Annotated in this window: 110 protein-coding genes, 2 tRNA genes, 1 other RNA gene, 1 pseudogene and 1 riboswitch (1 of these 115 only partly in view); of the genes and pseudogenes, 82 read left to right on the forward strand and 32 right to left on the reverse strand. The window is 71.7% G+C overall.

Annotated elements, in window-relative coordinates:
* A partial coding sequence (locus K7B10_RS24985; RefSeq protein ID WP_229339278.1) for an FHA domain-containing protein occupies positions 1-795 on the reverse strand: 795 nt, incomplete at its 3' end.
* A gap of 449 nt (positions 796-1,244) precedes the next feature.
* On the opposite strand from K7B10_RS24985, the gene K7B10_RS24990 reads away from it, so the two are divergent.
* Together K7B10_RS24990 and K7B10_RS24995 are read left to right on the forward strand one after the other, a co-directional pair.
* Positions 1,245-3,020, forward strand: coding sequence for a serine/threonine-protein kinase (locus K7B10_RS24990; protein WP_229339280.1), 1,776 nt, complete (start codon positions 1,245-1,247; stop codon positions 3,018-3,020).
* A 162-nt stretch (positions 3,021-3,182) separates the two neighbouring features.
* Positions 3,183-4,445: a serine/threonine-protein kinase gene (locus K7B10_RS24995; RefSeq protein WP_229339282.1), complete on the forward strand. Its 1,263-nt coding sequence runs from the start codon at positions 3,183-3,185 to the stop codon at positions 4,443-4,445.
* 120 nt (positions 4,446-4,565) lie between these two features.
* Here K7B10_RS24995 and K7B10_RS25000 read toward each other — a convergent pair whose 3' ends face one another.
* Positions 4,566-5,597, reverse strand: a complete 1,032-nt coding sequence (locus tag K7B10_RS25000; protein ID WP_229339284.1) for an isopenicillin N synthase family dioxygenase — start codon at positions 5,595-5,597, stop codon at positions 4,566-4,568.
* 313 nt (positions 5,598-5,910) lie between these two features.
* Here K7B10_RS25000 and prfB point away from each other — a divergent pair, with 313 nt between their 5' ends.
* Entirely contained in the window at positions 5,911-7,020 is a 1,110-nt protein-coding gene (prfB, locus tag K7B10_RS25005; RefSeq protein ID WP_030866654.1) for a peptide chain release factor 2, read from the forward strand.
* Between the two features lie 123 nt (positions 7,021-7,143).
* On the opposite strand, the gene K7B10_RS25010 is transcribed toward prfB, so the two are convergent.
* A complete protein-coding gene (locus K7B10_RS25010) occupies positions 7,144-7,338 on the reverse strand; it encodes a hypothetical protein (protein WP_229339286.1) in 195 nt (64 codons plus the stop codon).
* A 264-nt stretch (positions 7,339-7,602) separates the two neighbouring features.
* Here K7B10_RS25010 and ftsE point away from each other — a divergent pair, with 264 nt between their 5' ends.
* The 5 genes from ftsE to ssrA all read left to right on the forward strand — a co-directional run bounded on the left by ftsE (position 7,603) and on the right by ssrA (position 11,510).
* The gene (gene ftsE / locus K7B10_RS25015; protein WP_030161344.1) at positions 7,603-8,292 is read left to right on the forward strand and encodes a cell division ATP-binding protein FtsE; all 690 of its coding nucleotides are present in this window, start codon (positions 7,603-7,605) and stop codon (positions 8,290-8,292) included.
* Between the two features lie 17 nt (positions 8,293-8,309).
* Positions 8,310-9,242, forward strand: a complete 933-nt coding sequence (gene ftsX / locus K7B10_RS25020; protein ID WP_229339288.1) for a permease-like cell division protein FtsX — start codon at positions 8,310-8,312, stop codon at positions 9,240-9,242.
* A gap of 67 nt (positions 9,243-9,309) precedes the next feature.
* Positions 9,310-10,515, forward strand: coding sequence for a S41 family peptidase (locus K7B10_RS25025; protein ID WP_229339290.1), 1,206 nt, complete (start codon positions 9,310-9,312; stop codon positions 10,513-10,515).
* A gap of 18 nt (positions 10,516-10,533) precedes the next feature.
* Complete coding sequence (gene smpB, locus K7B10_RS25030) at positions 10,534-11,019, forward strand: SsrA-binding protein SmpB (protein ID WP_030866646.1); 486 nt, start codon at positions 10,534-10,536, stop codon at positions 11,017-11,019.
* A gap of 102 nt (positions 11,020-11,121) precedes the next feature.
* Positions 11,122-11,510, forward strand: a transfer-messenger RNA (tmRNA) gene (gene ssrA, locus K7B10_RS25035).
* Between the two features lie 71 nt (positions 11,511-11,581).
* On the opposite strand, the gene K7B10_RS25040 is transcribed toward ssrA, so the two are convergent.
* Genes K7B10_RS25040 through K7B10_RS25050 form a run of 3 tightly spaced genes read right to left on the reverse strand, consistent with a single transcriptional unit; the run spans position 11,582 to position 13,384 of the window.
* Positions 11,582-11,839: a Txe/YoeB family addiction module toxin gene (locus K7B10_RS25040; RefSeq protein ID WP_308284635.1), complete on the reverse strand. Its 258-nt coding sequence runs from the start codon at positions 11,837-11,839 to the stop codon at positions 11,582-11,584.
* On the reverse strand, positions 11,836-12,111 hold the full coding sequence (locus tag K7B10_RS25045; RefSeq protein WP_229339292.1) for a type II toxin-antitoxin system Phd/YefM family antitoxin: 276 nt from the start codon (positions 12,109-12,111) through the stop codon (positions 11,836-11,838). Before K7B10_RS25045 ends, K7B10_RS25040 begins: the two co-directional genes overlap by 4 nt.
* 28 nt (positions 12,112-12,139) lie before the next feature.
* On the reverse strand, positions 12,140-13,384 hold the full coding sequence (locus K7B10_RS25050; RefSeq protein WP_229339294.1) for an MFS transporter: 1,245 nt from the start codon (positions 13,382-13,384) through the stop codon (positions 12,140-12,142).
* Between the two features lie 84 nt (positions 13,385-13,468).
* On the opposite strand from K7B10_RS25050, the gene K7B10_RS25055 reads away from it, so the two are divergent.
* The 8 genes from K7B10_RS25055 (at position 13,469) to K7B10_RS25090 (ending at position 23,473) form a co-directional block, all read left to right on the forward strand.
* Entirely contained in the window at positions 13,469-14,434 is a 966-nt protein-coding gene (locus tag K7B10_RS25055; RefSeq protein ID WP_229339296.1) for a LysR family transcriptional regulator, read from the forward strand.
* A gap of 97 nt (positions 14,435-14,531) precedes the next feature.
* Positions 14,532-15,902 (forward strand): nitrate/nitrite transporter, encoded by a 1,371-nt coding sequence (locus K7B10_RS25060; RefSeq protein ID WP_229339299.1) that lies wholly within the window; start codon positions 14,532-14,534, stop codon positions 15,900-15,902.
* A gap of 126 nt (positions 15,903-16,028) precedes the next feature.
* Positions 16,029-17,222, forward strand: coding sequence for a uroporphyrinogen-III synthase (locus K7B10_RS25065; protein WP_229339301.1), 1,194 nt, complete (start codon positions 16,029-16,031; stop codon positions 17,220-17,222).
* A 137-nt stretch (positions 17,223-17,359) separates the two neighbouring features.
* Positions 17,360-17,884 (forward strand): GNAT family N-acetyltransferase, encoded by a 525-nt coding sequence (locus tag K7B10_RS25070; protein WP_267502337.1) that lies wholly within the window; start codon positions 17,360-17,362, stop codon positions 17,882-17,884.
* 90 nt (positions 17,885-17,974) lie between these two features.
* Complete coding sequence (locus K7B10_RS25075; RefSeq protein ID WP_229345382.1) at positions 17,975-18,544, forward strand: CGNR zinc finger domain-containing protein; 570 nt, start codon at positions 17,975-17,977, stop codon at positions 18,542-18,544.
* Positions 18,545-18,670: 126 nt separating this feature from the next.
* Entirely contained in the window at positions 18,671-20,977 is a 2,307-nt protein-coding gene (locus K7B10_RS25080) for a HelD family protein (RefSeq protein WP_229339305.1), read from the forward strand.
* Between the two features lie 447 nt (positions 20,978-21,424).
* Positions 21,425-22,828, forward strand: coding sequence for an NAD-dependent malic enzyme (locus K7B10_RS25085; RefSeq protein ID WP_229339307.1), 1,404 nt, complete (start codon positions 21,425-21,427; stop codon positions 22,826-22,828).
* Between the two features lie 363 nt (positions 22,829-23,191).
* Positions 23,192-23,473, forward strand: a complete 282-nt coding sequence (locus K7B10_RS25090; RefSeq protein WP_030161324.1) for an HU family DNA-binding protein — start codon at positions 23,192-23,194, stop codon at positions 23,471-23,473.
* A gap of 311 nt (positions 23,474-23,784) precedes the next feature.
* On the opposite strand, the gene murA is transcribed toward K7B10_RS25090, so the two are convergent.
* Positions 23,785-25,128: a UDP-N-acetylglucosamine 1-carboxyvinyltransferase gene (gene murA, locus K7B10_RS25095; protein ID WP_099891985.1), complete on the reverse strand. Its 1,344-nt coding sequence runs from the start codon at positions 25,126-25,128 to the stop codon at positions 23,785-23,787.
* Positions 25,129-25,390: 262 nt separating this feature from the next.
* On the opposite strand from murA, the gene K7B10_RS25100 reads away from it, so the two are divergent.
* The 13 genes from K7B10_RS25100 (at position 25,391) to K7B10_RS25160 (ending at position 41,897) form a co-directional block, all read left to right on the forward strand.
* Positions 25,391-25,951 carry a YqgE/AlgH family protein gene (locus tag K7B10_RS25100; protein WP_229339309.1) on the forward strand — a complete coding sequence of 187 codons (561 nt, stop codon included), beginning with the start codon at positions 25,391-25,393 and terminating at the stop codon, positions 25,949-25,951.
* Positions 25,952-25,980: 29 nt separating this feature from the next.
* A complete protein-coding gene (locus tag K7B10_RS25105) occupies positions 25,981-26,265 on the forward strand; it encodes a DUF3039 domain-containing protein (protein WP_030161320.1) in 285 nt (94 codons plus the stop codon).
* Between the two features lie 198 nt (positions 26,266-26,463).
* Positions 26,464-28,140, forward strand: a complete 1,677-nt coding sequence (locus tag K7B10_RS25110; RefSeq protein WP_229339311.1) for a beta-N-acetylhexosaminidase — start codon at positions 26,464-26,466, stop codon at positions 28,138-28,140.
* A 519-nt stretch (positions 28,141-28,659) separates the two neighbouring features.
* Positions 28,660-29,562: an FAD binding domain-containing protein gene (locus K7B10_RS25115; protein ID WP_372481458.1), complete on the forward strand. Its 903-nt coding sequence runs from the start codon at positions 28,660-28,662 to the stop codon at positions 29,560-29,562.
* Positions 29,559-31,589 (forward strand): (2Fe-2S)-binding protein, encoded by a 2,031-nt coding sequence (locus K7B10_RS25120; protein WP_229339315.1) that lies wholly within the window; start codon positions 29,559-29,561, stop codon positions 31,587-31,589. The genes K7B10_RS25115 and K7B10_RS25120 overlap by 4 nt, the downstream gene beginning before the upstream one ends.
* Complete coding sequence (locus K7B10_RS25125; RefSeq protein WP_372481459.1) at positions 31,586-33,931, forward strand: xanthine dehydrogenase family protein molybdopterin-binding subunit; 2,346 nt, start codon at positions 31,586-31,588, stop codon at positions 33,929-33,931. The genes K7B10_RS25120 and K7B10_RS25125 overlap by 4 nt, the downstream gene beginning before the upstream one ends.
* Before the next feature lie 168 nt (positions 33,932-34,099).
* A complete protein-coding gene (locus K7B10_RS25130; protein ID WP_229339317.1) occupies positions 34,100-34,606 on the forward strand; it encodes a DUF2563 family protein in 507 nt (168 codons plus the stop codon).
* Positions 34,606-36,060, forward strand: a complete 1,455-nt coding sequence (locus K7B10_RS25135) for a WXG100 family type VII secretion target (RefSeq protein ID WP_229339319.1) — start codon at positions 34,606-34,608, stop codon at positions 36,058-36,060. The genes K7B10_RS25130 and K7B10_RS25135 overlap by 1 nt, the downstream gene beginning before the upstream one ends.
* 21 nt (positions 36,061-36,081) lie before the next feature.
* Complete coding sequence (gene mycP / locus K7B10_RS25140) at positions 36,082-37,257, forward strand: type VII secretion-associated serine protease mycosin (protein ID WP_229339321.1); 1,176 nt, start codon at positions 36,082-36,084, stop codon at positions 37,255-37,257.
* Positions 37,258-37,266: 9 nt separating this feature from the next.
* The gene (locus tag K7B10_RS25145) at positions 37,267-38,577 is read left to right on the forward strand and encodes a S8 family serine peptidase (protein ID WP_229339323.1); all 1,311 of its coding nucleotides are present in this window, start codon (positions 37,267-37,269) and stop codon (positions 38,575-38,577) included.
* Positions 38,578-38,602: 25 nt separating this feature from the next.
* The gene (locus tag K7B10_RS25150; protein ID WP_229339325.1) at positions 38,603-39,025 is read left to right on the forward strand and encodes a hypothetical protein; all 423 of its coding nucleotides are present in this window, start codon (positions 38,603-38,605) and stop codon (positions 39,023-39,025) included.
* A gap of 11 nt (positions 39,026-39,036) precedes the next feature.
* Positions 39,037-41,349 (forward strand): hypothetical protein, encoded by a 2,313-nt coding sequence (locus tag K7B10_RS25155; protein ID WP_229339327.1) that lies wholly within the window; start codon positions 39,037-39,039, stop codon positions 41,347-41,349.
* On the forward strand, positions 41,349-41,897 hold the full coding sequence (locus K7B10_RS25160; protein WP_229339329.1) for a hypothetical protein: 549 nt from the start codon (positions 41,349-41,351) through the stop codon (positions 41,895-41,897). The genes K7B10_RS25155 and K7B10_RS25160 overlap by 1 nt, the downstream gene beginning before the upstream one ends.
* A 62-nt stretch (positions 41,898-41,959) precedes the next feature.
* On the opposite strand, the gene K7B10_RS25165 is transcribed toward K7B10_RS25160, so the two are convergent.
* A tRNA-Cys gene (locus K7B10_RS25165) sits at positions 41,960-42,031 on the reverse strand.
* A gap of 180 nt (positions 42,032-42,211) precedes the next feature.
* Between K7B10_RS25165 and K7B10_RS25170 the strand changes: the two genes are divergently transcribed.
* The 7 genes from K7B10_RS25170 to K7B10_RS25200 all read left to right on the forward strand — a co-directional run bounded on the left by K7B10_RS25170 (position 42,212) and on the right by K7B10_RS25200 (position 48,663).
* Entirely contained in the window at positions 42,212-43,690 is a 1,479-nt protein-coding gene (locus K7B10_RS25170; protein ID WP_229339331.1) for an MFS transporter, read from the forward strand.
* A 45-nt stretch (positions 43,691-43,735) separates the two neighbouring features.
* Positions 43,736-43,900: a DUF4287 domain-containing protein gene (locus tag K7B10_RS25175; RefSeq protein ID WP_229345387.1), complete on the forward strand. Its 165-nt coding sequence runs from the start codon at positions 43,736-43,738 to the stop codon at positions 43,898-43,900.
* Between the two features lie 32 nt (positions 43,901-43,932).
* A complete protein-coding gene (locus tag K7B10_RS25180) occupies positions 43,933-44,133 on the forward strand; it encodes a hypothetical protein (RefSeq protein WP_229339333.1) in 201 nt (66 codons plus the stop codon).
* Positions 44,134-44,237: 104 nt separating this feature from the next.
* Positions 44,238-44,657, forward strand: coding sequence for a type II toxin-antitoxin system death-on-curing family toxin (locus K7B10_RS25185; protein WP_267502341.1), 420 nt, complete (start codon positions 44,238-44,240; stop codon positions 44,655-44,657).
* 117 nt (positions 44,658-44,774) lie between these two features.
* Positions 44,775-46,559, forward strand: a complete 1,785-nt coding sequence (locus tag K7B10_RS25190) for a DEAD/DEAH box helicase (protein WP_229339337.1) — start codon at positions 44,775-44,777, stop codon at positions 46,557-46,559.
* A 490-nt stretch (positions 46,560-47,049) separates the two neighbouring features.
* Positions 47,050-47,691, forward strand: coding sequence for an IclR family transcriptional regulator (locus tag K7B10_RS25195; RefSeq protein ID WP_030866567.1), 642 nt, complete (start codon positions 47,050-47,052; stop codon positions 47,689-47,691).
* 174 nt (positions 47,692-47,865) lie between these two features.
* Positions 47,866-48,663, forward strand: a complete 798-nt coding sequence (locus K7B10_RS25200) for a YlbL family protein (RefSeq protein WP_229339339.1) — start codon at positions 47,866-47,868, stop codon at positions 48,661-48,663.
* On the opposite strand, the gene K7B10_RS25205 is transcribed toward K7B10_RS25200, so the two are convergent.
* The 4 genes from K7B10_RS25205 to K7B10_RS25220 all read right to left on the reverse strand — a co-directional run bounded on the left by K7B10_RS25205 (position 48,593) and on the right by K7B10_RS25220 (position 51,412).
* Positions 48,593-49,915, reverse strand: a complete 1,323-nt coding sequence (locus K7B10_RS25205; protein WP_229339342.1) for an MFS transporter — start codon at positions 49,913-49,915, stop codon at positions 48,593-48,595. The genes K7B10_RS25200 and K7B10_RS25205 overlap by 71 nt on opposite strands.
* Positions 49,912-50,208, reverse strand: coding sequence for a hypothetical protein (locus K7B10_RS25210; RefSeq protein WP_229339345.1), 297 nt, complete (start codon positions 50,206-50,208; stop codon positions 49,912-49,914). The genes K7B10_RS25205 and K7B10_RS25210 overlap by 4 nt, the downstream gene beginning before the upstream one ends.
* Positions 50,209-50,263: 55 nt before the next feature.
* Positions 50,264-50,863: an ArsR/SmtB family transcription factor gene (locus K7B10_RS25215; protein WP_229339347.1), complete on the reverse strand. Its 600-nt coding sequence runs from the start codon at positions 50,861-50,863 to the stop codon at positions 50,264-50,266.
* A gap of 78 nt (positions 50,864-50,941) precedes the next feature.
* Positions 50,942-51,412 (reverse strand): Lrp/AsnC family transcriptional regulator, encoded by a 471-nt coding sequence (locus K7B10_RS25220; protein ID WP_030866560.1) that lies wholly within the window; start codon positions 51,410-51,412, stop codon positions 50,942-50,944.
* 129 nt (positions 51,413-51,541) lie between these two features.
* Here K7B10_RS25220 and hppD point away from each other — a divergent pair, with 129 nt between their 5' ends.
* The gene (hppD, locus tag K7B10_RS25225) at positions 51,542-52,696 is read left to right on the forward strand and encodes a 4-hydroxyphenylpyruvate dioxygenase (RefSeq protein ID WP_229339349.1); all 1,155 of its coding nucleotides are present in this window, start codon (positions 51,542-51,544) and stop codon (positions 52,694-52,696) included.
* Positions 52,697-52,773: 77 nt separating this feature from the next.
* On the opposite strand, the gene K7B10_RS40945 is transcribed toward hppD, so the two are convergent.
* A complete protein-coding gene (locus K7B10_RS40945; protein WP_267501464.1) occupies positions 52,774-54,384 on the reverse strand; it encodes a tetratricopeptide repeat protein in 1,611 nt (536 codons plus the stop codon).
* A 114-nt stretch (positions 54,385-54,498) separates the two neighbouring features.
* Between K7B10_RS40945 and K7B10_RS25235 the strand changes: the two genes are divergently transcribed.
* Positions 54,499-55,893, forward strand: coding sequence for an FAD-binding oxidoreductase (locus K7B10_RS25235; RefSeq protein WP_229345389.1), 1,395 nt, complete (start codon positions 54,499-54,501; stop codon positions 55,891-55,893).
* A gap of 65 nt (positions 55,894-55,958) precedes the next feature.
* On the opposite strand, the gene K7B10_RS25240 is transcribed toward K7B10_RS25235, so the two are convergent.
* Positions 55,959-56,438 (reverse strand): SsgA family sporulation/cell division regulator, encoded by a 480-nt coding sequence (locus tag K7B10_RS25240; RefSeq protein WP_229339351.1) that lies wholly within the window; start codon positions 56,436-56,438, stop codon positions 55,959-55,961.
* 276 nt (positions 56,439-56,714) lie between these two features.
* Between K7B10_RS25240 and K7B10_RS25245 the strand changes: the two genes are divergently transcribed.
* A complete protein-coding gene (locus K7B10_RS25245) occupies positions 56,715-58,283 on the forward strand; it encodes an RDD family protein (RefSeq protein ID WP_229339353.1) in 1,569 nt (522 codons plus the stop codon).
* Between the two features lie 89 nt (positions 58,284-58,372).
* Entirely contained in the window at positions 58,373-59,110 is a 738-nt protein-coding gene (locus K7B10_RS25250; protein WP_229339355.1) for an RDD family protein, read from the forward strand.
* A gap of 60 nt (positions 59,111-59,170) precedes the next feature.
* On the opposite strand, the gene K7B10_RS25255 is transcribed toward K7B10_RS25250, so the two are convergent.
* The gene (locus K7B10_RS25255; RefSeq protein ID WP_229339357.1) at positions 59,171-59,539 is read right to left on the reverse strand and encodes a hypothetical protein; all 369 of its coding nucleotides are present in this window, start codon (positions 59,537-59,539) and stop codon (positions 59,171-59,173) included.
* 384 nt (positions 59,540-59,923) lie between these two features.
* On the opposite strand from K7B10_RS25255, the gene K7B10_RS25260 reads away from it, so the two are divergent.
* Entirely contained in the window at positions 59,924-62,335 is a 2,412-nt protein-coding gene (locus tag K7B10_RS25260; RefSeq protein WP_229339359.1) for an immune inhibitor A domain-containing protein, read from the forward strand.
* A gap of 113 nt (positions 62,336-62,448) precedes the next feature.
* Positions 62,449-62,751, forward strand: coding sequence for a hypothetical protein (locus tag K7B10_RS25265; RefSeq protein WP_048475574.1), 303 nt, complete (start codon positions 62,449-62,451; stop codon positions 62,749-62,751).
* A gap of 47 nt (positions 62,752-62,798) precedes the next feature.
* Here the strand turns inward: K7B10_RS25265 and K7B10_RS25270 are convergent, their stop codons facing one another.
* Both K7B10_RS25270 and K7B10_RS25275 read right to left on the reverse strand, forming a co-directional pair.
* Positions 62,799-63,401: a nicotinamidase gene (locus K7B10_RS25270; protein WP_229339360.1), complete on the reverse strand. Its 603-nt coding sequence runs from the start codon at positions 63,399-63,401 to the stop codon at positions 62,799-62,801.
* Between the two features lie 109 nt (positions 63,402-63,510).
* Entirely contained in the window at positions 63,511-64,839 is a 1,329-nt protein-coding gene (locus tag K7B10_RS25275) for a nicotinate phosphoribosyltransferase (RefSeq protein WP_229339362.1), read from the reverse strand.
* A gap of 81 nt (positions 64,840-64,920) precedes the next feature.
* Here K7B10_RS25275 and clpS point away from each other — a divergent pair, with 81 nt between their 5' ends.
* The 7 genes from clpS to K7B10_RS25305 all read left to right on the forward strand — a co-directional run bounded on the left by clpS (position 64,921) and on the right by K7B10_RS25305 (position 69,627).
* The gene (gene clpS, locus K7B10_RS25280) at positions 64,921-65,235 is read left to right on the forward strand and encodes an ATP-dependent Clp protease adapter ClpS (protein WP_229339364.1); all 315 of its coding nucleotides are present in this window, start codon (positions 64,921-64,923) and stop codon (positions 65,233-65,235) included.
* Positions 65,235-65,855 carry a DUF2017 domain-containing protein gene (locus K7B10_RS25285; RefSeq protein WP_229339366.1) on the forward strand — a complete coding sequence of 207 codons (621 nt, stop codon included), beginning with the start codon at positions 65,235-65,237 and terminating at the stop codon, positions 65,853-65,855. Before clpS ends, K7B10_RS25285 begins: the two co-directional genes overlap by 1 nt.
* Before the next feature lie 317 nt (positions 65,856-66,172).
* The gene (locus tag K7B10_RS25290; protein ID WP_229339368.1) at positions 66,173-67,633 is read left to right on the forward strand and encodes an amino acid permease; all 1,461 of its coding nucleotides are present in this window, start codon (positions 66,173-66,175) and stop codon (positions 67,631-67,633) included.
* 76 nt (positions 67,634-67,709) lie between these two features.
* Entirely contained in the window at positions 67,710-68,132 is a 423-nt protein-coding gene (locus tag K7B10_RS25295; protein WP_229339370.1) for a M67 family metallopeptidase, read from the forward strand.
* Between the two features lie 77 nt (positions 68,133-68,209).
* A complete protein-coding gene (locus K7B10_RS41660; protein WP_324603773.1) occupies positions 68,210-68,317 on the forward strand; it encodes a putative leader peptide in 108 nt (35 codons plus the stop codon).
* A gap of 81 nt (positions 68,318-68,398) precedes the next feature.
* Positions 68,399-68,677 (forward strand): MoaD/ThiS family protein, encoded by a 279-nt coding sequence (locus K7B10_RS25300; RefSeq protein ID WP_229339372.1) that lies wholly within the window; start codon positions 68,399-68,401, stop codon positions 68,675-68,677.
* The gene (locus tag K7B10_RS25305; protein WP_229339374.1) at positions 68,677-69,627 is read left to right on the forward strand and encodes a PLP-dependent cysteine synthase family protein; all 951 of its coding nucleotides are present in this window, start codon (positions 68,677-68,679) and stop codon (positions 69,625-69,627) included. Before K7B10_RS25300 ends, K7B10_RS25305 begins: the two co-directional genes overlap by 1 nt.
* 76 nt (positions 69,628-69,703) lie before the next feature.
* Here K7B10_RS25305 and K7B10_RS25310 read toward each other — a convergent pair whose 3' ends face one another.
* Positions 69,704-70,054, reverse strand: coding sequence for a DUF488 domain-containing protein (locus K7B10_RS25310; RefSeq protein ID WP_229339376.1), 351 nt, complete (start codon positions 70,052-70,054; stop codon positions 69,704-69,706).
* Positions 70,051-70,470 carry a hypothetical protein gene (locus tag K7B10_RS25315; protein ID WP_229339378.1) on the reverse strand — a complete coding sequence of 140 codons (420 nt, stop codon included), beginning with the start codon at positions 70,468-70,470 and terminating at the stop codon, positions 70,051-70,053. Before K7B10_RS25315 ends, K7B10_RS25310 begins: the two co-directional genes overlap by 4 nt.
* A 205-nt stretch (positions 70,471-70,675) precedes the next feature.
* Between K7B10_RS25315 and K7B10_RS25320 the strand changes: the two genes are divergently transcribed.
* Complete coding sequence (locus tag K7B10_RS25320) at positions 70,676-71,428, forward strand: MBL fold metallo-hydrolase (protein ID WP_229339380.1); 753 nt, start codon at positions 70,676-70,678, stop codon at positions 71,426-71,428.
* Between the two features lie 83 nt (positions 71,429-71,511).
* On the opposite strand, the gene K7B10_RS25325 is transcribed toward K7B10_RS25320, so the two are convergent.
* Positions 71,512-72,768 carry a PTS transporter subunit EIIC gene (locus K7B10_RS25325; RefSeq protein ID WP_229339382.1) on the reverse strand — a complete coding sequence of 419 codons (1,257 nt, stop codon included), beginning with the start codon at positions 72,766-72,768 and terminating at the stop codon, positions 71,512-71,514.
* A 238-nt stretch (positions 72,769-73,006) separates the two neighbouring features.
* A complete protein-coding gene (locus K7B10_RS25330) occupies positions 73,007-74,308 on the reverse strand; it encodes a PTS transporter subunit EIIC (protein ID WP_229339384.1) in 1,302 nt (433 codons plus the stop codon).
* A gap of 127 nt (positions 74,309-74,435) precedes the next feature.
* Between K7B10_RS25330 and K7B10_RS25335 the strand changes: the two genes are divergently transcribed.
* The 4 genes from K7B10_RS25335 (at position 74,436) to rdgB (ending at position 76,766) form a co-directional block, all read left to right on the forward strand.
* Entirely contained in the window at positions 74,436-74,741 is a 306-nt protein-coding gene (locus K7B10_RS25335; protein WP_267501465.1) for a PTS sugar transporter subunit IIB, read from the forward strand.
* A 117-nt stretch (positions 74,742-74,858) separates the two neighbouring features.
* A complete protein-coding gene (gene rph / locus K7B10_RS25340) occupies positions 74,859-75,584 on the forward strand; it encodes a ribonuclease PH (RefSeq protein WP_030299875.1) in 726 nt (241 codons plus the stop codon).
* A gap of 145 nt (positions 75,585-75,729) precedes the next feature.
* Positions 75,730-76,116, forward strand: a complete 387-nt coding sequence (locus tag K7B10_RS25345) for a hypothetical protein (protein WP_229339386.1) — start codon at positions 75,730-75,732, stop codon at positions 76,114-76,116.
* A gap of 44 nt (positions 76,117-76,160) precedes the next feature.
* Positions 76,161-76,766, forward strand: coding sequence for an RdgB/HAM1 family non-canonical purine NTP pyrophosphatase (rdgB, locus tag K7B10_RS25350; RefSeq protein WP_229339388.1), 606 nt, complete (start codon positions 76,161-76,163; stop codon positions 76,764-76,766).
* Between the two features lie 56 nt (positions 76,767-76,822).
* Here rdgB and K7B10_RS25355 read toward each other — a convergent pair.
* Both K7B10_RS25355 and bcp read right to left on the reverse strand, forming a co-directional pair.
* Positions 76,823-76,909: transfer RNA gene (locus tag K7B10_RS25355), tRNA-Leu, on the reverse strand.
* 250 nt (positions 76,910-77,159) lie between these two features.
* Positions 77,160-77,627, reverse strand: a complete 468-nt coding sequence (gene bcp, locus K7B10_RS25365; protein WP_229339390.1) for a thioredoxin-dependent thiol peroxidase — start codon at positions 77,625-77,627, stop codon at positions 77,160-77,162.
* Positions 77,628-77,735: 108 nt separating this feature from the next.
* Between bcp and K7B10_RS25370 the strand changes: the two genes are divergently transcribed.
* The 3 genes from K7B10_RS25370 to K7B10_RS25380 all read left to right on the forward strand — a co-directional run bounded on the left by K7B10_RS25370 (position 77,736) and on the right by K7B10_RS25380 (position 78,940).
* Positions 77,736-78,053 carry a DUF3618 domain-containing protein gene (locus tag K7B10_RS25370; protein ID WP_030866493.1) on the forward strand — a complete coding sequence of 106 codons (318 nt, stop codon included), beginning with the start codon at positions 77,736-77,738 and terminating at the stop codon, positions 78,051-78,053.
* Between the two features lie 94 nt (positions 78,054-78,147).
* The gene (locus K7B10_RS25375) at positions 78,148-78,450 is read left to right on the forward strand and encodes a GroES family chaperonin (protein ID WP_229345391.1); all 303 of its coding nucleotides are present in this window, start codon (positions 78,148-78,150) and stop codon (positions 78,448-78,450) included.
* Between the two features lie 59 nt (positions 78,451-78,509).
* Positions 78,510-78,588: riboswitch (guanidine-III (ykkC-III) riboswitch) on the forward strand.
* 31 nt (positions 78,589-78,619) lie between these two features.
* The gene (locus tag K7B10_RS25380) at positions 78,620-78,940 is read left to right on the forward strand and encodes a DMT family transporter (protein WP_030158619.1); all 321 of its coding nucleotides are present in this window, start codon (positions 78,620-78,622) and stop codon (positions 78,938-78,940) included.
* 24 nt (positions 78,941-78,964) lie between these two features.
* Here K7B10_RS25380 and K7B10_RS25385 read toward each other — a convergent pair whose 3' ends face one another.
* On the reverse strand, positions 78,965-81,418 hold the full coding sequence (locus K7B10_RS25385) for a transglycosylase domain-containing protein (protein ID WP_229339392.1): 2,454 nt from the start codon (positions 81,416-81,418) through the stop codon (positions 78,965-78,967).
* Between the two features lie 237 nt (positions 81,419-81,655).
* On the opposite strand from K7B10_RS25385, the gene K7B10_RS25390 reads away from it, so the two are divergent.
* From K7B10_RS25390 to K7B10_RS25410, 5 genes are all read left to right on the forward strand, one after another.
* Positions 81,656-82,480, forward strand: coding sequence for an ABC transporter permease (locus tag K7B10_RS25390; RefSeq protein WP_229339395.1), 825 nt, complete (start codon positions 81,656-81,658; stop codon positions 82,478-82,480).
* A gap of 64 nt (positions 82,481-82,544) precedes the next feature.
* Entirely contained in the window at positions 82,545-83,393 is an 849-nt protein-coding gene (locus K7B10_RS25395; RefSeq protein ID WP_229345393.1) for an ABC transporter permease, read from the forward strand.
* A 2-nt stretch (positions 83,394-83,395) separates the two neighbouring features.
* On the forward strand, positions 83,396-84,394 hold the full coding sequence (locus K7B10_RS25400; RefSeq protein ID WP_372481460.1) for an ABC transporter ATP-binding protein: 999 nt from the start codon (positions 83,396-83,398) through the stop codon (positions 84,392-84,394).
* 74 nt (positions 84,395-84,468) lie between these two features.
* Positions 84,469-85,176: a DUF1707 SHOCT-like domain-containing protein gene (locus K7B10_RS25405; protein ID WP_229339397.1), complete on the forward strand. Its 708-nt coding sequence runs from the start codon at positions 84,469-84,471 to the stop codon at positions 85,174-85,176.
* 57 nt (positions 85,177-85,233) lie between these two features.
* Positions 85,234-86,580: a DUF445 domain-containing protein gene (locus K7B10_RS25410; protein WP_267501466.1), complete on the forward strand. Its 1,347-nt coding sequence runs from the start codon at positions 85,234-85,236 to the stop codon at positions 86,578-86,580.
* A gap of 13 nt (positions 86,581-86,593) precedes the next feature.
* Here K7B10_RS25410 and K7B10_RS25415 read toward each other — a convergent pair whose 3' ends face one another.
* Positions 86,594-86,893, reverse strand: coding sequence for a hypothetical protein (locus K7B10_RS25415; protein ID WP_134075632.1), 300 nt, complete (start codon positions 86,891-86,893; stop codon positions 86,594-86,596).
* 53 nt (positions 86,894-86,946) lie between these two features.
* Positions 86,947-87,123, reverse strand: a complete 177-nt coding sequence (locus tag K7B10_RS25420; RefSeq protein ID WP_229339398.1) for a hypothetical protein — start codon at positions 87,121-87,123, stop codon at positions 86,947-86,949.
* 155 nt (positions 87,124-87,278) lie between these two features.
* On the opposite strand from K7B10_RS25420, the gene K7B10_RS25425 reads away from it, so the two are divergent.
* The 4 genes from K7B10_RS25425 (at position 87,279) to K7B10_RS25440 (ending at position 91,333) form a co-directional block, all read left to right on the forward strand.
* A complete protein-coding gene (locus tag K7B10_RS25425) occupies positions 87,279-87,851 on the forward strand; it encodes a GNAT family N-acetyltransferase (protein WP_229339400.1) in 573 nt (190 codons plus the stop codon).
* Positions 87,852-87,905: 54 nt separating this feature from the next.
* Positions 87,906-89,045: a hypothetical protein gene (locus K7B10_RS25430; protein ID WP_229339402.1), complete on the forward strand. Its 1,140-nt coding sequence runs from the start codon at positions 87,906-87,908 to the stop codon at positions 89,043-89,045.
* Positions 89,046-89,143: 98 nt separating this feature from the next.
* Positions 89,144-90,130, forward strand: coding sequence for a DNA cytosine methyltransferase (locus K7B10_RS25435; RefSeq protein ID WP_229339404.1), 987 nt, complete (start codon positions 89,144-89,146; stop codon positions 90,128-90,130).
* 27 nt (positions 90,131-90,157) lie between these two features.
* Complete coding sequence (locus K7B10_RS25440; RefSeq protein ID WP_229339406.1) at positions 90,158-91,333, forward strand: DNA cytosine methyltransferase; 1,176 nt, start codon at positions 90,158-90,160, stop codon at positions 91,331-91,333.
* Here K7B10_RS25440 and K7B10_RS25445 read toward each other — a convergent pair.
* From K7B10_RS25445 to K7B10_RS25455, 3 genes are read right to left on the reverse strand one after another with little or no spacing between them, the layout of a single operon-like run.
* Positions 91,323-92,219, reverse strand: a complete 897-nt coding sequence (locus tag K7B10_RS25445) for a DUF6339 family protein (RefSeq protein ID WP_229339408.1) — start codon at positions 92,217-92,219, stop codon at positions 91,323-91,325. The two genes, K7B10_RS25440 and K7B10_RS25445, sit on opposite strands and share 11 nt — an antisense overlap.
* Positions 92,216-93,193, reverse strand: coding sequence for a hypothetical protein (locus K7B10_RS25450; protein WP_229339410.1), 978 nt, complete (start codon positions 93,191-93,193; stop codon positions 92,216-92,218). The genes K7B10_RS25445 and K7B10_RS25450 overlap by 4 nt, the downstream gene beginning before the upstream one ends.
* A complete protein-coding gene (locus tag K7B10_RS25455; RefSeq protein WP_229339412.1) occupies positions 93,190-95,280 on the reverse strand; it encodes a helix-turn-helix transcriptional regulator in 2,091 nt (696 codons plus the stop codon). The genes K7B10_RS25450 and K7B10_RS25455 overlap by 4 nt, the downstream gene beginning before the upstream one ends.
* Positions 95,281-95,525: 245 nt before the next feature.
* Between K7B10_RS25455 and K7B10_RS25460 the strand changes: the two genes are divergently transcribed.
* Positions 95,526-95,684, forward strand: coding sequence for a hypothetical protein (locus K7B10_RS25460; protein ID WP_229339414.1), 159 nt, complete (start codon positions 95,526-95,528; stop codon positions 95,682-95,684).
* Between the two features lie 144 nt (positions 95,685-95,828).
* Positions 95,829-96,209, forward strand: coding sequence for a very short patch repair endonuclease (locus K7B10_RS25465; RefSeq protein ID WP_308284689.1), 381 nt, complete (start codon positions 95,829-95,831; stop codon positions 96,207-96,209).
* 20 nt (positions 96,210-96,229) lie between these two features.
* Here K7B10_RS25465 and K7B10_RS25470 read toward each other — a convergent pair whose 3' ends face one another.
* Entirely contained in the window at positions 96,230-97,228 is a 999-nt protein-coding gene (locus tag K7B10_RS25470) for an SEC-C domain-containing protein (RefSeq protein WP_229339418.1), read from the reverse strand.
* A 55-nt stretch (positions 97,229-97,283) separates the two neighbouring features.
* Here K7B10_RS25470 and K7B10_RS25475 point away from each other — a divergent pair, with 55 nt between their 5' ends.
* The 4 genes from K7B10_RS25475 to K7B10_RS25490 all read left to right on the forward strand — a co-directional run bounded on the left by K7B10_RS25475 (position 97,284) and on the right by K7B10_RS25490 (position 100,137).
* On the forward strand, positions 97,284-98,081 hold the full coding sequence (locus K7B10_RS25475; protein WP_229339420.1) for a class E sortase: 798 nt from the start codon (positions 97,284-97,286) through the stop codon (positions 98,079-98,081).
* Positions 98,082-98,134: 53 nt separating this feature from the next.
* On the forward strand, positions 98,135-98,440 hold the full coding sequence (locus K7B10_RS25480; RefSeq protein WP_372481461.1) for a DUF6412 domain-containing protein: 306 nt from the start codon (positions 98,135-98,137) through the stop codon (positions 98,438-98,440).
* A gap of 106 nt (positions 98,441-98,546) precedes the next feature.
* A complete protein-coding gene (locus K7B10_RS25485; RefSeq protein WP_229339422.1) occupies positions 98,547-99,158 on the forward strand; it encodes a YidC/Oxa1 family membrane protein insertase in 612 nt (203 codons plus the stop codon).
* A 121-nt stretch (positions 99,159-99,279) separates the two neighbouring features.
* Positions 99,280-100,137: a fumarylacetoacetate hydrolase family protein gene (locus K7B10_RS25490; protein WP_229339424.1), complete on the forward strand. Its 858-nt coding sequence runs from the start codon at positions 99,280-99,282 to the stop codon at positions 100,135-100,137.
* Between the two features lie 93 nt (positions 100,138-100,230).
* Here the strand turns inward: K7B10_RS25490 and K7B10_RS25495 are convergent, their stop codons facing one another.
* The gene (locus K7B10_RS25495; protein WP_229339427.1) at positions 100,231-101,475 is read right to left on the reverse strand and encodes an ALF repeat-containing protein; all 1,245 of its coding nucleotides are present in this window, start codon (positions 101,473-101,475) and stop codon (positions 100,231-100,233) included.
* Positions 101,476-101,556: 81 nt separating this feature from the next.
* Positions 101,557-102,678 (reverse strand): Gfo/Idh/MocA family oxidoreductase, encoded by a 1,122-nt coding sequence (locus K7B10_RS25500; protein ID WP_229339429.1) that lies wholly within the window; start codon positions 102,676-102,678, stop codon positions 101,557-101,559.
* A gap of 88 nt (positions 102,679-102,766) precedes the next feature.
* On the opposite strand from K7B10_RS25500, the gene K7B10_RS25505 reads away from it, so the two are divergent.
* The 10 genes and pseudogenes from K7B10_RS25505 to K7B10_RS25550 all read left to right on the forward strand — a co-directional run.
* On the forward strand, positions 102,767-103,822 hold the full coding sequence (locus K7B10_RS25505; RefSeq protein ID WP_308284636.1) for an ROK family transcriptional regulator: 1,056 nt from the start codon (positions 102,767-102,769) through the stop codon (positions 103,820-103,822).
* A gap of 137 nt (positions 103,823-103,959) precedes the next feature.
* A pseudogene (locus K7B10_RS25510) lies at positions 103,960-104,196 on the forward strand (maleylpyruvate isomerase N-terminal domain-containing protein); the annotation flags it as partial.
* 162 nt (positions 104,197-104,358) lie between these two features.
* Positions 104,359-105,153, forward strand: coding sequence for a hypothetical protein (locus K7B10_RS25515; RefSeq protein WP_229339435.1), 795 nt, complete (start codon positions 104,359-104,361; stop codon positions 105,151-105,153).
* A 33-nt stretch (positions 105,154-105,186) separates the two neighbouring features.
* Positions 105,187-105,951: a GntR family transcriptional regulator gene (locus K7B10_RS25520; RefSeq protein WP_229339437.1), complete on the forward strand. Its 765-nt coding sequence runs from the start codon at positions 105,187-105,189 to the stop codon at positions 105,949-105,951.
* Between the two features lie 147 nt (positions 105,952-106,098).
* Complete coding sequence (locus K7B10_RS25525; RefSeq protein WP_229339439.1) at positions 106,099-107,220, forward strand: TIGR03364 family FAD-dependent oxidoreductase; 1,122 nt, start codon at positions 106,099-106,101, stop codon at positions 107,218-107,220.
* A 14-nt stretch (positions 107,221-107,234) separates the two neighbouring features.
* Positions 107,235-107,945, forward strand: coding sequence for a phosphonatase-like hydrolase (locus K7B10_RS25530; RefSeq protein WP_372481462.1), 711 nt, complete (start codon positions 107,235-107,237; stop codon positions 107,943-107,945).
* A complete protein-coding gene (locus K7B10_RS25535; RefSeq protein WP_229339443.1) occupies positions 107,942-108,991 on the forward strand; it encodes an ABC transporter ATP-binding protein in 1,050 nt (349 codons plus the stop codon). The genes K7B10_RS25530 and K7B10_RS25535 overlap by 4 nt, the downstream gene beginning before the upstream one ends.
* Entirely contained in the window at positions 108,984-109,988 is a 1,005-nt protein-coding gene (locus K7B10_RS25540; protein WP_229339445.1) for a 2-aminoethylphosphonate ABC transporter permease subunit, read from the forward strand. The genes K7B10_RS25535 and K7B10_RS25540 overlap by 8 nt, the downstream gene beginning before the upstream one ends.
* On the forward strand, positions 109,975-110,772 hold the full coding sequence (locus tag K7B10_RS25545) for an ABC transporter permease (RefSeq protein ID WP_229339447.1): 798 nt from the start codon (positions 109,975-109,977) through the stop codon (positions 110,770-110,772). The genes K7B10_RS25540 and K7B10_RS25545 overlap by 14 nt, the downstream gene beginning before the upstream one ends.
* 31 nt (positions 110,773-110,803) lie before the next feature.
* Positions 110,804-111,357 carry the 5' portion of a 2-aminoethylphosphonate ABC transporter substrate-binding protein gene (locus K7B10_RS25550; protein ID WP_229339449.1) on the forward strand. It continues 529 nt past the right edge of the window, so the window shows 554 of its 1,083 coding nt (coding positions 1-554); it begins with the start codon at positions 110,804-110,806; the stop codon falls past the right edge of the window.

The following is a 111,357-nucleotide window of genomic DNA, read 5'->3' on the forward strand; positions in this document are numbered from 1 at the left end:
GCTCCACCCGGGCCCGGCGGAGCCGTGCTCCGCGCCGGCCCACGCGTCGCCGGACGGCGCGGCGGGCGCCCGCCCGGAGCCGGGCCCGCCGCTCCACCCCGCGCCGGAGGCGTCGGGTGCGGCGTCGCGTGCGGCCGGGCGGGCCGGGAGGGACAGGTGGCCTTCCAGGTCCGCGACCACCTGGAGGGCGGCCGGGGCGCCGGTGGCCAGGCGGAGCGTCGATTCGCCGATGCGCAGCAGCGCCCCCGGCGCCAGGGACACCGGCCGCGCGCCGACCACCGCGCCGTCCACCGTCGTGCCGTTCGTCGAGTCCAGGTCGGCCACGGTCACCCGGCCGTCCGGCATCACCGTCACCGCGCAGTGCAGCCGCGACACGTCCGGATCGTCCAGCGGGACATCGGCATCGGCCGAGCGCCCGATCCGGATCGCCCCCGGGTGCAGCAGGTGCACCCCGCCCGCGTCCGGCCCCGCCACCACGTGCAGCTGCGCGCCGTCCGTCCCGCCCGGCAGGACGTCCCCGTCCGGCAGGACGCCCGGCACCGGCGCGTGCAGCCCCAGCACCGCCCCGTCCACCAGCGGCGGCTCCCCGAGGACCCGGCGCTGGAGGTCCAGCCGCTCCGTACCGGCGTACAGCACGACCGTGCCGCCGGTGTCGGGCCCCCCGACGGTCGCCGCCAGCCCGGAGGCCACGGCGGCGAGCGCGGTGCCCACGGGCGCGGTGACGAGCACGTCACAGCCGGCGGGCGCGGTCTGGTGGCCGCTGCGCGACCCAAGGACGGTCAGCCGGATCTGCATCGCCGTCAGCGGTCCCTTCTGCGCGGTGCGCGGTGCGTGCGCCCGGCAGGGGTACGACGGGCATGGCCGCCCGATCAACCCCCCACCCGGCACGGCGCGTCGTCCGGTCAGGTCTGCCCGGAACGCGGGCTCCCGTCCCGGCCGTTCCGTACGGGTGCATCCTCGCACCTGTCGCCGACAACACGCCCGCCACCCGGCAATAAATGATCTTGAATGATCACACCCCTGCGCGTGTCGCGTACACGCCCGCGCGTGCGGCCTGGCCGAAAAGCGGAGCGCGGCCGGGGAAAATCGCCCCTGGCATACCCCTCAAACCTCACCCTTCGTACAAATGTGCGGCAACCAACCTACGGCGTCCCGCGTCTTCCCCGACGACACCCCCTAGAGTGGGCCGGAAAAAAGAAGCACGAAAACGAACCACAGCAGGACGACAGCAGGGAGCGCGAGACGTGCGGCCAGTCGGCAGCAAGTACCTGCTCGAGGAGCCGCTCGGACGCGGCGCCACGGGCACCGTCTGGCGTGCCCGCCAGCGGGAGACCGCCGGCGCGGAGGCAGCCGTCGCCGGGCAGCCCGGCGAGACCGTGGCCATCAAGGTCCTCAAGGAGGAGCTGGCCCAGGACGCGGACATCGTCATGCGCTTCCTGCGCGAGCGCTCGGTCCTGCTGCGCCTGACGCACCCCAACATCGTGCGCACCCGGGACCTCGTCGTCGAGGGCGATCTGCTCGCCCTGGTCATGGACCTGATCGACGGTCCGGACCTGCACAAGTACATCCGGCAGAACGGCCCCTTCACGCCGGTCGCCGCGAGCCTGCTGACCGCCCAGATCGCGGACGCGCTCGCCGCCAGCCACGCCGACGGCGTGGTCCACCGCGACCTGAAGCCGGCCAACGTCCTGCTCGACGAGCGCGGCGGCCAGATGAAGCCGATGCTCACCGACTTCGGCATCGCGCGCCTCGCCGACTCCCCGGGCCTGACGCGCACGCACGAGTTCGTCGGCACCCCCGCCTACGTGGCCCCCGAGTCCGCCGAGGGCCGCCCGCAGACCTCCGCCGTCGACATCTACGGCGCCGGCATCCTGCTCTACGAACTGGTCACCGGACGCCCGCCGTTCGCTGGCGGCACCGCCCTCGAAGTCCTCCACCGCCACCTCAGCGAGGACCCGCAGCGGCCGCCGAACGTGCCCGAGCCGCTCTGGATCGTCATCGAGCGCTGCCTGCGCAAGGAGCCGAACGAGCGCCCCAGCGCCGAGAACCTGGCCCGCGGGCTGCGCGTGGTCGCCTCCGGCATCGGCGTGCACAGCGCCCCCTCCGAGGTGGAGGCGGCCCTCGGCGTCGGCGCGCTGCTCGCGCCCGACCCCTCTCCGGCGCCGGTCCCCGAGACGCCAGGGGCCGGCGGCGCCGCCGACCCGACCCAGGTGCTGCCGAGCCGTGCCGCCGCCGCTTCGCCGATGGGCGCGTACGACCCGAACGGCATGACCAGCGTGCTCCCGCCGGTCGGCGCGGCCGACGCCACCTCGGTGCTGCCCGCCACGGGCGGCCCGGGCGGTCCCGGCGCGGACCCCACCTCGGTCATGCCCCCGGTGCAGCAGCCGGACGCGCCGCACCCGTGGCAGTCGCAGATGCGGGCCGCGCGCGACCGCAACGAGCAGACGCAGATGCAGTACCTCGACCCGAGCGAGGACCCCCTGCGCCGGCGCCCGCAGCGGCAGGCGCCCCCGCCGCCGCAGCAGCGGCCCCAGCAGCCCCCGCAGTACCGCCAGGGCCCGCCGCCTCAGCAGTACCAGCAGCAGCCGCAGTACCAGCAGCCCCCACAGCAGCCGTACTACCAGCAGCAGCCGCCGCCCCAGCAGTACCAGCAGCCGCAGCAGGCCCCGTACCAGCAGCAGCCCCAGCGGCAGCCCCAGCCCCAGCGGCAGGCGCCGCAGCAGCAGCCCCCGCAGGCCCCGCCGCCGCGGGCGCCCCGGGAACCGCGCGAGCCGCGCCCCCGCAGCGCCAACCCGGTCAAGATCCCGGGCCTGGGCTGCCTCAAGGGCTGCCTGGTGATGATCCTGCTGTTCGTGGTGGCGGGCTGGCTGGTCTGGGAGCTCACCCCGCTCCAGGAGTGGGTCGGCACCGGCAAGGGCTGGTGGGACCAGCTGTGGACCTGGGGCTCCGACATCGTCGACTGGGTCACCGCGCTCGGCGATACCGCAGGCAGCAGCGGCTCGGGCGGCGGCACGCCCTGAACCGGGGCCCCGTAGCACCGACTTCGGCGACTGGGTTGTGGATTTGTCGACTTCCAGGACGTGATTTCGCCCCCAGAAGTGAAGGTCGCCGTGTTCCGGGGCGTTCAACCCCCATCCGGCCGCGTAGCTTTGGTGCGTACGCCAGCCGCTGAGGGAGCAGTCGTGGCACGGAAGATCGGCAGCCGGTACACCGCGCACCAGATCCTGGGGCGCGGCAGCGCGGGCACGGTGTGGCTGGGCGAGGGGCCTGACGGGCCCGTCGCCGTCAAACTGCTGCGCGAGGACCTCGCGTCCGACCAGGAGCTGGTCGGACGCTTCGTCCAGGAGCGCAGTGCGCTGCTCGGCCTGGACCACCCGCACATCGTCTCCGTCCGCGACCTCGTCGTCGACGGCAACGACCTCGCCCTGGTCATGGACCTCGTGCGCGGTACGGACCTGCGCACGCGCCTCGACCGGGAGCGGCGGCTCGCCCCAGAGGCGGCCGTGGCGATCGTCGCGGACGTCGCCGACGCGCTGGCGGCGGCGCACGCGGCGGGGGTCGTGCACCGGGACGTGAAGCCCGAGAACGTCCTGCTGGACATGCAGGGGCCGCTGGGCCCCGGCGGCTCGCACCCGGCGCTGCTGACCGACTTCGGCGTGGCCAAGCTGATCGACTCGCCGCGGCGGGCGGCGTCCGGGGCGCCCGGTACGACGCGGGCCTCGGCCCCGACGACCCGGATCATCGGCACGCCGGACTACCTGGCTCCGGAGATCGTGGAGGGCCTGCCGCCCAGGGCGGCCGTGGACATATATGCCCTGGCCACGGTGTTGTACGAGCTGCTGGCGGGCTTCACGCCGTTCGGCGGGGGCCACCCGGGCGCGGTACTGCGCCGGCACGTGACGGAGACGGTGGTCCCGCTCCCCGGGATCCCGGACGAGCTGTGGCAGCTGATCGTGCAGTGCCTGGCCAAGGCGCCGGCCTCGCGGCTGAGGGCGTCGGAGCTCTCGCTGCGGCTGCGCGACCTGCTCCCCCTCCTGGCCGGGATGCCGCCGCTGGACGTGGACGAGCCGTACGAACCCGATCCGGACCCGGAGCCGGCGGAGCCGGTGGAAACCGACGGGCCGGTCCGCCGACGGGGCGTGGTCCCGCTGGTTCCCGGCTCGGCGACCGACTCGAACCGGGACACGCACACCTCGATGCGGGTTCCCGGGCCGGACGAGCTGGCCGGGGGCGCGCTGGGCACGGCGCGCGTCCCGCGCCCCGCGGGCGGCCACCGCCCGGGATCGGCCCGGCACCGGGCGGAGACGGCCCGCAAGCGGCGCCTGGCCCTGACGGCCGGGGCCGTGGCGCTGGCCGCCGCGCTCGGCGTGGGCACCTGGCTGGCCGCCTCCGGCGACGAGCCGCCGCCGCAGGACACGAAGCACTCCACCCCGGCCCGGCCCTAGTGGGGTGTCCGCAAAGTCCCGCCGCGGGGCCGCCCTCGGGGCGGACGGCGCTCCTTTGCGGACGCCCCCCGGCCGGAACCGGGGTGCCGGGGCCTTCGTGCGGGCCCGGGAACCGGGCGGCTACGCGTCGATGAGTTCCGGGTGCCAGCGGCGGGCCACCGCCGGGTGGGCCCGGGTCCAGCCCTTGAGCTCGTTGCGGCCGTACTGCGCGTGCAGCGGGTTCGACGCGTCGTGCGCGACGCCCGGCGCCGACCGCAGGTACTCGCCCGGCACCGTCTCGATCACCGCGTCCAGCCGCGGGTTGTAGAAGAACGGCACCGAGTACCGCTCCACCGCGCCGGGCGGGCTGACCACCCGGTGGTCCGTGGCCACCAGGTACCCCTCCGTCGCGATCTCCAGCAGCTCGCCCAGGTTGACCACGAACGCCCCCGGCAGCGGCGGGATGTCCAGGAACCCGTCCCCCTGCCGTACCTGCAGTCCGCCCACCCCGTCCTGCAGCAGCAGCGTCAGGAACCCGTAGTCCTTGTGCGCCCCGACCCCCTGGCCGGCCCCGGAGGGGGCCGATCCCGGGTAGCGGATCAGCTTCGTGTGCAGGTGCGGACGGTCCGCGAACGCCTCGTCGAAGAAGTCGGACGGCGCCCCGATCGCGGTCAGCAGCTCACGCAGCAGCCGGTGCGCCACCGCCGCCAGCCGGGCCTGCCACTCCAGCACCACCGGCCGCAGCTCCGGCAGCGCCTGCGGCCACTGGTTCGGGCCCTCCAGCCACAGGAACGCCGGGTCGTCCGGCCCCAGCTCCGGCGCCGGCCGCTCGGCGCCGACGTCCAGCTGGTCGCGCCAGTCGGAGGCCCCGCCGGTCAGCTCGTGGCCGATGCGGGTGTACCCGCGGAAGTGCGGCGAGTTCAGATTGCTCACGGCGAGCCGGTCGGCCTCCGGCAGGGCGAAGAAAGCCTTGGTCAGCTCAAGGATGCGGGCGGTCTCCGACTCGGTGATCCCGTGCCCGGTGAGGTACAGGAAGCCGGTGTCCCGGGCCACGGCGTGCAGCTTCTTCAGGAAGTCGGCCCGCTGGGCCGGGTCGTCGGCCTGCGACAGGTCGATGACGGGGAGCGCCGGAGCTGCGGAACCGGCGGAAAGATCGTTGTGCGCGGACGGCATGACGTCTCCGTTTCGGATGTCACGGGGTCCTGTTCCCCAGAGGTGTCGGGGCAGCGGATGGGGAGGGCCGCCGGCAGGGATGGAGCCGGAGCCGCTTGGGCCGCGTACAGGACCAAGTCGGATCGGGGTGGATCAGGCTTGGGGATGGTCCGGCGGCAGACAGCTCGTCGTCGTGACACGCATGTGGTCCACATGGCGGCGCTTGACGAGGAGCAGATTCATACCGTGAGCGTACGCCCGTTCCCGCGTTCATCAGAACGGGTGAACCGGCCTGGCCGGACAGTGCCGCCCGCGGACCGGCTACGCTGGACCCGTGGCAGTCGTCGATGTTTCCGAAGAGCTGAAGTCCCTCTCCTCGACCATGGGGTCGATCGAGGCCGTCCTGGACCTCGACAAGCTGAGGGCAGAAATCGCCGTGCTCGAGGAGCAGGCCGCCGCGCCGTCCCTGTGGGACGACCCGGAGGCCGCTCAGAAGATCACGAGCAAGCTTTCGCACCTCCAGGCCGAGGTCCGCAAGACCGAGACCCTGCGCGGGCGCATCGACGACCTCGCGGTGCTGTTCGACCTCGCCCAGGAGATGGACGACGCGGACACCCTCGCGGAGGCGGAGACGGAGCTGGTCTCCGTGCGCAAGGCGCTGGACGAGATGGAGGTCCGCACCCTGCTCTCCGGCGAGTACGCCGAGCGCGAGGCGCTGGTCAACATCCGCGCCGAGGCCGGCGGCGTCGACGCCTCCGACTTCGCCGAGCGCCTGCAGCGCATGTACCTGCGCTGGGCCGAGCGCCACGGCTACCCCACCGAGATCTACGAGACCTCGTACGCGGAAGAGGCCGGCATCAAGTCGACCACCTTCGTCGTCAAGGCCCCGTACGCCTACGGCACCCTCTCGGTCGAGCAGGGCACCCACCGCCTCGTGCGCATCTCGCCCTTCGACAACCAGGGCCGCCGCCAGACGTCCTTCGCCGGCGTCGAGGTGCTGCCGGTCGTCGAGACCAGCGACCACGTCGAGATCGACGAGGCCGAGCTGCGCGTGGACGTGTACCGGGCCTCCGGCCCCGGTGGCCAGGGAGTCAACACGACGGACTCCGCGGTGCGCATCACGCACATCCCGACCGGCATCGTCGTCTCCTGCCAGAACGAGCGCTCGCAGATCCAGAACAAGGCCAGCGCGATGAACGTGCTCCAGGCCAAGCTGCTGGAGCGGCGCCGCCAGGAGGAGAAGGACAAGATGGACGCCCTCAAGGACGGCGGAAGCTCCTGGGGCAACCAGATGCGGTCGTACGTCCTGCACCCGTACCAGATGGTCAAGGACCTGCGGACGGAGTTCGAGGTCGGCAACCCGCAGGCGGTGCTCGACGGCGAGATCGACGGCTTCCTCGAGGCCGGCATCCGCTGGCGCAAGCAGCAGGAGCAGACCGCTTAGCGGGAACGGCACGCGTAGCGGGAACCGGACGCGCGAAGGGCCCGGACACCTCAGGTGTCCGGGCCCTTCTCCGTCTGCTGTCCGCGTCGATGATCGGGGCGCGGCGGGGGGAGCTGCGCCGAGCTACGCCGTCTGCTGGGCCAGCAGGGCCAGGGCCGCGACGAGGACCACCAGGAGCACGATGAGCGCCATCGGGTTCAGGCCGCCGAAGGGGCCCTCCTGCTGCTGGAGGCGCTCCCGGTTCGCCCGGCACACCGGGCAGCGACCCTGGCTGACGGGCGCGGCGCAGTTCGCGCACACGAGCCGGTCATACGTCATGCGCTCTCCTCCTCTCGTCCCCTTGAACAACGAACAACTTGAACAACGCCTGAAGGAACGACTCCGTTCCCCTACCACTGTGCCAGCTCCGGCGACATTCGGCGCGGCCCGTCCGGGCAATCACGGACCATCCCTGGACGATCCCCCCCCGGACCAGGGGATATATCGGGCAACTCCGGACGCCGGGCCCCCACCCCCCGCCCGTTCGCGTATGGTCACGCACACCGACTCCGCACACCTACTCCCGGCGACCGTGGTGCACCCGTGATCCGATTCGACAACGTCTCCAAGTCCTACCCGAAGCAGAACCGCCCCGCACTCAGAGATGTCTCCCTGGACATCGCGAAGGGCGAGTTCGTCTTCCTGGTCGGCTCCTCCGGCTCCGGCAAGTCCACCTTCCTGCGGCTGGTGCTGCGCGAGGAGCGGGCGAGCCACGGCCAGGTCCACGTCCTCGGCAAGGACCTCGCCAAGCTCTCCAACTGGAAGGTCCCGCAGATGCGGCGCCAGCTGGGGACCGTCTTCCAGGACTTCCGCCTGCTCCCCAACAAGACGGTGGCCGAAAACGTCGCCTTCGCCCAAGAGGTCATCGGCAAGCCGAGGGGCGAGATCCGCAAGGCCGTCCCGCAGGTCCTGGAGCTCGTGGGCCTCGGTGGCAAAGAGGACCGCATGCCCGGCGAGCTCTCCGGCGGTGAGCAGCAGCGCGTGGCCATCGCCCGCGCGTTCGTCAACCGGCCGGCCCTCCTCATCGCGGACGAGCCCACCGGCAACCTCGACCCGCAGACCTCGGTCGGCATCATGAAGCTGCTGGACCGGATCAACCGGACCGGCACCACCGTGATCATGGCCACGCACGACCAGCAGATCGTGGACCAGATGCGCAAGCGCGTCATCGAACTCGAACAGGGCCGACTCGTGCGCGACCAGTCGCGCGGCGTCTACGGCTACCAGCACTGAAAGGCCCTTGAGACGTCATGCGCGCCCAGTTCGTCATGTCGGAGATCGGCGTAGGCCTCCGCCGCAATCTCACCATGACCTTCGCGGTCATCATCTCCGTGGCCCTGTCGCTGGCCCTGTTCGGCGGTTCCCTGCTCATGCGCGACCAGGTGAGCAAGATGAAGGGCTACTGGTACGACAAGGTCAACGTCTCGATCTACCTCTGCAACAAGAGCGACGCGGAGGACAACGGCGAGAGCGGGAGCAAGGCCTGTGCCAAGGGCGCGGTCACTCCCGAGCAGAAGCAGCAGATCGAGACCGACCTGAAGAAGATGGACCTCGTCGAGACGGTCCACTACGAGTCCTCCGACGAGGCCTACAAGCACTACAAGGAGCGCTTCGGGCACACCGCGCTCGCTTCGGTGATCACCCCGGACCAGATGCCCGACTCCTTCCGGGTGAAGCTCAAGCAGCCCGAGAAGTACAAGGTCATCACGACCGCCTTCGCGGGCCGCGACGGCGTCCAGTCGGTCGCCGACCAGCACACCGAGCTCGACAACCTCTTCACGATGCTCGGCTACCTCAACTGGGCCGCCCTCGGCATCATGCTCATCATGCTGATCGTGGCCCTGCTGCTGATCGTCAACACCGTGCGCGTCTCCGCCTTCAGCCGGCGGCGGGAGACGGGGATCATGCGGCTCGTGGGCGCCTCCAGCTTCTACATCCAGGTGCCGTTCATCATGGAGGCGGCCTTCGCGGGCCTCATCGGCGCCGTGTTCGCCTGCGCCATGCTCGGCGCCGGCCAGTACTTCGTCATCGACCACGGCGCCTCGCTGCGCACGAAGATGGAGCTGATCAACTTCATCGGCTGGGACTCCGTGTTGACGAAGCTGCCGTTGGTGCTGGTCATCGGGGTGCTGATGCCCTCGCTGGCCGCTTTCATCGCATTGCGCAAGTACCTGAAGGTGTGACGAGCGCCCCGTGTGAGGTCCGCCCAACCCGCCGTGCCTCCACGGGGCTTGTCCTAGACTCGGCGCCATGCCGGGACTGCCCGCCTTCTGTCTCCGGCCCCGCGACCTGCGTCGCGGGGCCGCTCTGACGTTGGCCTTCATCGCAGCCGTGGGCACGGCGGCGGGTACCGGCTGCTGGGACCGCGCGGACGCCGTCGGCGCCGGGTTAGCGGCCGCCGGTACGCAGAATCCCGCGGCCGGACCCGAGGCTTCCCGGGAGGCCGGGACCGGGACCGCGACGGCCGACCGCGAGGCCGTCGCCCGCGCCGCGGCCGAAGCCGCCGCCGAGGGCAAATCCGGCAAGAAGGCCGCCGAGGAAGTGGTCAGCCGCAGCGGCGACCGCTGGGGCATGGTCTACGACCAGGGCGAGTACGCCGCCTTCACCGAGGACCTCGACGGCCGCTGGACCGGAGTCGGCCTCTGGATCGAGAGCCGCCGGGACGACCGCATCGCCGTCGAGAAGGTCCAGCCCGGCAGTCCCGCCGACCGTTCCGGCCTGCGCGCCGGGGACCGGCTGCTGAGCGTCGACGGCCACGCCGTCACCGGCCTGCGCGTCGGCGACGTGGTCGCCCTGCTGCGCGGCGGCGCCGGCACCCCGGTCGTCCTGCACCTCACCCGGGACGGCGCCGACCTCACCGAGACCCTGCGCCGCGAGCAGCTGCACACCGAGCCCGTGACCGTACGGGAACTCCCGGGCGGGATCACCGTCATCAAGGTCGCCTCCTTCAGCCGCGGCTCGGGCGAACAGGTCCGGGCCGCCGTCCGCGCGGCCGGGCCGGGCACCGGCTTCATGCTCGACCTGCGCGGCAACCCGGGCGGTCTCGTCACCGAGGCCGTGACGGCCGCCTCGGCGTTCCTGGACGGCGGGCTGGTGGCCACGTACGACGTACGCGGGGCCCAGCGCGCCCTGTACGCGAGCCCGGGCGGGGACACCGCGAGGCCCCTGGTGACGCTGGTCGACGGCGGCACGATGAGCGCGGCGGAGCTGGTGACGGGCGCCCTCCAGGACCGCGGCCGCGCGGTGGCGGTGGGCACGAGGACCTTCGGCAAGGGCTCGGTGCAGATGCCGACGCCGCTCCCGGACGGCTCGGTGGCGGAGCTGACGGTGGGCACGTACCGCACCCCGGCCGGCCGCAGCCTCGACGGCAGCGGCATCACCCCCGACCTCGCGGCGGGCGAGGGGGCCGAGGAACGGGCCCGCACGGTATTGGGTGGCCTCGGGGTGGGTCCGTAGTGCGAAAATGAGCGCACTATGGCTAAGGAAACAGGGCGCAAGCTGATCGCCCAGAACAAGAAGGCGCGGCACGACTACACGATCATCGACACCTACGAGTGCGGCCTCGTGCTCACGGGTACCGAGGTCAAGTCCCTGCGCCAGGGCCGGGCCTCGCTGGTGGACGGGTTCGTGTCGGTGGAGAGCGGCGAGGCCTGGCTCTACAACGTGCACGTGCCGGAGTACAGCCAGGGCACCTGGACCAACCACAGCGCCCGCCGCAAGCGCAAGCTCCTGCTGCACCGCGAGGAGATCGACAAGCTGGACTCGAAGACCGGCGAGACGGGCAACACGATCGTGCCGCTCTCGCTGTACTTCAAGGACGGCCGTGCGAAGGTCGAGATCGCGCTGGCGAAGGGCAAGAAGGAGTACGACAAGCGCCAGGCGCTGCGCGAGAAGCAGGACACGCGCGAGACGAACCGGGTCATCTCGGCCGTGAAGCGCAAGGAGCGCGGTCAGCTGTAATCTCCTGGCATCCCGTGGTCCACTTCGCGTACCATGGCGTCAGCACCCGCCGCTCGCGGTGGGAGCAGTTTGTGAAGTATCTAATTGAACAGCGTGAAACATGGGGATGATCGGTTTCGACAGCGGATGTCGATGCAGGGGAAGCGAGCCGAGGAAGCGGCAATGATCTCGCTAACCACATGTCGCAAAAAATAATCGCCAACTCCAAGAGCGATAACTCCCGCTTCACCCTCGCTGCCTAATAACAGTGAGCTGAAGCCTCTGTGAGGAGCGTCAGCCCGGAAGTGGTCCCGGTCCGGATCCTGGCGTCAATTAGGGATCTAAACCTCTAGCCCCGGTCACGGGGGTTGGAGGGAAACCAAACAGTGACTGAGCCCGTCGGAGACTTGTCCGTGTGATCTCCGGGGCCGAGAAAAGCGCAGCGGACTGCGCTCGGAGAAGCCCTGCTTCTGCACCGTTGGACGCGGGTTCGATTCCCGCCATCTCCACTCATCCCATGTGGGCGAAGGCCCCGCAGCCACCAGGCTGCGGGGCCTTCGTCATGCCCGGAGCGTCCGCGGCATCAGTAGTGGTAGCGCGCCGTGAGCACCTTCACTTCCTTCTCGTCCGCCCGGTACACGAGGCGGTGCTCGTCGTCGATGCGGCGGGACCCGTAGCCGGACAGTTCCCCCTTCAGCGGTTCGGGCTTGCCGATGCCGGTGAACGGGTCGCGCCGGATCTCGCCGATCAGACGGGTGATCCGGCGGGCCATCTTCAGGTCGGAGGAGAGCCAGAACAGGAAGTCCTCCCACGCGGCAGGGTCGAAGTGAACGCTCCTCACTCCTCCCCACCGGCCAGTCGCCGCAGCTCGTCCATGCTCTTGGCGACCGACGCCGCGCCCTCGCGGTCGCGCGCGACGGCCTCCACCAGCCGCTGGGCGTTGGCGGGGGAGCGCAGCAGGTAGACGGTCTCCTGCCAGGAGTCGTAGTCGTCGGCGGACATCAGAACGGCGTCACCGTTCCTGGACGTGATGCGCACCGGGGTGTGGTCGGTGTTGACCCGTTCGATCAGCGGGAACAGGGTCGCCCTGGCTTCACTGGCGCTTATGGACATGATCCGCTCCTCCGGTGGTGGTACGTCTTTACGGTACCTGGCTCGTACCGGAAAGTCGTACCGGTCGGCAGATGAGGAGGGCCAGGACGGCCGCCGCCGCCGGGAGGGCGTAGGGGGTCGTGGGGCCCAGGTGGTCGATCAGGGTGCCCGCCGCGGCCGCGCCCAGGGCTATGCCCGTCAGGATGGCCGTCACCGCCAGGGTCATCGACTCGTTGAGGCGGCCCTCGGGGGCGAGGGCGTGGACGCGGGACATCGCCGTGACCATGGTCGGGGCCGTGGCCATGCCGGCCAGGAGGAGGGCGGCGGCCAGCAGGGGGAGGGAGCCGGTGGCCGCCGCCGCCCAGGGGAGGGCCAGGGCCGCGGTCAAGGTGATCAGGCAGGTCCGCAGGGTCCGGGGGCGCAGGGTGCCGTAGAGCAGGCCGGCCGCGCAGGAGCCCGCCGCCTGCAGGGCCAGGACCAGGCCGGTGGCGGCGCCCAGGCCGCGGGCCTCGAGGTGGGCGATCGACGTCACCTCCATCGAGCCGAACAGCACCCCGAGGGGAGCGAAGAGGGCCAGTGCGGGCATCAGGGGGCGGAGCGGGGAGCTGCCGGCCCGGGGTGGCGATGCCGGGGGCTGCGTCCGGCGCTGGGCCGTGAAGAGGAGCATGCCCGTCAGGAGCAGGGCTGCCGCGGTGAGGGTGCCCGCCTCCGGGAAGGCGGCCGAGCAGAGGAACGCCGCCACCACCGGGCCGAGCATGTAGCACAGCTCGTCGGCGGCCTGCTCGAACGACATCGCCGTGTGGTGCGCTGCGGGGGAGTCGCGCAGCAGGTGGGTCCAGCGGGCCCGGGACATGCCGCCGATGTTGGGGGTGGTCGCGGTGGCGGCGTACGAGGCGAACAGGGTCCAGGCGGGGGCGTGCGCACGGACGCAGGCGACCAGTGCCACCGAACCGAGCACCGCGATCAGCGTCGCCGGCACGGCGACCCGGGCCTGGCCGTACCGGTCGACCATGCGGGCGGTCCACGGCGCGACCAGCGCGGTGGCGGCCAGTCCGGTGGCGGTGACCGCGCCGGCGAGGGCGTACGAGCCGCGCTGGCCGGCGATCATCATGACCGCACTGATGCCGAACATGCCCATGGGCAGGCGCGCCAGCAGGTTCCCGGCCGTGAAGGCCCGGGTCCCGGGATACGAGAAGAGGCGGGCGTACGGGCCCTGTGCGCGGGGGCGGCGGTGGTGGTGCGGGGCGGGGGCTATCACGAGCGTCGAGCCCGTCACGGTCATCAGCGGCGGCATGATCCAAGGCTCCGGCGCGGGGCCCCCGGGCGTCCAACACCTGTTCCGGAGCCATTCACCCGGTTCCGTTGTTAGTCTCCCTGCGTGATACCCCGTGATGTGGAACCCCGGCTGCTGCGCGGGTTCGTCGCCGTGGCCGAGGAACTGCACTTCACCCGCGCCGCCGCCCGCCTGTACGTCGCCCAGCAGGCGCTGAGCCGCGACGTACGGCGGCTGGAAACAGCCCTGGGCGCGGGGCTGTTCGTACGGACCACGCGCGCCGTCGAGCTGACCGCCGACGGGGAGCGGCTGCTGCCCCTGGCCCGGCGGGTGCTGGCCGCGCACGAGGCGCTCGCCGCCGCCTTCGGCGGCCCCCGGGCGCTGCTCGTCGACCTCAACACCGACGGGCCGAGCACCGCCCGCACCGTCCTGGAGCGGGCCCGCGAACTCGCCCCGGACTGCGAGCTGATGGCCCGCTTCGAGAGCGGGCTGACCTACGCCGCGGCCGAGGTCGCCGCCGGGCGCCTCGACGTGTCCTTCGGGTACGCCGACGGCCTGGACCCGGCGCTGCGGGCCCGCCTCGCGCACCGGCCCGTGCGGTACGAGCCGCTCGCGGTGCTGCTCCCCGAGGGGCACCCGCTGGCCGCGCGGGCCGACGTACCGCTGGACGCGCTGGCCGGGGAGAGCGTGTACGCGGGGGCCGGCAATCCGCGGACCCTGGAGTGGACCGGCCTCGCCCGCGAGCTGCTGGAGGGCCGCGGGATCGCGCTCGCGCCGCCCGCGCCCGTGGCCATGGGGAAGGACGAGTTCGGCCGGGTCATGGCCAAGACGCGCAATCCGGTCCTGGTGACCGTGGACTTCCTCGACCTGCCCGGGTCCGTGAAGCGGCCGCTGGTCGACCCGGTGCCGCTGTCCCCGCTGTCGATGGTGTGGCGCAAGGGTTTCAGCCACCCCGGGCTCGACGCGCTGCACCGGGCCGCGGACCTCCTCGCCGCCGGACACGGCTGGCTGGAGGTGCCCCCGGCGAGCTGGCGCCCCGCCGCGCTCACAGGCGGCCCCGGCGGCGGGTGAGTGCAAGGTTTCCCGCCGGTCATCCGGTGGGGACCGGGGCCGAAACGCGCCGTTCCTACGGTCGTCACCACGGACGCGAGAGCTGTGGAGGCGTGTGATGACCGGTACGACCGCACCGCGCAAGGGGGGCCGCTGGATCGAGCGGTGGGAACCCGAGGACGAGACCTTCTGGAAGGAGTCCGGGGAGCGCATCGCCCGCCGGAACCTGCTCTACTCGGTGCTCTCCGAGCACATCGGGTTCTCCATCTGGACCCTGTGGTCGGTGATGGTGCTGTTCATGGGTCCCGGGTACGGGATCGACCCGGCCGGGAAGTTCTTCCTCATCGGGACGGCCACCTTCGTGGGCGCCCTCGTCCGGGTGCCGTACACCTTCGCCGTCGCCCGCTTCGGCGGCCGCAACTGGACCGTCGTCAGCGCCCTGCTGCTGCTCGCGCCGACCGGGGCCGCGCTGGTCGTCATGGAGCCGGGGACCTCGTACGGGACCTTCCTGGCGGTCGCCGCGCTGACGGGTGTGGGCGGCGGCAACTTCGCCTCCTCCATGACCAACATCAACGCCTTCTTCCCGCTGCGCAAGAAGGGCTGGGCGCTCGGCCTGAACGCGGGCGGCGGGAACATCGGCGTGCCCGTGGTGCAGCTCGTCGCCCTGCTGGTCATCGGGACCGCCGGGGCCGGGCACCCGAGGCTGCTGCTGGCGGTCTACCTGCCGCTGATCGTGGCCGCGGCGGCGCTGGCCCTGCTGCGGATGGACAACCTGGCGCCCGTGCGCAATGACACCGGAGCCGTCCGCGAGGCGGTCCGCGACGCCCACACCTGGATCATGGCGTTCCTGTACATCGGAACCTTCGGTTCCTTCATCGGCTACAGCTTCGCCTTCGGCCTCGTCCTCCAGACGCAGTTCGGCCGCACTCCCCTCCAGGCCGCCTCGCTCACCTTCGTCGGGCCGCTGCTCGGCTCGCTGATCCGGCCCGTCGGGGGCGCCCTCGCGGACCGGTTCGGCGGCGCCCGGATCACCCTCGCGACGTTCGTCGCCATGGCGGGCGCGACCGGGATCGTCGTCTACGCCTCGGGCGAGGAGTCGCTGCCCGTCTTCCTCGTCGGGTTCGTGGCGCTGTTCGTGCTCAGCGGGCTCGGGAACGGCTCCACGTACAAGATGATCCCCGGCATCTTCCAGGCCAAGGCGCTGGCGCGGGGCATGGGCGTCGAGGCGGCGGCCGCGTACGGGCGCCGGCTGTCCGGGGCCGCCATGGGGCTCATCGGCGCGGTCGGCGCACTCGGCGGCCTCGGCATCAACCTGGCCTTCCGGGAGGCGTTCTCGACCTCCGGGTCCGGGACGGCCGCCTTCGTCACCTTCCTCGGCTTCTACGCGGCGTGCTGCGCGGTGACGTGGGCGGTATACCTTCGCCGGTCCGCCCCCGCGGTGCTCCCGGCGACCGGGGCCGGGGCGAAGCCGCAGCTCACATCGGTGTAACGGCGGTTTACGGACACGAAATACGGCGGAACCGAGCCTGACACGCCGAGTTGACAGGCTCGGTTCCGTTCCCGCGGCATGTGATCGCGCGACGTGATGACGACCCACTGGGCAAGGCAGGTCACCATGGACGACACCCGTACAGTCGCCACCCCGACGGCCACCCCGACGGCCACCCCGACGGCCACCCCCGCGGCGGGCCCGCTCGCGGGATTCACCGTGGGGGTCACCGCGGCCCGGCGGGCGGACGACCTGATCGCCCTGCTGCGCCGGCGGGGGGCCACCGTCGTGCACGCCCCGGCCCTGCGGATCGTGCCGCTGGCCGACGACAGCGAACTGCTCGCCGCGACGAAGGAGTTGATCGCCTGCCCGCCGGACACGGTCGTCGCCACCACCGCGATCGGATTCCGCGGGTGGATCGAGGCCGCCGACGGGTGGGGGATCGGCGAGGAGCTGCTGGCGCGGCTGCGGGCCACCGAACTGCTGGCGCGCGGGCCGAAGGTGAAGGGGGCCGTCCGGGCCGCCGCTCTGGTGGAGACCTGGTCCCCGCAGTCCGAATCCCTCGCGGAGGTGCTCGACCGGATGCTGGCCGCCGGGGTCGCCGGGCGGCGCATCGCGCTGCAGCTGCACGGGGAGCCGCTGCCCGGCTTCGTCGAGGCGCTGCGGGCCGGCGGGGCCGAGGTGGTCGTGGTCCCCGTGTACCGGTGGATGGCGCCGGAGGACCTCGCGCCGATGGACCGGCTGCTGGACGCGGTGGCCGCCGGAGCCGGCGCGATCGACGCGGTGAGCTTCACCTCGGCTCCGGCGGCGGCGTCGCTGCTGGCGCGGGCGCGGGAGCGGGGGATGGACGGGGCGGTGCTCGCGGCGCTGCGGGGGGACGTGCTGTCGGCGTGCGTGGGGCCGGTGACGGCGCTGCCGCTGCAGGCGCACGGGGTGGACACGGTGCAGCCGGAGCGGTTCCGGCTGGGGCCGCTGGTGCAGCTGCTGTGCCAGGAGCTGCCGGGGCGGGCGCGGGTGCTGCCGGTGGCGGGGCACCGGATGGAGATCCGGGGGCACGCGGTGCTGCTGGACGCGGAGCTGCGGGCGGTGCCGCCCGCGGGGATGGCGCTGCTGCGGGCGCTGGCCCGGCGGCCGGGGTGGGTCGTGGGCCGGGCGGATCTGTTGCGGGCACTGCCGGGGGCGGGGCGGGACGAGCACGCCGTGGAGACGGCGATGGCCCGGCTGCGGGGGGCGCTGGGTGTGCCGAACCTGATCCAGACCGTGGTGAAGAGGGGGTACCGGCTGGCGCTGGACGCGGGTGAATGCGCGCCGGTGGACTGACCGGTCGGTCGCCGTGGCGTGCGGGGGCGCCCGCCTCGCACCCCCGTACCCCCTGCCCCGCGCCCCGGACGCGGGCGGGGCTGGATGTGGCGGCCTGGGTTGGCTAGCGTGCCCTGGTGATCATTGACGGGGTGGAGATGCGGGCCGTCGAGGCCGGGGACGCCGCCGGGCTGGCCGACACGCTGACGCGCAACCGGGAGTTCATGGCGCCCTTCGAGCCGTGGCGGTCCGAGGTGTTCTTCACCGAGGCGGGGCAGGCCGCGCGGATCGAGGCGCTGCTCGCCGAGCGCGACGCCGGGCGCGTCGCCTCGTACGTGCTCGTCGAGACCGGATCCGGCGCGCCCGTCGGGATGATCAACCTCGGCAGCATCGTCCTCGGCCCCTTCCGCAGCGGCGGCATCGGCTACTGGGTCGACCGGGCCTGGCACGGCAGGGGGCTGGCCACCGCCGCCACCCTGGAGGTCTGCCGGATCGCCCGCGACGCGTACGGGCTGCACCGCGTCGAGGCCGGGACACTCGTCGACAACCTGGCCTCGCAGCGGGTCCTGGCCAAGGCCGGGTTCGAGCAGTACGGGCTCGCCCCCCGCTACCTGCACATCAACGGCGCCTGGCGCGACCACCGCCTCTTCCAGCGCCTCCTCCACGACGAACCGCCGCTCTGAGCGCAGCCCCCGTACGGGGGGTTCCGCATCGCCCCGGCGCCCGGCACTCTGAGAAGCACGCGCACCCCTAGGCAAGAGGCGGTGACGGGCATGTGGTTCGACTCCGGGCGGGTGTGCCTGGACCTGGTGGCCACTTTCGCCGCCCCCGCGGGCGCCGAGGAGATCCAGGACGGTGACGACCTGCGGTTGTGGCTGACCGGAGCCGGGCTCGTGCCCGACCGGACGCCGATCGCCCGGGTGGGCCCCGACTGGGTGGAGGCCTTCCGGGCCCTGCGCCGCGACGTGGGGAGCCTCGTACGGGCCGAGCTCGCCGGGGCCGGTCCCGACGAGGGCGCGCTGGCCCGGGTCAACGCACTGGCCGCCGGTCCACCCCCGGGACTGTGTGCCGTACAAGACCAAGAGGGGCACCTCGTGCGGGAGTTGTGCGGCGGCGTGGAATGCGGTGCGCTGCTCGCCGCCGTGGCCCGGGACGCCGTGGAACTGCTCACCGATCCCGGCGAACGGGACCTGCTGCGCTCCTGCGAAGGGGACGGCTGCACCCGCGTCTACCTGGACACTTCGCGCGGACACCGGCGGCGCTGGTGCTCCAGCGAGCTGTGCGGCAACCGCGAGAGGGTCGCCCGGCACCGCCGCAGGGTGCTCGCGGCCCGTCCCGGGTAGGTACCGGAGGGCGTCCGGAAGGCGATCGGGCAGTGATCTTCGCCCGGTCACCGGAACGGGCGTGCGGACAGGGCGCAGCTTCGCGTACGGTTGACGGTCGCCCATGCACGTCAGAAGGGGGCCTTGGTGGCCGCGCAGAATGCCGCTGTCGACAGCACGGCGGATTCCGTCCGCGATCGGGAGATCGCGGTCGAGCAGACGCATCTGGACCAGGTGTACCGCCGCCTCGAGGAGAAGATCGACGAGGCCGAGTTCCTGATGAACGACGCGGCCAAACGCGGTCAGGTCGGCACGCCCGGCGCGCTCGCCGAACGCGACGCGCAGGTCTTCCGGGCGGGCATCCACCTGAACCGGCTGAACAACGAGTTCGAGGACTTCCTCTTCGGCCGGATCGACCTGGTCCTCGGCAAGGACGGGGAGCGCGGCCCCGACGGGGCGTACACCTCCGTCGAGCCGGCCGACGACGCGATCCGCGAGGACCTCACCGCCGACATCGCCGAAACGCTCCACATCGGGCGCATCGGCGTGCTCGACGCCGACTACGCGCCGCTGGTCATCGACTGGCGGGCGCCGGCCGCCGCGCCGTTCTACCGCTCCACGCCCAAGGACCCGGGCCGCGTCGTACGGCGCCGCGTCATCCGCTCCAAGGGCCGCAAGGTGCTCGGCGTCGAGGACGACCTGATGCGCCCGGAGATCACCGCCTCCCTCGACGGCCGGGAGCTGCCCGCCATCGGCGACGGCGCCCTGATGGCCGCGCTCGGGCGGGCCCGCACGCACTCGATGCGGGACATCGTCTCTTCCATCCAGGCCGAGCAGGACATGGTGATCCGGGCCCCCGCCGCCTCGGTCGCCGAGGTCGCGGGCGGGCCCGGCACCGGCAAGACCGCCGTCGCCCTGCACCGCGCCGCCTACCTGCTCTACCAGGACCGGCGCCGCTACTCCGGCGGCATCCTGATCGTCTCGCCGACCCCGCTGCTCGTCGCCTACACCGAGGGCGTGCTGCCCTCGCTCGGCGAGGAGGGCCAGGTCGCCATCCGGGCGCTCGGCTCGCTGGTCGACGGCGCCGAGGCGACCACGTACGACGAACCGGCCGTGGCCCGCGTCAAGGGCTCCTCGCGCATGCGCAAGGTGCTCCACAAGGCCGTACGGGGCGCACTCGAACTCGGTGACGCCCCCGAGCGGCTGCGCGTCGTGGCCTTCGGGCGGCGCCAGGAGCTGGAGGCCGACGAGCTGAACCGGATCCGGCAGAACGTGCTCAGCGGCACCGCGCCCGTGAACCTGCTGCGCCCGCGCGCCCGCAAGCTGCTCCTCGACGCCCTGTACTCGAGATCCGGCGGGGCCGGCCGGCACAGCGATCCGGAGCTGGCCGCCGAGCTGCGCTCCGCGTTCGACGAGGACATCTCCACCGAGGACGCGTTCATCGACTTCCTGAACGCCTGGTGGCCCGAGCTGACCCCGCGCGCGGTGCTCGCCGCGATGGCCGACGAGCGCCGGCTCGGCCGCTGGTCGCGGCGGGTCCTGAACCCGCGCGAGTCCCGCCAGCTGGCGCGCTCGCTGCGCCGGGTGGGCCCGGACGGCAAGGGTCCGCTGTCGGTGCACGACGTGGCGCTGCTGGACGAGCTCCAGCTGCTGCTCGGCGCCCCGGCGCGGCCCAAGCGCAAGCGGCAGCTCGACCCGCTCGACCAGCTCAGCGGGCTGGAGGAGCTCATGCCGACCCGCGAGGAGACCCAGTGGGAGCGGGCGGAGCGGATCGCGGCGGAGCGCACCGAATACGCGCACGTGATCGTCGACGAGGCGCAGGACCTGACGCCGATGCAGTGGCGGATGGTCGGCCGCCGGGGCCGGATGGGCACCTGGACGGTGGTCGGAGACCCGGCGCAGTCCTCGTGGACGGACCCGGAGGAGGCGGCCGAGGCGCGGGACGAGGCCCTGGGGTCCCGGCCGCGCCGCCGGTTCACCCTCACGGTGAACTACCGCAACCCGGCGGAGGTCGCGGAGGTCGCGGCCCGGGTGCTGCGGCTGGCGATGCCGGGCATGGAACCGCCGACGGCGGTCCGCTCCACGGGGCTGGAGCCCCGCTTCACGGCCGCGGGCGCAGATCTGGGCGCCGCGGTCCGCGAGGAGACGCGCAGGCTGCTGGAGCAGGTCGACGGCACGGTCGGCGTGGTCGTGGCCATGGACCGGCGCGCGGAGGCCGCGGGCTGGCTGGCGGACCTGGGGGAGCGGGCGGTGGCGCTCGGCAGCCTGGAGGCCAAGGGGCTGGAGTACGACGCCACGGTGGTCGTCTCCCCGGCGGAGATCGCCGACGAGTCCCCGGCGGGCCTGCGGGTCCTGTACGTGGCCCTGACCCGCGCGACGCAGCAGCTGACGGTGGTCTCCGCCGGCCGCGACGAGCCCGACGCGGACGGGGTGCCGGCGCTGCTGAAGCCGTAGGGGGTCCGCGCTCCGCGGGACCGCGTGGCACGGATGGCTCGCGGCCACACGCGTGGTGAGGCGAGGTCAACCCCCTGGAGGGGGATCGCTTCCGGCGATCCTTTGTTAGCCTGGGTACGGCACCGACTCGATCCAAGCCCCCGGGCCCAACCTTCGTCGCTTAGAGCGACCACTTGCCGCGAGGCGAGCATGGCGGGTCGGTGTCATAGACGTTCATACAGGTCCGCGCCCCTCGGATACCGAGGGGCGCGGACCTTTTTCGTACGGGCCTACGCTTCCGAACGCCTGATCTATCTCGTATGGTGGAAGTGTCTTTCCGAAATTTGTAGCTGGTTACCTTGTACTGGCTGGTAGGTGGGACGATCGGACAACAGGTCCTGCCGCACCTGCCGTGCAGCAGGGCCCTGTGTGTGTACAAAAAACCAGGGACAGAAGAGGAACACGGCCATGGCAACGGCGCCCAGCGTCTCGTACTCGATGACGGTCCGCCTGGAAGTGCCCGCGAGCGGAACCGCGGTCTCCCAGCTGACCACCGCCGTGGAGTCTTCCGGTGGGTCGGTCACCGGCCTCGACGTGACCGCCTCCGGTCACGAGAAGCTCCGTATCGACGTCACCATCGCCGCGACCTCCACCGCGCACGCCGACGAGATCGTCGGCAAGCTGCGCGGCATCGAGGGCGTCAGTCTCGGCAAGGTCTCCGACCGAACCTTCCTGATGCACCTCGGCGGCAAGATCGAGATGGCGTCCAAGCACCCCATCCGCAACCGTGACGACCTCTCGATGATCTACACCCCGGGCGTCGCCCGCGTGTGCATGGCCATCGCCGAGAACCCCGAGGACGCGCGCCGCCTCACCATCAAGCGCAACTCCGTCGCAGTCGTGACGGACGGCTCCGCCGTACTGGGCCTCGGCAACATCGGCCCGATGGCCGCGCTGCCCGTCATGGAGGGCAAGGCCGCCCTCTTCAAGCGCTTCGCCGGCATCGACGCATGGCCGATCTGCCTCGACACCCAGGACTCCGACGAGATCGTCGCCATCGTCAAGGCCATCGCCCCGGGCTTCGCCGGCATCAACCTCGAAGACATCTCCGCGCCGCGCTGCTTCGAGATCGAGGCCCGGCTGCGCGAGGCCCTCGACATCCCCGTCTTCCACGACGACCAGCACGGCACCGCCATCGTCGTCCTCGCCGCCCTCACCAACGCACTTCGCGTGGTGGGCAAGGCAGTTGGCGACGTCAAGGTCGTCATGTCGGGTGCCGGCGCGGCCGGTACGGCCATCCTCAAGCTGCTCCTCGCGGCCGGCGTGAAGAACGTGGTCAGCGCCGACATCCACGGCGTCGTCCACGCGGGCCGCACCGACCTCGTCGACGCGGCCGCCGACTCCCCGCTGCGCTGGATCGCCGACAACACCAACCCCGAGGGCTACACCGGCACTCTGAAGGAGGCCGTGGTCGGCGCCGACGTGTTCATCGGCGTCTCCGCCCCCAACGTGCTGTCCGGCGAGGACGTCGCCGCCATGGCCGAGGGTGCGATCGTGTTCGCGCTCGCGAACCCGGACCCCGAGGTGGACCCGGCCGTCGCCCGCCAGACCGCCGCCGTCGTCGCCACCGGCCGATCCGACTTCCCCAACCAGATCAACAACGTGCTGGTCTTCCCGGGCGTCTTCCGCGGTCTGCTGGACGCCCAGTCCCGCACGGTGAACACGGACATGATGCTGGCCGCCGCGACCGCGCTCGCGGACGTCGTCGGCGAGGACGAGCTCAACGCCAACTACATCATCCCGTCGGTGTTCAACGACAAGGTGGCCGGCGCGGTCGCCGGAGCCGTCCGCAAGGCCGCCTCGGCGATCTGACGCGGAATCGGACGAAGTCGCGCCGGGCCCGGCCGCCGCTGTGACGGCCCTCACGGCTCGCCGTTCCCGGCGCGTCGCGGGATGCGGGCCCGGCGGGCCGCCTCTAGGGTTGCGGGGATGCCCGCGAGGTCCGCGGTCCGCATCCACCAAGTGCGGACGGAGCGTCACCGCGGCGTGACTGTGGCGCTTTTCGTGTGACCCTGGCGGGTGCCGGATTGGCTTTCCCGCCGCTGGTGGGGGCAGGATGCGTAACCGGGCGAGAGGGTCTGACGTTCAGACCCGGGTCCGGGGACTGTCCGAGGGCCCTGGCAGCATCGGCTTCGATCTCACGCCTCTAAGGCAAGTTGAACACGGGAGTACAACATGAACCGCAGTGAGCTGGTGGCCGCTCTGTCCGAGCGCGCCGAGGTGACCCGCAAGGACGCCGACGCCGTTCTGGCCGCGCTCGCCGAGACCGTCGGCGAGATTGTCGCCAAGGGCGACGAGAAGGTCACCATCCCCGGCTTCCTGACCTTCGAGCGCACCCACCGTGCCGCTCGCACCGCGCGCAACCCGCAGACCGGCGACCCCATCCAGATCCCGGCCGGCTTCAGCGTGAAGGTCTCCGCGGGCTCCAAGCTCAAGGAAGCCGCCAAGGGCAAGTAAGTCCTGCCCGTACCGGGGCCCGTACGGGCCTTCGGAGCGGCAGAGCAGTACGCAGTACTGGCGAAGGGCGGCCACCCCCGGGCGGGGAGGCCGCCCTTCGGGCTGTCCGGGGGCCGTTGCCCGGCGCGGTCGTCACGGGCCGGCGAGAGGGCTCGTACGGCCGCTGGGCCGGCGAGAGGGGCCCCATGGAGGGCGGTTGGGCCGGCGAGGGGCCCCGCAAGGCCGTTGGGCGGCCGTGTGCGGGCCGGTGGGCGCATGCGAGAGCCCCCGGGCCCTTGCGGGTCCCGGGGGCTCTCGGTCGGCCGTACGGCTCAGACGAGGTCGCCGCCGGGGAGCTCGACCTTGGCCCCCAGCTCCACGAGCTTCTCCATGAAGTTCTCGTAGCCGCGGTTGATGAGGTCGATGCCGTGGACCCGCGAGGTGCCCTCGGCCGCCAGCGCCGCGATCAGGTACGAGAACCCACCGCGCAGGTCGGGGATGACCAGGTCGGCGCCCTGCAGCTTCGTCGGGCCCGAGACGACCGCCGAGTGCAGGAAGTTGCGCTGCCCGAACCGGCAGGCGCTGCCGCCCAGGCACTCCCGGTACAGCTGGATGTGTGCACCCATCTGGTTGAGCGCCGAGGTGAATCCCAGACGGGACTCGTAGACCGTCTCGTGGACGATCGACAGACCCGCGGCCTGGGTCAGGGCGACCACCAGCGGCTGCTGCCAGTCGGTCTGGAATCCCGGGTGCACGTCCGTTTCGAGCGCGATCGCGTTGAGCGGGCCGCCCGGGTGCCAGAAGCGGATGCCCTCGTCGTCGATCTCGAACGCGCCGCCGACGCGGCGGTACGTGTTCAGGAACGTCATCATCGAGCGCTGCTGCGCCCCGCGGACGTAGATGTTGCCGCCGGTCGCCAGCGCCGCGGAAGCCCAGGAGGCGGCCTCCAGGCGGTCCGGGAGCGCCTTGTGGTTGTAGCCGCCGAGGCGGTCGACACCGGTGATCCGGATCGTCCGGTCGGTGTCCATGGAGATGATGGCGCCCATCTTCTGCAGCACGCAGATGAGGTCCTCGATCTCCGGCTCCACCGCGGCGTTGCTCAGCTCGGTGACGCCCTCGGCCAGGACGGCCGTCAGCAGCACCTGTTCGGTCGAGCCGACCGAGGGGTAGGGCAGGCGGATCTTGCAGCCGCGAAGGCGCTGCGGGGCCTCCAGGTACTGGCCGCCCTCGCGCTTCTCGATGGTCGCGCCGAACTGGCGGAGCACGTCGAAGTGGAAGTCGATCGGCCGGCCGCCGATGTCGCAGCCGCCCAGGCCCGGGATGAAGGCGTGGCCGAGGCGGTGCAGCAGCGGGCCGCAGAAGAGGATCGGGATGCGCGAAGAGCCCGCGTGGGCGTCGATGTCGGCGACGTTCGCGCTCTCGACGTGGGTGGGGTCGAGCACGAGCTCGCCCGGCTCCTCGCCGGGGCGGACCGTCACCCCGTGCAGCTGGAGCAGCCCGCGTACGACACGCACGTCACGGATGTCGGGGACGTTGCGCAGCCGGCTGGGTCCGCTGCCGAGCAGAGCGGCGACCATGGCCTTGGGCACGAGGTTCTTCGCACCGCGGACACGGATCTCGCCCTCGAGCGGGGTGCCGCCGTGGACAAGCAGTACATCGTCACTGATGCCGGTCATGAATCTCGCGTTCCGGAGAGGGGTGGGCAGGGGGCCAGGGAAAAGGGTAAGGGCCACCACCCCCTTGTTCGTAAGGCCGACGTGGCCGTAGGACTGTCATGAATTCGGCACAACACCCTCCGTATCCACCGCATGGCGGAGTGTTGCGTTCCGCCGGCTTCCTCGGCACGCGCCGCCCGCTGCTGCCGTGCGCCCTGAGCTGCGGGCGATCCGATCTCCCCGCCCGCTCCCCGGAACGGCCGATGTGCGGGATCATGTCGGCATGACCGAGGTGTCCTCCCTCACAGGGCGGCTGCTCGTGGCCACCCCCGCCCTCGCGGACCCGAACTTCGACCGCGCGGTGGTGCTCCTGCTCGACCACGACGAGCAGGGCTCGCTCGGCGTGGTCCTCAACCGGCCCACCCCCGTGGGGGTCGGCGACATCCTGCTGCCCTGGGCCGCCCTGGCCGGCGATCCCGGGGTCGTCTTCCAGGGCGGGCCGGTGGGCCTGGACTCGGCCCTCGGCGTGGCGGTCATCCCCGGAGAGGAAGGGCCGCTCGGGTGGCGCCGCGTGTACGGGGCGATCGGCCTGGTCGACCTGGAGGCCCCGCCGGAGCTGCTGGCCGCGGCCCTCGGCTCGCTGCGGATCTTCGCCGGGTACTCGGGCTGGGGCCCGGGCCAGCTGGAGGTCGAGCTCGGCGACGGCGCCTGGTACGTCGTGGAGTCGGAGCCCGGGGACGTGTCGTACCCGGATCCCGAAAGGCTGTGGCGGGCGGTGCTGCGCCGCCAGCGCAGCGAGCTCGCGATGGTCGCCACGTATCCCGACGACCCGTCGCTCAACTGAGCCGCGCACGGGTCGGTACCCTGGATTTCATGAGCACTCTTGAGCCCGAGCGCGGGACTGGTACGGGGACCCTCGTAGAGCCGACGCCGCAGGTGTCCCACGGCGACGGCGACCACGAGCGCTTCGCCCACTACGTCCAGAAGGACAAGATCATGGAGAGCGCGCTCGGCGGGACCCCCGTCGTCGCGCTGTGCGGCAAGGTGTGGGTGCCGGGCCGTGACCCGAAGAAGTACCCGGTCTGCCCCATGTGCAAGGAGATCTACGAGTCCATGGGTCCCGGCGGGGACAAGGACAAGGGCGGCAAGGACAAGTAGCCCCGGTCCGAAGGGCCCCGCTTCAGCGGGCCCCAGGTCCTCGGAAAGCCCTCGAAGGCCCCCGGACGCGCTCAGGCGCGTCCGGGGGCCTTTGCCGCGTCCGGGGGGCGGGCTAGGGTCGGCCGCACAGGCGCAGGGCGCCCTGTGGAACGCGCGTTGCGCATGCCGCAACGGCTGGACGGTGGAGGGGTCGAGGCCATGCCCGAGTTGATTCCGGAGCCCCGGTACGCGCGATTCGCCCGCGAGGGCGACGGTGACGACGGCGCCGACGTGTGCGTCCTGGACGATCCGCTGCTCGACGCCGGCCCCGGCACCGGGGGCACCGCCCGCTGGCTGCGCCGCGAGCTCGGCGCGGCCACCGGCTGGGAACTGCCCGCGCCGGCCGCGGAGCGGACGTACGGCGGCGGCGGGCGCGCGGTGATCCGGCTGGTGCTCCGTCCCGAGCTCGCGCGGAGCGTCGGCGCCGAGTCGTACGAGCTGCACGTCACGCGGCGGTGGGTGCTGCTGGAGGGCGCCGACCCGGCCGGCCTCTTCTACGCCGCGCAGACGCTGCGCCAGCTGCTCGGGCCCGAGGCCTACCGGCGGGCGCCCGCGGCGCCGGGCCGCGAGTGGCGGCTGCCGGTGGGGGGCGTCCAGGACGGCCCCCGGTTCGGGTGGCGCGGGATGATGCTCGACGTGGCCCGGCACTTCATGCCGAAGGACGGGGTGCTGCGGTACGTCGACCTGCTCGCCGCGCACAAGCTCAACGTCCTGCACCTGCACCTGACGGACGACCAGGGCTGGCGGGTGGAGATCAAGCGGTACCCGCGGCTCACCGAGGTGGGCGGGTGGCGGCCGCGCAGCCGCTGGGGGCACCGGGCCTCGCCGCTGTGGAACGAGACCCCGCACGGCGGCTTCTACACGCAGGACGACATCCGCGAGATCGTCGCGTACGCCGCCGAGCGGCACGTGCGGGTGGTCCCGGAGATCGACGTACCGGGGCATTCGCAGGCCGCGATCGCCGCGTACCCGGAGCTCGGCAACACCGACGTCGTGGACACCGGCGCGCTGGAGGTGTGGGACGACTGGGGCGTCAACGAGAACGTGCTCGCGCCGACCGAGGCCGTACTGCGCTTCTACGAGGGGGTCTTCGAGGAGCTGCTGGAGCTGTTCCCGGCGGAGGTCTCGCCGTTCGTGCACGTGGGCGGCGACGAGTGCCCCAAGGAGCAGTGGCGCGCGTCGGCGCTCGCGCAGGAGCGGATCCGGGAGCTGGGGGTGGACGGGGAGGACGGGCTGCAGTCCTGGTTCATCCGGCACTTCGACGGCTGGCTCGCGGAGCGCGGGCGGCGGCTGATCGGGTGGGACGAGATCCTGGAGGGCGGGCTCGCGCCGGGGGCCGCGGTCTCCTCGTGGCGCGGGTATGCGGGCGGGATCGCCGCCGCCGAGGCCGGGCACGACGTGGTGATGTGCCCCGAGCAGCAGGTGTACCTGGACCACCGTCAGGCGGGCGGCGCGGACGAGCCGATGCCGATCGGGTACGTGCGCTCGCTGGAGGACGTGTACCGCTTCGAGCCGGTGCCGCCGAAGCTCTCGGCGCAGGCGGCGTCCCACGTGCTGGGCGCGCAGGCCAACGTGTGGACCGAGGTGATGGAGAACCAGAGCCGCGTCGACTACCAGGTGTTCCCGCGACTGGCGGCCTTCGCCGAGGTGGTGTGGTCGCGGCTGCCGGATCCGGACGAGCGGGACTACGCGGGCTTCGAGGCCCGGATGGGCGGGCACTACCGGCGGCTTGACGCGCTCGGCGTGGACTACCGGCCGCCGGGCGGGCCGTTGCCGTGGCAGCGGCGGCCCGGGGTGCTCGGGCGTCCGATCGAGGGGGAGCCCCCGAACGTGTGACGCGGGCGGAGGGTGTTCATGGGCGCGGAAGGGCGGCAGGGGTTTGGCCGGAACCGTTCCGCGCTCTTCCGCGCCCTTCCGCGCCCTCTCGCTCCCGTCCCGCGCCCCGCCCGCCCTCCCGGGTGCCCCGGCGGTGCGCCGACGGTGCCCCGGCGGTGCGCCGGCCGTCGTCCGAAGGCGGCCCGGCCGCCCTCCGACGACCTCCGGACCGATCGGTACCGATCGGAACGCTTCGGACTTCCGTGGAACTCCCGAGGGTTCCGGGACGTCCTACGTTCTTGGGGGCGGTCTGGAACTCTTGCTCTATTCCGGGGTATTCGGCAGATCGGAACTGATTCGGCAGATTCCGTGAATACGGGGGAAACCGGACGTCCGGAAGCGCCAGGGGGCGCCCGCCGGACCCTCGCGCCGGGAGGTGGGGAAGATGTGCCAGAGTTGCCACGTCCCGGCGGTGAGCACGTACCGTACGGCGGACAGGCGTGAGCGCCGGGACCGGGACATCGGGAAGGGGCAGCTGGGTTGACCACGCACGCACCGCATGCACTGCATTCATCTCAGGGGCCGCAGGCGGCGCAGTCCGTGACGCTGCCGGCCTCGCTCGACGAGGCCGTGGCGGCACTCGCCGCCATGCCCGCCGCCGTGCCCGTCGCCGGCGGCACCGACCTCATGGCCTCCGTCAACGCCGGGCTGCTGCGGCCCGCCGCGCTCGTCGGCCTGGGCCGGATCAACGAGATCCGCGGCTGGCAGTACCAGGACGGGCACGCGCTGCTCGGCGCAGGGCTCACCCACGCGCGGATGGGACGGCCGGATTTCGCCGCTCTGATCCCCGCGCTGGCGGCGGCCGCGCGAGCCGCCGGACCCCCTCAGATCCGCAACGCGGGCACCCTCGGCGGCAACATCGCCACCGCGGCGCCGACGGGCGACGCACTGCCCGTACTGGCCGCGCTGGAGGCCGTCCTCGTCATCCACGGCCCGGGCGGCTCGCGCCGGGAGATCCCGGTTTCGTACCTGCTGGCCGGCCGCGAGATGCTGCGGCCCGGTGAGCTGATCGGCTTCGTACGGGTGCCGCTGCTGCACGCGCCGCAGGTCTTCCTGAAGGCCACGGGGCGTACGGGCCCGGGGCGCGCGGTGGCGTCCGTGGGGCTCGTACTGGATCCCGCGCGCCGCGGTGTGCGCTGTGCGATCGGTGCGGTCGCGCCCATGCCGCTGCGGCCGCTGGAGGCCGAGCAGTGGGTGGCCTCGCTGATCGACTGGGACGGGGGGCGGACCCTGGCCCCCGAGGCGCTGGAGGCCTTCGGCGAGTACGTCGCCGCCGCCTGCGTCCCCGACCAGGGGGAGCCGGTGGCTCCCGGGGTACTGCATCTGCGGCGGACGGTCGCCGTGCTGGCACGGAGGGCCCTGGGGAGGGCACTGAGCTCATGAGTGGGAACGAGAACGTGAGCGGAACGACGGGGGACGCGGGTCCCGCGGGCCACACCGGCACGAGCTGGGGCTGGGAACCGGTCCCGCAGGGCGGCGAGTACGACTCCGACGCGACGGCCTTCGTGAAGCTGCCGCAGGACATGCTGGACGCGCTCGGCACCGGGGAACCGCTCGCGGCGCCCGGCCACGGCTACGTGCCGCCGCCGATGATCGTGCCGCTGGGTTCCGCGAGCGCGGATCCGGCGGCCACGGGGACGTGGACGATGCCGGCGCAGTGGCCGGAGGCGGGGGCGGCTGCCTCCGCTGCCGCGCCCGCACCCGCGCCCGCACCGGTCGGGGGGCCGATTCCGGCCTCGATCCCGCTTCCGGCGTCGGTGGCCGCGGCGTTCGAGGGCGCGGGTCAGGATCCCGTCCGGGTCTCGGGCCGGACGGCCGGCCCGGCCGCGGACACCGCGCCGGCGCCGGCCGAGGACGCGCACGATCCCGGTGCCACCGCCGAGTGGCGGTTCCCGGAGGCGGTCCAGGACTCCGAGCCCGTGACCACCGGCCAGTGGACCCTCCCGGAACTGCCCGAGGAGACCGGCGAGTTCCGCCACAGCGCCCCGGCGGCCGACTGGAGCCAGGCCCCGGCGACGCTGCCCGGCGGCGCGGCGGCCCCGTGGGCCACCCATCCCGGCTTCGAGGCCGCGGCGGCCGCGGTGCCGGTCGCGGACGCGGGCCCGGGTGCCGTCATGAGCTCGGGGGTGCTGCCCGAGGCGCGCCCCGACGGGGCGGACACCGCCACCTCGGGCGCGGGCCTGCGGCGGCTCGGCGGCCCCGGCGTCGGCGGCTCCGGGCGCGGCCCCCGCGTCCTGGGCGGGCCCGGTGTGGGCACCCCCCTCCCGGAGGCGGCGGAGCCGGAGCCGGTGCAGCCGGCCCCGCACGACATCGAGGCCGCCCATGGTCCGGCGTCGGCCCCGGTCACGGCGGAACGGCCGCACCCGGGGGCGGAGGCCGCGGAGGCGGTCCCTGCCGACCTGGACGCGGAGCGGGCCGCGGAGCGCGAGGCGACGCCCGTCGCGGCCGCGGAGTACGTGCTGTCGGGTGGTCCCGGGGCCGGTGGCGTCGCCGGTGACGGCGGCTTCGCGCAGCGCGGGGACACCGACGGGCACGGGTTCACGGCATCCGGCCACGGCGGCGCCGGGGCGGAGCCCGGGCCGGGCGGAGAGCACGGGTTCACGGCCGAGCCCCTCGCGGAGCCCGCCGGGACGGACGGGCGCGGGTTCGGGACGGACGGGCGCGGGTTCGGGACGGGCGAAGCCGCGGGTGCGCCCGCGCCGGGTGAGGACACCGCGGACATCGCCGGGGCGACGCCGGACGCGGGAACCCCCGAAGGTTTCCCGGGCGAGGTGGCGACGTACGAAGAAAACGCGACAGCCGAGGCCGTCGCCCATCACGAGCACCCGCTGGCTTCCTACGTCCTGCGCGTCAACGGCGCCGACCGGCCCGTCACCGGCGCGTGGATCGGCGAGTCCCTGCTCTACGTGCTGCGCGAGCGCCTCGGCCTCGCCGGCGCCAAGGACGGCTGCTCGCAGGGCGAGTGCGGGGCGTGCGCGGTGCAGGTCGACGGCCGGCTCGTCGCCTCCTGCCTGGTCCCGGCCGCGACCGCGGCGAGCAGCGAGGTGCGGACCGTGGAGGGGCTCGCCGCGGGCGGGGAACTCTCGGACGTGCAGCAGGCGTTGTGCAGGTCGGGTGCGGTGCAGTGCGGGTTCTGCGTGCCCGGCATGGCCATGACCATCCATGACCTGCTGGAGGGCAACCACGCCCCCAGCGAGCTGGAGACGCGGCAGGCCCTGTGCGGGAACCTGTGCCGCTGCTCCGGGTACAAGGGCGTCATCGAGGCCGTGCGCGAGGTCGTCGCCGAGCGCGAGACGTCGGCCACGGCCGACGCGCCCGGGACCGGGAGCGGCTCAGGCGCGGAGGCACGTATCCCGCACCAGGCGCCGCCCGGCGAGGGCGGGATCCACCACAACGGAGGCATGGCGTGAGCGGGCACGACGCGGCCACGGCCACGACGACGGTATCGATCTCCGCGGGCGCCTCGGCCGCCGCGGCGCCCGAGGCGGGCGAGCAGGAGGTGCCGCGCGGCATCGGGGCCTCCGTGCCCGCCGCCGACACGCGCGCCAAGAGCGAGGGCACCTTCCCGTACGCCGCCGACCTGTGGGCCGAGGGCCTCCTGTGGGCCGCCGTCCTGCGCTCCCCGCACGCCCACGCCCGCATCCTCTCCATCGACACCTCCGCGGCCGCCGCCATGCCCGGCGTGCGCGCCGTCGTCACCCACGCCGACGTCCCCGGCGCCACCACGCACGGCCGCCGCATCGCCGACCGGCCCGTCTTCGCCCACGACGTCGTGCGCCACCACGGCGAGCCCATCGCCGCCGTCGCCGCCGACCACCCGGACACCGCCCGCCTCGCCGCCGCCGCGATCGCCGTCGAGTACGAGCTCCTCGAGGCGGTGACGGACCCCGAGCAGTCCTTCGGCGCCCCCGCCCTGCACCCCGACGGCAACCTGATCCGGCACATCCCGCTCCGCTACGGCGACCCGGAGGCCACCGGCGAGGTCGTCGTCGAGGGCCTGTACAGGATCGGCCGCCAGGACCCCGCGCCCATCGGCGCCGAGGCCGGGCTGGCCGTGCCGCGGCCGGACGGCGGCGTCGAGATCTACACCGCCTCCACCGACCCGCACCTGGACCGCGACCTGGCGGCCGCCTGCTTCGGCCTCGAACCCGACCGGGTGCGGGTCGTGGTGACCGGCGTCCCGGGCGCGACGGCCGACCGCGAGGACGCCGCCTTCCAGCTGCCCCTCGGCCTCCTGGCTCTGCGCACCGGCTACCCGGTCAAGCTGGCCGCCACCCGCGAGGAGTCCTTCCTCGGCCACACCCACCGCCACCCGACGCTGCTGCGCTACCGCCACCACGCGGACGCCGAGGGCCGGCTGGTCAAGGTCGAGGCCCAGATCCTGATGGACGCGGGAGCCTACGCCGACTCCTCCTCCGAGTCCCTGGCGGCGGCCGTGGCCTTCGCGTGCGGCCCGTACGTGGTCCCGCACGCCTTCGTCGAGGGCTGGGCGGTCCGTACGAACAACCCGCCGTCCGGCCACGTACGGGGCGAGGGCGCGATGCAGGTCTGCGCCGCGTACGAGGGCCAGATGGACAAGCTCGCGGCCGCCCTGGGCATCGACGGCGCGGAGCTGCGCCTGCGCAACGTACTGGCGACGGGCGACCTGCTGCCCACCGGCCAGACGGTGACGTGCCCGGCACCGGTGGCCGAACTGCTGCGCGCGGTCCGTGACTTCGAGCTGCCCTCGCTGCCGAAGGACACCCCGGAGGAGGAGTGGCTGCTGCCGGGCGGCCCGGAGGGCGCGGGCGAGCCGGGCGCGGTGCGGCGCGGGGTCGGGTACGGCGTGGGCATGGTCCACATGCTCGGCGCGGAGGGCACCGACGAGGTCTCGACGGCGACGGTCAAGGTCGTCGACGGGGCGGCGACGGTGATCTGCGCCGCCGTCGACACCGGCCAGGGCTTCTCCACGCTGGCCCGCCAGATCGTCCAGGAGGTCCTGGGCGTGGACGAGGTGGTGACGGCCCCGGTCGACACGGACCAGCCGCCGGCGGGACCGGCGGCGCACGGCCGCCACACGTGGGTGTCCGGTGGCGCGGTGGAGCGCGCGGCGAAGATGGTCCGCACGCAGCTCCTCCAGCCGATGGCCCACAAGCTGGGCATGTCGACGGAGCTCCTGCAGATCCAGGACGGCCGCATCACGTCCTACGACGGCGCGTTCTCGACGACGGTCGCCGAGGCGATGGCGGGCAAGGAACTCTGGGCGACGGCCCAGTGCCGCCCCCACCCGACGGAGCCCCTGGACGGCGACGGCCAGGGCGACGCGTTCGTGGGCCTCGCGTTCTGCGCGATCCGCGCGGTGGTGGACGTGGACATCGAGCTCGGCTCGGTGCGGGTGGTCGAACTGGCGGTCGCCCAGGACGTGGGCCGCATCCTCAACCCCCGCCAGCTGGAGGCCCGTATCGAAGCGGGCGTCACGCAGGGCGTGGGCGCGGCGCTGAGCGAGAACCTCCGCTCGGTGTCGGGCCTGGTACGCCACCCCGACCTGACGGGCTACGCGCTGCCGACGTCGCTGGACGCGCCGGTGGTCCGGATCGTCAAACTGGTCGAAGAGCGGGACGTGGTGGCCCCGTTCGGGGCGAAGGCGGCGAGCGCGATCCCTGTGGTGACGGCCCCGGCGGCGGTAGCCTCGGCGGTACGCGCGGCCACGGGACGCCCGGTGAACAGGCTCCCGATCCGGCCGTCGGCGGCGGTCGCGACGCCCAACTCGTGAACGTGTGACCCACATTGCACGTGCAACCCCGAGGTTGGGACTGTCGGTACCGGTCGCTAGAGTGATCGGAAAGACGTAGTACGTGCGCGATCGAACGGGTGCGAACGGGGAGGGGCCGCGGCGGCGACGCCGCGACCCCGGGGATTACGGGGAGTCGGGGAGGCCATCGTGGCAGAGGAGAAGGCACCGGACGCGCTGGTGGGGCTGGGCGGCCTCGGTTCGGGTCTGGCGGATGCGGTCATGGCGCAGGCGAGGGCGCTCGAGGTCGAGTTCGAGTCGATGAAGGACTTCAAGAACCGGGTCGACGACCTTCTGGACAAGCTCGACGGTTCCCAGGCGGACACCAAGAAGCTGGCCCACGGCACGCTGCCTGATGGGGCGTTGGGCCATGGTTTCGGAGAGGCGGAAGCCCTCCACAAGACGTATTCGACGGTGCACACGCAGCTGCAGAACCTGTCGAAGGGCCTGGCGGGGCAGATCGAGGCCCTGGGCATCGCGATTCTGACGGCGGGCAAGGGCTACGGCGGGGTCGACGCGGAGACGGAGGCGCGGATGCGCGCCATCGTCGCCCAGGCGAAGAAGGACTACGTTCCTGACCGCGACCCGCTGGCCCGTGAGAAGCAGGAAGCGTCGGGATCGGGTTCTAAGGACAAGACGCCGGGGGGCAGGGTCTGATGGCGACGAACTTTGAGGGCTACACGCACCAGCAGCTGCTTGCCATGATCGCTTCTCTTGATGCGGAGACGGTCAAGACCCGCGGCACGCAGTTGACGGAGGCGGCCAAGACGATCAAGGAGATCGGCGAGAGCCTCAAGAAGCACCGTGTGAAGGGCTGGGAGGGCGAGGCCGCCACGGCCTTCGAGAACTGGGTCGGCCAGACGGGCAGCGCGACGCTGCGGCTGGGCGACTACAGCGAGGCCGGCGGCAAGTGGATGACCGAGGCCGCGCAGACCATGGTCGAGGTCAAGAAGAACATGCCGGCGTACGACGCGGACGCCGCGGCCAACCTCAAGGCGGCCCACGACTTCCACAACGACCCGGACGCCCAGAAGATGGGCCAGGAGGCCCACGCGAAGCTGAGCGGCGACCACCAGAAGGCGGTCGACGCCCTGACGAAGCTGGCCGGCTCGTACGACCAGTCGACGACGCAGATGGGCAAGGCGGAAATCCCGACGTTCCCGCCGCCGCCGGGGGCGTTTGACCCGCCGAAGGTCGACAGTGGGCAGGACCTCTCGCGCGACGGCGGCGGGTACGGAACCGGTTCAGGGTCCGGGAGTTCCTCGTACGGTGCCTCCGCACCGCGAGCCGGAGGATCCCCGAACGAACCCGGATTGACCCCTGGCCACCAGTCGGAGACCACTCCGCCTCCAACGACCGGACCGGTACCCGTTCCGGGGCTGCCGGACCGCGACGTGGACGTAGACCTCGACCACGTCGCGACGCTCCCCGACAAGACGCTTCCTCCGGTCACGGGTTTGCCCAGCAGCCCGGTCCCGGGCCCGGGACCGAGTGGTGGCCCCCTGCCCGGACCCGTTGCTCCCATCGCGCTCCCTCCCATCGGTCCGCCGAACCCGTCCGGCGGCGGACCCGGCGGTAAGTTCCAGGTAACGACCCCTCCCCTCGGTAAGGTCGGTGGCACTGGCGGCCTGCTGCCGCGCGACACGGGGATCATGGGCGGTCGCCCGGTGACCACCAATGGCCCCAGTGCGGGTATCCCGCGTGGCACGGTGATCGGCCAGGAAGGTGGCGGCCAGCAGGGACTCGGCCGCGGCATGGGGGGCGGAATGCATCCCGGAGGTGGGGGCGGTCCCCACGGCGGTGGCCCGGGTGGTTCCGCGATGGGTCGTAGGCTCGCCATGGAGCCCGGCGGTGTTGTCGGCGGGCGTCAGTCCGCCGCGATCGGCCGTCCGACCACGGGAGGCCAGCCGTTCACGCAGGGTGGATCGGGCCTGGTGCGCAATGGTTCCGGAGCTGGTTCGGCACGCGGTGCCATGGGGCATGCGGGTGCGGGCATCCACGCTCCGGGTAACCGGCGCGACCAGCAGGGGGGCGAGCGCCCCGATTACCTGGCCGAGGACGAAGAGACCTGGCAGGGCAACGACCGTGTTGTTCCGCCGGTGATCGACTGAGTAGAACGGACGTTGCACGGGATGCGCATTCGCAAGGCGACCGCGGCCCTGGTTGGCCTCCTGCTGGCCGGGGTCGCCGCGACCCCGGCCCAGGCGGCGACCATTCGGTCGCAGCAATGGCATCTCGACGCCATGAAGGCCGACGACATCTGGAAGATCAGTACCGGCAAGGGTGTCACGGTCGCCGTCATTGACAGCGGCGTGGGCTCCGTTCCCGAGCTTGAGGGGCAGGTTCTCCCCGGCAAGGACTACGCGAAGACGTACGACGGGTCGTACGAGGGGAACGAGCGTAACGACTATGACAACCACGGCACGACCATGGCTGCGTTGATCGCGGGTACGGGAAAGCACCCGAGCGGTGATGGGGCATTCGGGCTGGCGCCGGGGGCCAAGATTCTGCCGATCCGAGTACCGCACGAGTTCAACTCGACCAGGCCCATTTGGACCCAGGCGATTCGGTATGCGGCGGACTCGGAAGCCAAGGTCATCAACATTTCCATGGCGACGGAGCAGGATGACCCGGGGCGGCTTGATGCCGTGAAGTACGCCCTGTCCAAGGGGAAACTGATCTTTGCTGGCGTAGGCAACGATGGGGAGTCGACGAACAAGGTTCTCTACCCTGCCGCTACGCCAGGCGTTGTGGGTGTCGCCGCCGTTGACCCTAACGGCGAAGCTACAAAGGAGTCGCAGCACGGTCCCCAGGTCGACATGTCTGCACCTGGTGTTGACATCGTTACAGCCTGTGGCGGCAAGACGGGCGTATGCAAGAACCACGGCTCAAGCGACGCCACTGCCCTTGCTTCCGCGTCGGCAGCCCTGTTGTGGTCCGCTCACCCGGAATGGACGAACAACCAGGTGCTCCGGGTTCTGTTGAACACTGCGGGTAAGCCCGTCGACGGCGCGGAGCGCAATAACGGCGTCGGCTACGGCGTAGTCCGACCCAAGATCGCGCTGCCCACTCCCGGTGACCCCGGTCCGGCGGATGTTTTCCCGCTGCCCGACCTGGCCGCCGCGGCCAAGAACGCCTCGCCCTCCAGCGACGGCAAGGCACCCGACTCGGCGGCTCCGAAGCCGGCGCCGCAGGCCGAGGCGAAGAAGAGCGGCAGCAGTCTTCTCTGGATCGGGCTCGGGCTCGGTGCCTGCGTGCTCATCGGCGGAGCCGTGACGGCAGTCGTCGTGCGGCGCCGGAACGCCTGACGGCGGTCCGTGCGGCCGCGTCGGACGACCTCGGCCCTGGTCGGCCTCCTGCTGGCCGGGGTCGCCGCGGCTCCGGCCGCCCACGCCCAAGCCCACACGGCTCGGCCGGAGCAGTGGCATCTCGATGCCATGAAGGCCCCGGACATCTGGAGACTCGGCACCGGCCGGGGCGTCACCGTCGCAGTCATCGACACCGGCGTCGCCAGGATCCCCGAGCTCGACGGCCAAGTCGTCCGGGGCAAGGACTTCTCCCACGGCTACGAGGGCGACGAACGCACCGACTACGGCCATCACGGCACCGGCATCGCCGCCCTGATCGCCGGCACGGGCAAGCGTCCGTCCGGTGGCGGGGCGTTCGGGCTGGCACCCGGGGCCAAGATCCTTCCGCTCCGCGTCTCGGAGGGCGGAGGGAACCTCCGCCTCCATCAGTCGATCGCCGAGGCGATCCGCTTCGCCGCGGACTCGGAAGCCAAGGTCTTGAACATCTCCTTCGGCGGACCGGGCAGGAGCGCGGAACTCGACGCCGCCGTCCGGTACGCGCTGGACCACGGCAAGCTCGTCTTCTCCTCCGTCGGCAACGACGGGGAGGGGCCCAACGAGGTCATGTACCCCTCGGGCTCACCCGGAGTGGTCGGCGTCTCCGCCGTCGACCCGGACGGTGCCGCCACCCAGGAGTCCCAGCACGGCCCTCAGGTGGACCTGTCCGCCCCCGGCGTCGACATCGCCACCGGCTGCGCCGATGAGTCCGAGTCCGGGTTCGAGCCGTATCCCGACTCAGGCCCCGGCGCGGGCCCTGACTCCGGCGCGGGCCCTGACTCCGGCTCCGGCTCCGGATCCGGCTCCGACCCCGACCCCGGCCCCGACCCCGGCCCCGGTCTCTGCGTCAGCCACGGCACCAGCGAGGCCACCGCCCTCGCCTCCGCCTCCGCCGCGCTGCTCTGGTCCGCCCATCCCGACTGGACCAACAACCAGATACTCCGCGTCCTGCTGAACACGGCCGACAAGCCGGACCCCGTCCACGGCGTCCGGCACAACGACCGTCTCGGCTACGGAGCGGTCAGCCCGGTCAGCGCGCTGACCACCCCCGGTGACCCCGGCCCCGCGGACGTCTACCCGCTCCCCGACCTCGTCGCGGCCGACGGGCTACCATCTCCAGCCCCGGGCCGGTTCGGACCCGTACCAGCCCCAGTACCCGCGTCGCACGTACAGAACGAGACGAGCCGAGAAGGGCTCCTTCCCTGGGTCGTCCTCGGGATGGGAGCCTGCCTGCTCGTGGCCGGGGCCGTAACCACAGGCGCACATCAGCGTGTTAGAGGCTGATGTGACACAAGGAGGAAAGCACGCGATGTCGTTCGACGAGGAATGGTCGGCGGCGCGCGCCACGGCCGCCGCCAACGTCTCCATGCGGCTCAACCACGTACCGGTCGAGCCCGGCGGCGGTGGTGGCGGGGACCTGGAGCTCAACCAGGACCACATCGGCGCCATCGGCACCGAGGCCTACAAGCTGCACTCGCGCCTCCAGACGGACGGCAGGCACGCCGCCACCGCCACCGGCGAGGCCGCCGGAGCGCTCACGAAGGAGAGCTTCGCCAGCGGCGCGGCGCTGCTGAAGCTCAACACCACGTGGGAGAGCCAGGTGAAGACCCTCGTGGCCGCCTGCGCGAACATCTCGAACGGCCTGAACTACTCGGTCAAGTCTCATGCCATGGACGAGCAGCAGTTGCACGCCGACTTCACCACGTCCGCGATCGACAAGTACCTCAAGTAGGCGGCGCTCACATGCTGACGTACGAGAACGTGATGAACGCGCCCCTGGACAAGCTCCAGACGGCGGTCACGGACTGGAAGGCCATGGCCGACAAGCTGGACGAGATGGCCGAGGCCGCTCGCAACGGCATGAAGGGCAAGGCCGACAAGGCCGAGTGGAGCGGGGTCACCGCGGGCGTCGGGCGGGCGTTCGTCGACAAGACGGCCAAGGAGTTCGAGGACGCGGCCAAGGAGGCCAAGGGCGTCCACCAGCTCCTCAGCGACGGGCACACCACCCTCAAGACGGCCCGGGACGCACTCAAGAAGGCGGCGGACGAGGAGATCCCGGCCGCCGGGTTCCGCGTGGACACAGCCGGCAAGGTCTCGATCGTTCCGATGGACGCGAAGACCGAGTACGCGGCGCGGCACGATCCGGACTACGCCGAGTTCAAGCGCAAGCAGGAGGAGAACCGCAAGGCCTGGCAGGCGAGGGTGGACCGGCTCGTCGAGGACTGCGCGGACGCCGACGACTCCCTGGTCCGTGCACTGCGCGCGAACGTCCCGGACGACCACGACTTCACCGCGCCGAAGTACACCACCCTGGACGGCGAACAGGCCGACCGGGCGGCCGAGCTGATGAAGAAGCTCAGCAAGGAGCCGGGCGGCGTGGCCCGCGACCCCGAGGCCTTGCGCGAGCTGGAGGACCTGCTCGACGACAATCGCGACGAAGCCGACTTCTCGACGGACTTCTACCGCAAGCTCGGCCCCGACGGCACGCTCGAGGCGTACGCGAAGCTGTCCATCGACGCCTCCACCCTGGGCGAGGCCGGCAAGGACCGCCTGGCGATGGTCGGCAACATCCAGAACGACATGGGCGCGATGCTGGGGCTCGCCACGCAGAAGAGCTCGCCCCACCACCTGGACGCGGCGTGGACGACCGGTCTGATGAAGGCCGGTCGCAAGGAGATGCAGGTCACCGGAGACCTGACCAGCAAGATCTACGGTTACCAGGCGCTGGGCGCGCTGCTCCATGAGGGCAAGTACGACAAGGACTTCCTGACCTCGGTCGGCCGGGACATGGTCGCGTTCGACCGCGAGAACCCGAAGGCCTGGGAGCACGGCGCTCCGTACGACCCGAAGACGGTGCTCAGCCAGGGCAAGGACGGCAGCCGGGGCTTCTACCCGCTGACGGGACTGATGGACGCGATGGCCCACAACCCGGACGCGGCGACGGCCTTCTTCAACGAGCCGGTCCGCCAGGACAGCAACGGCGACGGCATCGTCACGACGGCCGACAAGGTCGTCGCCGGCCAGCACGGCAAGGCTCAGGGCATGGTCGACTACATGCTCGACAAGGAGTCGTGGGCCGACGCCTTCGACCGCTCGCCCAGCCACCCCTACGGCGAAGCGGGCCCGGCCCAGGAGGCCCTCGGTGGCGCTCTCGAAGCGGCCGTCTCGGGCCGCGTCCCGGGCGACGAGGACGCGAAGCCCGTCCCGCACACCAAGGAAATGACGTCGATCATGGAACGCGTCGTCGAGAAGATCGGCGACAAGCCAGAGCTGGTCACCGGGAAGCTCGGCGAGGACGGCAGCGATCCCTTGAAGGGGCTGTCGGCGCACTTCGGCCAGATGGCCGCCGAGTACATGCCCGACATCCAGGCCTCGGCGGAGAACGGCAGCGGGATGATCAAGGCCAACGGAGTGATGGCCGAGTTCCACAAGGCCGACATGGCTGCCTTCATCGGAGCGGTGGGCCGGGACCCGGATGCGTACGGTGCCATGACCGCCTCCCAGCGCGCCTTCACGACCACGCTCGTCAATGACGTCATCGCGCATCGCGCCGAGTACGACGACGTGGACGCGGCGATCAAGAGCGCTGTCCACCCGGGCGGCCAGATCGCGGGCATTCTGTCCGAGGCGAGGGCCGAGGGCACGTTCGCCGAGAACGGCCACACGAAGGAGGAGTACGTAAAGGGCGTCGAGGACAACGCGAAGTGGGTCAACCGCGCCATCAGCGCGGCGGGCGGCAAGTACCTGGAGATGGTCCCCCTGGCCGGGGACGTCGTCGAGTGGCTCCAGGAGGACATCACGGAAGGCGTCGTCGAGCGGGCTACGAAGGACAAGGCCGAGAAGATCGGCGAGGCCGACCACAAGGCGGTGATCGACTACACGGATGCTCAGACGGAGGCCGGGTTGTCGGCAGCGCAGTCGGTCCGGAAGGCGGCTGAGGGAACCGGTATGACCCAGCGGACCATTGACGCCCTCGCCGGTGTCGCCTCGACCGAGACCGCGAACGCCCATGCCGTCGGCCGAGGCCAGGTCGCGACGTCCAACGGCGGTTCCTGATGCGCATCCGTCCGTCCGCCCTCGTGTCGATGGCTGCCGCCCCGATAGCCCTGGCCGTACTGACCGGCTGCTCCGAGGGGACTGAAACGGCTGCCCCGAAACTGCCCGAGCGCACGTGCTTCGGGGTCTTCTCCCGATCCGACCTGGGGCCCTTGGTGGGCAACGGCGAGGAGGTGAAGGAGACGGGGCCTGCCGACATGCAGCTGACCGCGGCGCGCCGGACCTCCACGTGCAGCGTCGACGTGGACGGCAGGGGCCGTTTCCTCGCCTCCGCGACGCGCCAGCCGCTGGAGCAGAGCTTCTTCTGGAACGCCGAGCTGATCAAGCCTGCAGCGGACACGCTGCCGATGGGAGACAAGGGCATCGTGTACGACACGGGCGCCCGGGTCCTCCTCATCTGCAAGGGGAGCCAGGACACCTTTCAGGTCGAGCTGTCGCTCAGCGGCTCCACCGACCAGGTCGAGAAGGGCGGATCCCGCCCGTTGTTCACCCGGCTCATGAAGAAGTTCGTCGAGGCGGGCAAGCAGCAGACGCGGTGCGGGGTCTAGTCGGCACACCGCGCTGAGCACGGTGAAGGCCGCTCAGAGTGGTTCTGAGCGGCCTTCGGGAGAAGCCGTGGCGGGAATTGAACCCGCGTGCCTCGCTTTGCAGGCGAGTCCCTCAACCACTCGGGCACACGGCTGTGGGGTGGTGATGGATGTGACCGTACGGGCTGCCGACCCGGGTGGGGAAGGTGGGCGCGGGGGGTGCAATGTGATTGCCATGTCGCGTTCACAGGGCGCCGGGACTAGGTCGGGGGGACCAGAAGGGATAGGTCCAATTGACAGGGGCGTAGCCGGGGATTGGGGCTTACCCTGGGGCGATGAGTGCCCTTGAACCCCGTGTGTCGCAGCGCAGTGAACCGGTCCCGGCCGAGCCGGACGGCGGGATTCTGGGGTCCGCGTACCGGGCGCTCAGCATGGGCGTCGTCTCCGTCGTCTTCCTCATCGCCTTCGAGGCGACCGCCGTGGGGACGGCCATGCCCGTCGCCGCGCGGGAGCTCGACGGGGTCGGGCTCTACGCCTTCGCCTTCTCCGCCTACTTCACCACCAGCCTCTTCGGCATGGTGCTGTCCGGGCAGTGGGCCGACAGGAAGGGGCCGCTCTGGCCCCTGACCGTCGGGATCGGCTCCTTCGCCGCCGGACTCCTGCTCGCCGGGACCGCCGGGGTCATGTGGGTGTTCGTCCTCGGGCGGGCCGTGCAGGGGTTCGGGGGCGGGCTGGTCATCGTCGCGCTGTACGTGGTGGTGAGCCGGGCCTACGAGGAGCGGCTGCGGCCCGCGATCATGGCGGCCTTCGCGGCGAGCTGGGTGGTGCCCTCCGTCGTCGGGCCGCTGGTCGCGGGGGCCGTGACCGAGCACCTCGGCTGGCGCTGGGTGTTCGTCGGGATACCCGTGCTGGTCGTCGTACCCCTGGCCGTGGCCCTGCCCGCGATACGGCGCACCGCGTCCGGGCCCGTCGATCCCGACGCGCCGCCCGCCGCCCTGGACCGGCGGCGGATCCGGCTGGCGTTCGGGATCTCCGCCGGGGCGGCGCTGTTGCAGTACGCCGCCCAGGACCTCCGGTGGCTGTCGCTGCTGCCGGCCGCCGCGGGGGCGGGGCTGCTGGTGCCGGCCGTACGGGGGCTGCTGCCGCGCGGTACGTACCTGGCGCGGCGCGGCCTGCCTTCGGTGGTGCTGCTGCGCGGGGTGGCGGCGGGGTCGTTCATCGCGGCGGAGAGCTTCGTGCCGCTGATGCTGGTCACCCAGCGGGGGCTGAGCCCGACGCTGGCCGGGTTCTCGCTGGCGGCGGGCGGGGTGACCTGGGCGGGCGGCTCGTGGCTGCAGTCGAAGGGGCGGATGGCGCCGTACCGGGAGCGGCTCATGGTGGCGGGGATGGTGCTGGTGGCCTCCGCCATCGCGGCGGCCCCGGCGGTGCTGATCGAGTCCGTGCCGGTGTGGACCCTGGCGGCCGCCTGGGCCGTGGGCTGCCTGGGGATGGGGCTGGTGACCGCTTCGACGAGCGTGCTGCTCCTGGAGCTGTCGGCGCCCGAGGAGGCGGGGGCCAATTCCGCCGCCCTGCAGATCTCGGACGCGCTGGCCAACGTGGTGCTGCTGGCGGCGGGGGGCGCGGCGTTCGCCGCGCTGGGCGGGGGAGCGGTGGGGGCCGTGCACGCCGTCGCCGCGGAGGGTGCGGACGCGGGTTCGCACCCCGCCGCGTTCGTCGTCGTCTTCCTGCCGATGGCATGTGTGGCGCTGGTGGGGGCGTGGGTCGCGACCCGGCTGTACGCGGACGGCCCGGAGCAGGTGGCCGCGCGGGCGTGAGCCGCCCGGAGTCCGGGCCCCGGGCGCGGCCGGCCGCGCGGCCCGATCGCACGGCCCGGTCGTGAAGTGTCCGACTGGCTCCGCGCCGTGGACGACGGCCCCTCCCTCGTCCGGTTCGAGGAAAAGGTCAGCTGGCTGCGCGGCGCGCACGCCGGCCCGCACGGCCGGCCCGCGCGGCCTGACCGCGCCGCCGGCCCGAAAAGGTGGTGAGGGGCGGGGAAGCCGGTGCGTAGGCTGCGGGGATGGAAAGCTTGATCATTCGGCTTGAGGGTGGCGACCGGGCCGAGCTCGCCGATCTCGCCGACGCGAGCGGCCGGGCCCCCGAAGACCTGGCGCGGGACGCCGTGCTGCGGTACCTGCGGGACGAGCGGGTGCGGGTCGGGGCCGAGGCCGCGCGGTTGGCGCAGCGGCACGCCGCGCTGCTGAAGAGGCTCGGCCAGTGAGCCGAAGCGTGAGCAGGAGCGAGAGCGGGACCCGGAGCGGGAGGGAGACCCGGACCGGAAGCGGGAGCGGGAGCGGGAGCGCGAGCCGGAGCAGGAGCGGGAGCCTGAGCAGGCCCGGAGGTGAGAGCGGGAGCGGGAGCGCCGGCACAGGCGCGCGGCACCTGACCCTCGCCGAGGTGCTCGACCTGGCCCGGCTCGCCTGCCAGGAGCAGAGCGTCGAGCTGCGCGCCCCCGGGCTGCTGGAGTCCGCCGTCCACCGGCCGCGGGCGCGCATGTTCGGGACCCCGGCGTACGAGGACCCGTACGAGCAGGCGGCCGCCCTGCTGCACGGGATCGCGATCAACCACCCCCTCGTCGACGGGAACAAGCGGACGGCCTGGCTCGCCGCCGCCACCTTCCTGGCCGTGAACGGCATCGACCTCGCCGACGCCGACCAGGACACCGCCTACGACCTGGTCATCGATGTCGCCGCCGGCCACGAGTCCGATCTCGCCCGCATCGCCGAGCGGTTGCGCCGGATGTGACGCTCGCCGCACCCGCCGAGGTCACGGGCCTGTCCCTCCCCGAGGGGCCGGCCGGCCCCGGTAGGGTGGCCCGGTTGTCCTACGTACGACCGCCGCCGAGAGCCCGAACCGGAGACCGTGACTACTACCGCCTCCCACCACCTCTCACCCGCCTTCCCCGGCCGTGCCCCCTGGGGTACCGCCAGCAAGCTGCGCGCCTGGCAGCAGGGTGCGCTGGACCGGTACATCCAGACCCAGCCCCGCGACTTCCTCGCGGTCGCCACGCCCGGCGCGGGCAAGACGACCTTCGCGCTGACGCTCGCGTCCTGGCTGCTGCACCACCACGTCGTGCAGCAGGTGACCGTCGTCGCGCCGACCGAGCACCTGAAGAAGCAGTGGGCCGAGGCCGCCGCCCGGATAGGCATCCGCCTGGACCCGGAGTACTCCGCCGGACCGCTGAGCAAGGACTACCACGGGGTCGCCGTCACGTACGCGGGCGTGGGCGTGCGGCCGATGCTGCACCGCAACCGCTGCGAGCAGCGCAAGACCCTGGTGATCCTCGACGAGATCCACCACGCCGGTGACTCGAAGTCCTGGGGCGAGGCCTGCCTGGAGGCCTTCGACCCGGCGACCCGGCGGCTCGCGCTGACCGGTACGCCCTTCCGGTCCGACACCAACCCCATCCCCTTCGTCACGTACGAGGAAGGGAACGACGGGATCCGGCGGTCTTCCGCCGACTACACCTACGGGTACGGGAACGCGCTGGGCGACGGCGTCGTCCGGCCCGTGATCTTCCTGTCGTACAGCGGCAACATGCGCTGGCGCACCAAGGCGGGCGACGAGATCGCCGCCCGCCTCGGCGAGCCGATGACCAAGGACGCCATCTCCCAGGCCTGGCGCACGGCGCTGGACGCACGGGGCGACTGGATGCCGAACGTCCTGCGCGCCGCCGACCAGCGGCTGACCGAGGTCCGCAAGGGCATCCCGGACGCGGGCGGGCTCGTCATCGCCTCCGACCAGGACTCGGCGCGCGCGTACGCCAAGCTGATCCGCGAGATCACCGGCACCAAGGCCACCCTCGTCCTCTCCGACGACACCGGCGCCTCGAAGAACATCGACACCTTCAGCGCGAACGACGACCGCTGGATGGTTGCCGTCCGGATGGTGTCCGAGGGCGTCGACGTACCGCGCCTCGCGGTGGGCGTGTACGCGACGACGATCTCGACCCCGCTGTTCTTCGCCCAGGCCGTCGGACGTTTCGTGCGGTCGCGCAGGCGCGGCGAGACGGCTTCCGTGTTCCTCCCGACCATTCCCTATCTCCTCGGCTTCGCCAACGAGATGGAGGTCGAACGCGACCACGTCCTCGACAAGCCCAAGAGGAAGGGCGAGGAGGACCCGTACGCCGAGTCCGAGAAGGAGATGGACGAGGCGAACCGGCAGGAGGACGAGGACACCGGCGAGGACGAGCAGATGTCCTTCGAGGCGCTGGAGTCCGACGCCGTCTTCGACCGGGTGCTCTACGACGGTGCCGAGTTCGGCATGCAGGCGCACCCGGGCAGCGAGGAGGAGCAGGACTACCTCGGCATCCCGGGACTGCTGGAGCCGGACCAGGTGCAGATGCTGCTCCAGAAGCGGCAGTCGCGGCAGATCGCGCACAGCCGCCGCAAGCCGGACACCGAGGCGGACCTGCTGGAGCTGCCGGCCGAGCGGCGCCCGGTGGTCTCCCACAAGGAGCTGCTGGAACTGCGGAAATCGCTGAACACGATGGTGGGCGCGTACGTCCACCAGAGCGGCAAGCCGCACGGGGTGATCCACACCGAGCTGCGGCGCGTGTGCGGCGGACCGCCGAGCGCGGAGGCGACGGCGGGGCAGCTGCGCGAGCGGATCAAGAAGGTGCAGGAGTGGGCCACCCGGATGCGGTGACCACGCTCCCGCGTCCCCTCCTCCGTTCCTCCGTTCCTCCGTTCCTCCGTTCCCCCGTCCACGGCTTCCCGTTCCCTCGGCCACCGTTCGTACGGACCGGGGGACGGGGGCCGTGCGGAGTTTCGTACGGGGGCGCCGTCACGTTCCGTGTCCGGACCCCGGGGCCGGTCCGGCGGCGCCGGGGCGCCCAACCCGCGATCCGCGTCAGCGGATCGCACAGGCTCCACCGGTCGGCCGAGGTCACGAAACGACTCCGGCGGCGATCGTTAACCGGCACAAAGGGGTAGTTGGCGCCCGGATTCTGGACGAGCCCTTCCGCTGAGCGGACCCGCTCGCTAATGTCCCCGCATCGAACGCCCCGTGGCAGAGCCGCCGCGGGAGCGCAGCCGGTGCCATGGCCGCTACCGGCGGCCTCTCGTGCGTCGCCGTGGGACCGGCGCCGCATACACCCCGAGAGTCACCGCCGCTCACCGAGAGAGGGAGAGGCGTCGTGACCGCGGAAACCTCCCAGACTCTGGACCGAGGACTCAGAGTCCTCAAACTGCTCGCCGACACCGACCACGGTCTGACCGTCACCGAGCTCTCCAACCGCCTCGGTGTGAACCGCACCGTGGTCTACCGCCTGCTGGCCACCCTTGAGCAGCACGCCCTGGTCCGCCGCGACCTCGGCGGCCGGGCCCGCGTCGGGCTCGGCGTACTGCGGCTCGGACGGCAGGTGCATCCGCTCGTCCGCGAGGCGGCCCTGCCCGCGCTGCGGTCCCTCGCCGAGGACATAGGCGCCACCGCGCACCTGACCCTCGTCGACGGTTCCGAGGCGCTCGCCGTGGCCGTCGTCGAGCCCACCTGGACCGACTACCACGTGGCCTACCGGGCCGGCTTCCGCCACCCGCTGGACCGGGGCGCGGCCGGGCGGGCCATTCTGGCCGCCCGTCAGGGCACGCTCACCGAGCCCGGGTACACGCTGACCCACGGGGAGCTCGAAGCGGGCGCCAGCGGGGCGGCAGCGCCGCTCGTGGGCATCACGGGGCTGGAGGGCAGCGTGGGCGTCGTGATGCTGGCCGACGCCGTCCCGGAGCGGGTCGGCCCGCGCGTCGTGGACGCGGCGCGAGAGGTGGCCGACGCCCTGCGCTGAGCCCCGCGCCGAGCCCCGGGTACGGGGCGTACGACGACGACACCCGGCCGGACCATCGGACCGGGTGCTCCCGCGCGTGCCCGCAGGGCGCCCCGGAGGCGCGGCGGGGGCTGCCCCGCCGCGTCCCGCATGGTGGGGCGCGGGGGCGGCGGGGGCGCCCGATACATTGACCGGGTGCTCTCTCGCCTCACACGTCTGCCGCGTCCCGCCGCCCTGGCCGTCTGCGCCGTGCCCGTGCTCGGGCTGTTCGCCGTCGCCGCCTTCGCGCCGCTGCCCTTCGTGATCGCCCAGCCGGGCCTCACGGCCGACGTGCTCGGCGACCGCGACGGCAAGCCGGTCATCACCGTGACGGGCGCCCCGACCCGGCAGACCACCGGCCAGCTCCGGATGACCACCATCCAGGCAACCGGCCCCTCCACCACCGTGACCCTGCCCGAGCTCGTCGACGACTGGTTCGACAGCACCCGGGCGGTCATGCCCAAGGAGGCGGTCTACCCCTCCGGCGGAAGCGACAAGGAGATCGAGGCGCACAACCTGGAGCAAATGGCCGCCTCGCAGTCCACGGCCACCCAGGCCGCCCTCGGTTTCCTCCACAAGGACCCGAAGGACGTCAAGGTGCAGCTGAACCTCGCCGACGTGGGCGGCCCCAGCGCCGGCCTGCTCTTCTCCCTCGGCATCATCGACAAGCTCGACGGCGACGGCAGCGGCGGCGACCTCACCGGCGGCCGCACCATCGCCGGTACGGGCACCATCAGCGCGGACGGCAAGGTCGGCGCCGTCGGCGGCGTGGCCCTGAAGACCCAGGCCGCGCAGCGCGACGGGGCGAGCGTGTTCCTCGTGCCGGAGGCGGAGTGCTCCGACGCGCAGTCCGAACTCCCCGAAGGGCTCCGGCTGGTCCCCGTCAGTTCGCTGACGGACGCGGTGCAGGCGCTGCGTGCGCTGACCCGCGGGGAGCCGGTTCCGTCCTGCTGACCTCGGCGGAGCCGCTCTCCACCGAGTTCTCCGCCGCGCGCTCCATCGTGCGCCAGGCCGGGAAGACCAGTGGGGAGAGCGTGACCAGCAGGTACGTGCCGCCGAACAGCAGCAGCGTCCGCGTCGCCCCGAGCCCGTCGACCAGCAGGCCCGCCGCGAGCCCGCCCAGCGGCATGGTCAGCTCGCAGCCGGCCGTGGTCACGCCCGAGACGCGGCTGCGCAGCTCCTCCGGGATCCGCTCGTAGACCACGGTGGTCAGGATCGGGTTGAGCATGCCCGCGCCCAGCCCGGACAGGGCCATCGTCACCGCGAGCGGCAGCGGGGTGTCGGTGAGGGCGGCGACCGCGTACCGGGGAGCACCGCACAGCACGAAGGCCGCCGTGAGCACCGCCCTGCGGGGGAACCGCTCGCCCCACACCCCGTAGAGCAGGGCGCCCAGCAGGGCGAAGCCGCCGAAGAGGGAGACGAGCAGGCCGACGGCGGTGGCGCCGCCGAGGGCCTCGCGGCCGTGTACCGGCAGCAGGACGGCGGACCAGCCCTGGTCCAGGCCGTTGGTCATCATCACCATCAGGGTGATGCCCATCAGCAGCGGGGCGCGGGTCAGGAAGGTCCAGCCCTCGGCCAGTTCGGCCCGGTAGCCGGCGAGGGAGATCTTCCCGGCGGCCGGCTGCGGCTCGGCGGCGGGGACCCCGCGCAGGAAGGCGCCGACCAGCAGCGCCGAGACGGCGAAGGTGGCCGCGTCCAGCAGCAGGGCGGACTCGGCCCCGAAGAACGCGATCAGTACGCCGGCCAGCGCGGCCCCGATCATCCGCGCCCCGCGCGAGACCGCGTCGTACAGGCTCGCCGCCCGGGTCAGCGGGGTGCCGGCGTGCTCGGCGAGGTTCGGCAGCAGGACGGCGCGGGCGGTCAGACCGGGGGTGTGGACGAGGCCCCCGACGGCCATCAGCGCGCAGAGCATCCAGAACTCCAGCACGCCCGCGTAGTGCAGGAGCGGGATCGAGCCGACCGAGGCGGCGCACACGAGGTCGGAGACGGCCGAAACCCGGCGGCGGCCGATCCGGTCGATGACAGGACCCCCGATGAGCGCGGCGATGACGACGGGCAGGGTGGCGCAGAAGGCGACGACCCCGGCCCGGCCGGCGCTGCCCGTGGTCTGGAGCACGAACCACGGCACGCCGATCAGGGTGACGGAACTGCCGGCTATGGAGATGGTGTTGGCGGCCAGGACCGCCGCGAAGGGCCGCCGGCTCATGCGGCGCGCGGTGCGTGCGGGGCGCGCGGTGCGTGCGCGATCCGGGCATGGAGGTGCGCGGGCTGCATCAGCCGGATCCCGGCTCCGACCAGGGCTTCGCCGAGCCGGTTGCGCAAGGCGGGGACGGCGGGGACGGCGGGGACGGCGGGGACGGAGGCGACGGCGTGGGTGGCGGGGCCGGCGGCCGGGGCGACGTGGTGGGCGAGGCGCCAGGCGGCGGCCTCGGCGGCCAGTTCGGCGGTACGGGCGGCGTGGGTCCCGGGGTGGATCTCGGCGGGCGTGAAGGCGTGCACGGCAGGACTCCTTCTTGGGAATGCGAGCTGAGGCGGGCGGGCGGAACGAGCCGGACTACTCGTCGGTGCGCGGGAGGGCGTGCGTGTGGAAGCGGACCGTCGCGGTGCCCTCGGCGGGGGGCAGGTCGCGGTAGCTGTCGATCAATTCATGGATCTTGTGGATGAGTTCGAGGCTCTGGGCGGGGGTCAGGCGCAGCGTGAAGTCGCTGATGTCCGAGCCGCGCCGCCACTCCTGGGACCAGCTGTGGGCCGTGCCGAGCCAGGTGCTCATCTCCTGCGTGTGGATCGTCGCGATCTCGTGCAGGAAGAGGTCCGCCGCGCCGCGGGTCGCCGGGTCCTCGTCGTACAGCAGCTTCTCGTCGAACCGGGTGCCGTCGTGGGCGGCCCGCCACCAGCGCTCGCGGCCCTTGCCGTGCTCCGGGGCGTCCTCGACGAAACCGTGCGCGGCGAGCTGGCGCAGGTGGTAGCTGGTGGAGCCGCTGGACTCGCCGAGCCGCTCGGCCAGTTGGGAGGCCGTGGCCGGGCCGTCGTGGCGCAGCGTGGCCAGCATGCGGATGCGCAGCGGGTGGGCGAGGCCGCGCAGGGAGCGGGCGTCGAGGGTGCGGACCTTGGGCTCTTCGGGGTTCGGTTCTTCGCTGTTCGGTTCTTCGGGCATGGCTCAACCGTAGAGTTGCAAAGACTTCTATGCAAGGATTTCTTTGCAGCGTCTTCTTTGGAACGTGCCCCTTCGGAGTCAGCCTTCCTGGGCCGCCTGCTCCACCAGCGGGATCACCCTCAGCGGCACCGGATTCTCCATGACGATGGCCGTCGAGGCGCGCACGATCCCCTCGAAGCCGACGACCCGGTCGATGACCCGCTGCAGGTCGGCGTTGGACCGGGCCACGAGCCGGCACAGCATGTCCCCCTGCCCGGTCGTGGTGTGCAGCTCCAGCACCTCCGGCACCCCGTTCAAGTGCGCCCGTACGTCGGCCCCCTGGCCCTGCTTGATCTCCAGCGTCGCGAACGCCGTCACCGGGTACCCGAGCGCCGCCGGGTCCACCTGGGGGCCGAAGCCGCGGATCACCCCGTTCGACTGGAGCCGGTCGAGGCGGGCCTGCACGGTGCCGCGGGCCACGCCGAGGCGGCGCGAGGCCTCCAGGACCCCGATCCGGGGCTCGCGGGCGAGCAGGACGATGAGCCGGCCGTCGAGTTCGTCGATGCCCATGGAAACCTTCCCTCGATCGGCTGGTCATACTGCACAGATCTCTCAGTCATCCTGCGCCTGTGCTGGGCACTCTGTACAGCAGAAACGGAAACTATTGCGCAGCTTGTGGAAGGGCGGGACTCTGCGCTCATGACTGAGTCTTTGGTGAACCTCGAGACCACCCCCCACACCGCGCGTGAGGCCGACCCCTTCCCGGTGAAGGGCATGGACGCGGTCGTCTTCGCCGTGGGCAACGCCAAGCAGGCCGCGCACTACTACTCCACCGCGTTCGGCATGAAGCTCGTCGCCTACTCCGGCCCGGAGAACGGCGTCCGCGAGACGGCCAGCTACGTCCTGACCAACGGCGCCGCGCGCTTCGTCCTGACCTCGGTCATCAAGGCGACGACGGACCACGGCCGCTTCCTCGCCGAGCACGTCGCCGACCACGGCGACGGCGTCGTCGACCTCGCGATCGAGGTTCCGGACGCGCGGGCCGCGTACGCGTTCGCCGTCGAGCACGGCGCGCGCGGCCTGGACGAGCCGTACGAGGTGAAGGACGAGCACGGCACCGTCGTCCTCGCCGCCATCGCCACGTACGGCCAGACCCGCCACACGCTGGTCGAGCGCAAGGACTACACCGGCCCCTACCTGCCGGGCTACGTCGCCGTCGCCCCGCTGGTCGAGGGCCCCGCCAAGCGCACCTTCCAGGCCATCGACCACTGCGTGGGCAACGTCGAGCTCGGCCGGATGAACGAGTGGGTCGGGTTCTACAACAAGGTCATGGGCTTCACGAACATGAAGGAGTTCGTGGGCGACGACATCGCGACCGAGTACTCGGCGCTGATGTCGAAGGTGGTCGCGGACGGCACCCTCAAGGTGAAGTTCCCGATCAACGAGCCGGCGATCGCGAAGAAGAAGTCGCAGATCGACGAGTACCTGGAGTTCTACGGCGGCGCCGGCGTCCAGCACATCGCGCTCGCCTCGAACGACATCGTGGCGACCGTACGGTCGATGCGCGCGGCCGGCGTGGCCTTCCTGGACACCCCGGACTCGTACTACGACACGCTCGGCGAGTGGGCCGGCGAGACGCGGGTTCCGGTCGAGACCCTGCGCGAGCTGAAGATCCTCGTCGACCGCGACGAGGACGGCTACCTGCTGCAGATCTTCACCAAGCCGGTCCAGGACCGTCCGACGGTGTTCTTCGAGATCATCGAGCGCCACGGGTCGATGGGCTTCGGCAAGGGCAACTTCAAGGCCCTGTTCGAGGCCATCGAGCGGGAGCAGGAGAAGCGGGGCAACCTGTAGGTCACGGGTCGGGGTCCCGGGGGCGCCGCCCCGGGGACCCCGCCGCACCGGCCCTCCGGCCCCCGGCCCCCGGCCCCTCAAGCGCCGACGGACCGGGACTTCTCCGTCTTCTCGGCCTTCTCGCCCTTCTCCGCCTTCTCGCCCTTCTCCGTCTTCGCCGCCGGCTTCGGCTTCGCCGCCTTCGGGAGGTCCGGGGCCACCCACGGTTTGGCCGGCTGCATGTTCTCCGGGCCGCCCGCCGGCGGCTGGCCGATCGCGGCCAGGGCCGCCTTCGCCTGCGGGACGCGGGCCGGCGAGAAGCGCGGGTTCGTCCGCAGTGCCTCCTGCAGGTACCGCCGGGCCCCGGCGTCATCGCCCAGGCCCCGCTCGATCATCGCCCGGTGGAACGCGAAGTCCGCACTGCGCATCCCCCGGTCCGTGGACTTCTTCGCGTACTCCAGCGCCGCCGTGTCGTCGCCCGTCTTGTGCAGCGCCCACGCCAGCGCGTCCGCCACCTCCATGCTCTTGTGGCGCGACCACTCCTGCGTGAGCCGCCGCACGGCCGCCGCCGGATCCCCGTGGTCCGCCTCGAACAGGCCGAGGACCACCGACTCGTTCACCCCGTCCGCCGCGCCCCGCGCCGCGGCCGTACGCAGCGTGTCGTACGGGACCTTCGCCTCGTCCGAGCGCCCCAGCGCGTCCAGCAGCTCGCCCAGCTCCAGCGCCAGCCTCGGCACCTGCGCCCGGCCCAGCGCCATCCGGTAGTCCCGGACGGCCTCCCCGCCCCGGCCCAGCCCGGCCAGCGCCCTGGCCCGGCCGCCCAGCGCCTGGGCCTGCGCCGGATCGGCGCGCAGCGCGCCCTCGTACTGGCGCAGCGCCTCCGCCGCGTCGCCCCGCTCCCACGACAGCTCCCCGAGCCGGAACAGGACGTACGCCTTCTCGGCCGGCGCCTTCGCCGCGCCCCCCGCGTGCTCCATCGCCATCGTCGCGTCCTCGCGCCAGCCGCGGTCCCGGTAGACCTGCGAGGCCCGGATGAACGCGGCCAGTCCCGGCCGCAGGTCCAGCAGCCGTTCCATCGAACGCTCGGCGGCCTTGTAGTCGCCCAGGCCCGTGTACGCGTCCACCAGCACCGGGTACGCCGTCCACCGCTTCGGCGCCTGCGCCCGTACGAGCTCGCCCCACTTCTTGCCCGTCACGAAGTCACCCCGGGCATTGGCCAGCGTGCCCATGCCCGTCATCGCGTCGAAGTTGCCCTTCTCGGCCGGGCGGAGCTCCAGCGACCGCTTCAGTGCCTTCTCGGCCTTCGGGTACCAGGCCGGCTCCGTCGTCCGGCGCGCCTGCTCCAGGTACGCCGCCCCGAGCACCGCCCAGGACGCGTCGTCCTTCGCGTGCTCGGCGACCCACTTCTCCCGGTCAGCGACCAGGGCCGTCAGGTCCACCGCCGCCGCCGGCGCACCCATGCCGACCGCCGACGCGGCCCGCTCGGTGGGCCCCGGCGGGCGGGCGTCGTCGCCCTGGCGGGCGGGCCGGATCACCAGGGCCCCGGCGATCAGCACCACCGCGACGCCGGCCGCCACGAGCGTCTTGCGGCCGGTGAAGGTCACGGGTGGAGCGGGCTGCTGCGCCTCCTCCTCGATGCGGGCGGCACGAGCAGCACGAGCAGTACGGGCGATACGGGCGATACGCGCGGTACGGGTGGCACGGTCCATGGGGTCACTGTGCGTCAATATGAAGAGTTCGCGGAGGTGTCCGAAGCCCGTCGCGGCCGTGTTCACACCGATGGCCCCCGGTGCCACGCTGGGCTCATGGATGTCACGGATGTCATGGACGACGCCGGGGAAGACGATCTCTCCCTCCGGCTGCACGCGAGCCTCCTCGAAGGGCTCCCGGCCGAGGCCCTCCTCACCGACCCCGAGGTGACCGCCTCCTACGCCACCGACATGGCCACGTTCTGCGCCGCCGGCACCCCCGCGGCCGTGGTCCTGCCCCGCACCGTCGAACAGGTGCAGCACGTGCTGCGCACCGCCACCGCCCTGCGGGTCCCCGTCGTCCCGCAGGGCGCCCGCACCGGCCTGTCGGGCGCGGCCAACGCCTCCGACGGCTGCATCCTGCTCTCCCTCGTCAAGATGGACCGGATCCTGGAGATCAACACCGTCGACCGCGTCGCCGTCGTCGAACCCGGCGTCGTGAACGCGGTGCTCTCACGGGCCGTCGCCGACCGGGGCCTGTTCTACCCGCCCGACCCCTCCAGCTGGGAGCAGTGCACGATCGGCGGCAACATCGGCACCGCGTCCGGCGGCCTGTGCTGCGTCAAGTACGGGGTCACCGCCGAGTACGTGCTCGGCCTCGACGTGGTCCTCGCCGACGGACGGCTGCTGCGCACGGGCCGGCGCACCGCCAAGGGCGTCGCGGGCTACGACCTCACCCGGCTCTTCGTCGGCTCCGAGGGCAGCCTCGGCGTCGTCGTCCAGGCCGTGCTCGCCCTGCGCCCGGCGCCGCCCCGCCAGCTCGCGCTCGCCGCCGAGTTCCCCTCGGCCGCGGCCGCCTGCGCGGCCGTCTGCGCCGTCATGGAGGCCGGCCTCACGCCCTCGCTGCTGGAGCTGATGGACCGTACGACCGTCCGCGCCGTCAACGCGCTCGGCAAGATGGGGCTGCCCGAGACCACCGAGGCCCTGCTGCTGGCCGCCTTCGACACACCGCACGCGCCCGACGACCTCGCCGCCGTGGGGGAGCTCTGCCGGACCGCCGGGGCCAGTGCCGTCGTCCCCGCCGAGGACGAGGCGGAGTCCGAACTGCTCCTCCAGGCCCGCCGGATGTCGCTGACCGCCCTGGACGCCCTGCGCCCGGCCACGATGATCGACGACGTCTGCGTACCGCGCTCGCGGCTCGCCGAGATGCTGGACGGGACGGCCGCCATCGCCCGCGCGTACGACCTGCTCATCGGGGTCTGCGCGCACGCCGGCGACGGGAACACGCACCCGGTGGTCTGCTTCGACCCGGCCGACGGGGACGAGACGCGGCGGGCCCGCGAGTCCTTCGACGAGATCATGGCGCTCGGGCTGGCCCTCGGCGGGACCATTACCGGCGAGCACGGGGTCGGGGTCCTCAAGAAGGAGTGGCTCGCGCGCGAACTGGGGCCCGTCGGGATGGAGATGCAGCGCGCGGTCAAGCAGGCCTTCGACCCGCTCGGCCTGCTCAACCCCGGAAAGCTCTTCTGACCGTACGCCGGGTATGGACCGCGTCCGTGCGGGGTGGACGAGGCGGAGGTGACGGATCCGCATGATCACAGGTCCCCGTCCGCCGACTCGTCCGACGGCCAGGGGTCCCGCATCCACAGGTCGTCGGCCGGAGTGGGCGTGAGCAGCTCCGCCAGCGCGGCGTCCAGGCCCAGCCGGCCGGCCTCGGTGCCGGGCGGGACCACGCGCAGCGTCCGCTCCAGCCACGCCGACACGGCCCCGGCCGGGGCCTCCAGGAGGGCATCGCCGTCGGGGGAGGTGAGCACCATGCAGAGGACGGCCTTGTTGTCGACCTTGGTGGGCCAGATCCGGACGTCTCCGTGGCCGCTCGGGCGGAACACCCCCTCCACCAGCAGCTCGCGGGCGAAGGTCCAGTTGACCGGGGTGCTGGAGCCGGTGTGGAAGGTGATGTGCACGGCGTACGGGTCGTCCGTCAGGTAGACCAGCCGGGCCGGGACGGCGACGCTGCGCTCGGGGGACAGGACCAGCTTGAGTTCCAGCTCGCGTTCGACGACGGGGTGGTGCATGGCGGCCTCGCTTCGGTTCTTCGGTTCTCCGGCGGTGTCGTGGGGGCCGGGTCCGGGCCCCACACCCGGGGAGAGCGCCGATGTGCCCGGGTATGACGCGACTTCGTGCACCGGATCGCTGATTGGCCGGATCCTGCCGGGTGACCGAAAACTGTCGTAGCGTGCGACGTTCGCTCAAAGGCTTGGATTCTCCCGTTACCGGACCTGTCGGGGCACGGTTCTTGGCTATGGTCCTCCCCTTGCACAAGCCTCAAGCCACGATCGGAGTTGGGGACATTGACGGCCTCCCCTGGTGACGGCGAGCACGCGGCCCGCGAGGGCTACTACCCCGATCCGTCCATCCCCGGATTCGTCCGGTACTGGAACGGCCTGAACTGGGTTCCGGGTACGAGCCGCCCTGCCGCCGCCGCCCCTGCCGCCGCCCGGTCCGACGAGACGGGGCCGGTGTTCCTGGACGAGACGGGCGCGACGGAGGCGCTGCGCGAGCCGGAGCCGGTCGTTCCCGCGGCCCCCGCCGCGTCCGCTGCCCCTGCGGCCCCTGCCGCGTCCGCTGCCCCCGCCGCCTCGTGGCAGGCCGATCCCCAGCACCAGTCCGGCTTCGGCGGGCCCCGCGACGACCGGGTGTCCTGGGGCAGCCCGGAGCAGCCGGAGCCCGACGGGGGCCACGGGCCCGCCCGGTCGGCGCCGGCCGGTCTCTCGCAGGGCCGCGGGCCGCGCCCGGAGCCGCTGGAGGCGGCCGAACGCGCGGAGCGCGGGCCCGGGGTGTCCTTCGCCCGTACGCCTTCCGCGACCGCGGAGCGGTTCCCCGGGCAGGCCGCCGTACGGGGCCCCGCCGAGAGCGTGGGCATCCTGTCGGCCCGCTCCCCGGCCGCCGCACCCGCCCCGGCCGCCGCCGAGCCCGCGTGGCCGTCCGCCGGCGACAGCGCCGCGCCGTCCGGCCTCACCTCGTCCTGGCCGGAAACCCCCCTCCACCGCGCCCCGGCGATCCCGTCGGCATGGGACCCGTCGGCCCGTGCCGAGCCGGAGGCCCCCGCGGACCGTGCCCCGTCGGCCCCGCCGGAGCCGGAGATCCCCGCGGGCTGGGAGCCGGCGGGCCGCTCCGGGCCCGGGGCTCCGGCCGCTCGCCACCCGGCGGGCCGGCCCGCGCCCGAGGCACCGTCGGACCGGTACCCGTCGGACCGGTTCCCGGCAGCGCGCCCCGGGTCCGCGGCCCCGTCGGACCGGTCCGGGGCGGACCGGTCCGCCCCGGCGTCGGCGTCCCGCCGGCCGGGGCCCGGCGCGGCCCACCCCGCCGACGACCCGGCTTCCGCTCCGCCTGCGGACCGTACGGCGCCCCGGGTCACCGACCGCGCCGTGTTCGAGCGGATGGCGGAGCGGGCCACCCGGCCCGCCGGACTCGTACGCCGGGCCGTGGCCCGCGCGCTGGACACCCTCGTGCTCGGCGCGGTCGCGGCGGCCACCGCCTGGCCCCTCGTCCCCGCGGCCACCGCCCACCTGGAGGCCAAGGTCGACGCCGCCAGGGGCAGCGGACGCACCACCACCGTGTGGCTGTTCGACGCGACCATCGCCGGATACGCCGGCCTCGTCCTCGGCGCCCTACTGCTCTTCGGGGTGTTCTACGAGGCGCTCCCCACCGCCCGCTGGGGCCGCACCCCGGGCAAGAAGCTCCTCGGGATCCGGGTGCTGGCCGCCGCCACCCTCCGCCCGCCCACCTTCGGCGCGGCCCTGCGCCGCTGGCTGGTGTACGCGTTCCTCGGACTCCCCGGCAGCCTCTGGTGCCTCGGGGACCGGCCCCGACGCCGGGGCTTGCACGACCGGGCGGCCGGGACGTACGTGGCCCGCTGACGCCCGGCCCGCGGCCCGCCGGGGGAGCCCTTCCCCCGAACGGACGCCGTCCCGTTGCGGGGTGCGCGGAGCCGGGTTCGACTCGGGCCATGAGTACCGATCAGCCGCCGCCGGGCCAGCCGCCCGAGGACGACCCGTTCCTCAAGAAGCCCCAGGAACCGACGCCTCCGTCGGGCGGTTCGCCGTACGACCGGCCCCCGGGCGGCCCGCCGCCCCCGCCGCCGGGAGGCCCGTACGGTGGTGCGGGCGGCCCGTACGGCGGTACGGGAGGCGGCGGATACCCGCCCCCGCCCCCGCCCCCGCCGCCCGGAGGCCCGTACGGCGGCAGCGGCATGCCCGACCCGCTCGCCGGGATGCCCCCGCTGGCCGACTTCGGCAAGCGGCTCGGGGCCCGCATCATCGACGTGATCATCGTGCTCATCCCGCTGTTCCTCATCCAGCTGGCCTTCGGTACGAACCGGTACGCCGTCGAGACGAACAAGGGCGAGGACGTCAGCGAGGTCTTCACCAAGTCGTACAGCGGCAGCGGTCTGGCGATGACGCTGATCTCGATCGTGTTCTTCGTCGGCTACGACTGGTGGTTCGCCAAGAAGGACGGCAGGACCCTCGGCAAGAGGGCGCTCGGGCTGCGCGTCGCGATGCTCAACGACGGCAGCGTCCCGCAGTCGGGCGCGGCGCTCGGCCGCGCCGCGATGCTCTGGCTGCCGGCGCTCATCTGCTGCCCCTGCCTGTGGCAGATCGTGCTGATCGTGTCGATCCTCGTGGACAAGCCGTACAAGCAGGGTCTTCACGACAAGGTCGGAAAGACGGTGGTGGTCACCGCATAACGGCGCAGCGCACCGGCGTACGAAGGGGCCGGGGCCCCGTGCGGCAGGCCCGCGTACGGTTCAGTGGTGCACCGGCTGTTCGACGGCGGCCGTCCGGGGCTCAGGCGCCCGGGCGGCCGCCGCCGCGTCCGCGGGTCCGGGCTCGGGCGCGCTCCGGGGCGCGTTCCCGGGCGTGATTTCGGTAACACCGGGGGAAACGCGGGGGGTACGGGCGGTGGGCCGGGCCGCCCCGGCCGGAGCCGCGTGCCGGCCGCGCCGGCGGGGGCTGGCCGCGGTGAGCGCGACGAGCAGTCCGAGGGCCAGGGCGGCGGTGGCGATGACGGCGATCCCGCGTCCCGTGCTCGTCTGCGAGAGAAGCAGCATGGCGATGGTGGACACGACGACGGTGGCGGACCCGTAGAACAACTGGGCGGCAGTCGGACGCGGCATGGCGGTATCCGTCCTCAAGGCGGGGAGGGGGAGTCTGCTCAACTAGGTCGCGCGTCAAGGGACTCTACGTCGGTGGATTCCCGGGCGGAACCGCCAGTAAGCGTGACCTAACCCACGGTGCCCGGCGCACGGGGGGCGTACGGGATCATTCGGCGTCACACGGCGGGGGTCGGGACGCGGCCTTCGTCCCATCTGGCAGAGGAACGTCCGTATAGCGGAACTGCCTGCCCGCATAGTGCAGTTGTAAGGAACAAGTCAAGGTCTGTCTTTTCCTGAGACTCTCCGGTCAAATGTCGTCACTTGAGACGCGCGCCGCGCGGAACCCCCCACTCCAACGGAGATGTTCCGACCTGTGTCGCGGCCGCGGGAGGGGAACGACATCAAGTGACCAGCAATTCCGCTCGCAGACGAGCGCTGCGCGCCGCAGCCGTCGGTGTGACCCTGGCCGCCACCGCGGCCTCCGGCGCCTTCCTCGTCACTGCCCAGGCTTCCGAGGCGCCGTCGACCGCGCCCGCCTCGAACCGGCAGGACCCGACCGCCGCCTCGAAGGAAGCGGTCCAGCACAACCTGAAGGGCCCGTTCAGCGACCAGCAGGCGCAGGCGCGCGAAGCCGCCCTGGACCAGGTCCTGTCCGGCAAGAAGACCGTGGAGCAGCGGGGCGCTTCCAAGGTCGTGAAGCTCGACGACAAGAAGTACGTCGAGCTCGGCCGGGAGAAGACCGACAAGATCTTCACGATCCTCGTCGAGTTCGGCGACCAGGTCGACAACACGACCATGTTCGACCCGGACGGTCCCGACGGCCCCAAGCCGGCGGTCCCGAAGTACGGCGGCACCCCCGGTCCGCTGCACAACACCATCGCGCAGCCGGACCGCAAGGACAACAACAGCACCGCCTGGCGCAAGGACTTCAGCCGCGACTACTTCCAGGACCTGTACTTCGGTACCGGTAAGGGCAAGGACTCGCTCAAGACCTACTACGAGAAGACCTCCTCGGGTCGCTACTCGGTCGACGGCCAGGTCGCCGACTGGGTCAAGATTCCGAACAACGAGGCCCGTTACGGCTCGAACTACTGCGGCCAGACCAACTGCGCCAACGTGTGGGACACCGTCCGCGACGGTGTCAACGCGTGGGTCGACGCCCAGAAGAAGGCCGGCAAGACCGACGCCGAGATCAAGGCCACGCTGGCGCAGTACGACCAGTGGGACCGCAACGACTTCGACGGCGACGGCAACTTCAACGAGCCCGACGGCTACATCGACCACTTCCAGATCGTCCACGCGGGCGAGGACGAGTCGGCCGGCGGCGGCGTGCAGGGCACCAACGCCCTGTGGGCTCACCGCTGGTACGCCTACGGCACCGACGCGGGCAAGACCGGCCCGGCGAACAACAAGGCCGGCGGCACCCAGATCGGCAACACCGGCATCTGGGTCGGCGACTACACGATGCAGCCGGAGAACGGCGGCCTCGGCGTCTTCGCGCACGAGTACGGCCACGACCTCGGTCTGCCGGACCTCTACGACACCTCCGGTGGCGGCGAGAACTCGGTCGGCTTCTGGTCCCTGATGTCCGCCGGCTCCTGGCTCGGCGAGGGCAAGGACTCCATAGGCGACATGCCGGGCGACATGACCGCCTGGGACAAGCTCCAGCTGGGCTGGCTGAACTACGACACGGCCAAGGCCGCGACGAAGTCCACCCACAAGCTGGGTGTGTCGGAGTACAACACCAAGGACAAGCAGGCGCTGGTCGTCGAGCTGCCGAAGAAGCAGGTCAAGACCGACATCGTCGCTCCCGCCGAGGGCTCCTCGCAGTGGTGGAGCAACATGGGCGACGACCTCAAGAACACCCTCACCCGCTCGGTCGACCTGACCGGCAAGTCCTCCGCCGCACTGTCCCTCAAGGGCTGGTGGGACATCGAGAAGGACTACGACTACCTCTACACCGAGGTGTCCACCGACGGCGGCGCCACCTGGACCGTCCTGAACGGCACGGCCAACGGCAAGGCCATCCCGGCCGACGCCGCGGGCAACGCCGGTCTGACCGACGTCTCGGGCGGCTGGCAGGACCTGAAGTTCCCGCTCGACGCCTACGCCGGCAAGAAGATCGACCTCCGCTTCCGCTACCAGACGGACGGCGGCGCGGGCGGCAAGGGCTTCACCGCCGACGCCCTCGCGATCACCGCGGACGGCCAGACCCTGTTCACCGACGGCGCCGAGAACGGCGACAACGGCTGGACCGGCAAGGGCTTCTCGCGCGTCGGTGCCGGGTTCACCAAGGAGTACCCGCAGTACTACATCGCGGAGAACCGCCGCTACGTCTCGTACGACTCCACCCTCAAGGTGGGCCCGTACAACTTCGGCTGGGCCAACTCCAAGCCGGGCTGGGTCGAGCACTACCCGTACCAGGACGGCCTGCTGATCTGGCTCTGGGACAAGTCCCAGAAGGACAACAACACCAGCCAGCACCCGGGCTCGGGTCTGATCCTCCCGATCGACGCCAACGCCAAGCCGATGAAGTGGTCGGACGGCACCCTGCTGCGCAACAAGATCCAGCCGTACGACGCGACGTTCAGCGCGTACTCGACGGACGCGTTCACCCTGCACAAGAACGGTGAGTCGCTGTTCCTGAAGCCGAAGCCCGCGAACCTCGTCTTCGACGACCACAAGGGCAAGTACTACTACGACGAGAACCCGACCGGTTCGGTGAAGGTCGCTGACACCAACACCAAGATCAAGATCGTGAAGGAGCCGTACGACGGTCTCCAGATGACGGTCGAGGTCGGCCCCGCCGCCAAGTAATTCGGTAAAACTGCAGGTCAAAGCATGATCGGCCGTCGCCCTCTAGCGGGCGGCGGCCGTTCGCGTTTAGATGCGGGTGCGAGTTTTTCTTATTGACGGGGGAGCTGAAGATCATGCCCGGTGGAGGTTTCGTCAGATTGCCAGGCGGCAGCGTGGTGGTCGCGCTCACGCTGCCGAGGCCCTGCGGCGAGGGCGGAAACGTCCGCGTGCTGGTCCACGCCGCGAACCGGGCCCGCGCCCTGACCAGGCTGCGGAACCTCGGGATGCGGGCGGTGTACCTGCGCGGCAACGCACAGCCGCCGACCCCGGACGAGGTCACGGCCGTCCTGCACCACCCGGACGGCCTGCTCTGGCGCGGCGCCCCGGACCGGGCCCAGGAGCTCTGGCACCCGATCCGGGCCCTGCTGGGGCGCTAGCCGCCCGGTGCGGGACCCCGCCGGACCCGCGGGCCCCGCCGGGCCCCCTACGGGGCCTGGCGGGGGCTCTCGCCGATCAGCTTGACGCCGGCCGAGCGGAGCTCCTCCACCGCCCGGGAGGTCGTGTGAGGGGCCACGGCGGCCGTCAGGTCGAGCAGCACGCGGGTGGCGAAGCCCTCGCGGGCGGCGTCGAGGGCCGTGGCCCGTACGCAGTGGTCGGTGGCGATCCCGACGACATCGACCTCGGTGACCTGCCGCTCGCGCAGCCACTGCGCGAGCCGGGTGCCGTTCTCGTCGGCGCCCTCGAAACCGCTGTACGCGGCCGCGTACGCGCCCTTGTCGAAGACGGCGGCGACGGCGCCGGACGCGACGGCGGGGGCGAAGTTCGGGTGGAACCCGACGCCCTCGGTGCCGGCGACGCAGTGGACCGGCCAGGAGGTCTCGTAGTCCGGCTCGGCCGGGGGGTGCGCGAAGTGCGACCCGGGGTCGACGTGGTGGTCGCGGGTCGCCACCACGTGCCGGTAGCCGGCCGTGGCCTGGCCGATCAGCTCGGTGATCGCGGCGGCGACGTCGGCCCCGCCGGTGACCGCGAGGCTGCCGCCCTCGCAGAAGTCGTTCTGTACGTCGACGACGATCAGTGCGCGGTGCATGTCGCGTGTCCTTCGGTTGTCGTGTGTGCCGCTGCGCGGGCTCTTCCCCCGCCCCGCCCCTCCCCGAAACCGGGGGCGGCGCCTCCGGCTCCGGGGTCCCCGCGCGGAGCTACGCGTACTCCGTCGGGATGACGGCCTCGCCCCGCGACAGCTGCGTCGCGGAGAGCGGCAGGCTCGCGAGGGCCTCGCGGTGCCGGTCGCGCGCGGCCTCCAGGGACTCCCGCGCCACCACTTCGCCCGCCTTCACCAGCTGGACCAGGAGCTGGGTGTCCGCGAGCGGCGCCGGGACCGCGCCGGTCCCGACGACCTCCGCCTCCGCGACGCCCTCCGCGTCCGTCCGCCGCGCCGCCCACTTGCGGCCGCCGATCGAGGTCTTCCCGCCCGAGGACTTCTTCGCCACCGGCACCAGCGGCGCCTTCGGGTCCGCCGAAGCCGCCCGCGCCACCAGCTTGTAGACCATCGAGCACGTCGGGTGCCCGCTGCCCGTCACCAGCTGCGTGCCGACCCCGTAGGCGTCCACCGGAGCCGCCGCCAGCGAGGCGATCGCGTACTCGTCGAGGTCGGAGGTGACCACGATCTTCGTCCCCGTCGCCCCCAGCTCGTCGAGCTGCTGGCGCACGCGGTGGGCGACCAGCAGCAGGTCGCCGGAGTCGATCCGGACCGCGCCGAGCCCCGTGCCGGCGATCTCGACGGCCGTCCGTACGGCCTCGGCCACGTCGTAGGTGTCCACCAGGAGCGTGGTGCCGCTGCCCAGCGAGGCCACCTGGGCCTGGAAGGCGTCCCGCTCGGTGTCGTGCACCAGCGTGAAGGCGTGTGCCGAGGTCCCGACCGTCGGGATCCCGTACCGGAACCCGGCCGCCAGGTCCGAGGTGGAGGTGAAGCCGCCGACGTACGCGGCCCGCGAGGCGGCCACCGCGGCCAGCTCGTGCGTGCGCCGCGCGCCCATCTCGATCAGGGGCCGTCCGCCGGCCGCCGAGGCCATCCGGGAGGCCGCGGCCGCGATCGCCGAGTCGTGGTTCAGGATCGACAGGATCACGGTCTCCAGCAGCACGCACTCGGCGAAGCTGCCCTCGACGCGCAGGAGCGGCGAGCCGGGGAAGTAGACCTCGCCCTCCGGGTAGCCCCAGATGTCGCCCGAGAAGCGGTACGAGGCCAGCCAGTCCAGCGTCCGCATGTCGACGACGGCCCGCTCGCGCAGGAACTCCAGGACGGCCGTGTCGAAGCGGAAGTTCTCCACCGCGTCCAGGACGCGGCCGGTGCCCGCCACCACGCCGTAGCGGCGCCCCTCGGGCAGCCGCCGGGTGAAGACCTCGAAGACCGACCGGCGGTCGGCGGTGCCGTTCGCCAGGGCGGCCTGCAGCATCGTGAGCTCGTAATGATCCGTGAAGAGCGCTGTCGACGGCACGTCCACCGGCAGGCCCAGGTCCGCAGGGTTCATGTCCCGGATGCTAGCGCACATTTCGTCAAAGTGACGAGATCTCGGGACCCGTTTGTGCGACCGACCGGTCGCAGTGGCAGCATGGGACGAGTGAGTGTTGCTCCCATTGAGATCGAACGCACCGAGTCGGCCGAAGAGACCTTCGCGGTCCCCGAACCCGACGTCCCCTGGGTGACCCTGGTGCACAACGACCCGGTCAACCTCATGAGCTACGTGACGTACGTGTTCCAGGCGTACTTCGGCTATTCGAAGGACAAGGCGCACAAGCTGATGCTCGACGTCCACCACAAGGGGCGGGCGGTCGTGTCCAGCGGCACCCGCGAGGAAATGGAGCGCGACGTGCAGGCCATGCACGGGTACGGCCTGTGGGCGACCCTCTCCCAGGACCGCTTCTGATGGGGCGCTCCGCCGGGATGTTCGAAGCCCTGAAGGGCGGCGGCGCCGCCATCGCGCTGGACGGGATCGAGATCTCCATCCTGCGTTCGCTGGCCGTGCAGCTGCTGGAGCTCATCGGGCCGGGCGCGCCCGAGCCCGAGGAGGACGCCGACCCGCTGGCCGTGCTGTTCGCCGAGGGCAACCAGGGGCCCACCGAGCGCCCCTCCGACCCCGCGCTGATCCGCCTCTTCCCCGACGCCTACGGCGGCCCCGGCCCCGAGGACCGGAAGGTGGACCCGGCCGAGCTGGCCGCCCGGTCGGCGGAGTTCCGCCGTTTCACCGAGAACGACCTGCGCACCCGCAAGCGGGAGGACGCGCTGGCCGTCGTACGGAGCCTGGACGGGCTCGCCCCCGAAGGTGACGAAGGGTCGGCCGTGCTGGAGCTCACCGGAGAGCTCCCGCTGCGCTGGCTGGGCGCGCTCAACGACCTGCGCCTGACGATCGCCGCCCGTCTGGACATCACCGAGGACGACGAGAGCGCGGTGCTCTTCCGGCTGCCGGACGACGATCCGCGCAAGCCGATGGTGATGGCGTACCTGTGGCTCGGGGGCCTCCAGGAGACGCTCGTCGAAACGCTCTGAGAACTCCGCCGGCGCGAACGCTGTTCGCTCAGCGGACGCTCAAATCCGGATAACGATCAGATCACCGCGATGTGGTGATCTGATGCGTTTCAGGACCCATGTTCCGAATTTCTTGTGCCGCACATCACTTTTCCGCGCCCCGGCCCCCCGTGAGCCCGTGATAGATCTTCACGACCGCCGCGGGGCGCCACCCATGTCCCCGGCCCGCTTGAACCGGCTGACCGCCGGGTGCAACTCCATCCGTATCCGGGGGGATCGAGGACCCGATCCGCTGCCTTCGAAGGCGCGGGTCGGCGTGGAGAAAGGCGCACCAAGACATGACCTCTGTGCAGGTCGAGCAGCACGACAAGACGCCCGGCGAGGGCGCCGCGGCCGAGGGTGGCGAGGGATACCACCGCGCACTCGGAGCCCGCCAGATCCAGATGATCGCGATCGGCGGAGCCATCGGCACCGGCCTCTTCCTGGGCGCCGGCAAGGCGATCTCGAAGGCGGGCCCCAGCCTGATCCTGGCCTACGCCATCGCGGGCCTGGTCATCTTCTTCATCATGCGCGCCCTCGGCGAGCTGCTGATGTACCGCCCGGTCTCGGGCTCCTTCTCGGACTACGCCCGGGAGTTCCTCGGCCCCTTCTGGGGGTACGCGACCGGCTGGACGTACTGGCTCTTCTGGGTGGTCACCGGCATCACCGAGGTGACCGCGGCGGCCAAGTACATGTCGTACTGGACCCACGACAGCTTCCCGCAGTGGGCCTACGCGCTGATCTTCACGGTCATCCTCTACACCGCCAACCTGATCTCGGTGAAGCTCTTCGGCGAGCTCGAGTTCTGGTTCTCCATGGTCAAGGTCACCGCCATCGTCGGCATGATCCTGATCTGCGCCGGCATCCTCACCGTCGGCTTCTCCGACGCCGCCGCGACCGCCTCCGTCTCCAACCTCTGGAGCGACCGCGGCTTCTTCCCGAACGGCATCGGCGAGACGCTGATGACGCTCCAGATCGTCATGTTCGCCTTCCTGGCGGTCGAGCTGGTCGGCGTCACCGCCGGCGAGTCCAAGGACCCCGAGAAGACCCTGCCCAAGGCCATCAACACCGTGCCGTGGCGCATCGCCGTCTTCTACGTCGGCGCGCTCATCATGATCATGTCGGTCATCCCGTGGTCCAACTTCAAGGCGGGCGAGAGCCCGTTCGTGCTGGCCTTCGAGAAGATGGGCCTCGGCGTCGGCGCCGCGATCGTCAACTTCGTCGTGCTGACCGCCGCGCTCTCCTCCTGCAACTCGGGCATGTACTCCACCGGCCGCATGCTGCGCGACCTCGCGCTCAACGGCCAGGGCCCGAAGTTCTTCACCAAGCTCACCAAGAGCGGCACCCCGCTCGTGGGCACCACCTTCTCCGCCGCGCTGATGCTGGTGGGCGTCTGGATCAACTACGTCGCCCCGGGCAAGGCCTTCGACTACGTCGTCTCCTTCGCCACCATCTCCGGCATGTGGGCCTGGATCATGATCCTGGTCTGCCAGATCCGCTACCGCGCCAAGGCCGACCGCGGCGAGCTGCCGCAGTCCCCCTTCCGCGCCCCCGGCGCCCCGTGGACCAGCTGGTTCGCCCTGCTGTTCATCGGCATGGTCATCGTGATGATGGGCATCGACAAGGACTCCCGCGTCTCGCTGTACTGCGCGCCGCTGTGGGGCCTGATCCTGGGCGTCTCGTACCTGGTGCTCAAGAAGCGCAACCCGGCCGGAGCCGCGTTCAACAAGGCCGACAGGACCTCGGAGCCGGTCGCCTGACCGATCCTGTCCAGCATCCGGGCCCTCCCGTACCACGCCTCGGTACGGGAGGGCCCGTCTGCTTATCCTGTCGACCATGCTGACCCTCACCCAGGCGCTGTACGACCGGATCGTCGAGCACGCCCGCAAGGACCACCCCGACGAAGCCTGCGGCGTCGTGGCCGGACCGGCCGGCACCGACCGCCCCGAGCGGTTCGTCCCGATGCTCAACGCGGCCCGCTCGCCCACGTTCTACGAGTTCGACTCGAAGGACCTGCTGAAGCTCTACCGCGAGCTCGACGACCGGGACGAGGAGCCCGTGATCGTCTACCACTCGCACACCGCGACCGAGGCCTACCCCTCCCGTACGGACGTCACGTACGCGAACGAGCCCGGCGCCCACTACGTCCTGGTCTCCACGGCGGACACCGACGGCCTCGGCGAGTTCCAGTTCCGCTCGTACCGGATCGTCGAAGGCGTCATCACGGAGGAAGAAGTGCAGGTCGTAGAGGCCTACTGACCACGATGTGAGCGGTTTGCGTCCACGATGCGGGATCACACTCCAAACGGGGGACCGGGAATCGTTAACATGACCGCATGGTTCCCCACGACGTGAGCATCGAGACGCCCGGCAGGCTACTGCTCGTGGCGCGGCTGCACGTCGATCTGTGCCGTCTCGCCAGCAGCATCTGTCCTGCCGCCTGAGCACCACAGCCCCTCGCGCGGGGGCCCTTGCGCCGCGCGCCGTTTCCGCCCCTCCCGCTTACTTCACCACTGGAGCCTGCCATGGCCATCGAGGTCCGCATCCCCACCATCCTCCGCACCTACACCGACGGCGAGAAGGCCGTCAGCGGTGAGGGCACCACCCTGTCCGAGCTCTTCGCGGACCTGGAGACGCGCCACAAGGGCATTGAGGAGCGCATCGTCGACGGCGGCAAGCTGCGCCGCTTCGTGAACGTCTACCTCAACGACGAGGACGTCCGCTTCCTGGACGGCATCTCCACCGCCCTCAAGGACGGCGACAACGTCACCATCCTCCCGGCGGTCGCCGGCGGCTCCGTCTGATGCGCTACGACTCCCCGCTGGCCGCGGTCGGTAACACGCCGCTCGTCCGGCTGCCCCGGCTGTCGCCCTCGGACGACGTCCGCATCTGGGCCAAGCTGGAGGACCGCAACCCGACCGGCTCGATCAAGGACCGCCCCGCGCTCCACATGGTCGAACAGGCCGAGAGGGACGGCCGGCTGACCCCCGGCTGCACGATCCTGGAGCCGACGTCGGGCAATACCGGCATCTCGCTGGCGATGGCGGCCAAGCTCAAGGGCTACCGGATCGTGTGCGTCATGCCCGAGAACACCTCTCAGGAGCGGCGCGACCTGCTGGCCATGTGGGGAGCCGAGATCATCTCTTCGCCGGCGGCGGGCGGGTCGAACACCGCGGTCCGGGTGGCCAAGGAGCTCGCGGCGGAGCACCCCGACTGGGTGATGCTCTACCAGTACGGCAACCCGGACAACGCGGGCGCCCACTACGCGACGACCGGCCCCGAGATCCTGCGGGACCTCCCCTCGATCACCCACTTCGTGGCGGGCCTGGGCACGACGGGCACCCTGATGGGCGTGGGCCGCTACCTGCGCGAGCACGTGCCGGGCGTACGGATCGTCGCGGCGGAGCCGCGGTACGACGACCTGGTCTACGGCCTGCGCAACCTCGACGAGGGGTTCGTCCCGGAGCTGTACGACGCCTCGGTCCTGACGACCCGCTTCTCGGTGGGATCGGCGGACGCGGTGACGCGCACCCGTGAACTCCTCCAGCAGGAGGGCATCTTCGCGGGCGTCTCCACCGGCGCCGCCCTGCACGCGGCGATCGGCGTGGGCCGCAAGGCGGTCGCGGCCGGGGAGAGCGCTGACATCGTCTTCGTCGTGGCCGACGGCGGCTGGAAGTACCTCTCGACGGGCGTCTACACGGCGAAGACGACGGAAGAGGCGATCGAAACCCTCCAGGGCCAGCTCTGGGCGTAGGGGGCGGGCAGGGCGGGGCGGGGAGGCGGCGCCGGGCAGCGGTCCGGCCGCCCGGCCCGCTCCACCGGCCGGGGCGTCAGCGGGACAGCAGCTCCGCCAGGACGGCGGCGTGACTCGACGCCGGGTCCTTGACCGCCGTCAGCAGGGTGACCGGCCCCGCCTCGGCCAGGGCGCGCAGCCGCCGGAGCTCCGCCACCGCCTCCGGCCCCGCCAGCTCCGCCTCGTAGCGGACCCGGAACTCCTGCGGCGAGCCCCCGCCCCCGTGGAACCACTTCCGCAGCTCCCCGGACGGGGTCACCGCCTTCGGCCACTCGTCCACCTCGGCCACCGCCTTCGCCAGGCCCCGCGGCCACAGCCGGTCCACGAGGACCCGCACGCCGTCGGCCCCCGGCTCCGGGGGGTCGTACACGCGCCGCAACCGGATCACGCGCCACCTCCGAGTCCCTTGACCTCGTCCCACACCGCGGGATCCAGGACTCCCAGCCGGGCGGCGAACTCCCACACCCACACCTCCGCCGGCCGGTCCGCCTCCAGGAAGCCCGCCCGGCCCTGCGCCCCGACCGTCCCCGGCGGCAGCGGGATCACCCCGGCCCGCCGGTCGTCGTACTTCCCGGTGATCCACGCGACCCGCGCCCGGTGGGCCCGTACGGACGCCACCGCCAGCACCAGGCACAGCCGCCCGTCCTTGAGGGACCACAGCTCACCGGCCCGCGGCTGCGGAGCCGCGCCCGGCCCGTGCGGCGGCGGGGTCCGCCGGGCGAGTCCCGGCCGCCGCCCCGCGACCAGCACCACCAGCACCACGGCCACCACCGCGGCCGCCGCGGGCCACCAGGACGTGTCCATATACCGAAGGTAGCCGCGCCCGCGCACCCCGGCACGGCACGGCACCGGCACGTCCGTGCCCACCGTCGCTCCCCCGGGTGACAGCACAGGTGATTCCCCCCACAACGGCCTGCCGCGGAGGAGCGACCTGACGTTTCGCGCCTTACGCTCGACCCACGCACGGCCCGCATTCCGTCCACGGACCGTCCCCGGAGGTTCTCGCTCCATGAAGCTCACCGTCGTCGGCTGCTCGGGGTCGTTCCCGTCCGCGGAATCGGCCTGCTCGAGCTACCTCGTCGAGGCCGACGGCTTCCGGCTGCTCCTCGACATGGGCAACGGCGCCCTGGGCGAGCTGCAGCGCCACGTCGGTCTCTACGACCTCGACGCGATCTTCCTGAGCCATCTGCACGCCGACCACTGCATCGACATGTGCGCGTACTTCGTCGCCCGGTTCTACCGCCACGAGGGCGGACGGTGCGCCGCGATCCCCGTCTACGGCCCCGAGGGCACCGAGAAGCGCCTGACGACCGCCTACGACGACGTCCCCGACGAGCGCTCCATGAGCGAGGTCTTCGACTTCCGGAACCTGAAGTCCGGCAGCTTCGAGATCGGCCCGTTCACGGTCCGCACCGAACGCGTCAGCCACCCCGTCGAGGCCTACGGCATCCGCGTCGAGCACGGCGGCCGCTCCCTGACGTACTCCGGCGACACGGGTGTCTGCCCCGAACTGGGGATGCTGGCCGAGGGCACGGACCTCTTCCTGTGCGAGGCCTCCTTCACGCACGGCAAGGAGGACGTCCCGGGCCTCCACCTCAACGGCCGCGAGGCCGGGGAGTTCGCGCACGGCGGCCGGGTCGGCCGGCTGGTCCTCACGCACATCCCGCCGTGGACCGACGCCGGCCAGAACCTGGCCGACGCCCGCGCCGTCTACGGGGGCCCGGTGGACGTGGCGTACGCGGGCGCCGTCTACGAGGTCTGAGCGAGGCGTTCCGGCTCCGCGCACGAGGAAGCCCCCGCCCTCCCGGAAGGGGAGAGCGGGGGCTTCGCCGTACGCGGGTGCGCCTACTTGGCCTCGGCCTTGAGCAGCTCGGCGAGCTCCTCGTCGGACTCGCGGCCCGGCGTCGGGAGGTTGAACTTCGTGATCGCGAAGCGGAAGACCACGTAGTAGACCGCGGCGAAGCACAGGCCCACGACCGCCAGGCCCAGCGGGTTGGTGGCCTTGCCCAGGTTCAGCAGGTAGTCGATGGCGCCGGCGGAGAAGCCGAAGCCGTCCTTCATGCCCAGACCCCACGTCAGGGCCATGGAGACACCGGTCAGCACCGCGTGGATCGCGTACAGGACCGGGGCGATGAACATGAACGTGAACTCGATCGGCTCGGTCACACCGGTGACGAAGGAGGTCAGCGCGAGGGAGAACATCATGCCGCCGACGACCTTGCGGCGCTCGGGGCGGGCGCAGTGCACGATCGCGAGGCAGGCGGCCGGGAGGGCGAACATCATGATCGGGAAGAAGCCGGTCATGAACTGTCCGGCGCTCGGGTCACCGGCCAGGAAGCGGGAGATGTCGCCGCTCTTGCCCTGGAACTCGCCGGCCTGGAACCACGGGAAGGAGTTCAGCAGGTGGTGCATGCCGACCGGGATCAGCGCACGGTTGGCGACACCGAAGATGCCCGCGCCGACGGCGCCGGAGCCGACGAGCCACTCACCGAAGCTGTGCAGACCCGTGCCGAGGACCGGCCAGATCAGGCCGAAGACGATGCCGATGACGAGACCGGCGAAGGCCGAGAGGATCGGGACCAGACGGCGGCCACCGAAGAAGCCCGCCCACTCGGGCAGCTTGGTCCGGTAGAACTTCTGGTAGATCAGGGCGACCACGATGCCCATGACGACACCGCCGAGCACCTTGGCGTCGACCGGGGCGTCGATCATGACGACCTTGCCGTCGACGGCCTTGGCCACCTTCGGCAGGTTCGAGTCGGTGAACGTGGCGAGCACGTTCTTGAAGACCAGGTAGCCGGTCACCGCGGCGAGCGCGGTCGAGCCGTCGGACTTCTTGGCGAAGCCGATCGCGATGCCCACGGCGAACAGCAGCGCCATGTTGTCGAGGATCGCACCACCGCCGGCGGACATGTATCCGGCTATCTTGGTCAGGAACGTCGGCAGCGAGGGATCGCCGAGCATGTCCTTGTCGCCGAGACGGACGAGCAGCGCGGCGGCCGGGAGCACCGCAACGGGGAGCATGAGGCTCCGGCCGATGCGCTGCATGACGGCCATCACGCCCGCGCCCTTCTTCTTTTCCGCAGCGGTGGCTGTGGACATGAGGTTCCTCCAGAAGGCAAGGCGCCGCCCAGCGAGTGCAACGGGGGATGGCGGCGTCTCAAAATGGGGGTACGCGAGCTCCGGACCGGGCTTGCGTGGTCTACACCAATGGGTGGTGTAGACCAGTTGTAGCATGGTCGGGGATAGATAAGGAACCTTCGATTTCCTGTGGTCTACACCACACGTGCGGAAGGCCCCCGGATCCGTGGATCCGGGGGCCTCGCGCGGTGCGGGTCCGTTACGCCTTCGTGTTCTCCGCCTCCATCGCCGCGATCTCTTCGTCCGACTCGCGTCCGGGGGTCGGGATGTTGAACTTCGTGATCGCGAAGCGGAAGACGGCGTAGTACACCGCCGCGAAACACAGGCCGATCGGGATGATCAACAGCGGCTTCGTCGCCAGGCCGAAGTTGATGACGTAGTCGATCAGACCCGCCGAGAAGCTGAAGCCGTCGTGGACGCCCAGTGCCCACGTCACCGCCATCGACACGCCCGTCAGCACCGCGTGGATCGCGTACAGCACCGGTGCCACGAAGAGGAACGAGTACTCCAGCGGCTCGGTGATGCCGGTGACGAAGGACGTCAGGGCCACCGACAGCATCAGACCGCCGACCTCCTTGCGCCGGGCCGGCTTCGCGCAGTGCGTGATCGCCAGCGCCGCCGCGGGCAGCGCGAACATCATGATCGGGAAGAAGCCGCTCAGGAACTGCCCCGCGTTCGGGTCGCCCGCCAGGAACATGTTGATGTCTCCGTGCACCGTCTGCCCGTCCGGCTTGGTGTAGCTGCCGAACTGGAACCACACCGGCACGTTCAGGAACTGGTGCAGGCCGATCACCAGCAGCGCGCGGTTGGCCACGCCGAAGATTCCGGCACCCCAGGAGCCCAGTCCCACCAGCCAGTCGGAGAAGCTCTCCAGCGCGCTGCCGACCGGCGGCCAGATCCACAGGCAGAGCGCCGCGAACCCGATCGCCACGAAGGACATGATGATCGGGACCAGGCGGCGGCCGTTGAAGAAGCCCAGCCAGTCGACCAGCTTGACCCGGTGGAAGCGCTGCCAGAACCAGGCGGCGAGCAGGCCCATGATGATGCCGCCGAACACTCCGGGGTTCTGGTACGTGAACTCCACGAAGGTGTTGTTCGGCCCCAGGCAGCCGCCGCCGATGTCCGCGGTGCCGACCGGGCAGATGTTGGGGAAGGCGTGCAGCACGCCCCGGTAGACGAGGAAGCCCGCCACCGCCGCGAGGGCCGTCGAGCCGTCGGCCTTCTTGGCCATGCCGATCGCGACACCGATGCAGAAGAGCAGCGGCAGGCCGAGGTCCGCGTTCAGCAGGGCGCCGCCCGCCGCCACCATCACCTTGGACACGATGGTCCATTTCAGGCCGTCCTCGCCGAAGACGCCGGGCTGCCCGAGCCCGTTGAGGAGCCCGGCCGCGGGCAGCACCGCGATCGGCAGCTGCAGGCTCCGCCCCATCTTCTGCAGCCCCGGGTACAAGCCGCTCCACCACTTCCGCTGCGGTGCTGCTGGGGCGCTGCTCGCACTCATCGGCGTCCTCCCTGAACGGCCCGTTTTGGCAGGGGCAGCACGTGCGGCACACTGGTGTAGACCAGTTACGGGGCAGGCTGCTGCTGATCGTCATGATTCGGCAGACCCCGGTCATGCGCTCGCGTAGATGGGCCAACCGTGCGTTACCGTGACAAAGCGGATTGCGCAGGTCGTTCTTCGTAGAACTCAGGGAGAAAACATGGCCACCAAGGCTGAGAAGATCGTCGCCGGGCTCGGCGGCATCGACAACATCGAAGAGGTCGAGGGCTGCATCACCCGCCTGCGCACCGAGGTCAAGGACCCCGCACTGGTCGACGAGGCCGCGCTGAAGGCCGCCGGCGCCCACGGCGTCGTCAAGATGGGCACCGCGATCCAGGTCGTCATCGGCACCGACGCCGACCCGATCGCCGCCGACATCGAAGACATGATGTGAGCTGAGCTCCCGCTCGAACCTCCGCCAGACCCCGTACCGGACCCACCCGGACGGGGTCTTCGCGTACCCGTTCCCAGGGGTGTCTTACCGATCAGGCCACCGACTAGGCTCGGACGCATGTCTCGCATCGACGGCCGTACGCCCGAACAGCTCCGCCCGGTCACCATCGAACGCGGATGGAGCAAGCACGCCGAGGGCTCCGTCCTCATTTCCTTCGGTGACACCAAGGTCTTCTGCACCGCCTCCTTCACCGAAGGCGTCCCGCGCTGGCGCAAGGGCAGCGGCGAAGGCTGGGTCACCTCCGAGTACTCGATGCTGCCCCGCTCCACCAACACCCGCGGCGACCGCGAATCCGTACGCGGCAAGATCGGCGGCCGCACCCACGAGATCTCCCGCCTCATCGGCCGCTCCCTGCGCGCCGTCATCGACTACAAGGCGCTGGGCGAGAACACCATCGTCCTGGACTGCGACGTCCTCCAGGCCGACGGCGGCACCCGTACCGCCGCCATCACCGGCGCCTACGTGGCCCTGGCCGACGCCGTGGCCTGGGGCCAGCAGAAGAAGCTGATCAAGGCCGGCCGCAAGCCGCTCACCGGCACCGTCGCCGCCGTCAGCGTCGGCATCGTGGACGGCGTCCCGCTGCTCGACCTCTGCTACGAGGAGGACGTGCGCGCCGAGACCGACATGAACGTGGTCTGCACCGGCGACGGCCGCTTCGTCGAGGTCCAGGGCACCGCCGAGGGCGAGCCGTTCGACCGCAAGGAGCTCAACGCCCTCCTGGACCTGGCCGCCGGCGGCTGCGCCGACCTGGAGGCCATCCAGCTGGGCGCGCTCCAGCTGTAGGCACGCCTCCGGGCAGCCCCCGGGCAGCCCCCGGGCGGCAGTGAGAACCGCGGGGGCCGCCGGTGCGTCCCCCTGGATACGGGCGCACGGTGTCAAAGCCGTGCGCCCGTCCTCGCATCCGTGTCGATTACTGGGAGACCCGAACATGAACCCGAAGCACCGCATAGCGGCGGTCGTGCTCGCAGCGGCTCTCGCCGTACCGGCGCTGACGTCCTGTGACGCGATCTCGACGGCGATGGACTGCGCGAACACGGCCGTGGCGATCACGGACGGGGCCAACGACCTCCAGCAGGCGGTCTCGCAGGCAGGCAACAGCCCGCAGGACGCCCAGAACGCGCTGAACCAGATCGAGACGAACCTCAAGAAGGTCGGCGACCAGACGGACAACGCCGATCTGAGCAAGGCCGTCTCCTCCATGACCACGGCGGTGAAGAACGTCCGCACGGCCATCGAGAACGGCAACGCCAACCCGGACATCCAGCCGGTCGCCGACGCGGCGAAGGAACTCTCGAAGGTCTGCACCCCGGGCTGACGGGCGCCCGGAACCGGGGATCGGCGGCGCGGGATAATGGCGGCATGAGCAGCCGCCTGATCCTCGCCACCCGCAACGCGGGCAAAATCGCCGAGCTCCACGCCATCCTGTCCGACGCCGGCCTGCCGCACGAGCTGGTCGGCGCGGACGCGTACCCGCAGGTCCCGGACGTCAAGGAGACCGGCGTCTCCTTCGCCGAGAACGCCCTCCTCAAGGCGCACGCCCTGGCCCGGGCCACCGGCCTGCCGGCGATCGCCGACGACTCCGGCCTCTGCGTGGACGTCCTGAACGGCGCCCCCGGCATCTTCTCGGCGCGGTGGGCGGGCAAGCACGGCGACGACCGGGCGAACCTGGACCTGCTGCTGGCCCAGCTCGGGGACATCGCCGACGAGCACCGCGGAGCCCACTTCGCGTGCGCGGCGGCCCTCGCCCTCCCGGACGGCACCGAACGCGTGGTCGAAGGCCGCCTCCCGGGCACCCTCCGCCACGCCCCGGCGGGCACGGGCGGCTTCGGCTACGACCCGATCCTCCAGGTCGAGGGCACCACCCGCACCTGCGCGGAACTCACCCCGGCGGAAAAGAACGCCATCTCCCACCGCGGCCAGGCCTTCCGCGCCCTGCTCCCCTTCATCCGCGCCCTGGTCGGCTGAGGGTCCGCACGCGGAGAAGGCCCCGTGCGCGGTGTCCGCGTACGGGGCCTTCTCGCTGGTGCGGTTGGGGGGACTCGAACCCCCACGGGTTTTACCCCACTGGGACCTAAACCCAGCGTGACTGCCAATTCCACCACAACCGCGACATATTCATCAATTCGGACATCAGGCCCGGCTTGCCGCGCCCAGTGTACGGCGGCGCCGCCTCAATCGGCGACTGGCCCTCGCCGCCCTCCGCGACGCCACGCGTCCGCCGTCGCATGGCAGTTGGGGCGCGGCGGCCGGAGGTTCTCCCGGCGGTCGTCGCCCCGGTCCCCGTCGGTGTGGTCGACCTCCGAGCGGAGCGGCCCGCACCGGGAGGGTGCGGGCCGCTGCCGGGAAGGGCGGGATCCGTCAGACGCCCAGGTCCTTGATGATCTTGGCGACGTGGCCCGTGGCCTTGACGTTGTAGAGGGCCCGTTCGACCTTGCCCTCCTCGTCCACGATCACCGTGGAGCGGATGACACCCGTCACCGTCTTGCCGTACAGCTTCTTCTCGCCGTACGCGCCGTAGGCCTCCAGTACCTGCTTGTCCGGGTCGCCGACCAGGGTGACCTTCAGGTGCTCCTTCTCGCGGAACTTCGCCAGCTTCTCCGGCTTGTCCGGGGACACGCCGATCACGTCGTAGCCGGCCTCGGCCAGCACCGACAGGTTGTCCGTGAAATCGCAGGCCTGCTTCGTGCAACCCGGCGTCAGCGCAGCCGGGTAGAAGTACACGATCACCTTGCGGCCCTTGTGGTCGGCGAGCGAGACCTCGTTGCCGTCCGCGTCGGGCAGGGTGAAGGCGGGGGCGGTGTCGCCCGGCTGGAGTCGCTCGCTCATGTCAACAGTCTCCTCGGGAGGGGATCGGTACGGTCCGAGACTAAGCTGACAGACTGTTCATGGTGGGCTACGCCCCCTATCCGACCCGACGACGACGGAGGCAGCGCGGTGCCCGAAGCCAGGACCCCCGCACAGATCGAGGCGGACATCGTCCGCCGCCGCGAGGAGCTCGCCGAAACGCTCGACGAGATCGGCGTGCGCCTGCACCCGACGACGATCATCGGGGACGCGAAGGCCAGGGTCGTCTCGACCGTGGACCACACCGCCGGGCGTGCCGTCGTCGCCGTGAACCGCCTCCTGACGGACGTACGGGACGGCCTGCGCCACGAGGACGGCGCCCCGCGCTACGAGCGGATCGCACCCGTCGCGCTGCTCGCGGCCGGTGTGATCGGCCTGCTCGTGGTGTCGGCCCGGCGCAAGCGCTGATGGCCCTGCGGCACACGGGCCGGGCGCGGGCGGGTAGGTTCGTGACGTGAGCGAAGACACCAAGACCACCACCCACGACAAGCTGCCCATCCGCATGCTGCACGACCGTGTGCTCGTGAAGTCCGACTCGCCGGAGGGCGAGCGGCGCTCGGGCGGCGGCATCCTGATCCCGGCGACCGCTGCCGTGGGCAAGCGGCTGGCCTGGGCCGAGGTGGTCGCGGTCGGGCAGAACGTACGCAGTGTGGAGCCGGGTGACCGGGTGCTCTACGACCCGGAGGACCGGGCCGAGGTCGAGGTGCGGGGTGCCACGTACGTGCTGATGCGCGAGCGGGACCTGCACGCCGTGGCCGCGGAGCGGCTGGAGGGGGCCAAGGACTCCACCGGGCTCTATCTGTAAGCGCTGTCCGCAAGCGTGCGAAAGGGCCGGTGACCGGTGTCACCGGCCCTTTCGCACGGGCTTTGCTACGGTGGTGGGGAACCCCCGACGAGACGCGCCGTACCGGGTAGCTGTTGCTGGACGACAAGACGACGCACCCCGTTCGCTCTCGTTTCCGGAGGTGCCCGTCATGGCCTGGGTTCTGCTTCTCGTCGCCGGTCTGCTCGAAGTCGGCTGGTCGATCGGTATGAAGTTCACGGAGGGCTTCACACGGCTGTGGCCCAGCGTGTTCACCGGTGCCGGGATCGTCGCCAGCATGGTGCTGCTCTCGTACGCCGCCAAGACCCTGCCCATCGGTACCGCGTACGGCGTATGGGTGGGCATCGGCGCGGCCGGCGCCGCGGTGCTCGGGATGGCGGTGCTGGGTGAGCCCGTCACCGCCGCCCGGATCTTCTTCATCTGCCTGCTGCTGGTCGCCGTGGTGGGGCTGAAGGCGACCTCCGGTCACTGACCCCCGCCCCCCTTCCGGGGGCGGCTACTCCAGGTACTCCGACGACGGGCGGCTGCGCAGGCCGCCCGTCACGCCGCCCGGGGCGCCCGCCGTCGAGCCCGTCGTGGCGCCGCCGGTCGTCCCCGCACTCGTTCCGGCGGAGGTGCCCGCGTCGCTCTGGCCCGCTGTGGTGTCGCCCTCCGGGGTCTGGCCCCCGGTGGTCTGCCCCTGGTTCTGGCCCTGGCTCTGACCCTGGCTGCGCCCGCCCTGGTCCTGGCCGCCGGTGGGCGGCGTCGGCCGGCCCGGGCGGTTCGGCCTGCTCGGCGGGGCCGGGGACTGCGGGGTGCTCTCGTCCTCCGACGGCTCCGGGCTGCTCGGGACGAACGGCGGCGGGGACGGAGCCGCGCCCGGCTGGAGATCGAGGTCGAAGTCCAGGGGGTCGCTGTTCTCCAGGGCCGACTTCGTGTACTGCGCCCAGATCCGCGCCGGGTACCCGCCGCCCCCGATGCGGGCCTCGCCGAGCGCCCCGTACAGGGATTCCAGGGCGCCCGTATCCGGGTCCTGACCCATCATCGAGACGACCGTGACCAGGTCCGGGGTGTACGCCGCGAACCAGGCGGAGCGGTCCAGTTCGCCGGTGCCGGTCTTGCCGGCGGCCGGGTGCCCGGCGGCGAGGGCCGCCGTACCGGTGCCGTTGTCGACGACGCTGACCAGCATGGACGTGGTGGTGTCGGCGGCTTCGCGGCTGATGGCCTGCTTCGGGGTGCGGTCGGGCAGGTGGACGTCGTCGTCGCCCTTCTCGATCTTCTCGACGAGGGTGTAGGGGGTGTGGCGGCCGTGGTCGGCGAGGGTCGCGTAGGCCTGGGTCATGTCCAGGACGCTGGCCTGCATGGTGCCCAGCGCCATGGCCGGACCGGCGTCGAAGTTCGGGGTGTCCTCGGGGATGCCGAGGTCGATCGCGGTCTGCTTGACCTTGGCGGTGCCGACGTCGACGACCATCTGCGCGAAGACGGCGTTGACGGAGAGGTCGGTGGCGGTGTTGACGGTGATGTTCCCGTACGAGATCTGCCCTTCGTTCTCAGGGGCGTACGGGGTCCGGGTGCCGACCACGCGGCGCTTGTTGTCGCCGTTGTAGAGGGTGTTGGGGGTGATCAGGCGGCCGTCCTGGGTGCGGGAGTCGTTCTCGACGGCGGACGCGAACACGAACGGCTTGAAGGTGGACGCCACCTGGTAGTCGTGCCGGGTCGCGTTGTTGACGTACTGCTTGGTGTAGTCGATGCCCCCGTACATGGCGACGACCTTGCCGGTGGCCGGGTCGATGGAGACCCCGCCGGCCCGTACCACCCGGTCGGCCTTGCGCTTCTCCGGGTCGAGCTCGCCGGCCATCTTCTCGTCGACGGCCTCGACGAAGGCGTTCTCCCGGCGCTTGTCGATGGTGGTGGTGATGCGGTAGCCGCCCTCGGCGAGGGTCTTCTCGTCGAGGATCTTGTGATCGACGATGTAGTCCTTCACGGCCTCGACGAGATAGCCGCGCTGGCCCGAGAGCCCGGCGGCCGGGCGGACCTTGCCGGGTTCGGGGAAGCGGATGGCGGCCCGCTCGGCCGCGGGCAGCCACTGCTTCTTGACCATGCCGTCGAGTACGTAGTTCCAGCGGGCGAGCGCGCGCTCGCGGCTCTGGGGGTGGGCGACGACGTCGAAGGCGCTGGGGGAGTTGAGGAGGGTGGCGAGGTACGCGCCCTCGGCCGTGGTGAGTTTGTCGACGTCCTTGCCGTAGTAGGCCTGGGCGGCGGCCTGGATGCCGTACGCGTTGCGGCCGAAGTAGCTGGTGTTGAGGTAGCCCTCCAGGATGTAGTCCTTCGACTTCTCGCGACCGAGCTTGATCGCGATGAAGAACTCCTTGACCTTGCGCTTGATGGTCTGTTCCTGGCCCAGGTAGTAGTTCTTGACGTACTGCTGGGTGATGGTGGAGCCGGACTGGGTGCCCTTGCCGGTCGCCGTGTTCCAGGCGGCGCGGACCATGGCCTTGGGGTCGACGGCCCGCTCGGAGTGGAAGTCCCGGTCCTCCGCGGCCAGTACGGCCTCCTGGACGGTGCGGGGGATCTGCGAGAGCGGGACGTTGACGCGGTTCACCTCGCCGTCACGGGCGAGCTGGGAGCCGTCGGCGTACAGGTAGAGATTGGACTGGGCGGTCGCGGCGGCGTTGGCGGGCGGGATGTGGACCAGCAGGTAGCCGGCGACGAACGCGCCGACGATCAGCAGGCCGAGCAGCACGACGGTGGCGAGGACCACGCGCCAGGTGGGGACGAGGCGGCGCCAGCCGGTCCGCTTCCGTCTCCGCGCGGCCCTCTTGGCGGCTCGGCGGGCCTGCCGGTCACCGGCCGGCTTCTGGGCGTTCTGTGACGGCTGCGGCTGCGGCTGCGCCTGCCCTGCCGGCTGCTGCCCTGCGGGGGTGTCCGGGTCACGAGGGGTCCAGCCCGGTGGTGGTGACTGGTCGCTCATCGCCAGGACTCCTCGACGCCGTACGAAATATCCACGTCTGTACCCCATGCTGTCTACCCGATGGCCGCTCATTCCGCGTCGGACGGGCGTAAATCGGTCGCGTGGATCGCCCCTCCGCACTAAGCTCGCGCGCTTTGGCCGACGTAGGAACGACCGGGAAATCGGAGGGATACGGTGCGCCAGGGAACGGCTCGCGGGATACCGCACGGAACGGCTCGGGGAACGGTTCGCGGGACCGTGCGCGCCACCGTGCGCGGAGCGCGGCTCTATCCGGCCGTCGCGGCCGGCGGGTTCAGGCGCTACGCCACCTACGGGACGGCGACGGCGGCCGGGGTGTTCACCAACACCGTCTTCGGCTTCGTCCTCGCGTACACGTACGTCGCGTTGTGGGACGAGCGGCCCGGGCTGGGCGGCTACGACCAGGCGCAGGCGCTGACGTTCGTCTGGGTGAGCCAGTCGCTGCTGGCCGCGGGCGCGCTCATCGGCGGCGGCTTCCAGGAGGAGATGCAGGAGCGCATCCGTACGGGTGACATCGCCGTCGACCTGTACCGGCCGGCCGACCTCCAGATGTGGTGGCTCGCCGCCGATCTGGGGAGGGCCGGCTTCCAGTTGCTCGGGCGCGGGGTGGTGCCGCTGCTCGCGGGGGCGCTGGCGTTCCAACTGGCCCTGCCCGCCGACCCGCTGCGCTGGCTGCTGTTCCTGGTGTCCGTCGTCCTCGCGCTGCTCGTCAGCTTCGGGGTGCGGTACCTGCTGGGGCTGGCCGCGTTCTGGCTGATGGACGGGGCGGGGATCAATCTGGTGGCCGTCGTCGTCACGGTCTTCTTCTCCGGGATGCTGCTGCCGCTGACGGTGTTCCCGGGCGGCTTCGGGGAGTTCGTCCGCGTCCTGCCGTGGTCGGCGATGATCCAGGTTCCGCTGGACGTGCTGATGGGCGTGCACTCCGGCGCCGGGGGCGCGGTGCGGGCGCTGGCCTTCCAGTCGGTGTGGGCGCTCGTACTGCTGGGCGCGGGGCGGCTGTTGCAGTCGGCCGCGACACGGAAGGTGGTCGTCCAGGGTGGCTGAGGCGGAAGCGGTCGAGAGTGCGGTGGCGCCGGCGCGGTCCGGTGGACCGAAGGGCGCGCCCGTACTGCCCGTACTGCCGGTACCACCCCTGGTGCCGGTGCGGATCCGGGCCGTGGAGGGGCTGCGCGGCTACGGGTTGATCGTGGCGATGTGGGTCCGGTCGACGATGGCGTACCGGACGTCGTTCTTCCTCTCCACCTTCGGGAACGCGGCGATCACGCTGCTCGACTTCGTCGCGATCTGGATCATGTTCTCGCACGTGGACGTGCTGGGCGGCTTCACGCTGCCCGAGATCGCCCTCCTGTACGGGTCCTCCTCGGCCTCCCTGGGACTGGCGGACCTGCTCCTCGGCAATACGGACCGGATCGGCGTCCGGATCCGCGACGGCTCGCTCGACACCATGCTGGTGCGCCCGGTCCCGGTGCTCGCGCAGGTCGCGGCCGACCGCTTCGCGCTGCGCCGGGTGGGGCGGATCGGGCAGGGGCTGGCGGTGCTGGTCTGGGCGGTCTCGCAGCTGGACGTGGAGTGGACGGCCGGGAAGGTGCTGCTGGTGCCCGTCATGGTGCTGGCCGGGGCGGCGATCTTCGGGGCGGTGATGGTGGCCGGGGCGGCGTTCCAGTTCGTCGCCGGCGACGCGGCGGAGGTGCAGAACTCCTTCACGTACGGCGGGAACACGATGCTCCAGTACCCGCCGACGGTGTTCGCGAAGGACCTGTTGCGCGGGGTCACGTTCATCGTGCCGCTGGCCTTCGTGAACTGGCTGCCGGCGCTGTACGTGCTGGGGCGGCCGTATCCGCTGGGGCTGCCGGGGTGGGTGGCGTTCGTGAGCCCGCTGGTGGCGGTGGCTGTATTCGTGCCCGCTTCGCTGGCTTGGCGCGCGGGACTTCGTTCGTACCGGAGTACGGGGAGCTGAGGGTGAGCGGTGTGGGAGGGGTGAGCGGCGTGGGCGGGGATGCGCTGATCGAGCTGGAGGGGGTCGAGAAGGTCTTCGACGTACGGCGCCGGACGGGTCTGATGCGCCGGGAGAAACGGCAGGTCAGGGCCGTGGACGGGATCAGCTTCGAGGTGGCGCGGGGGGAGGTGGTCGGCTACATCGGGCCCAACGGCGCCGGGAAGTCGACGACGATCAAGATGCTGACCGGCATCCTCACCCCGAGCGGCGGCCGGCTGCGCGTCGCCGGCATCGACCCGGCGCGGGAGCGCATGCGGCTGGCGCACCGGATCGGGGTGGTGTTCGGGCAGCGGACCACGCTGTGGTGGGACCTGCCGCTGAAGGACTCGTACGGGCTGATGCGGCGGATGTACCGGATCCCGCGGGCGCGCTTCGAGGAGAACCTGGAGCGGTGCGTGGACCGCCTCGACCTGGCCGAGCTGCTGGACGTACCGGTACGGCAGCTGTCGCTGGGGCAGCGGATGCGCGGGGACATCGCGGCGGCGCTGCTGCACGACCCGGACGTGCTGTACCTGGACGAGCCGACGATCGGGCTCGACGTGGTGAGCAAGGCGAAGGTACGGGCCTTCCTGCGGCAGCTGAACGCGGAGCTCGGCACGACCGTGCTGCTGACGACGCACGACCTCCAGGACATCGAGCAGCTGTGCGAGCGGGTGATGGTGATCGACCAAGGGCGCCTGATGTACGACGGGGCACTGGCCGGCCTGCACTCGATGGGGGAGGGCGGCGGCGAGCGCACGCTGGTGGTCGACCTGGAGCGGGAGCTTCCGGAGATCAGCGTGGAGGGGGCGCGGGTGGTGAAGGTGGACGGGCCGCGGCAGTGGCTGGCGTTCCCGGCGGGGGCCTCGGCGGCGCCGCTGGTGGCGGAGGTGGCGGCTCGGTATCCGCTGCTGGACCTGTCGGTGCGGGAGCCGGACATCGAGGACGTCATCGCGAGGATGTACGAGCGGGGCCAGGGGTAAATCAGGGATGTGCGGGGGCTGGTACCAGGGTTGGGCCATACAACTCTTCCGCACGACTACATAGGCTGGTCCCCATGACTGACGAGCGGCCGGAGAAGCCGTTGCCGGAGCTGAGGGCGTCGGATGCCGACCGCGAGCGGGTGGTGGAGCGTCTGCGGGACGCCGTCGCCGAGGGCCGGATCGACATGGAGGAGTTCGAGGAGCGGCTGGAGGCCGCGTACAAGTCGAAGACGTACGCGGAACTGGAACCGATCACCAGCGATCTGCCGGCGCCGGGCGGGCACCCGATGCCGCTCGCGGCCGCGCCGCCGGCCCCGGCCCAGGCGGCGGACGGCTCGTGGGCCTCGCGGATCGGGGGCGGCGGCATACCGGCGTCGGCCTCGGCGGCGGTCGCGGTGATGTCCTCGTTCCAGCGCAAGGGCACCTGGACGGTGCCGCCGCGGCTGGACGCGGTGGCGTTCTGGGGCAGCGGCGACCTCGACCTGCGCGAGGCGAACTTCGCGGAGCGCGAGGTCGTGATCAACTGCATCGCGATCATGGGCGGCATCCAGATCACGGTCCCGCCGGGCGTGGAGGTCGACGTACGGGGCTTCGGCTTCATGGGCGCCTTCGACCAGCGCGACACCCCGGGCCCGGTGGGCCCGGGCGCCCCGAGGGTGGTCGTGACGGGCCTGGCCTTCTGGGGCGGGGTGGAGGTCAAGGTCAAGCCGCCGAAGTCCCCGAAGTCCCCGAAGCGCCCGAAGTCCCTGGGTGACGGCCCGAACCTCCGCAAGGAGCTGTAGGGCGGGCGGCGGATCGGCGCGCCGGGAACTCCTGAGGGGTCCCGGGAGTCGGATGCTATGCAGACAAAACCGGCGCCCGGGGGAAGGGAGGAACACGTGGACCACCGCACCAAGGCCGCAGGTACCCGCATCGGCACCGGCGGGTTCGTGTTCAACGAGGCCGACGAGGAGCGCCGCCGCGGCGTCCGCCGCATGAAGACCACCGCGACCGGCCTGCTGATCCTGGTCGCACTGGTCTACGTACTGACCACGTGGGCGGAGCACGCCGGCGCCGGCGCCTGGGCGGGCTACGTCCGGGCCGCCGCCGAGGCCGGCATGGTCGGCGCGCTCGCGGACTGGTTCGCCGTCACCGCGCTCTTCCGGCGTCCGCTCGGCCTGCCGATCCCGCACACCGCGATCATCCCGACCAAGAAGGATCAGCTCGGCGTCTCCCTCGGGGAGTTCGTCGGCGAGAACTTCCTCTCCCCGGACGTGGTCCGCGCCCGTCTGCACGCCCTCGGCATCGGCGCCCGCCTCGGATCCTGGCTGGCCGAGCCCGCGCACGCCGACCGGGTCACGGCCGAGCTGGCCACCGCGCTGCGCGGGGCCCTGACCGTACTGCGCGACTCCGATGTGCAGGCCGTGGTGGGGGAGGCCATCACGCGGCGGGCCGAGACCGCCGAGATCGCACCCGGGATCGGCAAGACCCTGGAAAAGGTCGTCGCGGACGGCGGGCACCGCCGCGTCGTCGACCTCGTCTGCGTCAAGGCCCACGACTGGCTGGTGACGCACGGGGAGTCGGTGATGGGCGCGGTCCAGGGCGGGGCGCCCGGCTGGACCCCGCGCTTCGTGGACCGCAAGGTCGGCGAGCGCGTGTACAAGGAGCTGCTCCGCTTCCTGACGGAGATGCGGGACATGCCGGAGCACCCGGCGCGCGGGGCGGTGGACCGGTTCCTGACGGACTTCGCGGCCGACCTCCAGTCGGACACGGACACCCGGGCCCGCGTGGAGCGCCTGAAGTCGGAGATCCTCCAGCGCGGGGAGGTGCAGGACGTGATCGCCTCCGCCTGGACCGCGATCCGGGCGATGATCATCTCGGCGGCGGAGGACGAGCACAGCGAGCTGCGGCTGCGGGTCCGGTCCTCACTGCTGTCGCTGGGGGCGCGGCTGGCCACGGACGGCCGGCTCCAGGACAAGGTGGAGGGCTGGATCGAGGGTGCGGTGGTGTACGTGGTGACCACGTACCGGACCGAGATCACCTCGCTGATCACTGACACCGTGGCCGGGTGGGACGCCGAGCACACGTCGCGGAAGATCGAGGCCCACATCGGCCGGGACCTGCAGTTCATCCGCATCAACGGCACGGTGGTCGGCGCCCTGGCCGGACTGATGATCTACACGGTGTCGCAGGCGCTGGGGGCGTAGGCCGCGCCCCGGCTCAGCCGCGGTCGGCGACGACCCAGGAGGCGGTCGCCACGACGGCCGCGGCCCCGAGGACGGCCGGCCAGGCCCCGACCTTCTTGGCCAGCGGGTGCGCGCCCGCGAAGCCGGCGACGTACAGCGCGCCGAGCCCGGCCGCCGCGGGGGTGCCGCCGCGCCGGTGCCATTCCCGTCCGGCGGCCAGTCCGGCGGCGCCGAGGACGACCCCGCCCAGCGGGCGCTTCTTGGTCCACCGGGCGACGGCGTACCCGCCGACCAGTCCGGCGGCCGCCACTGCGGAACTCGGTACGCGCGCCATGCCCAACTCCTCAAATCGTCTGATCTCACTTGTATTACTGCGAGGCTACGAGGCTAACGCGGGGGCCTGACCACCCGGCGGGCGCCCAGCGCCCCGAGAACGAGCACCGCTCCGCCGATCACACCGTCCGGTAGGGCGTCCTTGACGGCGCGCGGCAGCAGCGCCACCACGCCCAGGACGAGGAGGAAGGCGAGCACGCAGCGGCCGGCCGCCCGAATCAGTCTGTCCACGGGCTGCTCAACGCGCCCGCGAGGTCCCCGACACGGAAGACGGGGAGGGGATTTGTCGCACACTCGCCGGATCCGTGCGATACGTGCCTCGGGGAACCGATCCGGCATAAATTGACTCTCCCATCCCGAACGGGAAAAAGAGGAGCTCGGACATCGTGATCTGCTACGGACAGGCCGTCCTCGACCTCGCGGACGAACTGGTCGACGCCTATGCCGACACCTTCTCCGCCCCGCCCTGGAACGAGGACGCAGAAACCATTCGTCAATTCGCGGTCCGGCTGCAGAGCGACAGTCGGCGCCGCGGTTTCCGTACGGCCCTCGCCCAGTCCGCGACCGGCATCGACGGCTTCGCCACCGGCTGGCTCACCCCGGCGACCTTCCCCAAGGACCGCGGGTACGCCCAGGTCGCCGCCCAGCTCGGCCCGGCGCGGGTGCGGGAACTCCTGACGGGCGCGCTGGAGATAGACGAGCTCGCCGTACGCCCGTACGCGCGCGGTCACGGCACCGGCCGCACCCTGCTCACGGAGATCACCGCCGACGCCCCGGACCGCCGGGCCTGGCTGCTGACCTCCCGCCTGGCCACCGACACGGTGGCCACGTACCGCCGCCTGGGCTGGCACGAGGTCACGGCCCGCCCGGGCACGCAGACGGGCGTGATCGTCTTCCTCTCCCCGGGACACCCGGGCGCCGAGGGGGTGTCCGGCGGATCAGGGCCGGGCCCGCGCTGATCCGAAGGGTGCGGCCCAGGGGTGCCGGTGCCCCGGACCGGGCATACCGCGGGCATGATCACCACACCTCAGACGAAGCGGCCGACGCACCGGGAACAGAACCGGGGACCGAACCGGGGACGGGACCGGGAACAGAACCGGGGACCGAACCGGGCGGCGGCGCAGACGGCTCGCAGGCAACTCAACCTGGCCACCCGCCACCAGCTCGCCGCCTCCGGGATCCCGGAGGGCACCATCACCTCCCGCACCCGCCCGGGCGGGCCCTGGCAGCGCTTGCTCCCCCGGGTCTACCTCCTCCAGACCGGCCCCCCGGACCACCGCCAGCGCGCCCTCGCCGCCGTCCTGTACGCCGCCGAACCCACCACGGACCCGCTCTCCGGCGACACGGCCGTCCTCACCGGCGGCGCCGCCCTGGCCCTCCTCGGCATCCGCGACGCCCCGCACACCCCGGCCGACGTCCTGATCCGCGCCCCGCGCCGGCTCACCGGCACCCCGGAGGTCCGCCCGCTGGCCACCGCGCGCTGGCCGCGCACCATCGCGGTGTCCGGCGTCCCGAGCACCCGCCCGGTGCGCGCGGCGGCCGACTTCGCCGCCCGTGCCGAGGACCCCGACCGCATCCGCTCGACCCTGGCCCACGTCGTCCAGGCCGGCTGGTGCCACCCGCAGGACCTGCACGCCGAGCTCCGCGCGGCCCGCCTCCTCACCCGCCCGGCCGTCCGCGCCGCCGCGTCGGAACTCGTCGTGGGGGTCCGCTCGATCGCCGAGGCCCTGGCCCGGGACACCCTGACGGCGACGGACCTCCCGACCCCGCTGTGGAACGCCCGCCTGTACGCCCCGGACGGCACCTTCCTGGCCATTCCCGACGCGTACTGGCCGGACGAGGGCGTGGCCCTGGAGATCGACTCGGCGGAGTACCACTACACCCGCGACGCCTGGCACGCCACGCTCCACCGCCGCCTGCGCCTGGAGTCCCACGGCATCCTGGTGATCAGCGCGACCCCGTCGATGATCCGCGACACCCCCGCGGAAGTCGTCCAGGCCCTCCGCACCCTCCTGACCCTCACCCGCACCCGCCCCACCCCACCCACAGCCCAAGCCCGAGGCCACGTCCAACTGGCTCTCCGGTTCGAGATCTCCGCACCAGTGGCTGGCCGAAAAGATTCGTCCAAAAATGATGAGGATACGTCTTCCTGAGAGAAGTAGATTGATCGAAATCATGGGGCTCTGTCAGGAGTGTGATGCTCGCAAACGAATCGCTGAAGTCCCTCGAGATTTGTGCAGGGGCGGGAGGTATGGCACTCGGTCTGGAATCGGTGGGGTTCGAACCTGCTGCCCTTGTGGAAAAGGATGTGAGAACGTGTGAAACCCTTGCCGTGAATCGCCCGCACTGGAACGTGATCCGGACCTCGCTCGAAGAGTTCGAACCAGGCGAACATACGCAGGTCTACGATGTGGACCTCCTGTCGGCCGGTATGCCCCGCATCAAGTCGGCGGCCACGGCGAAGCGTCCCGAGGACCTGGAGGAGCGGGAGCTCTTCCGCTGCGCGCTCTATCTCGTCGGCCCCGTCCAACCTCGGGCAGTGCTGTTCGACAACGTTCCGGAGATGGTCCACGGCGACGCGTTCGCAGCGGAGCGCGAGGAGATCCGCAAAGAGCTGGAGCACCTGGGCTACCGGTTGCACTGGCGGATCCTGAACGCCAAGGATTTCGGTGTCCCGCAGGATCGCGAGCACGGACTCATGGTGGCGGTGAAGGAAGAGTACGCGGACGGGTACAGGTGGCCGGACCCTTCGCCGGAAGCGCCGACGGTGGGGGACGTACTCCACGCGTCCATGCGCGCCCGCCGCTGGGCCCATGCCGATGAGTGGCGGGCCCACGCTCGGCGGGTTGCACCCACGCTCGTCGGCGGATCGGACCGGCGGGGAGGCGCCGATCTGGGACTTTCGGGTAGCAAGACCATCTGGCGGGCGCTCGGGATCAACGGGGGCACCGTCGCCAATGCCGACGCTCAGGAGGATCTGAAGTCCCGCGACAAGCCCAGTGTCTTGTGGGACCTGTCGAGCAAGGGCTGGGAGCTCGAAGCGGAGCCCCACGAGATGCCGGCTCTGACCGTGGCGCAGGCGGCTCTGGTCCAGGGCTTCCCTGGCGCCTGGAGGTTCCATGGGTTGAAGACTCATGCGTATCGACAGGTCGGCCACGCGGTGCCCCCGCCACTCGCGGCTGCCGTGGGGCGGCAGATCGCCCGGGCTCTCCAAGCCACCGGTGCGGCGGACGGATGACACCCAAGGCCGGCTAAGATCTCACACATGAGCACGCCGCAGACTTCCGCCTCCGTCACAGTCGTTGATCTTTTTGCCGGGTGCGGCGGCTTCACGCAAGGGTTTCACGCGTTCCGTCCGGAAGGCGGTTCGTCGCCTGTCTTCCGGACGGTGGCCGCGGTGGAGCACGACATCGCCGCCGCATCGACCTACGCGCTGAACTTCGGGGACGAGGCCGGCGGCACCGAGCACATTCATGCCGGGGACATCGAAGACTGGACGCCCGAGCGTCAGGCGCTCAATGCAGACGTCATCCTGGGCGGCCCGCCATGCCAGGGATTCTCAGGTCTCGGCAAGGAAGATCGTCACGATCCACGTAACAAACTGTGGCGAGAGTACGCGCGAGTAGTCAACGCAATAAAGCCGAAAATCTTCATCGTCGAGAATGTTGACCGCTTCCTTCGGTCGCCGGAATTCGCCCTGTTGCACGAAGCCACCGAAAAGCCCGACGGAATGCTCAAGGACTACGTGCTTGTCCAGCATTCCGTTCTGAATGCCGCCGACTACGGCGTTCCGCAGGCCCGTCGTCGAGTCATGGTCGTGGCCGTCCGGCGTGACCTCACGCACCTTCATGACCTTGCGTACCCGGACCGGACGCACAGCAAGGACGCCGACAAGTTTTTGCCCGGCGCCGGCGGCCCGAAGAAGTGGCTCTCCGTCGAGGACGAGGTCTTCAGACACACGTCGGAGGAGACCAGCACCACCGAACTGCCGGACCGGAAGTGCGAGCCACTCGGCACGTTGCTCCCGGGCGTTTTCCGGACCACAGACCTCCACTTCGGCCGGAATCCGACGGACCTCTCCCGGCAGCGCTATCGGGCGATCCCGGAGGGCGGCAATCGCCACGACCTGCCGCCACACCTCTCAACCGAGAAATGGCTCGCCCACCGCAACGGCTCACATGACGTCATGGGGCGCATGTACCGGGACAGGCCCTCGGTGACGATCCGAACCGAGTTCTACAAGCCCGAAAAGGGCCGTTACCTGCACCCCTGGGCGCACCGCCCCATCACGCACTACGAGGCGGCGCTGATCCAGGGCTTCCCGGCAGACTTCGAGTGGAGTGGCAGCAAGATCCAGATCGGCCGACAGATCGGCAACGCCGTTCCTGTCGGCCTCGCCAAGGCGCTGGCAGGGATGGTCTACGGCGCGCTCACACGTTAGTCGTCTCCTCGCGGACATCCTTTTTGTCGCGGACAGGGGCTGTTCGGAACAGCTCCTCGAATTGCGCGACCAGGCGAGCCACCGACTTTTCGTCGACCCGACCGTCGAACGGCCCCTGTGGGAGTCGGTTCGGCTGCCAGTAGACATCGGTCTGCGAGGCGATCCAGGCGGCCTGCGCCTCGTGGTCCCTCGGCTGGTCCGGGGCGACCACCTCGTAGACAATCGTGCTGGCTGCACTGCCCGCTGCCTTTACGAGTCCGTTGATGTCCCTACCGGTGCGGACCACTTCCTTCTGCAGCAGTCGCAGCAGGGCCTGTGCTGTCGGCCGATGGTTCACCAAGTCGAGGCGTAGGGCCGTGTGCAGGACGTCCTGGTTCGCGCAGGCAGTCACGACAGGCTCATAGTCGTCACCGTTCCGGAACAACTCCGCCGCCCACCAGAGCCGGGAGAAGTACTGGATGTCCCAACGTCCGGCGAAGCGGGCTGCCTGCCCGACGATACGTCTTCCCCCCGCCGGACGGCCCCAGCGGAGCCGGATCAGTTCGGCTCCCATCACCAGCCCTATGTAGTTCCACAACTGGTTGTCGGTGGCCTCGGCGCGGGTGAGACGCAGCGTGGAATGGAGACGAGGGGCGAGCCACTGGTCCAAAGAGGCAGGCGACCCGCCCGTCCTGATCCGATCGGCCGACTCCTCCAGGAGGGAATCGAGTTCCCCGGTCGTCCAGCGTCGTTCGTCCGGGAACCAGTACGAGATCCCCTGCCGAAGCCGCTCCGCAGGGACAGGGGCATCCTCCTCCACCACGGCACGGCTGAGGAAGCTGGCTGCCATGGTGTCAGGCAATCGCCCCAGCCGGTCCGTCGGTACGTTCGGGGCTGCCGGGGTCATCGGATCTCCTTCTTGGTCGAGAGCTTCCGCAGGTCACGCAGTCCCGCGGACAGTTTGCGAGTACGTAGGGCACGACGACCCGCTGCATGGTGCAGGCGACGCTGCAGATCTGCACCGCTACCCCCGGCCACGCGCTCGGCGACCAGCTCGGCGAGCTTCTCCTCCACCTCTACGTCCGGGTACATGTCGGGCAGGAGCTCGCGTAGTACGTCACCGAGCCACCCTTCCGGCCAGACGACCTGGCCGGCGTCCAGCTCCGTCGCATAAAGGGCGGAGCCGAAGAGGGACGCCCATACTTCAGTGGCGATCTGAGAGCCCAACACCTCGCCGAAAAGCCGTTGTTCGGCGCTTCCTGAACGTTGGAGGGCCTCACGCAGTCCGTCGAACTCCGAGTTGAGGTGGAGGAAGGGGTCACCGGCATCGAAGTCCAGCAACCAGGGATCGTCCACGTACTGTTCGAAGCCCTCCTGCTTGCTGAACTCGACCCACCGCATGGGAATCACTCGGTCTGCCACCGGCTGCTTGGCTTGGAACGCGATGTACCAGGGGTCGGGCGCAGCGCCGATAAGGCGTCCCGGGACACCATCGACGCTCGCCACCACGCGGACGGTCAGTTCGCTACGGCCCACGTGCTCGCCACGTGGGAGTTCCACGTCGCCTGTCCAACGGCCGGTGCCGTCTGAGGACAGAGGGAAAACGGTGTACACGTTCGCCCTACGGTTGGTGACCACGGCTACACATACGATGTCGTGCCACGGTCCGTTGGCCAGCTCCTCCGCGTCTGCCGTCACCGACACCATGAGACGGACTTCACGCCAGTTCTCGTTGCTCTCCGTCAAAGCCTGAAGTGCCACGACTTGCTGGGCGTCGCTCACGTAGGCGTCCAGGGGGGCCGGCACGTTGTCGATGCGGAGACCATCGACCGTCAGTCGGACGTCGCGACTGAGGATCTGGTAGGGGAAGACGGACTTCATACCACGACCTCCTGGGCCCGGCGGATGTCGACCGACACTCGCGACATAGCTCCGACGACCGGGTGGCTGGTCACGTCGGTAATCGCGCGGAACCTCACCTGCGTCGCGTGTGGGTCGCACACCAGGTTGCCCAGAGGCGTCAGTTCACACCGGTCCAACGGGATGATCTCCTTCCAGGAGACGGCAGCACCCGGTCCGGAACCGAACCAGAATCGGGGGACAGGTTGGATCACCAATGCATCCGTGGGCTTGCGTTGTTGAGGGATGCGGACGGTGACGATGAGATCCCAGGCGCCCGTCCCGTCCAGGTCCCCTTCCACGGACTTGACCGTCGGGAATGCTTGTATCTTGCGTGGCCCCGCCACCTTGGGCGCCCCCAGGCGGAGCAGTTCGGTGAGGACGACGGGCCCGGCATCCTCTTCCTCCTCGCCTTGCTGTGGGCGTAGGAGCTCCCGGACCTTCTGCTCGGCCCCTTGCTTGAATTCGAGGATCTTCTGACGGGCCCCGCGTTCGTAGGTTGCCGTCAGGTCCTCGGTGCCCACCCAGTCGTTGTGATCCGGCGGCTCGGACGCACGCAGCATCTGTTCCGCTGCCGCGGCTTCGGGGGTACCGTCGAGAGTGGCGTTGCCTGCCAGTAGGACGGCCTGGAAAGCCCGGTGTCCCAGTGGGAGTTCGCCGACCCTCTTCGACTTCACCACCATCCTGCTCGACCGCATCAAGGTGAGGTGGTCGGGGTCAGGCTCCTGGTCGTCCGCGGAGGCGATAAGGAGGACCGCACGGTGCGAACCCTCTCCCACTGCTGGCGTCCCGTCCTTGCGCGCGCGCAATTCCAGGAGGACCTCGGTCTGGAGCACCTGCTTCCGGTCGGTCACCTCTTCGACCGTCTCCCCATCGAGGAAGGCCTGCACTGCCCGGGCGCGGGCGGGCTCCACCTCGTGCGGGTCGATGTAGGTGCGCGGCAGCACGGACGTGCCGTTGCGATAGGCCGCGACAGAGCAACGGACTTTTGCGTCGGCGCGTCGACCTCCGACCATCGCCGCCCAGAAATTCGTCGACAAGCTGTCAACCAGACGCTCGTACATCCCCTCCAGACCTTCGGCACGACCGGAGCCGTCGTAGGCACCGACGATCAGCAGGCTGGTACCGGGCGCGTCCTCTTCACGTGTGAGGTACAGACGGGCCGCGGTCTTGTCGTCCCCCCACCAGGACCGGGCAGTCTGGCTGCGCTCCGCGTCGGGGACCCCGAACCAAGCTGGGCCAGCGTACTCGGAGCCCTCGTGCCGGTGCCAGGGGAGCTCCAGGCGTCCTGAGATCCGGTGTTCGCTGCGCCCCTCCTCTGGGGTAGAGAGTGTGCTGTTCACCAGGACGAGCCCGAAGCGGCTGGCTGCCCACAAGGCTGCCTTGCCCAGACCGTACGAGCCGCCCTGGCCTCCCGCCTTGCCGCTGTCCAAGGTGCGTCGGACCACGCGGGCGAACCTGCCGTCGCCGAACTCCGGCCCCGTCAGGCCGTTCGCGTGGTAGTCGTCGACGCGCAGGAGGACGAGACGCTCTTCACGGTGCAGGAGCTCCAGGCCGTCCCTGAGGACACGTCCCACTTTCTGCGCGGGGTCGGCAGCCGAGACGATGTGCTCTTCGACCGTCGCCCATCCCACTGCGTCGAGGAAGTCCCTCAGATGCAGTCCGGACAGCTCGTGCAGCGTATAGGCGGAGTGCACGGGCGGCCCGTCCGGGAGCCGCTCGTCGATACTGTTCTGAGTGGCCTCGCGCGCGAGGACATCGAGGCTCGCCGAGAACGCGAAGCCCGCCACGCCGCCTCCTTCGCGGCCACCGTCCGCCGGGGCCGCGCGGAAGATCCACTTGAGTTCGTCGGGAGCAGAGGCGGGAACGCGATGGTGTAGAGCGTCGAGCCCCGTGACCCCCAGGGCGTCGGCGATCGCCAGCATCTTCTCGGATCTCGGCGTGGCACGCCCGTTGACCCAACCGTTGACTGCCGCCGGCGTCACTCCAACGGTGTCTGCCAGATCTTTCTGGCTGAGACCCCGTAGCCCCAGCATGTACGCGAGCCAGCCCGCGAAGTCCGTCGGCATGCGCACCCCTCCCTGTGTGTGGTTCGTCCAGCATGCCCCACAGTACTTAATTTTCAAGATCGAATTAACAAGACCTGAAGAATTTGGTTGAGAGGTTCTTCCGTAAGGGGCTCCGTGGTGTCACACTGTAATGGTCAGGCGCCCCTCAATTCCCCTTGGTTGCACGGTACTTCGGTGCACCGGGTGGGATGGGGTCGGCGCCACAAGCGACTCCGGGGGTGCGGCTCCCGGTCGGGGAGGTATGGATGAACGAGGCCGTGATCGAGATGTCTGTCCCGGACGGCGAGGGGCGTGTGGTCACCGTGGAGGCCAGCGTGGGCAAGGGGAGGACGGTCTTCACCGTGTACGGTGCGGACGGAAGCGTCGTACGCATCGCGACGGCGACGGAGGCCGCGGGTTCCTGAGGGCCTTCCGCGGAGGCTGACCGAACGGCGCGCAGAAACGTCCCGCCCCTCTGGCGCCGGGATGATGATGGGTAGCGTGGGTGAATGACCGCAAAGCGGACGCAAGGTGCGGTGGTGGCTTCGACTCCGGCGGTAGCCGAACGGATGAGTCGGCAGGCGCGGCGAGACACCAGCCCTGAGGTTGCCGTGCGCAAACTGCTTCACGCCGCTGGACTCCGCTACCGACTGCAGCGGAAAGTGCCCGGTATGTCCCGCCGGACGATCGACATCGCGTTCCCGGGAGTCCGCGTCGCCGTGTTCCTGGACGGATGCTTTTGGCATGGATGTCCGCAACATGCCACCAGCCCGAAGGCGAACTCGGAGTGGTGGAGGGTGAAGCTCGACCGTAACGTCGCTCGTGACCTGGAGACCACCGCTCACCTGCAGGCTGCAGGGTGGCTCGTGCTCCGCTTCTGGGAGCACGAGCCACCAGAGGACGTGGCGATGAGGGTGAGTCAGGTCGTGCGAGGGTTGCAACAGCCCTGACGTCGAGTCGGCTGGCGTACTCAACTACCGCCGTGGCATTCGGCGTACGGCTTGCCGGAGGTGCACCAGCAGGGGGTGTTCGGGGTGGGGGGCCAGGGGGTGGCCTTGCCTCGGGCGGCCAGGGTCGTCGCGTATTCCGGGAGGAGCGAGGGGGAGGCCGGGGAGGTCTTCTCCGATGCCGCGAAGGCCTCGTAGGAGGGGACGCTCGCCGTCACGATGCCGAGGTTCGTCGTGCCCGAGGCCGCCAGGGCGCGCAGGGACGCTTCGATGTGCGTCAGGTGCGCCTCGTGCGAGGGGTATTCCGCCGCGAGGGTCGGGTACGACGTGATGAGCTCGGCCAGTTCGCGGGCCGGCCAGTGCAGGATCGCCACCGGGAACGGGCGGGAGAGGGCGGCGCGGCGGTCGCCCAGTTCGGCGCGGAGGCGGGCGATCTCGGCGCGCAGCTCGGCCGGGTCGTCGGAGCCGAGGGCCCAGATGCGCTTGGGGTCGTGGAGCTCGTCCAGCGGGATCGGGCCGATGTGGCGGGTGTCGGCGACCATGTCCCACTCGTCGTGCGGGAGCCCGAGGAGGCGGCGGACCCGGTGCCGGCCCGTCAGGAGGGCCGTGGTGGCCTGGGTGAGGGGTGCGTTCTCCTCGATGAGGAGGCCGGCCGCCTCGGTGAAGCACTCCTCCGAAGCGGTCAACTCGTCGTGCGCTTCGAGGGTTTCCGCGATGACCTCCCAGGGGGCCGCATCCGCGGGCGCCGCCGCGCGGATGCCCTGGATGAGGGCGCGGGCCTCGGGCTCGTGGCCGTACTCCCACAGGTTCGCCGCCTGGAGCGCCTTGATCAGGTGCGGATCGGCGGGCGAGGAGGCGAGGAGTTGGTCGTACAGCGCGCTGGCGCGGTCCCGGGCGTCACCCAGTTCGAGGTGGGCCGCGGCCTGGAGGAGCAGGGGCTCCTGGTCCTCGGGGTAACGGGTCGCCGTGCGGATGAGGCGCTCGGCTTCGGCGATGTGCTCGGCAGGCGTGTCAGGGCGCATGGTTCACACCGTACTGCCCTGGTCTGTTGGCGGGGGAGGTCTTAGGGTGCGGCCCGTGCGGGATCACATGCGTGTGGTGGTGCAAGGGGGTGGCCGGCGGGGGCGGCGGGCCGGTCTCGCCGGGGTGCTGTGGGCGGCCGCCGAACTGACCGTCACCGTGGGTGTGGTGGTGTTGTTGCTGGTGGTGCACCAGGTGTGGTGGACCAACCGGCAGGCCCTGGCCGCCGCCCGGGAGGAAGTCCGGGAGTTGGAGAAGCGGTGGACCCGTCCTTCCGTCCCCGGCCCTCTTGATTCCGGTCCCGCCGTGGTTCCGGAGCCGTCCGCATCCGCATCCGCATCCGCATCCGCTTCCGCGCCGCCTTCCGCCGCCGAGCCCGGGGCGTCGGCGCGGAAGCCGGCGTCGGCGCCGGCGAGTGAGTCCGCGTACGGCGTGCTGCGGATTCCGCGGCTCGGGGTCGTCGTGCCCATCGCGCAGGGCGTCGACAAGCGGGCCGTGCTGGACAAGGGGTACGCCGGGCACTACCAGGGGACCGCGCAGCCCGGGGCGCAGGGGAACTTCGCGCTCGCCGGGCACCGCAACACCCACGGCGAGCCGTTCCGGTACATCAACCGGCTGCGGGCCGGGGACGAGCTGATCGTCGACGTCCGGGGGCAGCGGTACACGTACGTGGTGGGCAAGACCCTGGGGGAGACCGGCGAGCGGGACACCGGGGTGATCGCGCCGGTGCCGCGCAGTACGGTCCACCCCGAGTACGGCTACGACGGGCCCGGCGCGCACATCACGCTCACCACCTGCACGCCCGAGTACACCTCCACATATCGGCTCGTGGTCTGGGGAACCTTGCGGAGTTAGATCGCGTTCTTGCTCGTGGTGGGTACGGATCGGATCTCGGGAGGGGGCGCGGTATGGCACGGCTCGATCGTCGTCGGCTGCTGATGTCCCTGCTCCTGTTCGCCGGGGTCGTCGGGCTCCTCGGGCTGTTCGCCGGGGAGGGCGGGCTGGGCACCGTCGTGGTCGCCCTCGCCGCCACCGTCGCCGTGGGCGCCGCGGCCCTCGCCGCCCGGCTCGTGCGTCCCGTGCCGCCCCACCGCATACGTACCGCGATACGTGATCGCGAGCAGCGCACGGCGTTCCTGCCGCAGCGTGATCCCGATGCCTCGGGCCGGTCGCGGCCCAGGGCGCCCGGTCGTCTCGTCCTGACGGCCGCGTAGGGGCACCTCTTTCCCTTCATCCCTTCTGTTCGTCGTCGTGCCCCTCGTGGTCGTCGCGCCGAAATGCACTTCTTTCGACGTTGACGAGACCCCTCGGAGGGCCCGCGTGTCCGTTTTCACCCGCCTCGTTGAAGAGCTGGGCAGGCTCCTCGAGCCCGCTCTGGCCGAGTCCGCGACCGCTGCCGCGATCGTGCTGTTCACCGTGCTCGTACGGCTCGCCCTGCATCCGCTGAACCGGGCCGCGTTCCGCGGCGCGACCCCGATGGCCGGACTGCTGCCCGTGCTGCTCCAGCTGCCGGTGTTCTTCCTCATGTACCGGGCCTTCTCCTCGTCCGGCGAGCTGCTGGACCACCGGCTCCTCGCCGCGCCGCTGGGGGCCCGGTGGAGCGATGCCCTCGGTGCGGGCGGCTTCCTCGGCGCGCAGGGGCTGGTGTTCCTGGGGCTGTTCGCGGCCATCGCGGTGGTCGCCGCCTGGAGCGCGGTACGGGGGCGGCGCGCCGCCGCCGAGGCTCCCGTGCCGGTACCGGCCGCCAACGTGAGCGCCGAGCAGCAGGCGGCGCTGCGCAAGCTGGGCGGCGTACTGCCGCTGCTGTCGTTCGGGACGCTGATCACGGCGGCCGTGGTGCCGCTGGCCGCCGGGCTGTACCTGGTGACGACCACCGCGTGGTCCGTGGCCGAGCGGGCGTGGTTCCAGCACCGCAAGCGTTCCAGCCTGTGAACAGGGTCTTGCGGATGGGGCGGCCATCTTGGAGGATCAACCAATTCTCCGATGGCCGCAACCCATCGGCAGGCCCGGGCTCGCCCCTGGGCCGACCACCCACGACCACGGGAGAATGCCCATGAAGCTGCTGCGTGTCGGACCGGTCGGGGCCGAGCGCCCCGCGCTGCTCGACCAGGACGGGACCCTGCGCGACCTGTCCGGCCTGATCGCGGATGTGGACGGCGCGCTGCTGGCCGACGACTCCGTGCTGTCCCGGGTACGGGACGCGGCGGAGTCCGGCGAGCTTCCGGCCCTGGACGCGGAGGGCCTGCGGATCGGCGCGCCGGTCGGCCGGATCGGCAAGATCGTGGGCATCGGGCTGAACTACTTCGGGCACGCCGCCGAGATCGGCGCGGAGCCGCCGGCCGAGCCCATCCTCTTCCTCAAGGCCGCGGACACCGTGGTCGGCCCGGACGACACCGTGCTGATCCCGCGCGGCAGCGTGAAGACCGACTGGGAGGCCGAGCTCGGCGTCGTCATCGGCAGCACCGCCCGCTACCTGTCCTCCGCCGCCGAGGGCCTGGCCCACGTAGGCGGATACGCGCTGGTCAACGACGTATCGGAGCGCGAGTTCCAGATCGAGCGCGGCGGCACCTGGGACAAGGGCAAGAACTGCGAGACGTTCACCCCGCTGGGCCCCTGGCTGCTCACCGCCGACGAGGTGGCGGACCCGCAGGACCTGGACGTGAAGCTCTGGGTCAACGGCGAGCTCAAGCAGGACGGCAACACCGCCGACCAGATCTTCCCGGTCGGCGAGGTCGTGCGGTACCTGAGCCAGTTCATGACGCTGTACCCGGGCGATGTCATCGTCACCGGCACCCCGGCGGGCGTGGCCATGGGCCGGCCCGAGCCGAAGCCGTACCTGCGGGCCGGTGACGTCGTGGAGCTGGAGATCGCGGGCCTCGGCCGCCAGCGCCAGGAGTTCAAGGGCGCGTAGGCGCCGTTCGCCCACGCGTGGGGGGATGGGGGCGGGACGGCATCGGCCGTCCCGCCCCCACCTGCGTGTGCCCTACGACGTGCGGGCCGCGGGTCAGTCCTTCGTGGACGCCCGGCGGCGGCGGTTGGCGAAGACCAGGCCGGCTCCCGCACCGAGCGCGGCGGCGCCGCCGCCCGCGATCAGGGCGGTCTCGGTGCCCGTGCTCGCGAGGGCCCCGTCGGAACCGCCCGCCGCGGTCATCCCGGTGTTGCCGACCGCTCCGGTGCCGGTGGCCCCGGTCCCGGTCGTCCCCGTCGTCCCGGCCGTCCCGGTCTGCCCGGTGGTCCCGGTGGCGCCGTCCTTGCCCGCGTCCGGCTTGCCCGTCTGCGCGTCGGCCGCGGCCTTGTCCTTGTCGCGGGCCGTGAACTGCCCGGTCTTCAGGAACTCGGCGCGGTCCGCCGGCGTGCCGTTGATCGCGATGATCGCGGCCTTCTTCAGTTCCGGGCCGGCCTTGTTCAGCATCGCCCAGATCAGGACCATGTTGTCGTCGTCGCGCAGCTCGTGCTGCGTGGTCGTCACGAAGGTGCGCAGCTGCGCCGGGGTCGGGTTCCCCTTCAGGAGGTTGACGATGCCCTCCTTCAGGCCCGGGCCGGCCCCGTCGAGCATCGCGAACAGCGCCACCCGGTCGTCCACCGCCCGGATCTTGTGCTGCCCGTTCGCGACGAACTCGCGGACCTCCTCGGGCGTCCCGCCGTCCATCAGCCGGTTGACCGCCTCGGTGATCCCGAGGCCCGCGCCGTTGAGCATCCGGGCCATCTCGACCAAGTCGTCCTCGTAGCGGGCGGTGTGCTGTCCGTGCTTGAGGAACTCGGTCAGCGCGGCCTGCGTGTCCGCCTTCATGGCGGCCTTGCCGGCCTTCTGCACGGCCCGGCCGCCGACGCCGATGATCTGCGAGACCCGTACCCGGTCGTCGGTGAACTGCTCCCGGGCCCACTCCACGTCGAGGAACTTCCGCAGGTCGGCGGCCGATCCCCCGAGGGCCTTCTCGGCCGCCTCGCGTACGCCCGGCCCGCTCGCCGGATCCGCCAGGACCGCCTCGACGGCGGCGCGGTCCTTCACGGCCTGCGGGTCGTCGGCCGCCTTCTCCGTCTGCTCGTCCTCCGGCTTGTCCGCGAGCTTGCCGGCCGACCCGTCCGCCGACCCGTCCGCCGCCGCGCCCGCCGCCTGGTCCGGCACGGTCGCAGCGGCCGGTGCGGCTGCCTGCGCCGAGGCGTCGGCGGCGAAGGCCGGAGAGGCGAGCAGGACGGCCGGGGCCATCGCGGCGGTGGCGACGGCCGATGCGATCCGGGGCAGCTTCACAGACAGGTTCCGTTCTTCACACATGTGATGATCTACAACCTGTGCAGGATAGATGGCCCCTGAACCTCAAACTGTCCATTTTCAGGACATGGTGGAACCCAGCTCCACGGTCACCCCGTCCCGGGACGAGACCCGCGCCGCCTCCAGCACCTCCAGGCACCGCGCCGCCTCGTGCGCGGTGACCGGCACCGGCCCGCCCTCGCGCAGGGCCGCCCGCACCGCCGCGTAGTACGCCGGGTAGTCACCCGGTACGGTCGCCACCGGCGCTCCGCCGCCGGTCAGCGGGGACTCGCCGGAGCCCACCCGGCCCCACAGGTGCTCGGGCTCCTCGCCCCACGGGGTGTCGCCGACGCCCGGCCGCTGCCCCTCGCGAAGGGCCGCCTCCTGCGGGTCGAGCCCGTACTTGACGTAGCCGGCGCGCGAGCCCAGGACGCGGAAGCGCGGGCCGAGCTGCGCGGTGGTCGCGCTGACGTAGAAGTGGGAGCGGACCCCGTTCGCGTGCGTGACGGCGATGAAGGTGTCGTCGTCCGCCTCGGCGCCCGGGCGGCGTACGTCGGTCTCCGCGTACACGCGGACGGCCGGGCCGAACAGGACCAGCGCCTGGTCGACGACGTGGCTGCCGAGGTCGTACAGCAGGCCGCCGATCTCCTCCGGGGCGCCGGACTCGCGCCAGCCGCCCTTCAGCTGCGGGCGCCAGCGCTCGAAGCGGGACTCGAAGCGCTGGATCTCGCCGAGCTCGCCGTCGGCGATGAGGCGGCGCAGGGTGAGGAAGTCGTTGTCCCAGCGGCGGTTCTGGAACACGGACAGGAAGGTGCCGGTCTTGTCGGCGAGGGCGGCGAGTTCGCGGGCCTCGGCGGCGGTGGCGGCGAGCGGCTTGTCCACGACGACCGGGATGCCGGCGTGCAGCGCGGCGGTCGCGAGCGGGACGTGGGTCTTGTTGGGGGAGGCGATGACCACCAGGTCGGGTGCGGGGGTGAGCTCCCAGAGCTCCTGCGCCGTGCCGACGATCCGCGCGTCGGGGTACGCCTCGCGCGCCTGGGCCTGGCGGCCCGGGTCGGAGGTGACGATCGTGTCGAGGACGAGCCCGTCGGTGGCCGAGACGAGCGGCGCGTGGAAGACGGAACCGGCGAGTCCGTATCCGATGAGGCCGACGCGGAGGGCGCAGTTCGACCGCGTGGGGGCAGCGGAAGGGGAGGCGTTCATGCCTCCACTTTGGCAACAGTGTTGCTTAAGTGCAAGGAGGGTGGACAATGGGAAGGTGGACTGGCGTAGCGGAAGCAACGGAAGCGGCGTGAACCTACCGGCGCTGCGGGGCCACAACGACGCGCTCGTACTCGCCCTGCTGCGCGAAGCGGGTCTCGACGGTCTCGGCCGCACCGAGCTCGCCGCCCTCACGCGCCTCACCCCGCAGGCCGTCAGCAAGATCATTGGGCGGCTGCGCGCGGAGGGACTCGTCGCCGATGCCGGCCGCGGCCCGTCCACCGGGGGCAAGCCGCGGACGCTGCTCCAGCTGGCCGCCGGCGCCCGGCACGCCGTCGGGGTGCACGCCGACCGCGACGAACTGCGGGCGGTACGGGTGGACATGCTGGGCACGGTCGTCGAGCGGTTCCGCGGCCCCCTGGACTTCGCGGACGGACCGGATGCCGTCGCGGACGAGGTCGCACGGGCCGTGGACCGGCTGTGCGGGAACGCGGGCGCGGGATCCCTGCTGGGCGTCGGCGTCGCCGCGCCGGGACCGCTCGACTGGCGGGTCGGCGTAATGGGCCGGGTGACGGGATACCCCGAGTGGGAGGGGTACCCGCTGCGGCAGGCGGTGGCGGACCGGCTCGGGCCCGACGCCCCGCCGGTACTGCTGGACAAGGACACCAACGCGGGGGTCGCGGTCCCCGGTCGCAGGGCCGTCGGGAACTCCCTGTACCTGCACCTCAGCACCGGCCTGGGGGCCGGGCTGCGGCTCCGCGGCGAGGTCTTCCGCGGGGAACGCTCCGCGGCGGGGGAGTTCGGGCACCAGGTCCTGCTGCTGGACGGTCCGCCCTGCCGGTGCGGAGGGCGCGGGTGCGCGGAGGTGCTGTGCCTGGAGGCGGTGGCCCGCGGGGACCTCCCCGAGGCGGCGCGGATCCTGGGTGAGGGCGCTGCGAACGTGGTCGCGCTCCTGGACGTGGACCGGGTGTGGCTGGGGGGACGGGTGGTGGACTCCGCACCGGAGGTCTTCACGAGGGGCGTCCGCCGCGTCCTGGAGGCCCGCACCCTGGGCGGCCCCGTTCCGGAGGTCGCCGCGTCCGAGGACGGTGTCGCCGAGGGGGCGGCGGAGCTGGCCCTGGCCCCGCTCTTCGGCCGCGTGGGCTGAGCGCTCGGCCGGGCCGCCCGGCCGGCAGGGGCTACGTTGCCCGCATGGAGCTCTTTTCGCGTTCTTGGGGGGCCTTGCTCGAGGCCGTCGACGCGCTCGCGGACGCCGACTTCGGGCGGGAATCCGGGTGCCGGGGGTGGCTCGCCCACCACCTCGACCTCATCGCGCACCTCCCCGACGGTCCGCCCCCACCGCCCCCGGAAGGCCTGGCCCGGTCCCGCGCACTGCTGGAGCGGATCGCCGGCGCCGCCTTCCCCGCGTCGTTCACCGACCGCGACGCGCTCCTCGCCGGGACCGGCCGACGGGCGCCGACCCCCTCGGAGCAGGCGGAACCGGGCGCGCTCGCCGGGCGCCTGCCCCCCGTCCTCGGCTGATCCGATCAGGCGTAAGGCGCGAGCCGGCAGGCGTGGCGGGGGGAGGGGGGTGTGAGGGCGTGGGAGGGTGCCGGGAGGCCGGGGTGATTGTCGCCTCGTCCGACCATCGCAACGGTCCACCCCATCACCCCCGTCCGGCGAGCAGCGAAGCGAAGGTCTTCCATGCGACTGCGCAAAGCCCTTGCCCTCTCCGCCGTCCCCGTCCTGGCCGCCGTCGCCCTCTCCACCCCGTACGCGGCCGCGGACGTCGGCAACGGCGGCGGCGCCCGCCCCGCGCCCGCGCTGCCGTCCCGGATCGAGGCCACCTGCGGGGACGGGAAGAGCAGCGCCTTCCCCATCGGTGCGCGGATCCGCGGCGGTCCGGCCGTCTACCGGACCGGCGGCGGGCCGCAGACCTGGTACCTGGACCTCACCAACACCACCAACTCCGAATGCACCGCCATCCACCCCGTCGTGGTGTTCACGGACGCGGCCCGCGCCCTGCTCCCCGCCCACTTCCGGATGGAGTTCGAGGCTCCGGGCGGGACCCTCCCCGTCAGCCTGGAGCGCAGCGACCGGGACGAGATCATCGCCGTCTTCGACGGGGGCGAGGCCTTCTCCGGCTTCGCCGTCCGGGCCGGCGGCTCCCTGACCGTCAAGGTCAGTCTGGCCTTCGCCCCCGGCACGCCCGCCGGTGAGGTCCTCGCGGACGCCGCCCTCGTGCAGCGCAAGGCCGACGACGGCGACTGGGTCGGCGAGGCGGGCGGCTACCGGTTCTCCGTCGAGGGCCCCGAGAACGAGAGCGGCGACGCCGGGTCCCTCGCGCAGACCGGCCCCCGCAACCGGCTGTACGGCATCGGCGGGGCCGCCTCCCTCGTCACCGGCGCCGGGCTCCTGCTGGCCGCCCGCCGGCTGCGCGCCCGTACCGGTCCGCCCGCCGCCGACACCCCCCGCACCCCCGGCACACCGGCGCGCTGATCCCCGTACATCCGCCCCGCGTACAGTCCCAGGGTGGAAGAACAGAACCTGCACCACCGCCCCGGCTCGCCCGTCCGTTCCGGCATTCCGGAGCACGGTCGCGTCCCCAAGTACTACGCCGTCAAGGCCCTCGTCGCGGACCTTCTCGACGACCTCGGCGAGGGCGGACTGCTGCCCACCGAGCGGGATCTCGCCGAGCGGTACGAGGTGTCCCGCGAGACCGTACGGCAGGCCCTGCGCGAGCTGCTCCTGGAGGGCCGGCTCCGCCGCTCCGGCCGCGGCACCGTCGTCGCCGGTCCCAAGCTGGAGCAGCCCCTCTCCCTCGCGAGCTACACCGAGGGCGTACGCCGCCAGGGCCGCCGCCCGGGCCGCAACCTGATCGGACTGGAGCGGTTCCCCTGCCCGCCCGAGCTGGCCCCCGGCATCGGCGCCGAGCCCGGCGAGCCCGTCTGGCACCTGGAGCGCGTGCTGCTCGCCGACGACGAGCGGGTCGGCCTGGAGAGCACGTACGTCCGGGTGGCGCGGGCGCCCCGCCTCGACAGCGAGTTCCCGCCGGACTCCTCCTTCTACGGGTACCTCCTCGACAGGCTCGGGATCTCCTTCGGGGACGCCGACGAGAAGCTGGAGACCGTCCTCGCCACCCCCCGCGAGGCCCTTCTGATCGGCACCCCGCCGGCCCTTCCGATGCTGCTCATCCACCGGTTCTCGCGGGACCAGGACGGGCAGCCGCTGGAGCGGGTCCGTTCTCTCTACCGTGGTGACCGGTTCAGCTTCACGACCCGTCTGCGGCCCGAATAGTCCTGCTCGGGGCGGCCCAAGGCGGCGAAAAGGGGCGTAGGGAGATCACGAGAAGGTAACGGGTCTAGTCCAAGCGTCGAGGTCTGTTCACCGTCCCGTCGCCGCCCTGACCCTCCCGGTCCACGGGCCGCGGCCACCGTGGGGCACGTGAGAGTCATAGTCGTCGGAGGCGGCGTGGTCGGCACCATGCACGCCTGGCAAGCAGTCGAACGCGGCCACGAGGTCGTCCAGATCGAGCGAGAGGCCGAGGCCCGCGGCGCGTCGCTGCGCAACTTCGGTCAGATCTGGGTCAGTGGGCGGGCCGGGGGCGAGGAGCTCCAGACCGCCCTGCGGGCCCGCGAGCTCTGGGAGCAGATCGGCGCGGAGGTGCCCGGCCTGGGCTTCCGCGCGATCGGCTCCCTCACCCCGGTCCGCAATGCCCGTGAGTACGCGGTCGCCGAGGCGGCCGCCGCCCGCCCCGACGCCGCCGCAAGGGGCTACGAACTGGTCACCGCCGCGCGGGCCCGGGAGATCAACCCCGCCCTGCGCGGGGCCTTCGAGGCCGCCCTGTGGTGCGAACGGGACGCGGCCGTCGAGCCGCGCACCGCCCAGCTCCACCTGCGCGGGGCCCTCGAGGCGAGCGGTCGCTACACCTTCCTGCCCGGACGGGAGGTGCGCGAGGTCGTCGGAGACGGCGCCGTACGCGACGACCACGGTGACGTCCACCGGGGCGACGCCGTCGTCCTGGCCACCGGTGCCTGGCTCTCCGGCCTGGTCCGCGAGCTGGTCCCCGACCTGCCCGTGCGCCGCGTCCGGCTCCAGATGATGCAGACCGCCCCGCTCGGCGAGGAGCTCACCACCTCCATCGCCGACGCCGACAGCTTCCGCTACTACCCCGCGTACCGGAGCGGGGCCCTCGACGTCCTCAACGCCGAGCAGGCCCAGGCGCCGGTCGCCGCCGCGCACAAGATGCAGCTGCTGATGGTCCAGCGCCGGGACGGCGGACTGACCATCGGCGACACCCACGAGTACGAGCACCCCTTCGCGTTCGACACCCTCGAAGACCCGTACGAGTACCTCACCGAGGTCGTCGAGTCCTTCCTGGGCCGCCCGCTGCCGAAGATCCGGCACCGCTGGGCGGGCGTGTACGCGCAATGCACCGACACCACCCGCGTCGTCCACCGCCAGCACGTGGCGGACGGCGTCTGGCTGGTGACCGGACCCGGCGGCCGCGGGATGACCTGCTCGCCCGCCATAGCCGAAACCACCGCGAACGAACTGGGCTGGTAGGGAACATGAGCACCGTGAGCAACCTGAGCACCGCCGACGGCAGGTCCCACCGGCTGATCGTCCTCGACATGGCCGGCACCACCGTCGCCGACGGCGGCCTCGTCGAGCGCGCCTTCGAGCTCGCCGCCGAGCGCATCGGCGTCGAGCCGGGCACCGCCGACCACGAGGCCAAGCTCCAGTACGTCCGCGACACCATGGGCGAGTCGAAGATCTCCGTCTTCCGCCACCTCTTCGGCACGGAGGAGCTGGCCCGGCGGGCCAACTCCGCCTTCGAGGAGGCGTACGGAGAGCTCGTCGACGGCGGGCTCATCGCCCCGGTCCCCGGCGCCCGCCGGACCATCGAGAAGCTCCGCGCCGACGGCCGCACCGTCGTCCTGACCACCGGCTTCGCCCGCGTCACCCAGGACGCCATCCTCGACGCCCTCGGCTGGCAGGGCCTGGCCGACCTCACCCTCTGCCCCGCCGACGCGGGCGGCCGCGGCCGCCCCTACCCGGACATGGTGCTGGCCGCGTTCCTGCGCACCGGCGCCGCCGACGACGTACGGGACGTCGTGGTCGCGGGCGACACCGCGTACGACATGCTCTGCGGCCGCCGCTCCGGCGCCGGGATCGTCGCGGGCGTCCTCACCGGAGCCCACGACCGCGCGGCGCTCACCGGGCACGGCGCGACCCACGTCCTCGAGTCGGTCGCCGACCTGCCCGCGGCCTTGCTGGAGTCGGCGTGAGCGGCATCCGCTTCGAAGGGGTCAGCGTCGAGTACGGGGGCAACACCGTGCTGGACCGCCTCGACCTGACCGTCGAGCCCGGCGAGGTCATGGCCCTGCTCGGCCCCTCCGGCTCGGGCAAGACCACCGCGCTGCGCGCGGTCGCCGGCTTCGTACGGCCGGCCGCGGGCCGGGTGCTGATCGGCGGCCGGGACGTCACGGCGCTCCCGCCGCACAAGCGCGGCATCGGCATGGTCGTCCAGCAGTACGCGCTCTTCCCGCACATGCGGGTCGAGGACAACGTGGCCTTCGGCCTCAAGGCGCAGAAGGCCCCCAAGGCGGAGATGGCCGGGCGCGTCGCCGAGGCGCTGGAGATGACCGGCATGGCGGCGTACGCCAAGCGCCACCCGCGCGAGCTCTCCGGCGGGCAGCAGCAGCGCGTGGCGATCGCCCGCGCGCTGGCGATCCGGCCCGGGGTGCTCCTGCTCGACGAGCCGCTGTCCGCGCTGGACGCCCAGCTGCGCTCGGGGATGCTCGCCGAACTGGCCCGGCTGCACCGCGAACTGCCCGACGTGTCGATCCTGTACGTCACCCACGACCAGGTGGAGGCGCTGACCCTCGCCGACCGGATCGCGGTCATGGACAGGGCCCGGCTCCAGGACTGCGGCACCCCGCAGGAGCTCTACCGGGCGCCGCGCACCGAGTTCACCGCGTCCTTCGTCGGCAACGCGAACCTGCTTCCGGTGACCGTCGCCGAGGCGGGGGCCCTCTTCGCGGGGCGGGCCCTGGAGCTGGACCGCGGGCGCGCCGTCCCCGGCGCGCACGCGACCCTGTGCGTACGGCCGCACCTGCTCGGCCTCGGCGCCGGTCCCAACGCGCTGAGCGGGACGATCACCGAGGTCCAGTGGCGCGGCTCCACGCACCGGCTGTACGTGGACGTCGAGGGCCACCGGATCAAGGCGGACCTGCCGGAGCTGCGCGAGACCCCGGCGCTGGGCGACCACGTCACCCTGCACTTCGAGCCGCGCGACGCCGTGCTGCTGGCCGCTGGGGTGTCGGATGGCTGACGCCCCGCGCCCGGGCGGCCGGGCGACGGCGCACATACCGGGCACGCGGACCCCGGAGCACAACGGCGCCGCGCCCGGTCACGGCGGCACCGCCCGGCACCGGGCCGTGGCCGGGCCCGGAGCCGCCCCGTCCGGCTCCCGCACCCCGCAGGGGACCGGCGCCCCGCAGCGGACCCGTACCGTGCCCGGCTGGCTGTGGTCCCTGCCGCCCGTGGCCGCGCTCGCACTGGTCTTCCTCTACCCGCTCGCCCTGGTCGTCCAGCAGTCCTTCAGCCCCGAGAACGGCGGCGGCGCCTTCGACGCGTACGCCTCCGTCTTCCGCTCGCACTCCTTCCGCGAGGCGCTCGGCACCACGGTGTGGCTTGCCGCCGGAGCCACCGTCGGCTGCCTCGTCCTCGGCTTCGTGCTCGCGCTGATCATCGCCTTCGTCCCCTTCCCCGGGGCCAAGGCCGTCTCGAAGTTCATCGACGTCTTCCTCTCCTTCCCCTCCTTCCTCATCACCCTCGCCCTCCTCTTCATCTACGGCACGGTCGGCATGGCCAACGGGCTCTGGACCGACGTGAGCGGCAGCGCCGAGGGGCCCTTCCACTTCCTCACCACCCCGTGGGGCGTACTGCTCGCGGAGATCACGTACTTCACGCCCTTCGTGATGCGCCCGCTGCTCGCCGCCTTCTCCCAGCTGGACACCGCCCAGCTGGAGGTGGCCTCCTCGCTCGGGGCCAAGCCCGCGCGGATCGTCCGGCGCGTGATCCTGCCCGAGGCCCTTCCGGCGCTCGCCGCCGGCGGCAGCCTCGTCCTGGTCATGTGCCTCAACGAGTTCGGGATCGTGCTGTTCACCGGCGCCAAGGACGTCACCACCCTCCCGATGCTCGTCTACGGCAAGGCGATCCTGGAGTCCGACTACTCGGCCGCCTGCGTGGTCGCCGTCGTCAACATCGCGATTTCCGTCGGCCTGTTCGGCCTCTACCGGGTGGTGGGCAAGCGTGCTGGTGCATAGCAAGACCGGCCGCTGGGCCGCCTGGGGCCTGTTCGGGCTCCTCTTCCTGCCCCTCTTCGCCCTGCCCCTGCTCGTCGTGGTGACCGCGTCGTTCTCCACTCACTGGTCGGGGGCCTTCCCCTCCGGTCCGACCACCGGGAACTACGCTTCCGCCGTGCGGGGCGAATCCCTCCAGGCGCTGACCACCTCGCTGGTGACCGCCCTCGTCGCGAGCCTGCTCGCGCTCACCGTCGGGACCTGGGCCGCGCTGGCCGCGGCCCGGCTGAAGCGGCGCGGGAAGCGGTCCCTGGACGCCCTGTTCATGCTGCCGGTCGCCGTGCCGTCCGTGGTCGTCGGCCTCGCCGTCCTGGTCGCCTTCAGCAAGCCCCCGGTGCTGCTCAACGGCACCAGCTCAATCGTGGTCCTGGCGCACACGATTCTTGTCACCGCGTTTGCCCATCAGTCGGTTTCGGCCGCCATCGTTCGTCTCGACCCCGCGTACGAACAGGCGGCGGCCTCCCTGGGCGCCCGTCCCGCGTACGTGCTGTGGCGGGTCAAGCTCCCCCTCCTGCTGCCGTCGCTGACGGCGGCCGCCGGACTCTGCTTCGCCCTGTCCATGGGCGAGCTGAGCGCCACGATGATGCTCTACCCGCCGGACTGGATGCCCCTCCCCGTCCGGATCTTCACCGCCACCGACCGCGGTTCGCTCTTCGGCGGGTCCGCCGTCGCCGTGGTCCTCATGACCGCCACCCTGCTGGTCCTCCTGGCCGTCTCCCGCATCCGCACCAGAGCCACCTACCGCTGACTCCCTTTCCCCCGTAAGGAAGTTCTTCCCCATGTCCAGAAACGCCACGTCGCTCCGCGTCACCGCCACCGTCACCGGCGGCCTGGCCCTCGCCGCCGGCCTCACCGCGTGCGGCGGCTCGACGACCCCCGCCGAGTCCAAGGGCGGCGGCGAGAAGATCGTCACCGTCTACAGCGCCGACGGCCTCAAGAGCGAGAAGGGCGACGGCTGGTACGACAAGGTCTTCGCCGAGTTCACGAAGAAGACCGGAATCCAGGTCAAGTACGTCGAGGGCGGCTCGGGCGAGATGGTGCAGCGCGCCTTCCGCGAGAAGACCAACACCCAGGCCGACGTGATCGTCACCCTGCCGCCCTTCATCCAGCAGGCGGACGGCAAGGGCCTGCTCCAGGCCTACAAGCCGCAGGGCTCCGACAAGGTCAACGGCGTCGACAAGGCCGCCGACGGCAAGTGGACCTCGATCGTCAACAACTACTTCGGCTTCATCCACAACAAGAAGGAGCTCGCCGAGGCGCCCAAGACCTGGGAAGAGCTGCTGGACTCCAAGTACAAGGGCAAGCTCCAGTACTCCACCCCGGGCGTCGCGGG

The sequence above is a fragment of the Streptomyces flavotricini genome, from assembly GCF_020639365.1.
GTDB lineage: Bacteria > Actinomycetota > Actinomycetes > Streptomycetales > Streptomycetaceae > Streptomyces > Streptomyces flavotricini.

Excerpts from the sequence above, each read along its gene's own strand:
- K7B10_RS25000 (WP_229339284.1), bottom strand. The coding sequence starts at position 5,597 with ATGCCGTCCGCGCACAACGATCTTTCCGCCGGTTCCGCAGCTCCGGCG.
- K7B10_RS25010 (WP_229339286.1), bottom strand. The coding sequence starts at position 7,338 with ATGACGTATGACCGGCTCGTGTGCGCGAACTGCGCCGCGCCCGTCAGC.
- ftsX (WP_229339288.1), top strand. The coding sequence starts at position 8,310 with ATGCGCGCCCAGTTCGTCATGTCGGAGATCGGCGTAGGCCTCCGCCGC.
- K7B10_RS25025 (WP_229339290.1), top strand. The coding sequence starts at position 9,310 with ATGCCGGGACTGCCCGCCTTCTGTCTCCGGCCCCGCGACCTGCGTCGC.
- smpB (WP_030866646.1), top strand. The coding sequence starts at position 10,534 with ATGGCTAAGGAAACAGGGCGCAAGCTGATCGCCCAGAACAAGAAGGCG.
- K7B10_RS25045 (WP_229339292.1), bottom strand. The coding sequence starts at position 12,111 with ATGTCCATAAGCGCCAGTGAAGCCAGGGCGACCCTGTTCCCGCTGATC.
- K7B10_RS25050 (WP_229339294.1), bottom strand. The coding sequence starts at position 13,384 with ATGCCGCCGCTGATGACCGTGACGGGCTCGACGCTCGTGATAGCCCCC.
- K7B10_RS25060 (WP_229339299.1), top strand. The coding sequence starts at position 14,532 with ATGACCGGTACGACCGCACCGCGCAAGGGGGGCCGCTGGATCGAGCGG.
- K7B10_RS25065 (WP_229339301.1), top strand. The coding sequence starts at position 16,029 with ATGGACGACACCCGTACAGTCGCCACCCCGACGGCCACCCCGACGGCC.
- K7B10_RS25070 (WP_267502337.1), top strand. The coding sequence starts at position 17,360 with ATGCGGGCCGTCGAGGCCGGGGACGCCGCCGGGCTGGCCGACACGCTG.
- K7B10_RS25075 (WP_229345382.1), top strand. The coding sequence starts at position 17,975 with ATGTGGTTCGACTCCGGGCGGGTGTGCCTGGACCTGGTGGCCACTTTC.
- K7B10_RS25085 (WP_229339307.1), top strand. The coding sequence starts at position 21,425 with ATGGCAACGGCGCCCAGCGTCTCGTACTCGATGACGGTCCGCCTGGAA.
- K7B10_RS25090 (WP_030161324.1), top strand. The coding sequence starts at position 23,192 with ATGAACCGCAGTGAGCTGGTGGCCGCTCTGTCCGAGCGCGCCGAGGTG.
- murA (WP_099891985.1), bottom strand. The coding sequence starts at position 25,128 with ATGACCGGCATCAGTGACGATGTACTGCTTGTCCACGGCGGCACCCCG.
- K7B10_RS25100 (WP_229339309.1), top strand. The coding sequence starts at position 25,391 with ATGACCGAGGTGTCCTCCCTCACAGGGCGGCTGCTCGTGGCCACCCCC.
- K7B10_RS25105 (WP_030161320.1), top strand. The coding sequence starts at position 25,981 with ATGAGCACTCTTGAGCCCGAGCGCGGGACTGGTACGGGGACCCTCGTA.
- K7B10_RS25110 (WP_229339311.1), top strand. The coding sequence starts at position 26,464 with ATGCCCGAGTTGATTCCGGAGCCCCGGTACGCGCGATTCGCCCGCGAG.
- K7B10_RS25120 (WP_229339315.1), top strand. The coding sequence starts at position 29,559 with ATGAGTGGGAACGAGAACGTGAGCGGAACGACGGGGGACGCGGGTCCC.
- K7B10_RS25135 (WP_229339319.1), top strand. The coding sequence starts at position 34,606 with ATGGCGACGAACTTTGAGGGCTACACGCACCAGCAGCTGCTTGCCATG.
- mycP (WP_229339321.1), top strand. The coding sequence starts at position 36,082 with ATGCGCATTCGCAAGGCGACCGCGGCCCTGGTTGGCCTCCTGCTGGCC.
- K7B10_RS25150 (WP_229339325.1), top strand. The coding sequence starts at position 38,603 with ATGTCGTTCGACGAGGAATGGTCGGCGGCGCGCGCCACGGCCGCCGCC.
- K7B10_RS25155 (WP_229339327.1), top strand. The coding sequence starts at position 39,037 with ATGCTGACGTACGAGAACGTGATGAACGCGCCCCTGGACAAGCTCCAG.
- K7B10_RS25160 (WP_229339329.1), top strand. The coding sequence starts at position 41,349 with ATGCGCATCCGTCCGTCCGCCCTCGTGTCGATGGCTGCCGCCCCGATA.
- K7B10_RS25170 (WP_229339331.1), top strand. The coding sequence starts at position 42,212 with ATGAGTGCCCTTGAACCCCGTGTGTCGCAGCGCAGTGAACCGGTCCCG.
- K7B10_RS25180 (WP_229339333.1), top strand. The coding sequence starts at position 43,933 with ATGGAAAGCTTGATCATTCGGCTTGAGGGTGGCGACCGGGCCGAGCTC.
- K7B10_RS25205 (WP_229339342.1), bottom strand. The coding sequence starts at position 49,915 with ATGAGCCGGCGGCCCTTCGCGGCGGTCCTGGCCGCCAACACCATCTCC.
- K7B10_RS25215 (WP_229339347.1), bottom strand. The coding sequence starts at position 50,863 with ATGCCCGAAGAACCGAACAGCGAAGAACCGAACCCCGAAGAGCCCAAG.
- K7B10_RS25220 (WP_030866560.1), bottom strand. The coding sequence starts at position 51,412 with ATGGGCATCGACGAACTCGACGGCCGGCTCATCGTCCTGCTCGCCCGC.
- hppD (WP_229339349.1), top strand. The coding sequence starts at position 51,542 with ATGACTGAGTCTTTGGTGAACCTCGAGACCACCCCCCACACCGCGCGT.
- K7B10_RS40945 (WP_267501464.1), bottom strand. The coding sequence starts at position 54,384 with ATGGACCGTGCCACCCGTACCGCGCGTATCGCCCGTATCGCCCGTACT.
- K7B10_RS25235 (WP_229345389.1), top strand. The coding sequence starts at position 54,499 with ATGGACGACGCCGGGGAAGACGATCTCTCCCTCCGGCTGCACGCGAGC.
- K7B10_RS25240 (WP_229339351.1), bottom strand. The coding sequence starts at position 56,438 with ATGCACCACCCCGTCGTCGAACGCGAGCTGGAACTCAAGCTGGTCCTG.
- K7B10_RS25250 (WP_229339355.1), top strand. The coding sequence starts at position 58,373 with ATGAGTACCGATCAGCCGCCGCCGGGCCAGCCGCCCGAGGACGACCCG.
- K7B10_RS25255 (WP_229339357.1), bottom strand. The coding sequence starts at position 59,539 with ATGCCGCGTCCGACTGCCGCCCAGTTGTTCTACGGGTCCGCCACCGTC.
- K7B10_RS25265 (WP_048475574.1), top strand. The coding sequence starts at position 62,449 with ATGCCCGGTGGAGGTTTCGTCAGATTGCCAGGCGGCAGCGTGGTGGTC.
- K7B10_RS25270 (WP_229339360.1), bottom strand. The coding sequence starts at position 63,401 with ATGCACCGCGCACTGATCGTCGTCGACGTACAGAACGACTTCTGCGAG.
- K7B10_RS25275 (WP_229339362.1), bottom strand. The coding sequence starts at position 64,839 with ATGAACCCTGCGGACCTGGGCCTGCCGGTGGACGTGCCGTCGACAGCG.
- clpS (WP_229339364.1), top strand. The coding sequence starts at position 64,921 with ATGGGACGAGTGAGTGTTGCTCCCATTGAGATCGAACGCACCGAGTCG.
- K7B10_RS25285 (WP_229339366.1), top strand. The coding sequence starts at position 65,235 with ATGGGGCGCTCCGCCGGGATGTTCGAAGCCCTGAAGGGCGGCGGCGCC.
- K7B10_RS25290 (WP_229339368.1), top strand. The coding sequence starts at position 66,173 with ATGACCTCTGTGCAGGTCGAGCAGCACGACAAGACGCCCGGCGAGGGC.
- K7B10_RS25295 (WP_229339370.1), top strand. The coding sequence starts at position 67,710 with ATGCTGACCCTCACCCAGGCGCTGTACGACCGGATCGTCGAGCACGCC.
- K7B10_RS41660 (WP_324603773.1), top strand. The coding sequence starts at position 68,210 with ATGGTTCCCCACGACGTGAGCATCGAGACGCCCGGCAGGCTACTGCTC.
- K7B10_RS25300 (WP_229339372.1), top strand. The coding sequence starts at position 68,399 with ATGGCCATCGAGGTCCGCATCCCCACCATCCTCCGCACCTACACCGAC.
- K7B10_RS25305 (WP_229339374.1), top strand. The coding sequence starts at position 68,677 with ATGCGCTACGACTCCCCGCTGGCCGCGGTCGGTAACACGCCGCTCGTC.
- K7B10_RS25315 (WP_229339378.1), bottom strand. The coding sequence starts at position 70,470 with ATGGACACGTCCTGGTGGCCCGCGGCGGCCGCGGTGGTGGCCGTGGTG.
- K7B10_RS25320 (WP_229339380.1), top strand. The coding sequence starts at position 70,676 with ATGAAGCTCACCGTCGTCGGCTGCTCGGGGTCGTTCCCGTCCGCGGAA.
- K7B10_RS25325 (WP_229339382.1), bottom strand. The coding sequence starts at position 72,768 with ATGTCCACAGCCACCGCTGCGGAAAAGAAGAAGGGCGCGGGCGTGATG.
- K7B10_RS25330 (WP_229339384.1), bottom strand. The coding sequence starts at position 74,308 with ATGAGTGCGAGCAGCGCCCCAGCAGCACCGCAGCGGAAGTGGTGGAGC.
- K7B10_RS25335 (WP_267501465.1), top strand. The coding sequence starts at position 74,436 with ATGGGCCAACCGTGCGTTACCGTGACAAAGCGGATTGCGCAGGTCGTT.
- rph (WP_030299875.1), top strand. The coding sequence starts at position 74,859 with ATGTCTCGCATCGACGGCCGTACGCCCGAACAGCTCCGCCCGGTCACC.
- K7B10_RS25345 (WP_229339386.1), top strand. The coding sequence starts at position 75,730 with ATGAACCCGAAGCACCGCATAGCGGCGGTCGTGCTCGCAGCGGCTCTC.
- rdgB (WP_229339388.1), top strand. The coding sequence starts at position 76,161 with ATGAGCAGCCGCCTGATCCTCGCCACCCGCAACGCGGGCAAAATCGCC.
- bcp (WP_229339390.1), bottom strand. The coding sequence starts at position 77,627 with ATGAGCGAGCGACTCCAGCCGGGCGACACCGCCCCCGCCTTCACCCTG.
- K7B10_RS25375 (WP_229345391.1), top strand. The coding sequence starts at position 78,148 with ATGCTGCACGACCGTGTGCTCGTGAAGTCCGACTCGCCGGAGGGCGAG.
- K7B10_RS25380 (WP_030158619.1), top strand. The coding sequence starts at position 78,620 with ATGGCCTGGGTTCTGCTTCTCGTCGCCGGTCTGCTCGAAGTCGGCTGG.
- K7B10_RS25385 (WP_229339392.1), bottom strand. The coding sequence starts at position 81,418 with ATGAGCGACCAGTCACCACCACCGGGCTGGACCCCTCGTGACCCGGAC.
- K7B10_RS25405 (WP_229339397.1), top strand. The coding sequence starts at position 84,469 with ATGACTGACGAGCGGCCGGAGAAGCCGTTGCCGGAGCTGAGGGCGTCG.
- K7B10_RS25410 (WP_267501466.1), top strand. The coding sequence starts at position 85,234 with ATGCAGACAAAACCGGCGCCCGGGGGAAGGGAGGAACACGTGGACCAC.
- K7B10_RS25415 (WP_134075632.1), bottom strand. The coding sequence starts at position 86,893 with ATGGCGCGCGTACCGAGTTCCGCAGTGGCGGCCGCCGGACTGGTCGGC.
- K7B10_RS25430 (WP_229339402.1), top strand. The coding sequence starts at position 87,906 with ATGATCACCACACCTCAGACGAAGCGGCCGACGCACCGGGAACAGAAC.
- K7B10_RS25435 (WP_229339404.1), top strand. The coding sequence starts at position 89,144 with ATGGCACTCGGTCTGGAATCGGTGGGGTTCGAACCTGCTGCCCTTGTG.
- K7B10_RS25440 (WP_229339406.1), top strand. The coding sequence starts at position 90,158 with ATGAGCACGCCGCAGACTTCCGCCTCCGTCACAGTCGTTGATCTTTTT.
- K7B10_RS25445 (WP_229339408.1), bottom strand. The coding sequence starts at position 92,219 with ATGACCCCGGCAGCCCCGAACGTACCGACGGACCGGCTGGGGCGATTG.
- K7B10_RS25450 (WP_229339410.1), bottom strand. The coding sequence starts at position 93,193 with ATGAAGTCCGTCTTCCCCTACCAGATCCTCAGTCGCGACGTCCGACTG.
- K7B10_RS25455 (WP_229339412.1), bottom strand. The coding sequence starts at position 95,280 with ATGCCGACGGACTTCGCGGGCTGGCTCGCGTACATGCTGGGGCTACGG.
- K7B10_RS25460 (WP_229339414.1), top strand. The coding sequence starts at position 95,526 with ATGAACGAGGCCGTGATCGAGATGTCTGTCCCGGACGGCGAGGGGCGT.
- K7B10_RS25465 (WP_308284689.1), top strand. The coding sequence starts at position 95,829 with ATGAGTCGGCAGGCGCGGCGAGACACCAGCCCTGAGGTTGCCGTGCGC.
- K7B10_RS25470 (WP_229339418.1), bottom strand. The coding sequence starts at position 97,228 with ATGCGCCCTGACACGCCTGCCGAGCACATCGCCGAAGCCGAGCGCCTC.
- K7B10_RS25480 (WP_372481461.1), top strand. The coding sequence starts at position 98,135 with ATGGCACGGCTCGATCGTCGTCGGCTGCTGATGTCCCTGCTCCTGTTC.
- K7B10_RS25490 (WP_229339424.1), top strand. The coding sequence starts at position 99,280 with ATGAAGCTGCTGCGTGTCGGACCGGTCGGGGCCGAGCGCCCCGCGCTG.
- K7B10_RS25500 (WP_229339429.1), bottom strand. The coding sequence starts at position 102,678 with ATGAACGCCTCCCCTTCCGCTGCCCCCACGCGGTCGAACTGCGCCCTC.
- K7B10_RS25515 (WP_229339435.1), top strand. The coding sequence starts at position 104,359 with ATGCGACTGCGCAAAGCCCTTGCCCTCTCCGCCGTCCCCGTCCTGGCC.
- K7B10_RS25540 (WP_229339445.1), top strand. The coding sequence starts at position 108,984 with ATGGCTGACGCCCCGCGCCCGGGCGGCCGGGCGACGGCGCACATACCG.